The 94,268-nt window shown below is 66.8% G+C and carries 90 protein-coding genes; 47 read left to right on the top strand and 43 right to left on the bottom strand.

The window, feature by feature from the left end:
• Positions 1–578: 578 nt before the first annotated feature.
• Positions 579–872 carry a helix-hairpin-helix domain-containing protein gene (locus V9K99_RS41745; RefSeq protein WP_337007716.1) on the bottom strand — a complete coding sequence of 98 codons (294 nt, stop codon included), beginning with the start codon at positions 870–872 and terminating at the stop codon, positions 579–581.
• 339 nt (positions 873–1,211) lie between these two features.
• On the opposite strand from V9K99_RS41745, the gene V9K99_RS41750 reads away from it, so the two are divergent.
• The gene (locus V9K99_RS41750; protein ID WP_337007717.1) at positions 1,212–1,715 is read left to right on the top strand and encodes an AAA family ATPase; all 504 of its coding nucleotides are present in this window, start codon (positions 1,212–1,214) and stop codon (positions 1,713–1,715) included.
• Here V9K99_RS41750 and V9K99_RS41755 read toward each other — a convergent pair.
• Positions 1,712–2,362 carry a hypothetical protein gene (locus V9K99_RS41755; protein WP_337007718.1) on the bottom strand — a complete coding sequence of 217 codons (651 nt, stop codon included), beginning with the start codon at positions 2,360–2,362 and terminating at the stop codon, positions 1,712–1,714. The two genes, V9K99_RS41750 and V9K99_RS41755, sit on opposite strands and share 4 nt — an antisense overlap.
• A 351-nt stretch (positions 2,363–2,713) precedes the next feature.
• Complete coding sequence (locus V9K99_RS41760; RefSeq protein WP_337007719.1) at positions 2,714–3,766, bottom strand: aldo/keto reductase; 1,053 nt, start codon at positions 3,764–3,766, stop codon at positions 2,714–2,716.
• A 104-nt stretch (positions 3,767–3,870) separates the two neighbouring features.
• On the opposite strand from V9K99_RS41760, the gene V9K99_RS41765 reads away from it, so the two are divergent.
• Positions 3,871–4,806 carry an AraC family transcriptional regulator gene (locus V9K99_RS41765; RefSeq protein WP_337007720.1) on the top strand — a complete coding sequence of 312 codons (936 nt, stop codon included), beginning with the start codon at positions 3,871–3,873 and terminating at the stop codon, positions 4,804–4,806.
• On the opposite strand, the gene V9K99_RS41770 is transcribed toward V9K99_RS41765, so the two are convergent.
• The 4 genes from V9K99_RS41770 to V9K99_RS41785 are packed head-to-tail and all read right to left on the bottom strand — an operon-like array spanning position 4,796 to position 10,389.
• Entirely contained in the window at positions 4,796–7,921 is a 3,126-nt protein-coding gene (locus tag V9K99_RS41770) for a chromosome segregation ATPase (RefSeq protein ID WP_337007721.1), read from the bottom strand. The two genes, V9K99_RS41765 and V9K99_RS41770, sit on opposite strands and share 11 nt — an antisense overlap.
• Positions 7,918–8,589, bottom strand: a complete 672-nt coding sequence (locus V9K99_RS41775; RefSeq protein ID WP_337007722.1) for a hypothetical protein — start codon at positions 8,587–8,589, stop codon at positions 7,918–7,920. The genes V9K99_RS41770 and V9K99_RS41775 overlap by 4 nt, the downstream gene beginning before the upstream one ends.
• Positions 8,582–9,202, bottom strand: a complete 621-nt coding sequence (locus tag V9K99_RS41780; RefSeq protein ID WP_337007723.1) for a hypothetical protein — start codon at positions 9,200–9,202, stop codon at positions 8,582–8,584. The genes V9K99_RS41775 and V9K99_RS41780 overlap by 8 nt, the downstream gene beginning before the upstream one ends.
• Positions 9,199–10,389 carry a hypothetical protein gene (locus V9K99_RS41785; RefSeq protein ID WP_337007724.1) on the bottom strand — a complete coding sequence of 397 codons (1,191 nt, stop codon included), beginning with the start codon at positions 10,387–10,389 and terminating at the stop codon, positions 9,199–9,201. The genes V9K99_RS41780 and V9K99_RS41785 overlap by 4 nt, the downstream gene beginning before the upstream one ends.
• Before the next feature lie 357 nt (positions 10,390–10,746).
• Here V9K99_RS41785 and V9K99_RS41790 point away from each other — a divergent pair, with 357 nt between their 5' ends.
• The 3 genes from V9K99_RS41790 to V9K99_RS41800 are packed head-to-tail and all read left to right on the top strand — an operon-like array spanning position 10,747 to position 12,979.
• Complete coding sequence (locus V9K99_RS41790) at positions 10,747–11,541, top strand: TrmH family RNA methyltransferase (protein WP_337007725.1); 795 nt, start codon at positions 10,747–10,749, stop codon at positions 11,539–11,541.
• Between the two features lie 54 nt (positions 11,542–11,595).
• Positions 11,596–12,573 (top strand): GDSL-type esterase/lipase family protein, encoded by a 978-nt coding sequence (locus tag V9K99_RS41795; protein WP_337007726.1) that lies wholly within the window; start codon positions 11,596–11,598, stop codon positions 12,571–12,573.
• A gap of 40 nt (positions 12,574–12,613) precedes the next feature.
• Positions 12,614–12,979 carry an iron chaperone gene (locus tag V9K99_RS41800; RefSeq protein WP_337007727.1) on the top strand — a complete coding sequence of 122 codons (366 nt, stop codon included), beginning with the start codon at positions 12,614–12,616 and terminating at the stop codon, positions 12,977–12,979.
• On the opposite strand, the gene V9K99_RS41805 is transcribed toward V9K99_RS41800, so the two are convergent.
• Both V9K99_RS41805 and V9K99_RS41810 read right to left on the bottom strand, forming a co-directional pair.
• Entirely contained in the window at positions 12,976–14,109 is a 1,134-nt protein-coding gene (locus V9K99_RS41805; protein ID WP_337007728.1) for an SWIM zinc finger family protein, read from the bottom strand. The two genes, V9K99_RS41800 and V9K99_RS41805, sit on opposite strands and share 4 nt — an antisense overlap.
• A gap of 199 nt (positions 14,110–14,308) precedes the next feature.
• Positions 14,309–17,128 carry a DEAD/DEAH box helicase gene (locus tag V9K99_RS41810; protein ID WP_337007729.1) on the bottom strand — a complete coding sequence of 940 codons (2,820 nt, stop codon included), beginning with the start codon at positions 17,126–17,128 and terminating at the stop codon, positions 14,309–14,311.
• Between the two features lie 132 nt (positions 17,129–17,260).
• On the opposite strand from V9K99_RS41810, the gene V9K99_RS41815 reads away from it, so the two are divergent.
• Positions 17,261–18,235, top strand: a complete 975-nt coding sequence (locus V9K99_RS41815) for a zinc-binding dehydrogenase (RefSeq protein WP_337007730.1) — start codon at positions 17,261–17,263, stop codon at positions 18,233–18,235.
• Here the strand turns inward: V9K99_RS41815 and V9K99_RS41820 are convergent.
• Complete coding sequence (locus V9K99_RS41820; RefSeq protein WP_337007731.1) at positions 18,232–19,566, bottom strand: GGDEF domain-containing protein; 1,335 nt, start codon at positions 19,564–19,566, stop codon at positions 18,232–18,234. The two genes, V9K99_RS41815 and V9K99_RS41820, sit on opposite strands and share 4 nt — an antisense overlap.
• 121 nt (positions 19,567–19,687) lie before the next feature.
• Here V9K99_RS41820 and V9K99_RS41825 point away from each other — a divergent pair, with 121 nt between their 5' ends.
• A complete protein-coding gene (locus V9K99_RS41825) occupies positions 19,688–19,885 on the top strand; it encodes a DEAD/DEAH box helicase (protein WP_337007732.1) in 198 nt (65 codons plus the stop codon).
• A gap of 36 nt (positions 19,886–19,921) precedes the next feature.
• On the opposite strand, the gene V9K99_RS41830 is transcribed toward V9K99_RS41825, so the two are convergent.
• Positions 19,922–21,208, bottom strand: coding sequence for an MFS transporter (locus tag V9K99_RS41830; protein WP_337007733.1), 1,287 nt, complete (start codon positions 21,206–21,208; stop codon positions 19,922–19,924).
• Positions 21,209–21,615: 407 nt separating this feature from the next.
• On the opposite strand from V9K99_RS41830, the gene V9K99_RS41835 reads away from it, so the two are divergent.
• Positions 21,616–24,180 carry an MXAN_6230/SCO0854 family RING domain-containing protein gene (locus tag V9K99_RS41835; protein WP_337007734.1) on the top strand — a complete coding sequence of 855 codons (2,565 nt, stop codon included), beginning with the start codon at positions 21,616–21,618 and terminating at the stop codon, positions 24,178–24,180.
• Positions 24,181–24,319: 139 nt separating this feature from the next.
• Positions 24,320–24,868: a hypothetical protein gene (locus V9K99_RS41840; RefSeq protein WP_337007735.1), complete on the top strand. Its 549-nt coding sequence runs from the start codon at positions 24,320–24,322 to the stop codon at positions 24,866–24,868.
• Positions 24,869–25,509: 641 nt separating this feature from the next.
• Here the strand turns inward: V9K99_RS41840 and V9K99_RS41845 are convergent.
• The 3 genes from V9K99_RS41845 to V9K99_RS41855 are packed head-to-tail and all read right to left on the bottom strand — an operon-like array spanning position 25,510 to position 29,361.
• Positions 25,510–26,901, bottom strand: a complete 1,392-nt coding sequence (locus V9K99_RS41845) for a sensor histidine kinase (RefSeq protein ID WP_337007736.1) — start codon at positions 26,899–26,901, stop codon at positions 25,510–25,512.
• Positions 26,901–28,550 carry an FAD-dependent oxidoreductase gene (locus V9K99_RS41850; RefSeq protein ID WP_337007737.1) on the bottom strand — a complete coding sequence of 550 codons (1,650 nt, stop codon included), beginning with the start codon at positions 28,548–28,550 and terminating at the stop codon, positions 26,901–26,903. Before V9K99_RS41850 ends, V9K99_RS41845 begins: the two co-directional genes overlap by 1 nt.
• A gap of 52 nt (positions 28,551–28,602) precedes the next feature.
• Positions 28,603–29,361, bottom strand: a complete 759-nt coding sequence (locus V9K99_RS41855; protein WP_337007738.1) for a FadR/GntR family transcriptional regulator — start codon at positions 29,359–29,361, stop codon at positions 28,603–28,605.
• 194 nt (positions 29,362–29,555) lie between these two features.
• On the opposite strand from V9K99_RS41855, the gene V9K99_RS41860 reads away from it, so the two are divergent.
• From V9K99_RS41860 to V9K99_RS41900, 9 genes are all read left to right on the top strand, one after another.
• Positions 29,556–31,088, top strand: a complete 1,533-nt coding sequence (locus V9K99_RS41860; RefSeq protein ID WP_337007739.1) for an ABC transporter substrate-binding protein — start codon at positions 29,556–29,558, stop codon at positions 31,086–31,088.
• A 10-nt stretch (positions 31,089–31,098) separates the two neighbouring features.
• Positions 31,099–32,049: an ABC transporter permease gene (locus tag V9K99_RS41865; protein WP_337007740.1), complete on the top strand. Its 951-nt coding sequence runs from the start codon at positions 31,099–31,101 to the stop codon at positions 32,047–32,049.
• The gene (locus V9K99_RS41870) at positions 32,046–32,864 is read left to right on the top strand and encodes an ABC transporter permease (RefSeq protein WP_337007741.1); all 819 of its coding nucleotides are present in this window, start codon (positions 32,046–32,048) and stop codon (positions 32,862–32,864) included. Before V9K99_RS41865 ends, V9K99_RS41870 begins: the two co-directional genes overlap by 4 nt.
• A gap of 75 nt (positions 32,865–32,939) precedes the next feature.
• Positions 32,940–33,899, top strand: a complete 960-nt coding sequence (locus V9K99_RS41875) for an ABC transporter ATP-binding protein (RefSeq protein ID WP_337007742.1) — start codon at positions 32,940–32,942, stop codon at positions 33,897–33,899.
• Positions 33,892–34,749 (top strand): ATP-binding cassette domain-containing protein, encoded by an 858-nt coding sequence (locus V9K99_RS41880; protein ID WP_337007743.1) that lies wholly within the window; start codon positions 33,892–33,894, stop codon positions 34,747–34,749. Before V9K99_RS41875 ends, V9K99_RS41880 begins: the two co-directional genes overlap by 8 nt.
• Complete coding sequence (locus V9K99_RS41885; protein WP_337007744.1) at positions 34,746–36,179, top strand: aldehyde dehydrogenase family protein; 1,434 nt, start codon at positions 34,746–34,748, stop codon at positions 36,177–36,179. Before V9K99_RS41880 ends, V9K99_RS41885 begins: the two co-directional genes overlap by 4 nt.
• A 10-nt stretch (positions 36,180–36,189) precedes the next feature.
• The gene (locus tag V9K99_RS41890; protein WP_337007745.1) at positions 36,190–36,963 is read left to right on the top strand and encodes an SDR family NAD(P)-dependent oxidoreductase; all 774 of its coding nucleotides are present in this window, start codon (positions 36,190–36,192) and stop codon (positions 36,961–36,963) included.
• Between the two features lie 89 nt (positions 36,964–37,052).
• Positions 37,053–38,420: an amidase gene (locus V9K99_RS41895; RefSeq protein ID WP_337007746.1), complete on the top strand. Its 1,368-nt coding sequence runs from the start codon at positions 37,053–37,055 to the stop codon at positions 38,418–38,420.
• A gap of 85 nt (positions 38,421–38,505) precedes the next feature.
• Positions 38,506–39,390 carry a hypothetical protein gene (locus tag V9K99_RS41900; protein ID WP_337007747.1) on the top strand — a complete coding sequence of 295 codons (885 nt, stop codon included), beginning with the start codon at positions 38,506–38,508 and terminating at the stop codon, positions 39,388–39,390.
• A 6-nt stretch (positions 39,391–39,396) separates the two neighbouring features.
• On the opposite strand, the gene V9K99_RS41905 is transcribed toward V9K99_RS41900, so the two are convergent.
• From V9K99_RS41905 to V9K99_RS41950, 10 genes are all read right to left on the bottom strand, one after another.
• Entirely contained in the window at positions 39,397–40,059 is a 663-nt protein-coding gene (locus tag V9K99_RS41905) for a hypothetical protein (RefSeq protein ID WP_337324291.1), read from the bottom strand.
• A 185-nt stretch (positions 40,060–40,244) separates the two neighbouring features.
• Complete coding sequence (locus V9K99_RS41910; protein ID WP_337007749.1) at positions 40,245–41,021, bottom strand: L,D-transpeptidase family protein; 777 nt, start codon at positions 41,019–41,021, stop codon at positions 40,245–40,247.
• A 96-nt stretch (positions 41,022–41,117) separates the two neighbouring features.
• The gene (locus tag V9K99_RS41915; RefSeq protein WP_337007750.1) at positions 41,118–41,684 is read right to left on the bottom strand and encodes a GNAT family N-acetyltransferase; all 567 of its coding nucleotides are present in this window, start codon (positions 41,682–41,684) and stop codon (positions 41,118–41,120) included.
• Between the two features lie 15 nt (positions 41,685–41,699).
• Positions 41,700–42,680: a LacI family DNA-binding transcriptional regulator gene (locus V9K99_RS41920; RefSeq protein WP_337007751.1), complete on the bottom strand. Its 981-nt coding sequence runs from the start codon at positions 42,678–42,680 to the stop codon at positions 41,700–41,702.
• Complete coding sequence (locus tag V9K99_RS41925; protein WP_337007752.1) at positions 42,680–43,579, bottom strand: nucleoside hydrolase; 900 nt, start codon at positions 43,577–43,579, stop codon at positions 42,680–42,682. Before V9K99_RS41925 ends, V9K99_RS41920 begins: the two co-directional genes overlap by 1 nt.
• Before the next feature lie 16 nt (positions 43,580–43,595).
• A complete protein-coding gene (locus tag V9K99_RS41930; RefSeq protein WP_337007753.1) occupies positions 43,596–44,417 on the bottom strand; it encodes a carbohydrate ABC transporter permease in 822 nt (273 codons plus the stop codon).
• Positions 44,414–45,238 carry a carbohydrate ABC transporter permease gene (locus V9K99_RS41935; protein ID WP_337007754.1) on the bottom strand — a complete coding sequence of 275 codons (825 nt, stop codon included), beginning with the start codon at positions 45,236–45,238 and terminating at the stop codon, positions 44,414–44,416. The genes V9K99_RS41930 and V9K99_RS41935 overlap by 4 nt, the downstream gene beginning before the upstream one ends.
• 197 nt (positions 45,239–45,435) lie before the next feature.
• Positions 45,436–46,737: an ABC transporter substrate-binding protein gene (locus V9K99_RS41940; RefSeq protein ID WP_337007755.1), complete on the bottom strand. Its 1,302-nt coding sequence runs from the start codon at positions 46,735–46,737 to the stop codon at positions 45,436–45,438.
• A gap of 165 nt (positions 46,738–46,902) precedes the next feature.
• The gene (locus V9K99_RS41945) at positions 46,903–47,319 is read right to left on the bottom strand and encodes a hypothetical protein (RefSeq protein ID WP_337007756.1); all 417 of its coding nucleotides are present in this window, start codon (positions 47,317–47,319) and stop codon (positions 46,903–46,905) included.
• Positions 47,309–48,211 carry an SEC-C metal-binding domain-containing protein gene (locus tag V9K99_RS41950; RefSeq protein WP_337007757.1) on the bottom strand — a complete coding sequence of 301 codons (903 nt, stop codon included), beginning with the start codon at positions 48,209–48,211 and terminating at the stop codon, positions 47,309–47,311. Before V9K99_RS41950 ends, V9K99_RS41945 begins: the two co-directional genes overlap by 11 nt.
• A gap of 734 nt (positions 48,212–48,945) precedes the next feature.
• Between V9K99_RS41950 and V9K99_RS41955 the strand changes: the two genes are divergently transcribed.
• The 3 genes from V9K99_RS41955 to V9K99_RS41965 all read left to right on the top strand — a co-directional run bounded on the left by V9K99_RS41955 (position 48,946) and on the right by V9K99_RS41965 (position 50,691).
• Positions 48,946–49,833, top strand: a complete 888-nt coding sequence (locus tag V9K99_RS41955; RefSeq protein ID WP_337007758.1) for a LysR family transcriptional regulator — start codon at positions 48,946–48,948, stop codon at positions 49,831–49,833.
• Between the two features lie 248 nt (positions 49,834–50,081).
• Positions 50,082–50,294 carry a hypothetical protein gene (locus V9K99_RS41960; RefSeq protein ID WP_337007759.1) on the top strand — a complete coding sequence of 71 codons (213 nt, stop codon included), beginning with the start codon at positions 50,082–50,084 and terminating at the stop codon, positions 50,292–50,294.
• 25 nt (positions 50,295–50,319) lie between these two features.
• Complete coding sequence (locus tag V9K99_RS41965; RefSeq protein ID WP_337007760.1) at positions 50,320–50,691, top strand: RidA family protein; 372 nt, start codon at positions 50,320–50,322, stop codon at positions 50,689–50,691.
• A 112-nt stretch (positions 50,692–50,803) separates the two neighbouring features.
• Here V9K99_RS41965 and V9K99_RS41970 read toward each other — a convergent pair whose 3' ends face one another.
• Both V9K99_RS41970 and V9K99_RS41975 read right to left on the bottom strand, forming a co-directional pair.
• Positions 50,804–51,271 carry a nuclear transport factor 2 family protein gene (locus V9K99_RS41970; protein ID WP_337007761.1) on the bottom strand — a complete coding sequence of 156 codons (468 nt, stop codon included), beginning with the start codon at positions 51,269–51,271 and terminating at the stop codon, positions 50,804–50,806.
• Positions 51,268–52,263 carry an aldo/keto reductase gene (locus tag V9K99_RS41975; protein WP_337007762.1) on the bottom strand — a complete coding sequence of 332 codons (996 nt, stop codon included), beginning with the start codon at positions 52,261–52,263 and terminating at the stop codon, positions 51,268–51,270. The genes V9K99_RS41970 and V9K99_RS41975 overlap by 4 nt, the downstream gene beginning before the upstream one ends.
• Positions 52,264–52,324: 61 nt before the next feature.
• Between V9K99_RS41975 and V9K99_RS41980 the strand changes: the two genes are divergently transcribed.
• Both V9K99_RS41980 and V9K99_RS41985 read left to right on the top strand, forming a co-directional pair.
• On the top strand, positions 52,325–53,194 hold the full coding sequence (locus V9K99_RS41980) for a LysR family transcriptional regulator (RefSeq protein ID WP_337007763.1): 870 nt from the start codon (positions 52,325–52,327) through the stop codon (positions 53,192–53,194).
• 53 nt (positions 53,195–53,247) lie between these two features.
• Complete coding sequence (locus tag V9K99_RS41985; RefSeq protein WP_337007764.1) at positions 53,248–54,783, top strand: plasmid pRiA4b ORF-3 family protein; 1,536 nt, start codon at positions 53,248–53,250, stop codon at positions 54,781–54,783.
• Between the two features lie 59 nt (positions 54,784–54,842).
• On the opposite strand, the gene V9K99_RS41990 is transcribed toward V9K99_RS41985, so the two are convergent.
• Positions 54,843–55,817, bottom strand: a complete 975-nt coding sequence (locus tag V9K99_RS41990; protein ID WP_337007765.1) for an aldo/keto reductase — start codon at positions 55,815–55,817, stop codon at positions 54,843–54,845.
• Between the two features lie 128 nt (positions 55,818–55,945).
• Here V9K99_RS41990 and V9K99_RS41995 point away from each other — a divergent pair, with 128 nt between their 5' ends.
• The 9 genes from V9K99_RS41995 (at position 55,946) to V9K99_RS42035 (ending at position 68,150) form a co-directional block, all read left to right on the top strand.
• Positions 55,946–56,599: an alpha/beta fold hydrolase gene (locus tag V9K99_RS41995; protein ID WP_337007766.1), complete on the top strand. Its 654-nt coding sequence runs from the start codon at positions 55,946–55,948 to the stop codon at positions 56,597–56,599.
• 667 nt (positions 56,600–57,266) lie between these two features.
• The gene (locus tag V9K99_RS42000; protein WP_337007767.1) at positions 57,267–58,280 is read left to right on the top strand and encodes a PD-(D/E)XK motif protein; all 1,014 of its coding nucleotides are present in this window, start codon (positions 57,267–57,269) and stop codon (positions 58,278–58,280) included.
• Complete coding sequence (locus tag V9K99_RS42005) at positions 58,270–61,242, top strand: Z1 domain-containing protein (protein WP_337007768.1); 2,973 nt, start codon at positions 58,270–58,272, stop codon at positions 61,240–61,242. Before V9K99_RS42000 ends, V9K99_RS42005 begins: the two co-directional genes overlap by 11 nt.
• 129 nt (positions 61,243–61,371) lie before the next feature.
• Positions 61,372–61,821: a very short patch repair endonuclease gene (locus V9K99_RS42010; protein ID WP_337007769.1), complete on the top strand. Its 450-nt coding sequence runs from the start codon at positions 61,372–61,374 to the stop codon at positions 61,819–61,821.
• Between the two features lie 172 nt (positions 61,822–61,993).
• Positions 61,994–64,093: a helix-turn-helix domain-containing protein gene (locus V9K99_RS42015; RefSeq protein WP_337007770.1), complete on the top strand. Its 2,100-nt coding sequence runs from the start codon at positions 61,994–61,996 to the stop codon at positions 64,091–64,093.
• A complete protein-coding gene (locus V9K99_RS42020; RefSeq protein WP_337007771.1) occupies positions 64,090–65,073 on the top strand; it encodes a hypothetical protein in 984 nt (327 codons plus the stop codon). Before V9K99_RS42015 ends, V9K99_RS42020 begins: the two co-directional genes overlap by 4 nt.
• A complete protein-coding gene (locus V9K99_RS42025) occupies positions 65,070–65,963 on the top strand; it encodes a DUF6339 family protein (RefSeq protein WP_337007772.1) in 894 nt (297 codons plus the stop codon). The genes V9K99_RS42020 and V9K99_RS42025 overlap by 4 nt, the downstream gene beginning before the upstream one ends.
• Positions 65,964–66,011: 48 nt before the next feature.
• Positions 66,012–67,031: a DNA cytosine methyltransferase gene (locus V9K99_RS42030; RefSeq protein WP_337007773.1), complete on the top strand. Its 1,020-nt coding sequence runs from the start codon at positions 66,012–66,014 to the stop codon at positions 67,029–67,031.
• Positions 67,032–67,070: 39 nt separating this feature from the next.
• A complete protein-coding gene (locus V9K99_RS42035) occupies positions 67,071–68,150 on the top strand; it encodes a DNA cytosine methyltransferase (RefSeq protein WP_337007774.1) in 1,080 nt (359 codons plus the stop codon).
• Positions 68,151–68,204: 54 nt separating this feature from the next.
• Here V9K99_RS42035 and V9K99_RS42040 read toward each other — a convergent pair whose 3' ends face one another.
• Positions 68,205–68,342 carry a hypothetical protein gene (locus V9K99_RS42040; RefSeq protein WP_337007775.1) on the bottom strand — a complete coding sequence of 46 codons (138 nt, stop codon included), beginning with the start codon at positions 68,340–68,342 and terminating at the stop codon, positions 68,205–68,207.
• A 47-nt stretch (positions 68,343–68,389) separates the two neighbouring features.
• Between V9K99_RS42040 and V9K99_RS42045 the strand changes: the two genes are divergently transcribed.
• Positions 68,390–68,851, top strand: coding sequence for a hypothetical protein (locus V9K99_RS42045; RefSeq protein ID WP_337007776.1), 462 nt, complete (start codon positions 68,390–68,392; stop codon positions 68,849–68,851).
• Here V9K99_RS42045 and V9K99_RS42050 read toward each other — a convergent pair.
• On the bottom strand, positions 68,848–69,726 hold the full coding sequence (locus V9K99_RS42050) for an HNH endonuclease (RefSeq protein ID WP_337007777.1): 879 nt from the start codon (positions 69,724–69,726) through the stop codon (positions 68,848–68,850). The two genes, V9K99_RS42045 and V9K99_RS42050, sit on opposite strands and share 4 nt — an antisense overlap.
• Before the next feature lie 84 nt (positions 69,727–69,810).
• The gene (locus V9K99_RS42055; RefSeq protein ID WP_337007778.1) at positions 69,811–71,700 is read right to left on the bottom strand and encodes a DUF2075 domain-containing protein; all 1,890 of its coding nucleotides are present in this window, start codon (positions 71,698–71,700) and stop codon (positions 69,811–69,813) included.
• Positions 71,701–71,847: 147 nt separating this feature from the next.
• Between V9K99_RS42055 and V9K99_RS42060 the strand changes: the two genes are divergently transcribed.
• From V9K99_RS42060 to V9K99_RS42075, 4 genes are read left to right on the top strand one after another with little or no spacing between them, the layout of a single operon-like run.
• A complete protein-coding gene (locus V9K99_RS42060; protein WP_337007779.1) occupies positions 71,848–72,195 on the top strand; it encodes a nucleotide pyrophosphohydrolase in 348 nt (115 codons plus the stop codon).
• A gap of 9 nt (positions 72,196–72,204) precedes the next feature.
• A complete protein-coding gene (locus V9K99_RS42065; RefSeq protein ID WP_337007780.1) occupies positions 72,205–72,744 on the top strand; it encodes a CYTH domain-containing protein in 540 nt (179 codons plus the stop codon).
• Between the two features lie 37 nt (positions 72,745–72,781).
• Positions 72,782–74,065, top strand: coding sequence for a DUF6884 domain-containing protein (locus tag V9K99_RS42070; protein WP_337007781.1), 1,284 nt, complete (start codon positions 72,782–72,784; stop codon positions 74,063–74,065).
• 35 nt (positions 74,066–74,100) lie between these two features.
• On the top strand, positions 74,101–74,229 hold the full coding sequence (locus V9K99_RS42075; RefSeq protein ID WP_337007782.1) for a helix-turn-helix domain-containing protein: 129 nt from the start codon (positions 74,101–74,103) through the stop codon (positions 74,227–74,229).
• A gap of 14 nt (positions 74,230–74,243) precedes the next feature.
• Here the strand turns inward: V9K99_RS42075 and V9K99_RS42080 are convergent, their stop codons facing one another.
• The gene (locus V9K99_RS42080; RefSeq protein WP_337007783.1) at positions 74,244–75,239 is read right to left on the bottom strand and encodes a sigma-70 family RNA polymerase sigma factor; all 996 of its coding nucleotides are present in this window, start codon (positions 75,237–75,239) and stop codon (positions 74,244–74,246) included.
• A 135-nt stretch (positions 75,240–75,374) separates the two neighbouring features.
• Here V9K99_RS42080 and V9K99_RS42085 point away from each other — a divergent pair, with 135 nt between their 5' ends.
• Entirely contained in the window at positions 75,375–76,100 is a 726-nt protein-coding gene (locus tag V9K99_RS42085; protein ID WP_337007784.1) for an SDR family NAD(P)-dependent oxidoreductase, read from the top strand.
• Between the two features lie 160 nt (positions 76,101–76,260).
• Here V9K99_RS42085 and V9K99_RS42090 read toward each other — a convergent pair whose 3' ends face one another.
• From V9K99_RS42090 to V9K99_RS42130, 9 genes are all read right to left on the bottom strand, one after another.
• A complete protein-coding gene (locus V9K99_RS42090) occupies positions 76,261–76,623 on the bottom strand; it encodes a hypothetical protein (protein ID WP_337007785.1) in 363 nt (120 codons plus the stop codon).
• Between the two features lie 180 nt (positions 76,624–76,803).
• Complete coding sequence (locus tag V9K99_RS42095) at positions 76,804–77,010, bottom strand: hypothetical protein (protein ID WP_337007786.1); 207 nt, start codon at positions 77,008–77,010, stop codon at positions 76,804–76,806.
• Positions 77,011–77,055: 45 nt separating this feature from the next.
• Positions 77,056–77,184: a hypothetical protein gene (locus tag V9K99_RS42100; RefSeq protein ID WP_337008020.1), complete on the bottom strand. Its 129-nt coding sequence runs from the start codon at positions 77,182–77,184 to the stop codon at positions 77,056–77,058.
• Between the two features lie 10 nt (positions 77,185–77,194).
• Positions 77,195–77,506: a hypothetical protein gene (locus tag V9K99_RS42105; protein ID WP_337007787.1), complete on the bottom strand. Its 312-nt coding sequence runs from the start codon at positions 77,504–77,506 to the stop codon at positions 77,195–77,197.
• Position 77,507: 1 nt separating this feature from the next.
• Positions 77,508–78,560, bottom strand: coding sequence for a branched-chain amino acid ABC transporter permease (locus V9K99_RS42110; protein WP_337007788.1), 1,053 nt, complete (start codon positions 78,558–78,560; stop codon positions 77,508–77,510).
• Positions 78,557–79,429 (bottom strand): branched-chain amino acid ABC transporter permease, encoded by an 873-nt coding sequence (locus tag V9K99_RS42115; protein WP_337007789.1) that lies wholly within the window; start codon positions 79,427–79,429, stop codon positions 78,557–78,559. Before V9K99_RS42115 ends, V9K99_RS42110 begins: the two co-directional genes overlap by 4 nt.
• A complete protein-coding gene (locus V9K99_RS42120; RefSeq protein WP_337007790.1) occupies positions 79,426–80,688 on the bottom strand; it encodes an ABC transporter substrate-binding protein in 1,263 nt (420 codons plus the stop codon). The genes V9K99_RS42115 and V9K99_RS42120 overlap by 4 nt, the downstream gene beginning before the upstream one ends.
• A gap of 21 nt (positions 80,689–80,709) precedes the next feature.
• Positions 80,710–81,411, bottom strand: a complete 702-nt coding sequence (locus tag V9K99_RS42125; protein WP_337324288.1) for an ABC transporter ATP-binding protein — start codon at positions 81,409–81,411, stop codon at positions 80,710–80,712.
• Positions 81,395–82,165 carry an ABC transporter ATP-binding protein gene (locus V9K99_RS42130; RefSeq protein ID WP_337007792.1) on the bottom strand — a complete coding sequence of 257 codons (771 nt, stop codon included), beginning with the start codon at positions 82,163–82,165 and terminating at the stop codon, positions 81,395–81,397. Before V9K99_RS42130 ends, V9K99_RS42125 begins: the two co-directional genes overlap by 17 nt.
• A gap of 142 nt (positions 82,166–82,307) precedes the next feature.
• Between V9K99_RS42130 and V9K99_RS42135 the strand changes: the two genes are divergently transcribed.
• From V9K99_RS42135 to V9K99_RS42150, 4 genes are all read left to right on the top strand, one after another.
• Positions 82,308–83,264, top strand: coding sequence for a helix-turn-helix transcriptional regulator (locus V9K99_RS42135; protein WP_337007793.1), 957 nt, complete (start codon positions 82,308–82,310; stop codon positions 83,262–83,264).
• A gap of 57 nt (positions 83,265–83,321) precedes the next feature.
• Positions 83,322–84,356, top strand: coding sequence for an MFS transporter (locus V9K99_RS42140; RefSeq protein WP_337007794.1), 1,035 nt, complete (start codon positions 83,322–83,324; stop codon positions 84,354–84,356).
• Entirely contained in the window at positions 84,353–84,529 is a 177-nt protein-coding gene (locus V9K99_RS42145) for a hypothetical protein (protein ID WP_337007795.1), read from the top strand. The genes V9K99_RS42140 and V9K99_RS42145 overlap by 4 nt, the downstream gene beginning before the upstream one ends.
• A 76-nt stretch (positions 84,530–84,605) precedes the next feature.
• Positions 84,606–85,268 carry an alpha/beta hydrolase gene (locus tag V9K99_RS42150; protein WP_337007796.1) on the top strand — a complete coding sequence of 221 codons (663 nt, stop codon included), beginning with the start codon at positions 84,606–84,608 and terminating at the stop codon, positions 85,266–85,268.
• On the opposite strand, the gene V9K99_RS42155 is transcribed toward V9K99_RS42150, so the two are convergent.
• Both V9K99_RS42155 and V9K99_RS42160 read right to left on the bottom strand, forming a co-directional pair.
• On the bottom strand, positions 85,246–85,881 hold the full coding sequence (locus V9K99_RS42155) for a hypothetical protein (protein WP_337007797.1): 636 nt from the start codon (positions 85,879–85,881) through the stop codon (positions 85,246–85,248). The two genes, V9K99_RS42150 and V9K99_RS42155, sit on opposite strands and share 23 nt — an antisense overlap.
• On the bottom strand, positions 85,878–86,201 hold the full coding sequence (locus V9K99_RS42160; RefSeq protein ID WP_337007798.1) for a hypothetical protein: 324 nt from the start codon (positions 86,199–86,201) through the stop codon (positions 85,878–85,880). Before V9K99_RS42160 ends, V9K99_RS42155 begins: the two co-directional genes overlap by 4 nt.
• A gap of 180 nt (positions 86,202–86,381) precedes the next feature.
• Here V9K99_RS42160 and V9K99_RS42165 point away from each other — a divergent pair, with 180 nt between their 5' ends.
• Positions 86,382–86,654 carry an effector-associated constant component EACC1 gene (locus tag V9K99_RS42165; protein WP_337007799.1) on the top strand — a complete coding sequence of 91 codons (273 nt, stop codon included), beginning with the start codon at positions 86,382–86,384 and terminating at the stop codon, positions 86,652–86,654.
• Positions 86,655–86,924: 270 nt separating this feature from the next.
• Complete coding sequence (locus tag V9K99_RS42170; protein ID WP_337007800.1) at positions 86,925–88,589, top strand: MSCRAMM family protein; 1,665 nt, start codon at positions 86,925–86,927, stop codon at positions 88,587–88,589.
• A gap of 139 nt (positions 88,590–88,728) precedes the next feature.
• Here V9K99_RS42170 and V9K99_RS42175 read toward each other — a convergent pair whose 3' ends face one another.
• Positions 88,729–89,862 carry an epoxide hydrolase family protein gene (locus tag V9K99_RS42175; protein WP_337007801.1) on the bottom strand — a complete coding sequence of 378 codons (1,134 nt, stop codon included), beginning with the start codon at positions 89,860–89,862 and terminating at the stop codon, positions 88,729–88,731.
• A 127-nt stretch (positions 89,863–89,989) separates the two neighbouring features.
• Here V9K99_RS42175 and V9K99_RS42180 point away from each other — a divergent pair, with 127 nt between their 5' ends.
• The 3 genes from V9K99_RS42180 (at position 89,990) to V9K99_RS42190 (ending at position 93,809) form a co-directional block, all read left to right on the top strand.
• A complete protein-coding gene (locus V9K99_RS42180) occupies positions 89,990–91,387 on the top strand; it encodes an LVIVD repeat-containing protein (RefSeq protein ID WP_337007802.1) in 1,398 nt (465 codons plus the stop codon).
• 77 nt (positions 91,388–91,464) lie between these two features.
• Positions 91,465–92,460, top strand: a complete 996-nt coding sequence (locus V9K99_RS42185) for a helix-turn-helix transcriptional regulator (protein WP_337007803.1) — start codon at positions 91,465–91,467, stop codon at positions 92,458–92,460.
• Positions 92,461–92,708: 248 nt separating this feature from the next.
• Entirely contained in the window at positions 92,709–93,809 is a 1,101-nt protein-coding gene (locus V9K99_RS42190) for a hypothetical protein (protein WP_337007804.1), read from the top strand.
• Positions 93,810–94,268: the final 459 nt, after the last annotated feature.

A 94,268-nucleotide genomic window follows, 5' to 3' on the forward strand; every position in this document is an offset into this window, starting at 1 on the left:
CGCCGATGGTACTGCGACCGGGAGGTCGTGGGAGAGTAGGACGCCGCCGGACATTCACACTGTTAAAGCCCACCCCCTCGGGGGTGGGCTTTAACAATTCCCGAACCTCTTCACCGGGACACTGTTCCCCGGGAACTTTCCCCGGTATCGCTGCGCCGGCTCGCTTCGGTCAGCGCGACCTGCGCTTCCGGCGGTGTCAGTCGTGAGGCGTACAAGATCACGCCGAACAGCTTGGTAGCCGCGGGAGGTGCGCCTGATGAGGCCCACGCGCCTGTCTCCGGCCCGCACCCAACAACGCGCCTGTCCCCGGCGCGTACACAGCCATGCGCCGGCCCAGGTACCGCAGGGCACACACTTATCGATGGGCCTGCTTGCATGGTGACTTTCCGCGGCGTGCACGGGTCTGAAGGGCTGCGCGCCACCGGGCCCAGGTGCCGTCTACACGCGCGGGTCTTTGCGTGCCGAGCTGCAGCGGCCTGCACAGGCATGCGTGCACGGCGACGCCTGGCTCAGGCACCTGCGACCCGCGGGGCGCGGCAGCCGCGGTCCACATCGCCTTACAGCGGCGGGTGTGATCGTCAGTTGGGACCGAGGGCGCCGAGTTGTTTGCGGTGGGGGGTGTAGGTGTGCCAGGGGCGGGCGGGGTTGCCGTTGGCTTGGTCTACGGCGGACATGATGGTGTCGAGGAGACACGGGTCGTGGCGTTGGCCGTCGATCTCGCAGAGGGTTTCGTAGATTTCCAGGGGATCGCGGCCGGTCAGTTGGTCGATGCGGGTGATGCCGGCGCGGGCGAAGTGGCCGGCGACCGCCTTGCCGACGTTCATGAGTTCGGTCAGGTCTGAGGTGACTTTGGTGGGCTGATTGGTGACCATGCCCCGATCGTTCCAAGTGCCGTCGTACGTGTCTTGAAGGTTTCGGACAGACGACGTCGTGGGTCCGGCCTTCGCGTTGCGGCAGCTGGATCCGGATTCGGTGCCGGTGAACTTTCTGATTCCGTTCCAGGGACGCCGCTCGAGGGACGGTGGGAGCTGACGCCCGAGCGCTGTCTGCGGATCCTGGCGCTGTCACCGTCGAAGGCGTCGACCAGCAGATCCTTCCGGCCGCTCGCTAGGACCTGGCGACCCTTCGACGCCGCGGCGCCGGCACCAGGACTCCTGGCAGTTCCTGGCCCGTTGTCGGCGACGGGGCCGGTGACTTCATAGGGTGCGGGTATGCGGCGTCCGGTGATGGTGTTGATTGTGGGTTTGCCCGGGGCGGGCAAGACGACTTTGGCTCGGCGGTTGGAGGGGGAGCGGGCGGGGATACGGTTCACGCCGGACGAGTGGATGCAGCCGTTGTTCGGGGTGAATGAGGACGGCGGAAAGCGGTGGGTGCTCGAGTCGCAGCTCTTCTGGGGTGTGGCGGGACGGGCGTTGACGCTTGGTGTCAGCGTGATTCTGGATTACGGGTGCTGGTCCGTGGCTGAGCGGGACATGTTCCGGACGCGGGCCAACGAACTCGGTGCGCTGGCGGAGATCGTCGTACTGGATCTTTCGCTGGAGGTGTTGTGGGAGCGGCTGGAGGCGCGCAACGCGGCGTTGCCGGAGGGGACGTTTCACATCAGCCGGGAGGAGCTGGAGGACTACAACTCCAAGTTCGAGCTGCCGGATGCTGATGAGTTGGCGCGATGGGATCGCCACGTCGTGCTGACCGACGTACAGGATGAGGCGGTCTAAGCCTCGGGGGCGATGCCGACGAGTGCTGCGGCGGCGCAGATGTGGACCGGGGTGAGGTCGGCAGGGGCGACCGGGGCCTGGAGGAGCGTGCCGCGTTCGAACGGGGTGAGGCCGATGTCGATGCCGTGGGCGCCGGCGACGAGACCGCGGACGTACGTGAGCCAGCCCATCATCGGGATCCCGCGCCGGAACACGCCGGCCGCGGCGGCGAGTTCGGTGTCGGCGATGCTGGCCCACTCGGGTTCCCAGATCGTCACGACGGCGCGGAGGACCTGAGCGAAGCGCTCGGACTGGGTGAGGGCGTCCTCGTCGCTCCAGTGCAGCGTGAGCTGGTCCGAGACCGTGGTGAGGGTGCCGCCCATCGACAGATCGAAGAGCCAGGGGAGCTCGCCGGTGCTCTGCAGGTGCAGGCGGGTGGTACTCGAGCCGTTCGCGAGGACCTTGGTGGTGGCTTCGACCATCTCCTGGAGCGGGGTCGAGCCGTCGGCCTCGAGGACGTGGTACCCCCAGCGCTCGTCCTGGGTCCACGCGTGTACGTCGGGGAAGGCGACGGCGACCGCGGTCAGGGTGCGGCCGACGCGGAGGGCGCGGTGCTCGACGGTCTCGTCACGGTGCGTCCACTGGGCGCGGAGCAGCCAGGATGCCATTCACGCCCTCCGTTCACGAGGCGGCCGGACCTGCGCAGCAGACGGTACGCCGGTAGTCGGACGGTTGGCCAGAGTTCCGCCTACGCGGCGTGAGCAGCCTGTGCGGTTCTCCGGACGTTCCACCGGTCCAGTTTGAAGCACCTATGGGTCCGGGGTCAGCACCGGGGTCCGGTTTTTGGCAAATACGCGACTGAAGTCGGGTGTCGCCGTGTGGGAGCGCTACCGCAACCAAGGGGATTTCTACGTGTCCGTGCGATGAGGTCGCAGCTGATGGAGCCGAACAGCCGCACCAGCCTCGCCGCGTGAGGAAGCACGGCAGGCGCTGGGGAAGCGCCTGCCGCGCGGACGTGATCAGGCGGCGGCGCGTTCGTCGGCAGGACGGCGGCGGAGGCGCGGGTTGAGTACGGCGGGCGGGTTGTAGGCCATGTCGAGCCTGCCGACGTCGGTGCCGGGCGGAACGATCTCGTCGATCCGATCGAGGATCTTGTCGGTGAGCGTGACGTCCAGCCCGGTGAGGAGATCGTCGAGCTGCTCCATCGTGCGCGGCCCGATGATCGCGGACGTGACGCCCGGGTGGGCGATCGCGAACGCCATCGCCAGGTGCGTCAGCGGGATCCCGGCGTCCTCGGCGAGCTCGATGAGCTGCTCAACGGCGTCCAGGCGGCTCGAGTCGCTCAGGTGCCGGAAGCCGAACTGGGACCGGTGCGTCGTGTTCTCCTGGTTCTTGCGATAGCGGCCGGTGAGCAGACCGCCGGCGAGCGGGCTCCAGACCAGGGCGCCCATGCCGAACTCCTCGACGACAGGCAGTACCTCGCGCTCGATACCGCGGTTGAGGATCGAATACGGCGGCTGTTCGGTGCGCAGCCGGGTCAGGCCGCGTCGCTCGGCAACCCAGTGGGACCGGACGATGTCCGACGCCGGAAGGGAGGACGAGCCGATGGCCCGGACCTTGCCGGCGCGCACCAGGTCGGTGAGCACCGAGAGGGTCTCCTCGATGTCCGTGTCCGGGTCGGGCTGGTGAATCTGAAACAGGTCGACGTAGTCGGTGCCGAGGCGGCGCAGCGAGTCGTCGAGGGCGCGGATCAGCCAACCGCGCGACGCGCCCGACCGGTTGGGAACGACCGGCGTCGCGCCGCTGGGGTCGAAGTCCACCGGGAACCGGGCCTTCGTCGCGAGTACGACGTCGTCGCGGCGCCCCTTGAGCGCCTTGCCCACGATCTCTTCCGACTCGCCGCGGGAGTACATGTCGGCGGTGTCGATGAAGTTGATCCCGGCATCCAGCGCGCGGTGGATGATGCGGATCGAGTCGTCGTGATCGGGGTTGCCGACGGCCCCGAACATCATCGCGCCGAGCGCGTAGGGGCTGACCGTGATACCGGTCCGGCCGAGAGTGCGGTACCGCATATGGGGTTTCTCCTCGAGGTTGCGGGTCTATGCGGCAAGTCTGTCCGGGTCAGGCCGGACTCTGAATGGTTGTCAGTCCGTATTTCTTGCGCGAGAGTACGGGAATGGTCCCTGATCAGTTGTCCGAGGTGTTCGACCTCGTGCAGGTCCGGAGCCTCGTGTCGGGTGCGTTCGCGATGCGAGGTCCATGGGTGTCGCGCACTGCCCTCGGTGAGCCGCTGAAGTTCATCGCGATGGTGTCCGGCCGGGCCAGGCTGACGACCGATGGGATCGACGCACCGATCGAGCTCGAAGCGGGCGACGTCGCCATCCTGAACAATCGGTCGTGGCTGAAGCTCGAAGGCGGCACCGACGACGGACCGCGCCGCGAGATCGTGCCCGAGGCGGGCTTTCCCACCACGCTTCTCAGCGGTGCAGCCATCGGTGTCGACGACATCGTCATCGGCGGTCGCATCGACCTGAACCACGTCGGCCAGGTACTGCTACTGCAGGCGCTGCCACCGGTTGGTCATGTCCGGGCGACCTCCGCCGCAGCAAACCTGCGCGGGAGTCTGCACCGACTGTTCGACGAGGTCACCGCCAACCGGTGGGGCTCCGCGTTCGCGATCCGGCAGCACAGCCAGCTCGTGTTGCTGGAGGTACTGCGTGCCTACGTCGATCAGGCCGAGTTGCCGCCGGGATGGCTACGTTTGCTGACCGACGAACGGCTGAGTCCCGCGCTCCGCCTCATGCACGCTGAGCCTGGAAGGTCGTGGGGCCTGGAGGAGTTGGCGCGCGCTGCGGCGATGTCGCGGACGTCGTTCGCCGAGCGTTTCCGGACCGTGGCCGGCGTACCGCCGCTGACCTATCTCAATCGATGGCGGATGCTCCTGGCGCAGCGCGCCCTACGGGACGGTGATGTCCGGGTCGGGTCGCTGGCGTTCGACCTTGGGTACGCGTCGGAGAGTGCGTTCAGTACTGCGTTCAAACGTGAAGTGGGGGAGTCCCCGCTGCGGTACCGACACCGTGTGCGCGACGAAATGTCGGCAGTCACGGGGTGAGGGTTGGGGAAGCGAGCTCCAGAGTCGGCGTTGGGCCACGGTAGGACTCCAGCCAGGCGCGGAGGAGTTCCACTCGGTCGGCGTACTCCTCGTTGCCCTTGACGACCGGGGCCTGGTTGTAGGCCATGGTGTCGGAGCTACGGCGGAGTTTGACGTAGAGCCGGGACGAGGACAACGCGTAGCGCTCCATGTCGTCCTGGAGGGCGCCGATGACGGTGATGTTGCGGTCGCGGCCGATCTGTTCGAACAGGGCGACGGCCTCGCGGCGGTGCTGCGAACCGAGGTTCCGGCCCAGCTCGTCCAGGATCAGCAGAAGTGGGCGGTCCGAACCGCCGGCGAGTGCGGCGGCGCAGACCAGCTTGACCGCCTTCTCGTCCATCTGGGCGGTGTTGCCCTTGACATTGAACGCGGAGAACGGACCACCTTCGGAACGCCGCCACTTTGGCGTGACCGTCCAGCGCCACGGCTTGTCGGGCTCGGCCGGCGGGTCGGGTTCGGGGAACTCGAGTTTCGCGCCGTACCCGCCGTACTGCTGATCGAGGCGGTCGAACTCCTGTGACACCAGGCGGAGCCGCGCTTTGATGCCGTCGGCAAGGGATGCGCGGTGGGCTCGGGCGGTGCTTTCGGCCTCGCCGAGTCCTTCCCGAGCGCGTTCGAGGGCAGCGTTGCGTTCGGCGCGCTGGCTGGCGATCTGCTGTTGCTGCAGGCTGTCGAAGGCCTCGTGTTGCGCGAGGTGGCTGCTCAGCGTGCGATGCAGCGCCGGGACCAGGCCGACGCGGGCGCTGAGAGTGCCGTTCGTCCAGCCGTCGGGGCCGTTCAGGATCTCCCAGAGCTCGGTCGGGATCTCCTCACGCGAGCGTGCGTTCGGGAAACAGCGACGGATGACGTCGTCGAGTTGCGTGCAGGCCTGGTGGTTCCAGTCGGCCGTCGTACGGCGCTGGGCGTCGTCAGGCAATCCGAGGATGAACTCCTCGGCGTCCGCCGGCGTCGAGCCCCATGCGGTGGTCCGGGCGACCAGGTCGAGCGAGGTCTGCTCTTCGATCAGCGCCAGCCGGCGGGCGGTGAGATCGTCGAGCAGCCGCTCGTGATCCCGGCGGGTTGCCTCGAGGTTCTTGAGCCGTTCGTCGCGGACGAGTTGCTGACCGGCGGCGGCCTCCGCGGACTCCTTCGCGGCCTGGAGTTGCGGCGCGAGCGAGTCGCGATCGGTCTCGTGCCGGTCGATCGTCTCGCGGAGCGCGAGGATCTGCTCCTGCACCGACTCCGCGTCGGCGAGTGCGCGGGCGGCCGCCGTACGACGCTCTGCCTGATCGACCCGGGCACGCGCCTGCTCGAGCGCCGCGGATGCGACCGAACGAGCCTCGACCGCGGCGTCGAGCCGGCGGCGGGCAGCCTCGATCCGAGCGGTCCGGCCGGTCAGTGGTTCGTCGAACTGCCCGACGGCCACCACACCGGCGACGTCGTCGATGTTCTCCTTGGTCGCCCGCTCGCCGAGCGCTGCGAAGAACCCATCCAGCGCGAAGCGCTTGTCTGCGGACTTCGGCCCTCGCTTGGCACCCTTGCGCGAGGCGCCGGGCCGATTGGCGAGCACCAGCAGGAATCCGGCGTACCCGGCATCCGCCAGAGCCGTCGACGCGACCGCCACATCACCGGCGTCGATGACGACGGCTTCCCGGTACGGCGCGAGCCGCGGCTCCCACTCGGCTCGCTCCGAGGTTGTCAACTCGGTGATGTCGGTGAGCGCGCCACACTCGATGCCCGCGTTCTCCAGCACCTGCTGCTGCGGCGCCGACACGGTCTGACCGCTTTCGGCCTCCCGCAGCTCGCCGGTCGCGAAATCGACCGCGGACCGAGCGGCGTGGTCGCGTCCGATGTGCTCTTCGAGTACGGCGCGTGCCTCGTCCTGCTCCTCGGCGGCCGCGGCGAGATCACGGCCATCCGCCGAACGCCCCGCGTCCAGCAGTCGCCGGTGCTCCTGCCCGAGTCGCTCGAGCTGCTCACGCACCGAACGCTGCGCCAGGTCGAGCTCGCGGTCCCGCGCGTCCAGCTTGTCCCGCTCCTGCCGGGTCAGCTGGACATCCCGGAGCAGCACCTCCTCGTTGCCAAAGGCATCGATTTCGGCGTCGACGGCCTCGCGTCGCGCTTCCTGCTCGGCAACGCGTTCGTCGAGTACGCCGAGCTCCTGCAGGATCTCGCGGTTCCGCGCGTCGCCGTCGATCAGGTGCCGGGCGCACCGCGCCTGCCAGGACTCCTTCGCTCCCGCCAGCGCCTCCCGGGCCGCGGCGCGCTGCAGGATGCCGGCCTCGACCGCCGCCATCTCCTGCTCCCAACGCTGCAGGTCGGCTGTCGCCTGCTTGGTCGCCTCGCGCTGGGTGTGCTCGGCGGATCGATGCGCCTGCTCCTGCTCGAGCTCGTGGTCGAGACCGGTCAGCGTCGCGATCGCGTTGAAGATCCGGGCCGGGCCGAGTTCGTTCAGCGGCTCGGCGAGCAGGTTGGCCGTCGGACTCGACCGGACCGACGTCGACAAGAACGAGACGCAGCGCACCTGGCCGCCGTACAGAACTGTGGACAGCTTGTTCGCGTGGAAGTCGGTGCGGCCGTTCGAATGCGGCAGCGCCGCCCACAGCGCGTCGGCGCCCGCGGCCCGCTCGGCCTCGGTCGCGCCGTACGGGACGTGCAGGCCGTTCTTCCAACGCAGATCGATGTACGACGCCTTGCGGTTGATCCGGATCCACACGGTGATCGCGGCCGCCTCGATCTCGTCGAGATCGGTCAGCTCGGGGTCGGAGAAGACACCGATGATGTAGCCGCGATCGACGTTCGACCAGTTGCCTTCCTGACCGGCGGCCTCCGCGGTGAACAGGAGCTCGGCCGCGCCGGGTGCACCGCTGGTCAGGCGCCATTGGTCGTCGGCGTGCAACAGGCTGAGCGCGGCGATCCACGAGGACTTGCCGGCGCCGTTCGAGTCGGTCGGGCCTTGGCCTGCGACCGTGACGAGGCCTTGGCCGACCATCGGGATCGGGTGGGTCGAGAGTCGTGACAGGTCGACCACCTGAACGCCGAGCAGCACCTTGGACCCGAGGATGTCGAACGGACCGTCCTCACTAGCACTGCTCATGCGCTTCCTTCCGCGGTGTCTTGCTCTGTAGATGGTGCCGTGCCGTTGCGGGCGCGGATGGCTTCCGCGATCGGGCTGGCGGGGGCGGCGGCCAGGATGAGCTGGTCCTGGAGGCGGCGCCGCGCGGCTGGGGTGAGTCGTTGGAGCTGTGGACCAGGGATGTAGCTCGGCCCGCCCGAGTGGTCGCCGGACAGCTGGATCAGGCCGGCCGCCCGCAGACGCTGAAGGGCCAGTCGTCGTTCTTCGCCGCTGATCTTGGTGGTTCGCAGCTCGTCGACGGTCGTCGGCCGGGCCGACTTCCAGCTGTCGCCGGTCAGGATCCCTTCGCTGCGAGGGATCGCGACCGAGTGGACGAGCACGAGGACCAGTACCGCGCGGTCGACGACCGACAACGGTTGCCAGCCCTGCGCGGTCAGGGCCGCCGCGATGTCGTCCGCATAGCCCGCGGTCCAGTGCGTCCTGTCGACATGCACCAGGGTCCGACCGATGAGCTTCAGTATCCGTGCGACATGTCGACGAAGCGTCACGTCACGCAGGCCGGCCAACTGCACCTCGGCCACCGGATGCGCCGCATACTGCACCGCACTGAAGGCAGCCAGAACCTCGTCGCGCGACCGATCGCTCAGATCCTGCAGCAGAGGATCGAACAGCACATGCTGGTCAGTCATTTGCCACCTCCGCGGGCAACGGCTCCGATTCCGGCTCCGCTGGCGGCTGGCTGGTGAGGACTGCCGGCGGTGGGTCGGGAAGGTGGCGGCAGAGGTCTCGGAGAGTGGCTTCGTCGGCGGCCGTCCACGTGATGACGCGCGGGCCGAGACGGACTTCGCCGGCCTTCTCGTTCCACAGCAGCCAGTGGGTGGCGTGCAGACGGCGCAGACTGCCGATGATCAGCGTCAGGTCGCTCGACTGCTCGGGTCGCCCACGCATCCCGGCGTACACGGACCTGATCTGCGCGAGCGTGCCAACTGAGCCAGGCCATGCCGGCCCGCTTCGATCCGTCCAGCAGCACGCAACGCAGATGGAGAGGACACGAGCCGTCTCATTCGGCTGCTCGACGGCGACCGGGGGAGCACCCAACTCCTCCAGCACCGCGTGACCAGCGCCCGAAGGCAACGTCGGCACGAGCCACACCGTCGAACCATCCGGCGATGCAGCACGCGTCAGCCCCGCCACCGCAGGCGTATCCGGCGTAACCTCCAACGGTCCCGCCGATTGCACCTTCGCCCACCACAACGCGTTGTAGAGGCGCCGCTCCACGGCCTCCGAGGACGGCGTACTCATCGCGTCACCCGCCTGAACACGCCCTCGGTCGCCCACGGCGTCCCTGCGTTCGGGTCGATCCGCATGCCGTCCGACCACACCAGCTCATAGTCGAGCTCGTCATGCAGATGCGCGGCCGTCAGCTCGGCCAGCACTCGCCGAGCCGTGATCCAATCGCCGGCCTGATCGACCACCTCGACGATGTCCACCGACGGGCGTCCGGCCAGCACCCGCTCGGCCTCGGCCCGCAGCTCCTCACGGTCCGTCGCGGCCGCCGACTCTGGCGCGGCAACGTCATCGGTAGGTCGCGGCGGCGCCATCCGGGCGGTCCCGGTACGGCGTCCAGTCTCGACCGCCTCCACCATCGTCTGTGGCGAGAAGTCCGGCGCGGCCGCATCGAACAACAGCCCGTCCAGGACGCCCGCGAGTACGTCGGGCTCGCTGCTCCGGGTGAACGTGAGCCACGTCTCGATCGGCAGTAGCCCGAGTGCGCGCGTCGTACCAGCTCTCTCCACCAGGCGTCCCGCGGCGAGCTGCACTGCATCGGCGTACGCGGCCAGCGCCATCCGGAGCGACGTACAGGCGCGATGCAGGGTCGGCCAGCGGTCCAGCACGATCCGGTGGACCTTCTCCGCCTGCTCGATCAGCCGCTCGTTACCCCACGCGAGCTGCGCGTTCTCCCGCAGTTGGGCGGTCGTGCTGGTCGAGACCAGGATGGCGAGCTCGTTGCCGAGCAGCCGGAACACCTTCGTCAGGCGCTCGGTCGACGCCAGACCCTCGTCCTCGGTGGCGCTCGGATCGCTGACGCTGTGCGCCTCGAGGGTGAGCAGTTGGTGCAGCTCGGCCTGACCGCCCTGGACCGACATCCGGCGCAGGAACATCAACATCACGTACGGCGCGAACGCGGCCCGGTGACGCAGTTCGTTCGGCCGGTCGACGAGCTTGGTGATGGCGCCGTACTGCCGCAGTACGTCGAAACGCCGGACGATCACGTCATGCGGGTAGGCCCGGCAGGCGAGCGTCGCCTGCTCGACGGTGAGCCCGTCACTGCCGGCCTCGGCGAACGCGTCCAGGATCGCCTGGTCGACGTCGAGCAGGTCCGGATCGACGATCATCGCCCCGGCCTCACGGGCGAGCACGGCGAACACCTGACGGTAGACGCGCAGTACGGCCGCTTCGGCCTCGGCGTCCAGCAACGTCGCGTCCATCGCTCCTCCTCCCGTGTGGTAGCGCCCCGCGAGCGATCGGCAACCAGAGAAGGGACTCTAACCACCCACACCGACAGACCAAAACCCGGCTGCCGCAGACCTGTGGACAACTGCAAGGCGGGTGTGCGGTGATGCGCACCGACAGACCAAACCGGGGTGCCGACCAGGGGTGTGGAAAACCGGGTGACGAGGCGTGGGGGGCTGCCTACCATCCGAAGGGTGAAGAGAATCCTTGGCTGATGCGGTCCAGGTAGACCGCGTCCAGACCACGGCGCCTTCGGGCGTTCGCCACGCCGGTGCGGACCCACCACAGGGTCCCCGGCGCGCTTGCTGATTCTCTCCTTCCGGAGCTTGCACATGACCGTGCACACCGCGCGCCCCATCGGCGCGCAACACCCCCGAGTCCGCGACCTGCTCACCGTCCGCAAGGACGGCGCACCCGGGCGAATCATGATCGAGGGCAACTGGGAGCACGACCGCCTGCTCGCCACCAAGACCCCGATCGACACCTTCTTCTGGTGCCCTGAGGCCGGTACGCCGTACGCCGTCGACCGGATCGCGGAACGCGCCACCGAGGTGTACCGCATCTCGGAGAAGCTGCTCACCCGGCTGTCACGCAAAACCCGGTCCGACGGCCTGATCTCAGTCGTACGGCTGCCCGTCTGGCAACCGCACACCTTCCGGTTCACCAACTCGTCGCTGGTCCTGGTCGCCGACGGAGTCGAGTACGCCGGCAACCTCGGCACCCTGATCCGTACCGTCGACGCGGCCAACGCGGACTGCCTCCTCCTCACCAGCCGGCGAGCCAGGCCGAGCCACCCGGCCGTGTACTCGGCCAGCCGCGGGACCGTCCTGTCGACCCCGGTACTCGAGTTCGACGACATCCCGCAAACGGCCACGTGGTTGCGCGATCACGGCTTCCGCATCCACCTCGCCGATCCGGCGGCGACCCACAGCTACCGCGGCGCCGCCTACGACGGGCCGACCGCCTTCGTCGTCGGGTCCGAAGGCGGCGGGCTGTCCAGGGCGTGGCACGAGCAGGGCTGCGAGGCGGTCTCGATCCCGATGCTCGGCCAGGCGGACTCGCTCAACGTCGCGCTGTCGGCCGGCATCCTGCTGTTCGAAGCGCGGGCTCGGAAGGAAGGCTGGTGACCGGCCAGGCAGAATTGCCTCCGCCACCCAAAGGCCCACGAGAAGGAGTGAGACGTGCCGTTCGAGCCTGGTGAGGTCGTCGCCCCCGGAGATCCCCGCATCGTCCTGGAGGGCCAGTGGGGTCACCAGCCGGGCGTGGCGGTCACCGTCAACTCCGGCTCGCGGATCTCGTTCTCCTTCGCGGGTGAGCGGCTGCAGTTGCTCTTCGACACGGCCGGACTCACCATCGCACCCCACCTGTGGATCACGCTCGACGACGGTGAGCCGGAGCTGCACCTGATCGAGAACCCGGTGATCGAACTGTCCGCACCGGACGGACGTCACCAGGTCGAGGTCGTGGTCAAGGACGTCAACGAGCACGTCAACCGGTGGAACCCGCCGTTCGAGTGCGCTGTGGTGTTCGCGGGACTGGTGCTGGACGTGAACACCCGGCTGCGGCTGAGCGGCCGGCCGGGTGGTCCGCGGCTCGAGTTCTACGGTGACTCGATCACGCAGGGCGTTCGTTCGCTCAGCGCCCATCCGGAGTCCGAGGGTGCCGACGGTACGACGTCGTACGCCTATTTGACCGCGCGCGCCTTCGGTGCCACGTCGTACCAGGTCGGCTTCGGGCGGCAGGGCATCCTCCGGCCGGGCAACGGCGACGTGCCGCCGGGGGTGGAGTCGTTCGGCTGGAACTTCGCCGGGTCGCCGGCCGAGCGCGTGGAGCCGTCCGATGTCGTGGTGATCAACCTCGGTGTGAACGACGAGACGCTGGAGCCGGATCAGTACGCCGACTTCGTCACGCGAGTGCGGACGGCGTACCCGGCGACGGCGATCGTGTCGCTCACCCCGTTCAGTGGCAAGCACGCCGAGGCGATCGAGTCTGCGGTCAAGTCGCTCGACGACCCCAACCTCGTCCTGGTCGACTCCACCGGCTGGATCACCGAGGCCGACACCACCGACGGCGTCCACCCGTCCGTCCCCGGTCACGCCAAGATCGCCGACCACCTGATCACGGCCCTCGAAACCCACACGGAGCTCCGCCGCCGCTAGGAGCTTGCCCTGGTACGGCGACCTGGTCACGATGATTTACGTGGCGGAGAACAAGTTCGCGAGCGTGGACGAGTACATCGGCTCCTTCCCGGCCGACGTCCAGGAGGTGCTGGAGAAGGTACGGCGTACTATCCGCGACGTCGTCCCGGACGCGGGGGAGAAGATCAGCTACCAGATCCCCACCATCACGCTCGACGGCAAATACCTGCTGTACTTCAGCGCCTGGAAAGAGCACATCGCGCTCTACCCGATCCCACCCCTCGACGACGACCTCGCCGCCGCGATCGAGCCGTACCGCTCAGGCAAAGGCACCCTCAAATTCCCCCTGAACAAACCCATCCCCTACCACCTCATAACCCGCCTAACCCAAGCCTTCCTCGGCGCGAAGCAGCCGGGACCGGCCTAGTCGGTGAGGAGGTCTTGGGGGACGGGGGAGGGTGGGCGGGTCAGGGTCCAGTCGTTGAAGTGTTGGTCGAAGCGATACCAGAGGCCGTCGGTGCCTAGGCGGAGTTGGGTTTTGCCGGCGGTGACTCGGTTGGCTTCGATGGTGGCGCCGGGGAGGGCTTCGAGGGCTTCGGCGAGGGCTGATGGGTCGACATCGGTTGGTTCGTCGACGGTGGCTGCGAGGCCACCCGGGCCGCCTTCGCGCCAGGCGACGGCCCAGCTGGTGAGTTGGCGGGCGGGGACGCCGGCTCGGTGGGCCAGGTCGGCCAGCTCGGGGGTGCCGAGGAGGAGGCTTGCACGACGAGCCAGGTCTTGGTCGACGGTGAGGTGAAGGCCGCCGTCGCCGTCGCCGGATGCGAGCTCCCAGGCTCGGCGGGCCGCGTCGGTGGCGAGGGCGACCAGATCGCGTACGTCGACGCCCGAGGAGCGTGGTGGATCCAGAGCCTGGACAGCGGCCGGCAGCCCGGGTGCCCCCATCGGCCGAGGCGCCACGGGCACGGCGGGCAGCCGAACTGGCTCCGGCCGCTCAGGTCGCGGAGGTGTCCCGCCGGCCGCGTCTTGCACTGGCGGCCCGTTGGACGCGTCCGAGGGCGCGGCTGATCTGTCGGTGGCGCTGAGGTGTTGGGCGAATGCTGTTCTGGCTGGGATGCCTGGGGGTGGGGGTTGGCGGGGTGGTGTGCCGGGTGGTGCTGTCGTGGAGCGGCGAGAGCGCAACGCGGACAGGAGTTCGTCGCGGCGGCGTCCGCGGAGCAGCAGCAAGGCGAATGGGTCGTCGTCCAGGGCGTCGGCGACCAGGTAGCAGACGGCGGCGGAGTGTTTGCACGGTACGGCGAAGTCCGGGCAGCTGCAGTTCGTCAGGACCTCGCCGGCACCCGGAAGCAGGTCCAACCCAGCCGCATGCACGTCGTCGACGACCTCCGGCGGCAGCTCACCGTCCAGCAATGCCGCAACCCGGCCGATCTGCGACGAGACCACGTCGAGTACGGCGTCCCACTCGGCGGTCGTGAACGCACGGATCCGGACCGTCACCTGGTACGGCGTGACGCGGCTGCCCTGCACCACAGCCTCGACCTCACCAGGTGAAACCGTCACCTCCAGCACACTGCCGCGCCGAGCGTACGACCGCCCACGCGACAGCCGATTCGGATCCAACCGGGCTCGCTGTTCCAACGCCTCCAGCCAAGCCCGTCCCCACCACGTCGCCCCGAACGGCCGCCGGCTCCCAGCCCCCTTGGCCGCAGGCAGCCCAGCATCCTCCCCCTTCCGCCGCCACCCCTGCCAAGGCACCCGCTCATTCATCCTCCTCACCACCCACGGCAGCCGAGGATCGCCCAACGGTAGAAGGGTTGTACGTGCTGGCTGCACCTGATTTTGGTGGGGTGGTTGACAGCTCGACGAGCTCGGTGAGCTCGGCGTCGGATAGCTCGCTCAGCCAGGCCTCGCCTGAGCCGACGACCGCGTCGGCGAGGTTGCGTTTGGTGGCGATGACGGTGGAGATGCGGTCTTCCAGGGTGTTCTCGGTGACCAGCCGGTGCACCTGGACCGGCCGGTCCTGGCCGATCCGATAAGCGCGGTCGGTCGCCTGATCCTCGACAGCCGGATTCCACCAGCGGTCGTAATGCACCACGTGCGTCGCGCGTGTGAGCGTCAGCCCGACCCCACCAGCCTTCAACGACAGCAAGAACACCTGAGCCTCGCCGGCCTGGAACTCCGAGACCAACTGCTCCCGCTTCCGCACCCCGATCCCGCCGTGCAGGAACAGCGACTTGATCCGCCGCGCCGCCAGGTGTGCCTCGATCAGCCGGCACATCTCGACGTACTGGCTGAAGATCAGCACCGACTCGCCCTCGGCCAGGATGACGTCGAGCAGCTCGTCCAGCGCGGCCAGCTTGCCCGAACGACGCTCCAGCGGACCCGGCTCGTGCAAGAACTGCGCTGGATGGTTGCAGACCTGCTTCAACTGCGTCAGCAGACTGAGCACCAGTCCGCGCCGCGCGATCCCCTCCGCCGACTCGATCTTCGCCAGCGTCTCCTTGGCAACGGCCTGATACAGCGTGGCCTGCTCGACGGTGAGCGGTACGACGACATCGTGCTCTGTCTTCTGCGGCAACTCCGGCGCGATCCCCGGATCGATCTTCCGCCGCCGCAGCAGGAACGGCCGGGTCACCCGCGCGAGCCGGGCCGTCGCCTCCTCGTCGTGATACCGCTCCACCGGTACGGCGACATCGTGCCGGAACCGGTCCAGCGTCCCCAGCAACCCCGGTGCCGCCCAGTCCAGGATCGACCACAGCTCCGACAACCGGTTCTCCACCGGCGTCCCGGTCAGCGCGATCCTGGTTGCCGAGGGCAACGTCCTCAACGCGCGCGCCGTCCTGGACAACGGGTTCTTCGCATGTTGTGCCTCGTCCGCGACCGCGAGCCCCCAGAACACCTCGCCGAGCACCCGGTGGTCCTGCCGCACCACGCCGTACGTCGTCAGCACGACCTCGTCCGGCTCGAGATCGCTCAGCGTCCGTCCGGCACCGTGATACCGCCGCGTCGGCACATCCGGAGCGAACCGTGCGAACTCCCGCTCCCACGTCCCGAGCAGTGTCGACGGGCAGACCACCAACGTCGGTCCGCGGCCCAGCAATTGCAGATGTAGCGCGATCACCTGGATCGTCTTGCCCAGCCCCATGTCGTCCGCGAGACATCCACCCAGGCCGAGATTCGCGAGTTGCGCCATCCACGCGACGCCTCGCCGCTGGTAGTCGCGCAACGTCGCGTGCAACCCGGCCGGCTGCTCGAACGGTGCCGGCTCCTCGGCCGCTCGCAGCCGCGCCAGCATCGACGCCAGCGATCCGTTCGCATCGAAGGCGACCAGCTCGCCGTCGACCTCGATAGTCCCGGTCAGCGCCGCACCGAGCGCCTCGGCGCCGGTCAGCTTCCGCGTGCCGCCACGCTGCAGCTTCCGAACCAGATCGTGGTCGACCCGCACCCACCGCCCGCGCATCCGGATCATCGGCCGCTTCGCCTCCGCGAGCGCCGCCACCTCCTGCTCGGTCAGCTCCTGCCCGTCCAGCGTCGGCCGCCAACGGAACGCCACCAACTCGGTCAAGTTGAAGTCCGGCCCGGTCACCGCTCCAGGCGTCGGCGTCGCAACCGTCCCACGCACCGCCAACTCGCCCGCGAAGAGCTCGGTCGGCCAGAGCACCTCGATCCCGGCGCCCTCCAGCGCCGTACTGCCCTCGGCCAACTCCTCCAGTGCCTCGTCGTCGACCGTGACCTCCGACGGAGCCGCATCCCGCAACGCGGCACCCAATGGCGGCCACACGCGAGCCCCACGTCGCAAAGCCAGCAGCAGATCGGTCTCCGCCCGCTCACCCAACGCGGCGAGTACGGCGGCCGGCGCACTCCACACGTCCTCTACATCCACCAACAGACTCGGATCCACACCGCTGCGCAACTGCAGCACGGCCCGGAAGTCGGCCAAATCCTCGGGCGGCTCGATCCGCAGCACCAACCGCGCACCGGCCTCCTCGCTCTGCGCAGTCTCCTCCAGCCATTCGGTCGCCCCGGTCACCTCGACCGGATCCACCGACGCGAACGCAGCCGCACCAGCCCGTACGGCGACTGACGCGGCCGGCGTCCGCACCAGAGTGTCCGCGATCGCATCCCAGAACGCCCGCACGAGCTGCTCCGGATCGACCAGCCGCACCGGTCGCGTCCCCTCGATCGGCAAGGCATGTCCGTACGGCGGCATCGACGCACCGAGGTTCCTCAACCAGCCCCGGTCCAGCGGATCCAGCGGTGCCACCCGCCAAGCGCCGTACCCGCTAGGACTGCGATCCGGCACGAGCCGCCCACGCGCGATCAGCCCGACCCCGGCCAAAGCCGCCGCCCGCCATGCTTCCCAGCTCACAGAAGCAGCAGAACCGTCTGACAGCCGATCGAGGACCTGCGAGATGGACAGCAACCTCGCCGGCACCGTCGTCCGGCGCACCTGCGAGCCCTTGGGCAGCACGAGTTCCACCGTGCCGTCGGCGATCTCGCCGGCCGCCGCGAGGTCGCCGTACAGCGCCAGCCGGCCCGCGCGCGGCGGGTCGGCTGGGACGAAGACGGCGTCGAACATGCCCTGCACAGTACGCCGGACCGCCGACAGATTCCCGCCCGTCACCAAGCGCCTGTGGACAACTGCCCGATTTGACCTCAACTCAAGTTGAGGTTGCAGCCTGAAACCTCTGAACAGACTGAAGGAGCAGATATGAGAGCAGCGGTAGTCACCGAGTTCGGCGGTCCCGAGGTGATCAAGACCCAGGACTGGCCCGACCCCGTGGCGGGCGACGGCGAGGTGGTGATCGAGGTCGCGGTCGCCGACATGATCTTCGTCGAGACAGCCATCAGACAGGGCGCGCACAGCCAGTACTTCGACGTGAATCCGCCTTACGTGCCGGGCAATTCACTCGCCGGCACGGTCCGCGCTGTCGGCCCGGACGTGTCGCCGGATTGGATCGGCAAGAGCGTTCTCGGCCGCTCGGCCGGGTTCGGCGCCCACGCCGAGCTCGTCCGAGCCAACGCCGCCGGCCTCGTCGAAGTACCGGCCGAGCTGAACCTCGAGACAGCGATCGCGGTCTTCGGCGACGGCTTCACCGCTCTGATGCTGGAGGATCTCGCGCCGCCGATGCAGGGCAAGGAGGTGCTCGTCACCGCGTCCGCGGGCGGCATGGGCCTGCTCTTGATCCAGCTCGCGCACAAGGCGGGCGCCCACGTCATCGCGGCCGCGCGTGGACAGGCGAAACTCGACCTCAGCAAGGCCCAGGGCGCCGATGTGGTGATCGACTACTCACAGCCGGGCTGGGAGAAGTCGGTGCTCGAGGCAACGAACAACGAGGGCGCCGACATCGTCTTCGAAGGCGCCGGCGGTCAGCTCGGCGCGACTGCCTTCACCGTCGTCAAGGACGGTGGCTGGTTCTCCGCACACGGCGCCCCGAGCGGAGGATTCGCGGAGTACGACGCCGACGAGGCGGTACGACGCGGGATCACGGTGAAGGGGATCAACGACCTCAGAGCCGACACGACCAGTACGACGGTCACGGGCGCCGACGTGATCGCCAGAGCCGTCGCCGGTGACCTCAAACCCGTGGTGGACCAGCTCTACGACCTCGACCACGTAGCCGACGCCCACAGGGCCTTGGAGCAGCGCACGCTACTCGGCAAGGCCCTGATCCGGGTCCGTTAGTCGACCGGCTGGTCCGCGTGGTCGGTGACGGCAGGCGGCTCGGGGCGGGCCGCCGTGACGATCCGGTTGCGCCCGTCCCGCTTCGCACTGAGTAGCGCGTTGTCGGCCGCGAGGACCAGCTGATCCATGGTGTCCGCGACATCCGGGTACACCGCTGCACCGAACGACGCCGGTACGCCGGTGATCACCGCAGTGGTCGCGGTAGCCGTGTCCACTGCCACGCTCAACGTGCTGAGCCGGTCCCTGATCCGCTCGGCCACTTCCAGCACCTCGACCTCCGAGGCACCAGGCAGCAGTACGGCGAGCTCGTCTCCACCGACCCGTGCGACCAGGTCACCCTGCCGGACCTCCGCACGCACGCTCTCACCGACCGCACGCAGCGCCTGATCCCCAGCCGGGTGGCCGTAGGTGTCGTTGATCTCCTTGAACTTGTCCAGGTCCAGCATCAGCAGACCGACAGTGCTCCGCAGCGTCTCCGCACGAGCCAGCTCAGCCGGTACGGCGTTGGCCCAGTACGCCGGTGTCGCCAGACCGGTCTTCACATCTGTACCTGCGGCGCGCTGGAACTGCGGCAGCAGCAGGTCGCGGTGCAGCGTCAGCACGACCACCATCAGGATCGGCACCACCCACGGGTACGACGCCTGCAGTGCAGCGACCGCCACGCCGAGGCCCAGGCCGGCCACCACGACGAGCTGGTCGGCAAGGTCTCCCAGTGCGCCACGGGCGGTGGCGTCGGGGGAGGAGAGCAGGATCGCGCCGATCACCAGCGCGAAGTTCACCAGCCACCAGGTCGCGGCCGCACCCAGCACGACCACCAGCGTCCACGGCCCGGTCGGCACGCGCGGCTCGGTCAGCAGACCGCCGCCACGCAGTACGCCGGCAGCGGCGGCACTGGCCAGGATGAAGGTGCTGGCCGAGAAGACCTTGCGGTGAGCGATGGTCCGGCCGTAGACACGGATCCAGGAGTACCCATACGTCACGACGACCAGCGCCACCACGAGGCTGAGCGGGAGCAGTAGCAGGCCGGCGAAGACCCAGAGGCTCTTCAGATTGGTGTACGGCGAAGTGTTCGCCGCCATCTCGCGTCGGCGCTCGATTCCGCGGGCAGACTCAAGGTGTAGCACCGAGGCGGACGCCAGGACGGCGAAGGCGATCCACTCGGTCGGCCTGACACCGGATCGGGCGCCGGAGATCGTCGAGGCCACAGCCAAGGCGGTGATCATGACTGCGACAGCGTCCACGCCGAGCACATAGCTCAGCGCAGGACGGGGCAACGACCAGAGCTTCCATCGGCGGGGTGGCACCCAATTGCTCCGACCGATCAGAATCATGGTGGCCTCACACGGATAGACCTGAGCGGTTATTCCGTAATAGTAACTGCCTGTTCACGCGAGGTCATCCCCAACCCCGCGAAATTCCATCTGACGGATGGCGAAGGAAGGATCCAGCACCATGTCGAAGATCAGCACCGGCAACGAGTGGTTCAACGGCGGCAACGAGTGGTTCACCGGCGGCGGCAACGAGTGGTTCCACGGTGGGAACGAGTGGTTCCGCGGCGGCAACGAGTGGTTCACGCAGAGTGGCAACGAGTGGCTGCACCGCCCGGGTGGATCCGGTAACGAGTGGTTCACCAACGGTAACGAGTGGTGACCTGACGGACATTGCCGAAAATTCTTTACCGACTTTTTACGGAGTCCGTCCGGAGGTATTCCCTGAATCTCCGGACGTTTCTCCGGCCTCCATTTCGGGGGCGCCGGTCCCGGACCGGCGGGCGCGTGTCCAGGCTGTGCCCGCCGCCAGGGCTGCGACCGCACCCGCGGCGCCCATGACGCCCACCGCGACCGACGGCGACGACTGGTCCGCGATCAGGCCGGCGAGCAGGATGCCGATGCCCTGACTGCTCTTCAGCGCCGTGCTGGCGACTCCGAACGCCTGGCCCCGCTGTGAGTCCGGCACGGCCTGAACAAAGGCTGCGCTCGTCGGTAGATGGTAGGCCGAGGCAAGGCCAGACAGTGCCCACAACGCCACGGTCGGCAGGAGACCCGGCGCGAGGAAGCAGACGACCAGTGGCGCGCAGGCCAGCACAGCCAGTGGCCCCAGCAGCCGCATCCGCCGCTCAGGCGGCCACAGCGTGATCAGCCACATGCCCGCGACAGCACCGGCTGGACTCGCGGCAAGCAGCAGTCCGGCCGCTTGAGGTCCTCCACCGATCTCGTGGGCGTAGGGGACCGCCAGGCCCTCCACAGTGACGTAGAACCCCGCGATCGTCGCCAAGATGACCAGTGCGCGCAGTTTCGGCGTACGGGTGACTAGTGAGACCCCCGCGGCGAGGTCCTTGAAGTAGTTGGTCGGTGGCGCGTTAGTGTCACGGGCCGGTGCCGGGCGCCGTCGTACGCCGAAGGCTATGAGTGCTGCGGACAGCAGGAAGGTCGCGGAGTCCAGCAGTAGACCGCCGGACGTGCCTACCGCGACAACGATCACGCCACCGGTGCCGAAGCCGAGCACCTGGCTGAACTGCACGACCATGTCGTTCGCAGCCTTGCCGAGCACGTAGTGGTCCCCGGGCAGTACGGCGGGGAGCGTCGCAGCACGTGCGGCGTTGAACGGCGACCCGAAAGCCTGCAGCGCGAGCAGCAGGAGGACGACGACCACCAGAGGGAGGGCCTCAATCGCCATGGCTGCAACGAGAACTGCCCTGGCCAGGTCCGTGACGATCATCACAGTACGGCGGGGGTAGCGGTCGGCGAACCCCGCCAGCAGCGGCCCGAAGAGCAGGTCGGGCACATAGGTCAGCGCGTAGGTGAGAGCGGTCAGGCCGGCGGAGTTGGTGCGGTCGAAGACCAGCACGGACAGCGCGATCCTGGCCAGCTGGTCGCCTGCGACGGACAGCACCCCGGCCAGAAACAGCGCCCTGAACTCCGCGTGCCCGAACACATCGCGCCAGCGGGCACGCTCGATCACCCCACCCTCCATACCTACGACCCTAACCACAATCCGTGGCCCGACACCTCCCGCCTGTAACTGAAAGGGTTTCCCTGCACGGGCGGCAGGCTGGTTCAAAGGTTTGATCGCGGCGCATCAGTGCCAAATGGTGAACCCGGTGGCGCCCGATTTGAGTGAACGTTCTACTCTGGAGATCTCTGGTACTGGGGTCTGGGCGGGGCGGCCCCGACCCTGGTACCAGAGTTCTTCTTTGTCCGGCCCTCTGAGCGCCGCGGCCCGTCAGAAACTGTCGGTGGCCCCCGGTAGCGTTCTCAGTGCCAGGGGCGGCTCCTGGACGTGCTTCCTTCTCCTTCACCAGGCCAAGTAGCGCGTTCGCTCTCCGCCCCTGGCGCGTTCATCCATGACGTCAACGGACGCCCGCCTGGGGAGGAGTCGCGATGCCGGATCAGCACGCGCAGGCCGCCGTACTGCTGCGCCGCCGGCGACTGGTCGACCCGACCACCCTGACCCCTCCGGTGCGTCGCTCTGCCTGGCAGTGGCTGCGTCGTCCGCTCACGATCCAGTCGGGGCTGTCCGCGCTGCAGGCCGATCTGATCCAGCGGGGCCTGCTGCTGTCCGTCAGTCTGTACCGCTACTGCTCCGGTCTGTCGGCGCCCGCTCTCGCCGGCTTCGGCCGCACCCTGCTCGAGCTGCTGGACGCCGAGTCGGGGCACGACGAGCAGCATGTGCCGCTGTTCCGCGGCTTCCCGGAGAGCGTGCCGGGCAACACCGAAACCTTCTACATCAACCGGATCTTCGCGCGCCTGCTGCAGGAGCCGGAGCAGCCATGCGTGCTGTGCGGCGACGCGAAGTCGGTGCACGCCGTCTCGCCCTGCGCTCACCTGGTCTGCCGGACGTGCTGGGACGGCTCGGACTTCAGTGCCTGCCCGCTGTGCCTGCGCCGGATCAACCCCAACGATCCGTTCCTGAAGCCGTCGTTCGACGAGGTGCAGCCCGCCCACGTGCGCTCGGATCGCCTCCGCTTGCTGACCCTGGCGCCGGCCGACGCGCTCCGCTCGACCGTCGAGGCTCTGCTGGTACGACGCTCGCCCTTGTCCGCCGTGGATCGTGCTGACCTGCAGATCTTGTTGGCAAACGCCGACCCGTCCTGGCTGCCCGACGAGATCCCGGTCCGGGAGACCCGGGCGTTGGTCCTCGCGCATTTCCTCGACGACTACCCCGACCTGATCGATCGGGCCGGGACGGCGACCGACGTACTGCGACTGCTGTATGCCCTGATGGACGCCGATCCCGGGCTCCGGACGCCACCGCTCCGGCGGAAGTCGTTGCCACGGGCAACTCGTCGGCTGGTGCTGGCGCGGCTCGACACGGTGCCTCCCGAGACGCTGATCGAGGACATGCTCCGGCACGAGCGAGCCTGGAAACGGATCGCGGAGAACCTGCATCCGTTCGAGTTCGCGACCAGTTATCCGCGGGCCGCGCTCGCGTTCGCGGTGCTGCGCCGCACCAATCTGGACCTGGGCACCGCGGCCGGGCGGGCGGTCGCAGGTGAGGCGGCGCGACATCCGTTCGTGCGGGTCGACAGCGGACGGCTGACCACGAGCACGTTCGCATCCCGGGTCGAAGGTGCACTCCTGTCCAGGCCCGGGCACGCGCTCGACCTGCTGAGGCAGCGGCCGGGCGAGTTGGTACGCCGACTGGTCCACCTGGCGCGCGTGTTGCCGGCGGATCAGCACGGTGCATTGGTGGACGCGCTGGCGACCGCGGTCTCGGATGTGTCGCCGGTCGTGCTCACCGCCGCGCTCGGTCAGGTTCGCACGCCACCGGGTGATCTGCGGCTGTTCTTCCCGCGTGGCGGGACCACCCGGATCTGGACGACAGTGGACGAGCGGGAGCCCCTGGCGACCGAGCTCGCCACCGCGCTGTCCGGCGTACTGGTGGGAGAAATGTTGCGGCGGGCAACGGATCTGTCGCGGTTACGGCGGGTGTTCCTGGACGAGGAGCTGGCCCGGCTGGCGGCGCCCGGTTCGGAGCGGAGCGCGTCGTCGACGCTGCTGCGGATGACGCGGGGGAGCGCGGTCCCGATTCCGCAGGACGAGTTGCTGCGGCTCTTCCTGCACTGGGTCGAGCCGCGCGGACGGCGGGTGGATCTCGATCTGTCGGTTGCGGTGTTCGACGAGGAGTGGGGCTTCGTCGGGCTGTGTGACTACACCCGGCTGCGGTTCGACCAGGACGCTTTGGTGCATTCGGGCGACCTGACCTCGGCGCCTGGGCCGCACGGGTCGACGGAGTTCGTGGACCTGGATCTGCGGGCGGTGCGACGGGTCGGCGGCCGATACGTCCTGCCGGTGGTGTTCAGCTACAACAACGTGCCGTTCGACGAGCTCGAGCGTGGTTTCGTCGGGGTGATGCGGCAGCCGACCGGCCTGTTTGACCCGGCAGCGGTCGAGGAGCGGTTCGATCTGACCGGGCCGGCGAAGATCCTGCTGCCGTTCGGCGTCGACCTGCAGACGAAAGAGCTCCGCTGGTACGACGTCAACCTCAGCGCGGCCGGCTACGGGCACAACATCGCGAAGTACGGCGGTCACGTCGCGCTGATGGCGGCGACGTTGGAGGAGGTGCACGGCGCGGGGGACCGGGTCAGCCTGTGGGAGGTGTGCTGCTGGCACGCTGCCGCGCGGACCGACGAGGTCGTCGTCCGGTGTGCGGACGGTTCGGTGGTCGGCTACCTGCGTGATTCCGCTGAGGATCTCTCGGCTTTTGCCCGCCGGCTCACCGCACGCCTGGAGCCGGATCGGGTCTGGGACGACGACGCAGCGCGCCGGTCCGACTTCGCCGCCGTACTCACCGCTGACATCACGCCACGGGCGGGCGCCCAGGTGTACGCGCTCCATCCGCATCTCCTCGACCCCGCCACGCACACACTGATCGACGCGCCGCATCTGCTCAGCACGCTGGCTCCAGACACCCGCGCCCACACCCCAGCGGCCCTCCCGAGCTGAGCTGCCGCGGTTTCCGTCAGCGGCGCCGGCTGAGGATTGGCTGAGAGGAGTTTGACAATTTTGTGACGCTGCGGGGCCCGGTGCTTTGGCTGGCCGGTCTGCGGGGGTACAACGGAATTGACCGCGAAGGGAGCCACGAATGACGTATGACGTGGTGGTGCTCATCGAGCGGGAGATGAGCGAGGGCGACGCGCGCCGCGTTGCCGCCCTGCACGCAAGGTACGAAGAACCTGTTGAGTACCACCTGCTGGTCTCCAGCCATGCGGAGAGCGGACGCGGTGGTCCGATGGCGCTGCTGGGATCGACTTTCGCAGACGTGGCCGGGATGAACGCCTCCGCGTCCGTCGCAGGTAACGCAATGTTCCACTCTGCCCCGCCCACCCCGGCGCCCGAGCCGACCCAGACACCGACGGCCACCCTGGCCGACCCGGACATCGACCTGGCCTCGGTGATCGAACACAGCTCGCGCCAGCTCCGCGCAGCCAGCGGGTACCCGGTGCACGTCTCCATCACCCACGGAGAGGTCCTGCTCGCCCTGATGTCTCTGGTCAAGAGCACCCACAGCCACGAGGTCGTGGTGGTGGCCTGGCCGGAGACCGCCGCGAGCTTCCTCTGCTCCGACTGGACCACGAAGGCCCGCAAAGCCCTGAAGGTCCCCCGGGTCCGGATCCTCGAGCACGACACCTGACCCGCTCGGGGCCGTACCGAGCGACAGGATGTAGTCACAACCACCGCAAGGCGGGCGGGCCCCGCGGTGCACCTACCTCCTGTCGTTCGGTACGGCGGCTTTGACGCTGTGGGATCGCATGGGCGGGTGGGGCGGCTGCGAGGCCGCTTGCTCAGGCCTGGAGCGGGGAGATTTGGTGCAATCGGCGGGACCGTGAACACCCAACGGGGACCTCGGACATCTGACCAGATGTCCGAGGTCCCCACCAGGTGTAAGAGGCCCCGACCAGGTGTACGAAGTTCGGGGTTTCACGCGGATTGACCACCATGCGGCCGGTTTGGTCCGGATCCCGAGATCTCCCCGCCCGATCGGCCCGGCACCTCGAGGTTGCCCACCCAGCGTGGGGGTTGCCCCCCGAGATTCCGAGTGGGCAACCCCCCAACTCAGGGGGCAACCCCCGAATCCGGGGCACGCGGGCGGCCGTGATGGGACCTCGGACAAGAAACCGGGGGCCGGGACAGACAACCGTGAGCTGGGACCTGATATTTCAGGTCCCAGCACACCGCAAGGTGTCTCAACCCCCCTCCACGACCCAACGCGACCACTCGGGCGAGTGCTTGCGGTTCAGGTACGCCGTCCTGAGCGGGGTGATGTGGTTTGGGTCAGCCAGGCGTGATCGGTTGGTGCGGTAGTCGCACCGACAGGGTGGTCTCGCCTGGGTGGGACGTGATCGTGATGCTGCCGCCGTGGTGTTCGGCGACGATCCGCTGGGCGATGTCGAGACCCAGGCCAGTGCCTTTGCCGACGTCCTTCGTCGTGTAGAAGGGCTCGAAGGCACGGGCCACGACCTGCGGCGGCATCCCCGGTCCGGTGTCGGTGAACTCGACCACGATCCGGTCGCCGTCGGTGCGAGTGGTGATCCGCAGCGTCCCGGCGCCTTCCATCGCGTCGACCGCGTTGTCGATCAGGTTCGTCCACACCTGGTTCAGTTCGCCGGCGTACGCGTCGATCCTCGGGACGTCGGCGCCGTACGAGCGGATCACCTCGATCCCGTCGCGGAGTTTGTGGCCGAGCATCACCAGCGTGCTCTCGATGCCCTCGGTGACGTCGATCGTCTGGATCGAGCCGCGGTCCATCTGCGAGTACGACCGGACCGCCGCGACCAGCTCGGTGATCCGCCGGGTCGATTCCTTCACCTCGCCGAGCAGCGTGTCCACCGCGAGCGTGCTCGCGACCCACTCGAGCCCGGGCTCCAGCGAGTCGCCCAGCAACTCGGCAGCGCGTTCACACCACTCGGGGGAGGCGCCGGCGGCGGCCAGCGGCGGCGCGATCAGCCAGTCCTGGCCGACGTCGTGCTGATCCAGCCATTCCGAGATGGTGTTCTCGGCGTCGGCCAGGTCGACGGGGTCCGGCGCCGCCGTACCCGCACCAAGCTCCACTCGCAACGAGTCGAGTGCGCTGAACTGAGCGGCGGTGATCTCGCCCTCCGCGAGCCGGCGCAGTGCGGACAGCAAGGAGTTGCACGCGGTGTCGAGGGCGCTGACCGAGCGGGAAGCCGCGGCAGCTGGGTTGTTGATCTCGTGCGCCAACCCGGCCGCCAGCGTGCCGAGCGTGATCAGCGCGTCTCGTTGCCGCGCGGTCGACTCGATCGCGCGAGCGGTCCCGTAGACGCCCTTGATGAGGTGTCCGCCGAGCGGGAACCAGGCGTCGACCCGTTCCCGCAGTACGTCGGCCGGCACCCGCAGTACCCGCCCTTCGGCGATCCCGCGTCCGGTCGCAAGGTAGACGCCGTGCTCGTCCCACGCCCGGAAGCCGCCGGCCCACCGCCCCGGCACGTCGATCTTGCCCATCACGGTGTCCTCGCGCCCGATCTGGCGGTGCAGCGCGATGGCGCCGTCGACGAGCACCCACCAGAAGTCGGCCGGCTCGCCTTCGTGGAAAAGGGTGGCCCCCGGTTCGATCGGGACCTCGGTGCCGCTGTCGATCAACTCGCCCAGCTGCTCGTCGGTCAGTCCGGCGAAGAGGGCGATCCCGCGCAGGTCGTCGACGTTCATCAGACAGTCGCAAGGTAGCGGTGGACGAGGTAGACCGACATGCCGCCCTCACCGACGGCGGAGGCGACCCGTTTCATCGAGTCGAGCCGCACATCGCCCGCGGCGAACACGCCCGGCAGGCTGGTCTCCAGCGCGTACGGCGGCCGCGGCAGGGTCCAGCGATTCATCGCGACCAGCTCCGGACCGGTGACGACGAAGCCCTTCTCGTCACGGACCAGGGCATCGCCCAGCCAGTCGGTCCGCGGCGACGCACCGACGAACACGAACAACCAGCTCGCCTGCACCTCCTCGACCCGGCCGGAGTTCCGCTCGACGAGCGTCAGCGATTCGAGATGGCCGTCGCCGCCACAACCGGTGACCTCCGTTCGGCAGCGCACCTCGATGTTCGGGGCGGCGGAGATCTTGTCGATCAGGTACGTCGACATCGAGGTCGTCAACGTCTCGCCGCGGACCAGGAGGACGACCCGCTTGGCGTAGCGGGCCAGATTCAGCGCCGCTTGACCAGCCGAGTTCGCGGCGCCCACGATGTACACCTCGTCGCCCTGGCACTGGCTCGCCTCGCTGGCCGTGGCGCCGTAGTACACGCCGCGTCCGGTGAGCTCGCCGAGGCCATTGACGTCCAGGCTCCGGTACGAGACGCCGGTCGCGATGATCACCGCGCGGGCCTCGATCTCCCCGGAGCCCTCCAGGAGTACGGCGTGCACCGGGCCGCGCGTCTCGAGACCGACGACTCCGCGAGCCAACACCATCTCAGCGCCGAAGCGCGAGGCCTGGGCCACTGCCCGGGCAGCGAGGTCTGAGCCGGTCAGCCCGCGAGGGAAGCCGAGGTAGTTCTCGATCGCCGCGCTCAACCCCGCCTGCCCGCCGGGCGCCTCCCGCTCGACGATGACCGTGCTCAACCCTTCGGACGCCGCGTAGACGCCGGCGGCCAGCCCGGCCGGTCCACCTCCGACGATGCAGACGTCGTACAGCGGCTGCTCGGCGCGGGTACGCAGGCCGAGCGCGGAGGCGAGGTCGATCGTGGACGGTGAGCGGAGGGTGTCGCCCTCGGGGATGAGGACCAGCGGCAGGTCGTTGTCCGCGGCATCGGCGAGGTCGCGCAGCCGTTGACCCTCCGCGTCGCGCTCGACGTCGTACCAGCGATAGGGCACGTGGTTGCGGGCCAGGAACGTCTTGATGTCGTGCGCGCGGTCGGACCAGCGGTTCCCGACCACGCGGACGTCGGTGGTGTGCTCGGGGTTGGCCTGCTGCCAGTCGCCGAGCAGGTCGTCGATCACCGGGAACAGCTGGTCTTCCGGTGGATCCCAGGGCTTCAGCAGGTAGTAGTCCAAGCCGATGTCGTTGATCGCCTTGATCGCGACGTCGGTGTCGGCGTACGCGGTGAGCAACAGGTACTTCGCCGTCGGTGCCTGTTCCCGGGCGCGTTCGAGCAGTTCGATGCCGGTCATCCCCGGCATCCGCTGGTCGGTGGCGATCAGCGCGATCGGCTGGTTACGCAACGCGAGTTTGGTCAGCGCGGCCAACGCCTGGGTGCCCGACGTCGCCTTGACGACCAGGTAGTCGTCGCCGTACCGCCGGCGCAGGTCACGGGAGATGGCCGCCGACACCATGGGATCGTCGTCGACGGTGAGAATCGCAGGTTTGCTCACGCGGTGCCCCCCACAGCAGTGAACCGATCCCGTCAGGATGCCACGAGAACCATTAGTCGTCGATGAGAGCGCGCAGTGCTTCGCGTTCCGGCTCGGGGACGTAGCCGGCGTAGTAGTCGTACATGTTCTGCCGGGCGATCCGGGCAGCCGCGTGACCGTCGCCGGCGCGGATCGCGTCGACCACCTCGGCGTGGTGCTGCAGCGACTCGAGCATCAGCTCCCGGCTGTTCTGGGCGTGCGCGACCCGGTCCGAGATCAGAGTCAGTACGACGCCGCGGACGACCTCGTTGCAGGTCTGGATCAGCGAGTTCCGGCTGACCTGCGCGATCATGTCGTGGAACGCCAGATCTGCCTCGCTGAAGGCCTCGAAGTCGACGTCGATGGCGGCCCGCATGGCCACCAGCGTCTCCTCCATCTCGGCCAGCTGTTCGGGCGTGCGGAGCCGGGAGGCGACCTGGATCGCGGCGCCGTCCATGATCATCCGGAAGCCGATCAGCTCGCCCAGCGTCAGCTCCTCCACCCGCGCCAGCCGGACCATCTGCTTGCGCAACGCCGACTGGGAGAACGGCAGGATCTCCGGCCCGTTCGGATCACCCGGACGCGACCGTACGACGCCATTGCTCTCCAGCACCCGCAGCGCCTCGCGCACCGTCGACCGGCTGACCTCGAACTGGGCGACCAGTTCGCGCTCACTCGGCAACCGCTGACCGGGAGCCAGCTCGCCCCGGGCGAGTGCCTCCTCGACCTGCTCGACGATGCGCTGGTAGGCGCGGACAGGCTGCACCGGCTGGAACCGCGGACTCTTTGTCACTCCGGAGCACCCCAATCGCTTGACAGACCCCTGCGTAGCGACCAACCTAGTGGCCCACTGACACTTAGTCCACTGGTCGGACCAGTCACAGCTGTACGGCGAAGTCGGCCGCACCGGCGTGGCCCCGGCCGGCGGACTCCGCAGAGATCGCCAGAATGCGGCGAGAAACAGCCGGCAGCACTGGAGGAGTTCGCGTGAAGTCTCCGTTCAACACACTGACGCTGCCCGCCCGGGCGGTCGCGTTCGTCGCCTCCGCGGCGCTGTTGGCCCTGACCGCCTGCTCGGCGGGTTCGGGGACGACGCCCGGTAGCTCGCCCGGTGGCGATCAGTCGCTGTCGATCGGCCTGGTCGCCGAGCCGGCCAGCCTCGACTTCACCACCACCGACGGTGCCGCGATCCCGCAGGCGCTGCTCGGCAACGTGTACGAGCGCCTGGTCCAGCAGGACGAGTCCGGGAAGATCGTGCCGGCACTGGCGAAGTCGTGGACCGTCTCGCCGGACCGCAAGACCTACACCTTCGACCTGGTCGACAACGCGAAGTTCACCAACGGCAAGGCGTTCACCGCGGCCGACGCGGTGTTCAGCATCAACCGGGTGAAGACGGCCTGGACGACCTCGCTGAAGGCGGCGATGGACGTCGTACAGGAAGCGAAGGCACTGTCGCCGACGCAGTTGCAGGTGACGCTGAGCAAGCCGAGCAACGGCTGGCTGTTCCGGATGACGACCCGGATCGGCGCGATGTTCTCCGAGACCGGGGTGAGCGCGCTGGCCACCGCCCCGGTCGGCACCGGGCCGTTCAAGTTCTCGAAGTGGAACCGCGGCGACTCGATCGTGCTGGAGCGCAACGCCGACTACTGGGGTACGAAGCCGTTCTTCAACCAGATCACGCTGAAGTACTTCAAGGACCCGACCGCGCTGAACAACGCGCTGCTCACCGGCACGATCAACGTGATCGGCACGGTCCAGGCCCCGGAGGCGTTGAGCCAGTTCTCCAGCAACGACAAGTACCAGGTGATCGAGGGAACGACGAACGGCGAGGTGCTGCTGTCGTTCAACAACTCCGAGCCGATCTTCAAGGACATCCGGACCCGGCAGGCGATTCGGATGGCGATCGACCACAAGGCCCTGATGGACACCTGCTGGGCCGGTCGCGGCAAGCTGATCGGCAGCATGGTCCCGCCGACCGACCCGTGGTACGAGGATCTGACCGGGGTCGCGCCGTTCGACCTGGCCAAGGCGAAGTCGATGCTGCAGGCATCGGGTGCCGCGGGCAAGACGCTGCGGCTGCGGTTGCCCACGCTGCCGTACGCGATCTCCTGCGGCCAGGTGGTGAAGAGCCAGTTGGAGCAGGCCGGGCTGAAGGTCGCGATCGACCAGCAGGAGTTCCCGGCGCAGTGGCTGACCAACGTGCTGAAGAACGCCGACTACGACATGTCGATCATCGCGCACGTCGAGCCGCGTGACCTGGGCACGGTGTTCGGCAACCCGAAGTACTACACCCGCTACAACGACCCGACGCTGCAGGGCTATCTCGCCGCCGCGGATGCCGGTGACGAGGCCGCGCAGGTCGACAACATGAAGAAGGCGGCGCAGCGGCTCTCCGAGCAGGCCGCCGGCGACTGGCTCTTCCTGCTGCCGAACCTGATTGTCGCGGACAAGAACCTGACGGGCCTGCCGGAGAACGCGATCACCGAGAACTTCGACCTGACCCAGCTCGCTCGTTCCTGAGGACCGCCTGATGATCCTCCGCCTGATCGAACGCACCGCGGTCCTGCTGGTCAGCCTCGGCGTCAGTTCGGTGCTGGTCTTCGGGTTCCTGGCCTGGCTGCCGGGCGATCCGGCCCGGGTCGCCCTCGGTGTCAACGCATCCGACGAGGCAGTCGCGGAGCTGAACCGGCAGTTCGGTCTCGACCGGCCGCTGCCGACCCAGTACTTCGACTGGCTCGGCGGAATGCTCCGCGGCGACTTCGGGACGTCGTACGTGTCGAAGGCCGAGATCGGGCCGCAGGTATTCGACCGGCTCCAGGTGACGCTGTGGCTGGTCGTGGCCGGCATGATCATCGCCCTGGTGGTCGCCGCGCCGGCCGGCACGGTGATGGCCGCGCGGCACCGCAAGGTCTCCGGGCTGGCACTGTCCGCGGTCTCCCAGCTGGGCGTCGCCGTACCGGCGTTCCTCGCGGGCATTCTGCTGATCATGGTGTTCGCGGTGAAGCTCGGCTGGCTGCCTGCGAACGGCTGGACCCCACCGGCGCAGGACCCGGGGATGTTCGTGAAGCAACTGCTCCTGCCCGCGTTGTCACTCGGCCTGGTGCAAGGCGCTGTACTGACTCGCTATGTGCGGAGTGCGGTGCTCGAAGTACTGCGGGAGGACTACTTGCGTACGGCGCGCGCGAAAGGGCTCAGGCCGTTCCCGGCACTGTGGCGACACGGAGTCCGTAACGCGGCCGTGCCAGTGGTGACTGTGCTCGGTCTCCAGCTCGCGACCTTGCTGATCGGCGCGGTCGTCGTCGAACGCGTCTTCGTCATCCCCGGCCTCGGCAGCCTCCTGCTGGACGGTGTGTCGAACCGCGATCTGCTCCTCGTTCAGGACGTGGTGATGGTGCTGGTGATGGCCGTACTCCTGGTCAACTTCCTGGTCGATCTCCTGTACGTCGCTCTGGATCCCCGACTCCGGGTGGGATCGCGATGAGGCGGCTGAATCCGAGTCTGATCGCGGGCGGCGTGATCGTCGGGCTGATCGTGGTGATGGCGCTCGTCTCGTTCGTCTGGACGCCGTACGACGCCACCTTCGTCGACCCCGCGGTCCGGTTGGCCAAGCCGTCGTGGGAGCACTGGTTCGGGACCGACAAGTTCGGCCGGGACGTGTTCAGCCAGATCATGGTCGGGTCGCGGACCACGTTGTTCGTCGGCGTGGTCGCGGTCGGCGTAGCGGCGGTGATCGGCGTACCGCTGGGGATCCTGGCCGCGATGGCACGGCGGTGGCCGAGTGAGGTCATCATGCGGTCGAACGACCTGCTGCTGGCGTTCCCGGCGTTGTTGCTGGCGATCATGTTCGGTGCGGTGTTCGGGGCCAGCACGCTGACGGCGATGATCGCGATCGGCGTCGCGTCGGTGCCGAACTTCGCGCGGGTGATCCGGAGTGGGGCGTTGCAGGTGATGCGGACCGAGTACGTGCTGGCGGCCCGGGCAGCCGGGAGGCAGCCGTTCCCGATCGCGCTGAGGCATGTGCTTCCGAACGTGACGAGTCTGATCACCGTGCAGGCGTCGGTGTCGTTCGCGATCGCGGTGCTGGCCGAGGCGGCGCTGTCGTTCCTCGGCTACGGGACGCCGCCGCCGACGCCTTCGTGGGGGCGAATGCTGCAGGAGAGTCAGGAGTTCTTGTTCAGTGCGCCACGATTGGCGATCTTCCCGGGGGTGGCGATCGCGATCGCCGTACTTGGGTTCAATCTGCTCGGTGACGGGCTCCGCGACCGGTTCGACCCGAAGCTGGAGGACCGTCGATGAACGAGCGAAGCGAGTTCATAATCAAGCACAGTGTGCTCGTGCCTCATCCGCGCCCGGAGCGAAGCGAGGACGTGGATGAGTAACGACGTACTGAGTGTTCGCGGTCTGACCGTGACGGTGCGGGACAAGACGTTGGTCTCGGACGTCGATCTCACGGTCGGGCCGGGGGAGCGGGTCGGGCTGATCGGTGAGTCCGGGTCGGGGAAGTCGCTGACCGCACTGAGTGTGCTCGGTCTGCTGCCCGAGGACGTGATCGCGGGCGGGTCCGTTCGGCTGACCGGAGTCGATCACGAGCTGATCGGCGCGGACGAACGACGGATGTCGCGGGTCCGGGGCCGGCACCTGTCGATGGTGTTCCAGGAGCCGATGACCGCGCTGAACCCGACGATGCGGATCGGCGATCAGATCGCGGAAGCCATGCTCATCCACCGGACGAAGCCCGGTCGCGGTGCCGCCCGAGCGGCCGCGGTCGAGCTGCTCGAGCGGGTTCAGTTGCCGACCGAGACGACGCGCGCGTACCCGCATCAGCTGTCTGGTGGCCAACGGCAACGAGTCGTCCTGGCCCTTGCCCTCGCCAACGATCCAGCCCTGCTGATCTGCGACGAACCGACCACCGCCCTCGACGTCACCGTGCAGGCACTCGTCCTGGACCTCATCGTCAAGGGCGTGGTCGCCCGCGAGGCCGCCCTCCTGTTCATCACGCACGACCTCGCCGTCGTCGCGACCGTCTGCGAGCGCGTTCTCGTGATGTACGGCGGCCGCGTCGTCGAATCCGGTCCGGTTGGCGAGGTGTTCACGCGCCCCCGTCATCGCTACACCGAAGGACTACTCGCGGCCTCCGATCTCGAGACGACCGAGCGGCGACTGACCACGATCCCGGGCAACGTGCCGGCCGCCGGTCAGTTCCCGTCCGGCTGCGTGTTCCGGACTCGGTGTCGCCACGCCACCGACGTCTGCGCCACCACGCCCGACTGGACCGGGTCCGAGGCGACGGGCTTCGCCTGCCACCACCCTGCGGAGGTCGCTCATGCCTGAGCACGAACCAGACGTGGCGCCGGCGATCCAGTTGATCGATGTCGTGCGCAACTACACCCGACCGCGTACGTCGTTGCTCCGAGCAGCTCCCGTGGTCCACGCGCTGCGCGGGGTGAACCTCGAGGTCAAGCCGGGCGAACGCTTCGGCATCGTCGGCGAATCCGGCTGCGGCAAGTCCACCCTGCTCCGGATCATCGCCGCTCTCGATCACGCCACCTCCGGTCATGTCATTGTCGAGGGCACCGACGTCACCCGCCTGCCGGAACGTCGGCTGCGATTCCTTCGGGAGAACCTCCAACTGGTCTTCCAGGACCCGATGAGCTCGCTCGACCCGCGCATGCGGGTCCGCGACATCATCGCCGAACCCCTCGTCGTACAAGGGCATCCCGCCTCCGGGGAGCGCGTTCGTGAACTGCTCGAAGCGGTCGGCCTGTCCGCCGACGCGGGCGACCGGTACCCGCACCAGTTCTCCGGCGGTCAACGGCAGCGCATCTCGATCGCCCGCGCTCTCGCCCCGCGGCCGCGCATCCTGGTCGCGGACGAGCCGGTCAGCGCGCTCGACGTCTCGGTCCGCGCGCAGGTGCTCAACCTGATCTCGGATCTCGTCGACGAGCTGAACCTGACGCTGGTGTTCGTCTCCCACGACTTGTCCGTCGTCAAGCACGTCTGCGACCGCGTGGCCGTGATGAACGCCGGCCAGATCGTCGAGACCGGCTTCACCGGCGACGTGTACGCCGCACCACAGCACCCGTACACCCAGCGCCTCGTCTCCGCCATCCCCACTCTCCACAGAGCGTTGTCCGGAGCAACCACCACCGACCTCCTCGCTGCGAAGGGAGCACCCGGATGAAGTACCCGGCCGGCCTACCGATCGGAGAGACCTGGGTCGACGCACCGTCCACCGAACCAGTGATCTTCCCGTACGACGGTTCGACGGTGACCGAGGCGCCGGTGGGGGACGTCGAGTTGGCCCGCCAGGCGCTCGACCACGCCCTCGCCGTCCGCGATGCGGTCGGCCGACTTCCGTCGTACGTACGCCGGAAGGCCTTGCAGAGCGTGCATGCGACGATCGCTGCCGAGCGCGACGCCTTCGTCGATCTGCTCGTGCTGGAGACCGGGAAGCCACTGGTGGACTGCCGGGTCGAGGTCGACCGCACGCTGCTCACGCTGGAGACCTCGGCCGAAGAGGTCGCCCGGCTGCACGGTGAGACCGTGCCGCTGGATCTGCTGCCGAGTGGCGACGGGCTGGTCGGGTTCTGGGTGCGGAAGCCGATCGGCATCGTGGTCGGCATCACTGGGTTCAACTATCCGTTGCTGTTGGCATCGCACAAGATCGCGCCGGCCATCGCGGCCGGGTGCCCGGTGATCGTGAAGCCGGCGCCGCAGACTCCGCTCGCGACGCTCTGGCTGGTCCACTTGATGCGGGAGGCGTTGGTCGAGGCCGGCGCTCCGGCGGCCGCCGTACAACTGGTGACCGGGGGACCGGACGTCGGCGCGACGCTCACCACTGACCGACGGATCGGCGCGGTCTCGTTCACCGGTTCGGCCGCGGTCGGTCACCAGATCGCTCGTGATGCGGCGCCGACGAAGGTCCTGCTCGAGCTGGGTTCGAACTCGGCGCTGGTGGTCGCCGCGGACGCCGACCTCGATGCGGCGGCCGATGCGATCATCCGCGGCGGCTACTACGCCTCTGGTCAGGCATGTATTTCGGTCCAGCGAGTTGTCGCCGTCGAGTCGATCCATGCCGCCTTGCTGGACAAGTTGAACGAGCGGCTTCCCGGTGTGGTGGTGGGCGATCCGCGCTCGGCCGACACCCGGGTGTCGGCGCTGATCGATCCGAAGTCGACCGCTCGGGTCCGCTCGTGGGTGGATGCATCCGTCGCGTCAGGCGCTAAGTTGACCTACGCGACGGACGGTGAGCTGCTTGGCCCGACCGTGTTGACGGATGTGGCGTCCGGCCAGCTGGCGTGGGACGAGGAGATCTTCGGGCCGGTGATCGCGATCCGGTCGGTGCCGGATCTCGAGACCGCGTTCGCCACGGTCAACGCCTCCCGGTACGGGCTGCACGCGAGTGTGTTCACGTCCTCGCTCGACACCGCCTTCACCGCGATCGACCAGCTCGACGTGGGCGGGGTGGTGATCAACGAGGTGCCGGGTTTCCGGTCCGACGTGATGCCGTACGGCGGGGTCAAGGACTCCGGGATCGGCCGCGAGGGACCGCGGTTCGCGATCGAGGAACTGACCACGACCCGGATGGCGATCATCCGCCCGAGGCCCTGAGGTGACTGCAGTGACGACGGACTACGCCAAGCTCTTCCGCTTGGACGGCAAGCACGTTCTGGTGATCGGCGCCGGCAGCGGCATCGGTCGCGAGAGCGCCCTCGCGCTGGCTGCTCACGGTGCTCGTGTCACCTGCGCCGACCGGGATCTCGCCGCGGCCGCCGAGACGGCTGGTTCCGGTGACGACCTTACGTCGTACCAGCTCGACGTACTGGACGACGAGGCGATCATCCGGGCCGCGGACGAGCTCGCGCCGGTCGACGTACTCGTGTTCACCGCGGCGACCAACGTGCGGAAGCGGATCCTCGACTACACCGGTGAGGAGTTCGACCGGGTGGTGGCGCTCAACCTGCGGGCGTCGTTCCAGCTGATCCGTGCCTTCGGCAAGCAGATGGCCGAGCGGGGGAGCGGCAGCATCATCGGGTTCAGCTCCATCCGCGGTACGACGGTGGAGCCCGGCCAATCGGTGTACGCGGCAACCAAGGCCGGCTTGGTCCAGCTGCTCCGGACCGCCGCCGCCGAACTCGGGCCGAACGGCGTACGCGTCAATGCGGTCGCACCCGGCGTCGTCGAGACCCCGCTCACCGCCCAAATCAAGGCGAACAAGGCCTGGTACGACGCTTATGCGCAAAAGGGAGCGCTTGGTCGCTGGGCCCGCCCGGACGAGCTCGCCGGCGCGGTCGTCTACCTCGCCTCGGACGCCGCCAGCTTCGTCACCGGAGCCGTGATCGCGGTCGACGGCGGCTGGACCGCGGTCGACGGCCGCTTCAATCCACCCAACTAGGGAGCCTGCATGAACGAGCGGAGCGAGTTCATCATCGAACACAGCGTCATTCGTGCCTCATGCGCGCCCGGAGCGAAGCGAGGACGTGCATGAGCTACGCCGACCTGACCGCGACCGACCTGTTGTCGAAGTACCGCGACGGGACGCTGTCACCCGTCGAGGTGATCGAGGACGTGCTCGCCAGGGTCGAGGAGCTCGAGCCGAAGATCTGTGCGACGTACGCGCTCGATCCGTCCGGCGCCCGTGAGGCCGCGCGCTCGGCTGAACGCCGGTGGCTTGACGGCACGGCTGGTGCGCTGGACGGCGTGCCGGTAACGGTCAAGGAGAACATCGCGACCCGGGGCACTCCGGTGCCGCAGGGGACTGCTGCGACGGAGCTGATTCCGGCGGCTGAGGACGCGCCGGCTGCGGCCCGGCTGCGGGAGGCCGGTGCGGTGATCTTCTCCAAGACGACCATGCCGGAGTACGGAATGCTGTCGTCCGGCGTGTCGACGTTCCACCATCTGACGCGCAACCCTTGGGATCTCTCGAAGACGGCCGGCGGGTCGAGTGCGGGCGCCGCGGCGGCCGCGGCAGCCGGGTACGGGCCGTTGCACATCGGCACCGATATCGGCGGCTCGATCCGGCTGCCGGCGGGCTGGTGTGGCGTCGTCGGCATCAAACCCACCCACGGGCGAGTGGCGGTCGGGAACCCGTACCCGGGTCGTGCGATCGGTCCACTCGCTCGTACGGCGGCCGACGCGGCGCTGGCGTTGTCGGTGATGACCGGCTACGATCCGCGCGACCACACATCGCTGCCGGCTGTGGGGGACACGTACAACGCGGACGTCCGGGTTGAAGGTCTCCGCGTGGCACTCCTGCTGGACGCAGGCCTCGGCCTCCCGGTGGATCCCGAGGTCGCCGCGGCCGTCTCGTCGGCGGCCGCCGTACTCGAGAAGGGCGGTGCGAGCGTCGAACCGATCGCGCCGATCATCACCCGGGAGATGCTCGACGGGCTGGACCGTTTCTGGCGGATCCGGTCCGCCGCGGACATCGCCGCGTTGCCTGAGGACCGGCGGGCGAAGGTGCTGCCCGAGATCCGGTCGTGGGTGTCGACGGCAGGCGATCTGTCCGGGTTCGAGGTGTTCCACGGGTACAGCCAGATGGGTGCGATGGCGGCGGCGGTCACTGCGGTTTTCCGGTCGTACGACGTGATCCTGTCGCCGGTGGCACCGATCACGGCGTTCCCGGCGGAGCTGGCGTACCCGACCGACGATCCGTCGAAGCCGTTCGAGCACATCGCGTTCACGGTCCCGTACAACATGTCCGCGCATCCGGCGACGACGGTGAACGTCGGCTGGTCGGCGTCGGGACTTCCGATCGGGGCGCAGCTCGCCGTACCGCATCACCAGGACCTGACCGCCCTCGCACTGGCCGCATACCTCGACACCGAGCGCCGCTCCTGGCCGACCACCTGATCTTCGGAAGATAGGTGTCACCTGGCGGCACTTTTCTTCCGGAAAGAGCGGTCCGGTTGTAGCTTGAGGGTCGGGGTGCTGAGCGATGGCGGACGGTTTTGACGAGGAGTCGGCCCACGCGGTGCGGCGCGGGCTGGTTTCGCACTGCTACCGGATGCTCGGCTCCATCACCGAGGCCCAGCAGGTCGCCGCGCAGACCGACGACCTGGTCACCGCTACCTCGGCGTGCCTGGCCAGGGCGGCCTCGCGCCCGCTTCCCACCGACCTGGCGGCCCCGAGCAACGATCCCGAGGGTGAACTCGACCAGAGCCCCGAAGTCCTCTGGCTCGAACCGATCCCCGACGATCTCGCCGACGACCGGCCCCTGGGCCTCGACTACATCGCCGCTCTCCAGCGACTATCCGCCCCCGACCGCGCCGCCCTGATCCTGCACGACCTCGAAGGCTGGTCCCCGCACCGGATCACCGACCTGGTCGGCCCGGTCGACCTCGCCCGGCTCCACCTCGCCCCGCAGCCCCATCCGCTGCCCGATCCGGTCCTCCTGGCCGGCTACCGCGCTGCTTTCGAGCAGTACGACGTACCGACGATCACCGGGTTCTTCACCGACGACGCGATCTGGGAGATGCCGCCGTTCACCTCATGGTTCCGCGGCGCCCGCAACATCGGCCGGCTCATCTCCACCCACTGCCCGGCCAAGGAGGCCGGCGACCAGGTCCTGGTCCCGATCAAGGCCAACGGCCAACCCGGCTTCGCCGTCTACATGCGCGACCCGGCCGACAACATCCACCGCGCCTTCCAGCTCCAGGTCCTCACCCTCACCGCCACCGGCATCATCCACGCCGTGGCTTTCTTCGACCTGACCCTGTTCGAAACCTTCAACCTCCCCGACCTGCTCACCACCCTCCCCAAGTCCCCGTACGAAGCCCAGCCCAGCTTGCACATCGGCCGCGCGGACAAGCACCACGGGTGAGGATCGTCAGCCGGTCACGTCCAGGCGGTTGACCGCGACACGGGCCACTTGCACCAGCGTGGCGCCGCGCACCGGCTGGAGTCCGACGACCACCAGCGCGATCCCGTTGTTGCCCTTGGCAATGTAAACGGCATCCAGCACGATGGTGATCCCCCGGGACCTGGCCTTCATCCGGAACGCGAGCGTCCGGTCGCCCAGGTTGGGGAACGAGAGAGCGCTCGCCTGGATCGTGATCGAGGAGCCGTCCTTCGACCTGCTGGTGAACTTCGGGCACTGCTTGAGCGCCCGGGCGATCTGCTTGAGCACAGGTACCTGCGAGCTCGGCCACCCCGTGACGGTGTGCTCCAGAGACGGGCCGAGGTCGCCCGCGGTGAAGGAGGTCTTGGCTTCGGCAAGCGGCTTCCGCTGGTCGATGCGGTCGAACACGGCGGCACAGCGCTTCGGCGTCACTGGGTCGTCATCGCCGTCATCCGGCTTCGGCTTCTCCCGCGTCCAGCCGGGCGGCATGTCGGCCAGGGTCAGCAGGGCACGCTTGGCCTGCGCCGCCGACACTGCCTTGGCCTTCACCGGCGCCACCGTCGGAGCCCCGGCCTTCGTGCTGGCCACCCCGACCGGATCCGCCGGAATCACCCCGCAGCCACCCACCACCACCGCGCACACCAAACCCACCGCAACCCACCGCATGACATCCCCCGCCCCCGATAACAGCTAGTGACCGTCTATCGGGAGGATCCACCCCGGCGTTACAGCGCGTAGTACCGGAGTGGACCGCCAGGCCATCACAATCGCGGACTCACGGTCGCCGCCCGCCTGCGCGGGCAGCCGCAGCCCAGATGTGATGGCCTGGAGATCCGTCAGTAGTCGCCGTAGACCTGGACCTTGGTGCCGATGGGGGTTTCTTTGAAGATCTGGGTGATTTCGGGGCGGGTGACGCGGACGCAGCGGTGGCTGGCGGGGTAGGGCTTGACCAGGGAGTTGACCCGGGAGCCGTGCAGGGCGATGCCGGGGCGGTCGCGGAGGAAGTAGATCGAGTCGTACATGTACGACTCCGGATAGAGGCTGCTCTCGTGCGCGCCGGCCCACTTGCGCCAGACCTTTCCGGTGCGGTTCGGGGTTTCGTAGCCGGGCGCACCGGTCGAGATCCAGACGATCCGCTTGTACGCCTTGCCGACGATCTGGTACGCGACCTGGCAGGTCTTGTTGACGTAGATCCCGGGCTCGCGCGTCGGCGCCGGCCGTTTGGTTGCGTTGAGCACCGAATACGCGTCGTCCAGGGTCAGGCCCCTGCGGCTGACCGGCAGCCCGTTCGTTTCGCGCCACGCGCACAGCGCCTGCTTGGCCCGCGCGGTGATGTCACCGTCCACGTCGCCGACCGGGTACCCGAGCTTGTCGAGCTGCTGCTCGACCCGGAGCGCGTAGTACTGCGGCTTCTGCTTCACCTTGGGCTTCGGCTTGGTGGTCGGCGTGGTCGTCGGCGTCGCGCTGGGAGTAGGCGTCGTACTGGCGGATGGCGTGTTCGACGACGACGGCGTGTCCGATGGAGTCGACTCACTGGCGGCCACGTCGGAACAACCGACGAGAACGAACGACAGCATCACCGAACCGGCAACGAGACCACGTCGACGTGACACGATTTCCCCTCTCCCTCAGCATTGTCAGAGTCGCAGAACCACGCTGCTCGAGCCTGCAACGAAACGCCGAGACCCAGCATCACGCGACACTAGTGCTCAGAGGGTTCCCCAGACGTGCCGTTGCCCGCGCCCGTCACCGAACCGTTGTCGACCACGGGTCCCGGGTCGTCCCGCAACCTGCTGTACAAGTACCCATCCCGGTACTTTCCAGCCCGGAACTCCGCGGCCCGGATCACTCCTTTCGAGCCGGAACCCGGCCTTCTCCAACGACTTCTGCTCGGCCATGTTCTCCGGATGCGTGCTCGCCTGGATCCGTTGCACCGGCGTGTGTTCGAAGAGGTAGTCGGTGAGCATCGCCTGCGCCCGCCACCCGATTCCTCGACCCCGGTACTTCGGCAACAGCGCGATCCCGATCTCCCAGTACGACGTCTTGCCGTCGTACGACCCGGATCGCCAGCTCACGAACCCGGCCGTCTCACGGTCCGCGTGAACCATCAAACGCCCGTTGTCCGTGCCAAGGAACGCGTCCTCGGCGTACCGCTTCACCGACGCCTGCGGATCGCGGAACCCGGCCCAGTCCAACCCGATCAACCCCGGCTCGACCGCGAACCGCCGGAACAACCCCAGATCGTCTTCAGTCACAGGCCACAGTTCGATGCGCATGCCATCGAACTCTAGTCAGCAGCCGCAGGACTCGCGTCGGACGAGCTCGTGCGGCAAGGTGATCGTGACCGGCCCCTGGCTGTGCGACGCGTCCAGCAGAAGCTCGATAGCGCGGGCAGCCAACTGCGGAACCGGTCGCTGGATAGCACTCATCGGCGGAATGGTGACCGCACACTCGGCAGTGCCATCACCACCGAGTACGGCGAGATCGTCGGGCACGGACAGACCGGCCCGCCACGCAGCGAACAACACTCCGAACGCCTGCTCATCGGTCGCGCAGTACAAGGCTCGCGGTCGCCGTTCCTCAGCAAGCCAGGAGCTGGTCACCTCGGTGGCGTGATAGCGGGAGATCTCACTCGTTCGGTGCTCGACCTGGACCCGCCGGCCGCGCGTCGCCTCGGCGACCCCGATCAGGTGCTCCTCGGTGCCGGGGGAGCCGACCGGCCCGGTCAGTACGCCGATACTGCGATAACCGTGCTCGACAAGATGCGACGTGGCAGTCGACGCGGCCGCGACCGAGTCGATCGCCAAGGTCGACGCCGGCGATCCGTGAGGCATCCGGTGCAGAGCCACGACCGGGATGCCCGCCGTGTCGAGGCCGACGAGCTCAGGTTGACTGCGGACTGACACCAGGACGATCCCGTCGACCTGCCGCTCGATGAACGAGGTGAGGTGACTCTGCTCCTGCGCGGCATCCCCACCGGAGTCGCCGATGAGCAGCAGATGGTTGCGTGCCCTGGTGCCCGCCTCGAGTTGCTCAGCCAGCGCCGCGAAGTACGGATTGCGAATGTGCGGTACGACGATCCCGATCGAGAACGTCCGCCCGGCACTCAACGCCCGGGCCAGCGCATTCGGCCGGTACTGCAGCTCCGCCGCCGCGTCGAGCACGCGCTGCCGGGTGCTCGGAGCGACCGGACGCGGGCCGTTGTTGAACACGTAGCTGACCACCGCTGTCGACGTACCGGCGCGTTCTGCGACGTCGCGAGCGGTGACCATCACCCGCCTCCAAGTGGGGTACGCGCGACCGCCGGATCCCCTGCCCCGGCTCGCTGGATGGCCTCGATGATAGCCGCCGCGGCGCGGGGTCCGTCCACGGTGAGCGCGAGGCGGATCGTGCCTGCCGCATCGGAGGTGAAGCTGCTGACGCCGTCGCTGGAGATCTCGACGACACCGGGTTCGGTGAACGTGAACAGGTCGGGCCGGGAGAGCGTCAGTACCGCGACGGGATCGTGCGGCACGTTCCACTCCTGCTGCCAGAACTCCCACCACTGCTGGATGTCTGCTCTCAGTGCTGCGCCGAGTGCTCCCGAGGCGCCGATCAGCTCGAGCCCGGCCTGGTCGATGCCGAGCTGTCGAGTCACCTCGAGCCCGGTGATGGTGGTCGGGATGCCGGCCGACAGGACGGTCCCGGCAGCGACGGCGTCGCTTTTGAAGTTGTGCTCCGCCTTCTCGCCGGGCGGAAAGACCCCACCCATGATCCACAGGTGGCGTATCCAGGTCGCCACCTTTGGTTCCAGCTCGAGTGCCTTGGCGATGTTGGTCAGCGGCCCGACGGCAACGACGTCGATCTCGCCCGGGTTGGCCCCCAGCGTGGCGATCAGGTGCTCGACCGCAGGCCGCTCCGCGACGGCTTCACGATCCAGCCCGTCATGCAGGCTGCCCTCATGACCCGGCCACCACACGTCGCGTCCGGACAATGGGGTGCTCTGTCCGGCGTGTACGGCGATGTCCTGTCCCGCGAGTACGCCGTACCTCCGCGCGATCCGGGCTCGCAAGAGCGTGTCGCCGTACACCGTGGTCACCGAATGCAGACGCAGCTCCGGCGTTCCCATGATCTGGGCGAGTGCCATCGCATCGTCGACATCCGAGCCGATGTCGGTGTCGAAAATGAGCATATGGTTCATAGATCCTCTACTTGAGGCCGCTGCTGGAGACGGACTGGATGAAGTACCGCTGGAAGCCGAGGATGACGACGAGCGGGATGAGCGTGAGCAGTACGGCGCCGGCGAAGACGACTCCGTAGTCGACGAAGTTCTGACCCTGCAGGTTCGCCAGCGCGACCGGGCCGAGGATGTGGTCGCGGTCGGTGCCCATCAGCAACGGCCACACGTACGAGTGCCACTGGAACAGGAACAGGGTCAGTCCGGCACCGATGAGGGCCGGGCGCGACAACGGCAGATAGATGCGCGTGAACACCCCGAACCATCCCAACCCGTCGAGCCGGCCGGCTTCGACGAGTTCGGTGGGGATGGCCAGGAAGAACTGGCGGAGCAGGAAGATCGCCATCCCGTTGCCGATGCCCGGCAGGACCAAGCCGGTGAACGTGTTGGTCAGATTCCAGTCGCGGAACATGTCCGACAGCGGAATGGCGATGGCATCGAAGGGAATCAGGAAGCTCAGTACGACGACCGCGAAGACGGCTGTCTGCCCCCGGAATCGGAAGGCCGCCAACCCGAAGGCGGCGCTGGAGCAGATGGCGAGGCCGGCTACGACTGTGATGACACTGACCAGCAGCGAGTTGGCGGTCGCTCGGCCGATGTCGCCGGTGAAGAGCTTGCTGTAGTTCCCGAGGGTCGGATCCAGTGTGATGAACGAGTCCCACGACAACGGGCTCAGGCGCGCAAAGGTCTCGTTGCCGGGTCGCAGCGAACCGGTCAGCACCCACAGCAGCGGGATGAAGAAAGCGAGGCCGATGACGGCTGCCGCGATCGAAAGCGCTAGTCGGCGGGTCATCGGTCGTCTCCCCTCAGCAGTCGGAACTGGAGCGCGACGATGATCAGGGTGACGGCCACCAGCAGGATGACCTCGGCCTGCGCGGTGTGCAGGTCGCCGATGGCGTAGGCGCGGTTGTAGACGTCGTACATCATCAGGTTCGTTGTCCCGTTCGGGCCGCCCTTGGTGAGGATCTGGACGGGGGCGAACACCAGGAGGTTGGAGACGGTGTCGGCCACGAGTACGAAGGCGAGCGGCCGCCGTACGAGGGGGAGCGTGATCGACCACAGCCGCCGCCACGGGCTCACGCCGTCGAGACTCGCCGCCTCGTGGATCTCGTCCGGGATGTCGTTGATACCGGCGATCAGGAACAGCATCCAGTAGCCGACGCCGATCCAGGACAGCAACACGATGATCGACGGCAATGCTTGGGAGGACGACGTGAGGAACGGCTGCGCCGGGATCGTCAGTACGTCGAGGAAGCTGTTGGCCAGGCCGTCGGGCCGGTAGATGACGCTCCAGATCACTGCGGAGACCGCCGGTGGGACGGCGATCGGCAAGATGACGAGCGCCCGCCAGAACTTCGATCCGGCGGCCCGCTGGGTGTAGAGGACGGCGAGCAGGAACGACACGGCGATCTGGACCGGGTTGACGATCAGGGTGAACAAGAGCGTCACGCCGACGGACTTGCGGAAGTCGGGGTTGCCGAGCAGGTCGGTGTAGTTGCCGAGGCCAACGAACGTTCGGCCGCCTTGTAGCAGACTCTCGTTGAAGAAGCTGTCGACGAGAGCGACTCCGGCCGGGATGAGCCGCAGCAGGGCGAGGCTGACCAGGGCAGGCAACAGAAAGAGCAGCGCGATCTTCCCTTGCCCCGCCTGCCCGCCCTTGGCTGTCCGACCCGCCCGACCAGCTTTACCCCTCCGGCGTGCGTTTCCGGAGGCGCTTGCCTCGCCCGGCCGGTTGGTAGGCCCTTCGCTGCCCGGCCGGCGCACGTGCTCCGCCTCTACCGCATGCCCTGCCTCGCCCATTCAGCCCGTCCTCACCTGATCGACTTCCACGCTTCGGTGAGCTGTCCGGTAGCTGTTTCGAGGCGCGACGCCGCGTCGGTGCCGTTGCGGATGTCCGCGAACGCCTTGCCCATCACCTCTTCGAACTGGATGTAGCCGACCGAGACAGGCCGCGCGACCGCGGTCTTGGAGGCCTCGTACGCGACGATCTTGGTGGCGCCGGCGCTCTTCGTCCCCGCGAGCTTCTCGAGCCGCGGCAGGTACTGCGCCTCGGACTTGGTGTTCGCCGGGATGATCGTCGTGGCCTCGGTGGTGGCCAGATTGCCCGCGGTGTCCAGCGTGGCGAACTCGATGAACTTCCGTGCCATGCCCTGCTGCTTGGACGCCGGGTTGATCCCCAGCGACCAGGATCCGGTCGGTGTGACCGGCTTCCCGCCCTGGAAATACGGCATCGGCGCAATACCCCAGTCCACCTTCGCGGACGAGAACACCCCGATGTCCCACGGCCCGCCGACGAAGAACGCGACCTGACCGTTGGAGAACACCGGCCCGGTCTGGAACCCGCCGATACCGCGTGGCGACAATCCACTCGCGAACGTCCCGCCGTACCAGCTCATGGCCTTCTTCCACCCATCGGTGGTGACGGCCGGGGTCAGCGCGTCGTCACCGGTGATGCCGCTGCCTCCATCGAGTGACTCGGCCAGCGGTTGCAGCTGGTAGTAGGCCTCGGCCTGCTCCAACAGCAGCCCGTACTTGATGCCCGCCTGCTGCGCCTTCTTGCCTGCCTCGGCGACCTGCTCCCACGTCCACCGCTGCTCGGGATCCGCCGCCGGCGGGGTGACGCCGGCCTTCTTCAGCGCGGTCTTGTTGTAGAAGAGGAACTGGGTCGAGTTCCACATCGGCAGCGACCACAGCTTGCCGCGGAAGTGATTCGCGTCGTACGACGCCTGCGAAGTGGCGGCCTTGGTCTTCGCGTCGAGGTCGCTCAGGTCGACCAGGAACCCCTTCGCGGCGAGCTGCGAGACCCGGGGCTGATCGACGGTGTACACGTCGATCGTCGAGTCCTTCGCGTTCAGTCGCTGCTGCAAGGTGGCGTTGAACTGGTCGAACGGGACCTGGCCGTAGTTCACCTTGATGCCGGGATTGGCGGTCTCGAACGCCTTGATCACCGGCGCGTACGTCTCGGCGTTGTCCGATCCGACGACATTGACCGTGCCGGTGTCCGGACCCTGGTCCGCGGCGGGCGCGGTGCCTTCGGCCTTGGAGTCGCCACATCCCGCCAGCAGCAGGGCAGCGGCGGCGAGGGCGATCAGCGGGGTGGTACGAGGGGCCATGAGGGTTCTCCTGCCGCGTCGGATGCGGAAGTCTAATCGGTTAGTCTAACCGGATAGACCAGAAGGTAGCAGCCGACCACCCGGCAGCGGAAGCGAACTCTCAAAAAGTTCGGGCAGGACACAGCTCCCGGCTGTGCCCTGCCCGTCATCGGCTTGGGGGGTCGTCTACAACCCGAGGTCGCGCAGGAACTCCGGCTTGTACGCCTGGATCACCACGTACCGCGGATCCGGCACCTCGACATCGGCGTTCTTCGCCGCATCACTGGCCGCGTCATGCTCGCCAACCGGCGCGCTCGGATCCGTCCACTCCTGCTCAGCCGGATTCCACCGCGTCACCGTGAACTCGGCGCTGAGGTTGTCATCGGCAACAAGCTCCTTGGCGGTCCGCTCCGCCTCCCGAGCATCCTCGAGGCTGTGCGTATACAGCAACATCCGGTTCCCGTCCCGGGTCACCGTCACCTGACTCCCCAGCCGCTTCCGCGCGTCATCATCCAAATCCAACGCCCGCAACCGCTCCCAGAACGACAACCCATGCTCATCGCTCCCAAGCTCAACCTCAACCCGAAACTCCTCATCCGCCATACTCGACACGATACCGAGCCCACCCCGTCTCCCAGCCTGCAGGCCCTGCCGCGGGCTCCAGAACAGGCAGCGGCCTGCCGCAGCACTTCTTGTACTTCGTGCCTGACCCGCACCAACACGGCTTGTTGCTCGGAGGCGGCCAGATCACGTCGTCTGGAAGACTGAAATCTTCCAAGCCCTGCTGGTAGTCGCGCATCGTCCACGGCACGACGAGGATCCGCTGTTCCTGCGCACGGAGTAATTGCTCGATCCGTTGGTAGTAGGCATCCACACTCTCCGCGCTGATCCGCTGTTGCCATCCCTCCCGTACACCGTCGAGCTCGGCGCGAGGCCAGACGTGGATCCTGCTCTCGGTCACGATGGGCCGGCGGAGGAGATCGAGCAGTTCGACGTACCGCTCGTCCGCTTCGTCGTCGCTCGGCTCCCCCAGGAGGTCGATGGCGTCGAGCGGCATTCCCAACGCGTACCGCACGCGTCGCCGGCCGGTTACGAGATCCTCGATGCGGTATGACCTGGTCACTTCTTCAGCAGTCACGTGATCGGCCGCGTGTGCGTACCAAGTCAGCGCCTCGTCCAGCTTGCCTCGCTCCTCCAGCATCTCGGCCGCCTTGATCCACGCCGCGCTGTAGATGCGCCCGTTCGACATCACCGAGTCCAGCTCGTCCCATGCTTCGTCCTTCAGGCCCTCCTCGAACAGAAAGTGGGCGTAGTCGACTTGTGCACTGTCGCCGTTCTTGTCGCCCTCTCTGATCAGCTGCTGCCAGATTGCTATCGCTCGCTCGGGCCGCCCGTGTCGCACGTGCATCTTGGCGACGACGAGCAAGGCAAAGCCTCGACCGAACGGCGATTCCGTTCCGTAGTTGCGGAGCTCGTCCGCCAGCGGATCCTCCATGCCTGGAACGTATTCGGATTGCGCACGTCGCCCGCGTGCTTCTTTGAAGCCTGTGGATATCAGGCTCTGGTATTCCTTCCCGTAGGGCGCGGTGACCTGGGTGGATCGACCGGGCGCAGGATGCAGCCGAGGCTTTCGTAGAGAGCGTTGAGGGTCATCTGCCCGGATCGCAGCCGGCGCGGACCTGGGTCACTCATCAACCTCTGCGACGAGCCGTGACCGGCCACTGGCTGAGCGCGAGTCACCCGGAGCCGGGGCTGCTTGGTGAGTGCCTCAGATCCGGAACGCCACCCTCGGGACCACCACCCTCGAGTGGGTCGGGGAGGATCGTCGACCCGGACCGGCCGTGGACTGGACTGGCCGGGTAAGCTCCCCTGCTCGGGTCTTCCCGGGTGACCGGTCGGCCGGAAACGGTAGTGCTCGTGGGGACCGTTCGATGGATCGAGTGCGGCCACTGTGCTGCCGGCCAAGAGGCTTACCGCCGACAGAGGTCTCACACTCGTGGGTGGCACACTGCCAAACACGGGTGCGGTGGCGGGTCTGTGGCTGGCGGTGGGCGTCGGTGGTGGGGGCATCCTTGTGCACCGGCTAATCACCGGTCGGACGATTTGGTGGCTGAGTCGTGCACAAGGCGGCGGTGTCGACCGGACGGAGGTCGCGGTTGGCACGGGCCTGGGACGTCAACATGCGGGACAGGAGAATCCTTTTGCTTCGAGTGACTACAGTTCTTAGTCATGGAGCTGAGGCACTTGGAACACTTCGTGGCGGTGGCCGAGCAGAAGCACTTCACCCGGGCCGCCGAGGCGATGTCGATCTCGCAGTCGGGCCTGTCCGCCTCGATCCGCGCTCTCGAGCGTGAACTCCGCGCATCCCTCTTCGTACGCAACACCCGCAGCGTCGAACTCACCGAGGCCGGCCGCGCCCTCCTCTGCGAGGGACGCCGTGCCCTAGCCGCCGCCGAAGCCGCCAAGGACGCAGTCGCCGCAGTCCAGGGCCTCCTCCGCGGTCACCTCACCGTCGGCCTAGAACAGTGCCTCGGCGTGGTCGACGTACCGGCGCTGCTCGCCAAGTTCCGCTCCGCATACCCCGGCGTGGAAATCGAAGTACGCCAGGGCGGCTCCACCCCGATGCTCGACGAACTAGCCTCCGGCCGCCTAGATGTCGCCTTCGTCGCCACCGCCGGCGACCCGATCGACGGCCTAGACCTCCGCCCGCTCTCCAAGGAGTCGATGGTCCTCGTCTGCGCTCCCGACCACCGCCTCGCCTCCGCGTCCGCAGTCTCGCTCGCCGACCTGGTGGGGGAGTCCTTCGTCGACTTCGACCCAACCTGGGGCGCCCGCGCCATCTCCGACCGAGCCTTCGCCGCCGCCGGCGTCGCCCACCCCGTCACCATCGAGGTCAACGACGTACACACCCTCCTCGCGCTGGTCGCCCACAACCTGGGCGTAGCCCTAGTCCCCGAACGCATAGCCGCCAAACGAGGCGACCACGTCACCGTCGCGCTGACACCAGGCAGCGCCTCAGACTGGCAAGTCTCAGTAGCCGTCCCCACCAGCCCCTCCGCCTCCCTAGCCGCAGACGCCCTAATAGGCATGCTCCCCACCACCGCAGTCCACCCCTAGCCCAACGCACCGCCGTGCCCCGGCGCCTGCACGACCCGCCGGCGCCGACCAACGCCAGTACGACGCACCGCCCCGACAGCCCGCAGCACGTTGTGCTGCCGCGGACCCGCCGCTAGTACGACGCACTGCCCGGACAACCCGCGGTATGTCGCGGTGTCGCCGGTACGACGCACTGCCCGGGCGGCCCGCGCTATGTCGTGGTGCCGCCGACCTAGCGCTCGTACGACGGACTGCTCGGGCGGCCTGCGGTGCGTCGTAGTGCCGTCAACCTGGCGCTCGACGACGCACTGTCCGAACTGCCGCGGACCCAACGCCCGTACGACGCAACACTCGGGCAGCTCGCCTTACCCGTCGTGGTGCCGCCGACATGCCGCTGTACGACCTTGCTGCCTGGGCAGCCCCGGCGCGTTGTGCTGCCGCAGACATGGCGGTCGCGCGACGCAATGTCCGAGGCGCTGTGACCTGGGGCGCTGACACGATCTGGGCGTGATTACTCCTGGTCCGATCGTTCCTGATGGTGGCGGCTACCGGCACTCGTACGAGATCGCCGCACCCGCCCGCATGGTCTACGTCTCCGGGCAGATCCCAGTGGCCCCAGACGGCACTCTCGCCGAGGGTTTCGCCGAGCAGTGCCGCCAGGTGTGGGCCAACGTCGCCGCAGCCCTGGCCCCTCACGGCATGGGCCTGTCCGACCTGGTCAAGGTGACCACCTTCCTGTCAGACCGCGCGTACCGGGCGGAGAACTCAGCCATCCGCCGCGAGGTACTCGGCGACCACGCGCCAGCCCTGACCGTCATCATCACAGGCATCTACGACGAGTCCTGGCTACTCGAGATCGAGGCAATCGCCGCCCGGTAGACACGCGCGCAGTGCCAAACCGCCCCACCTCCCCGTGAACTGCAGATCCGCCAAACGCTCACGCGTACCGCAGATGCGCTGAACGACGGGCGTACTGCAGACCCCGCCGCGCTCACGCGTACTGCAGGGTCGCGACACTGAGCCGGTCGCCGCGGACCGTGAAGTCGTAGTGCGCTCGCCAGCCGTCCGATCCGGCCGGTGCCCATCGCACCAGGAGTTTCTGACCGTCCGGCCGGCGCTCGACGATCTCGAGTACCTCCAAGGTGCCGCCGATGACCTCGTTGCTGGCCCAAGTGCGGATCGCGTCGTGCCCGGCGATCGTCCGCGAGACGTCGACGATCCGTCCGTCGGGGTGAAACGCGTTCACGAGACCGTCTAGATCACGTCGAGCGACGGCGTCGACGTACGCCTGCGCCGCCGGCAGCACGTCAACCGCCGGAGTCGTTGCAGTAGTCGGACCGGCTGTCGCCGAACCGGCGATTGTTGGCCCGCTGACAGTCGGATTGTCGACAACAGGACCAGAGCCCTGCCCACAAGCGGTGACGAGCAGCATTGTCGACAATCCGACGAGCACCTTCATCGGGCGTCCTGCAGCAGCGTTGCGCCGACGGGTTCGAGGCGAGCGAGTACGGCGTCGATCCGGGCGAGTGTGTCCGGGTGCAGGGTGATGTCGGCCGCCGCCAGGTTCTCCTCGATGTGCGCCGGCGTACGGCTCCCCGGGATCGGCACAGCCGCCGCGTCCTGATGCAGCAACCACGCCAGCGCGAGCTGACTCCGAGTGATCCCAAGATCCACGGCCAGCGCCTGCAGAGCGCCGTACGACGCATTGTTCGCCGCGAGACTGGCGGAATCGAACCGCGGAGCGTTGTTCCGGAAGTCGTCCGCGCCAAGCCGCTGCACGGTCCCAGTCAGGAACCCAGCCCCAAGCGGACTCCAAGGTACGACGCCAACGCCAAGCTCACGCGCCACCTCGAGCAACTCCGGATCCACCGGCCGCCACATGGACCACTCGGTCTGTACGGCGGCGATGGGATGAACGGTATGCGCTCGCCGCAGCTCATCCGGCGTCACGTTGGACACGCCAAGGTGAAGAACCTTGCCATCAGCAACGAGTTCGGCCATAGCGCCGACTGAGTCCGCGATAGGCACCGCAGGGTCGGGGAAGTGGAGGTAGTACAGGTCGATCACATCGGTGCCGAGATTACGCAAACTGCTCTCCGCGTAGCCGCGAATGTACTTCGGCTCGGCATTCACCAGCAGCTCCTCGAACGCAAAGCCGACCTTCAACCGATGAGCCTCGGCACCATCCGGAACCGCGAGCCCGAACTTCGTCGCCAGCGTGATCTCCTCGCGACGACCGCGAATCGCCCGCCCGACCAACCGCTCGTTGTGACCGTCATCGCCGTACGCGTCGCTGGTATCGATGAACGTCCCGCCGGCCCCGACCGCCGCTTGGATTGCCGCGACTCCGCGGTCGTCATCGATCTCGCCGTACATGCCGGGGGAGAGCACCATCGCGCCGAACCCGATGGCGGGTACTTCGAGCCCGCCGAGGTTGCGAATGTTTGTCATGGGTCCAGCTTTGGGTCGCCGCATCAGGCCCGTCCAAGACTTGTTGGTATAACCATTGGTTATGGACGCCCACCTGCGGGAACTCCGGTACTTCGTCGCCGCGGCCGAAGAGCTGACCGTGACTGCCGCGGCCGCCCGCCTGTTCGTGTCGCAGCCCGCCTTGTCCAAGCAACTGCGAGCGCTTGAACGCCGACTCGGGTTCGACCTCTTCGTCAGGCTGCCGCGGGGGCTAGCCTTGACGGACCAGGGGAGTGCGCTGCTCCCCGTCGTACGCACAATGCTCGAGACCTGGGACCGCGGGTACGTCGAGGCGCGCGCACTCAGCCACCCCCACCAACTCGTCGTCGGCATGCAAACCGCCGTCGGCCGCGACCTCCAGCGCCCAGCCGTCCAACGCTTCCGCGACCGAGCCCCCGGCTGGACGGTCTCGCTGAGATTGGTCGGCTGGGACGACCCCACCGCCGGCCTCGCCGACGCGACCAGCGACGTAGCGTTCGTCTGGCTCCCAATCCCCGCCGACGACATCCAGACTCGAGTCCTGGTCCGCGAACCTCGCTGGATAGCCCTCCCCGCCGAACACCGCCTGGCGGCCCGGGAGGCGATCCCCTTCGCCGAGTTGGTCAATGAACCGTTCGTCGCCCTTCCCGCCGCAGCCGGTCCGCTCCGCGACTTCTGGCTCGCTGTCGATGCCCGCTCGACCCCACCAGCCATTGCAGCAGAAGCCACAGCCGCCGACGAAGTCCTCGAACTGGTCAGCGCCGGCGTCGGAGTCGCCCTCATCGCCGAGGGCAACGCGCACCTCTACAAACGGCCCGGACTGACCTTCCGCCCAGTCCCCGACCTTCCACCCGCCGAGCTGGCAATAGCCTGGCGCCGCGATGACCCCCGCGAGATCATTCACCTCTTCCTCGACTCAATCGACCAATCCTGATGAACCGGTCCGCGGGTTCGTGGAAGGGGGCGGTCGGTCGGTAGCGTTCGCGTATGGCGCGCAAACCCGATCCTGAGCCGTCCTCGGGCGGCCAGGCTGAGCTCATGGAGCAGTTCAAGACGCTCATTGCCGGCACGGGTTCCAACGACCTGCGCGGCCTAGTTCCGAACATACTGGCCGCCGCCGACGTGGATCCGTTCGCCCGGCCACCAGTGCCGTCTCGGCGACGAGCACGTCGTGATGATGTGGTCACGTATCGGGTGCGGGTCGATCTCACCGGAACCAAGCCACCGCTGTGGCGTCGCCTCGAGCTCGCCTCCGACATGTTCTTGAGCGAGCTCCACGACGTCATCCAGACCGCCTTCGGCTGGACTGACAGCCACTTGCACGAGTTCGCCTCGGGCAAGGACTACTACCACCTCATGGCCGAGCACTACCTCTGCCCGTTCCAGGCCGACGAGGGCGAGACCGGCGTACCCGAAGAGGACGTACGCCTCGACGAAGTGCTCGCGAAGCCTGGCGACATGCTGTTCTACCTGTACGACTTCGGCGACGACTGGATGCACGTCATCAAGCTCGAAACCGTGCAGCCACGGGACGATTCCGCTCCAAGGGCTGTCTGCACCGACGGCCGACGTCCTGGACCGAGCGAGGACTGCGGCGGGGTGTATGGCTACGAATTGATCAGTGCTGCCCTCGATCCGGCTCATCCCGAGCATGCCGAGGCGGTTGTCGAGTATGCCCGGATGTACGGCGACGACGTCGACCCTCGCGATTACGCGCCTACCCCGTTCGACCCCGAGGAGATCAACCAGGGGCTAGCTCGGCCCGGCCGCGGTGAATCAGACCTTCCAGAGCCGCTCGGTGAACTCACCGGCGCGCTCCGCTTTCGAGGCGCGAGATCTCGCTTCGAGCAGATGCTCGAAAACGCGAAGCTCGACGCCCCGGTTCAGATCGACGCGGACACAGCGGCGCGGATGGTCTCGCCGTACAGCTGGCTGCTGCATCGCGTCGGCTCCGACGGCATCAAGCTGACCAGCGCCGGCTACCTGCCGCCCCGCGACGTCGAGGCGGCCGTGTCCGAGCTCGGGTTGGGCGAGGAATGGATCGGCAAGGGCAACCGTGAGGTCCAGACCTTGCCCGTCCTGGACTTGCGGGAGACCGCGCAGGCCATGGGTCTGCTGCGTAAGTACCGCGGAAAGCTCGTACTCACACCGCGCGGACGTGCAGTGCGCAACGATCCGCTTGCCCTCTGGTGGCACTTGGCCGAGCAGATGCCACCGGTCTCCAAGGACACTTGCGAAACCCAAGCCGGACTCATCTTCCTGGCCGCTATCGCCACCTCGTCCACCGAAGAGGATGCGGACGCGACCGTCGCGGAGATGCTGACCGCGATCGGCTGGGCGAGCATCGATGGAACACCCTTCACGCCATGGATGGCCAATGATGCTGCTTGGGATACCAAGGCGGTCCTGCGCCGCCTCGGTGCCTTGAGCAACGAGGCAGGCATCCTCGGTCCCTCGAGCACCACGCCGCAAGGCGTCACCTTCGCCAGGGCGGCACTGCGCGCCTGGCCCAGCACAAGGTGAATCTGTACTGCGACCGGCCGCCGTACTCGTGTACGACGACCGGCCGGTGAAGCGACGTACTACCAGGCGTAGTCCTCGGGCGCAGTCTTGTAGCCCGGGAAGATCTCGTCGAGCTTGGCCAGCGCCTTGTCGTCGAGCTTGATGTCGACCGCCCGCACTGCAGACTCCAACTGCTCCATCGTCCGCGGCCCAACGATCGGCCCAGTCACGGTCGGCTGGTGCAGCAACCACGCCAACGCCAACTCGCCAGGCTCGTGCCCGAGCTCGTCCGCGAACGCCTCGTACTGCTCGATCTGCGGCCGCAGCTTCTCGAGTGTCTCCTTGGCGCGACCTTCAAGGCGACGTACGCCCTGGTTCTCCTTGCGGATAACCCCACCGAGCAGACCGCCTTGCAGCGGCGACCACGGGATCACGCCGAGTCCGTAGTACTCAGCCGCCGGCAGAACCTCGCGCTCCACGTCCCGCACCAGCAGGTTGTAGATCGACTGCTCGCTGACGAGGCCCGTGAAGTTCCGCTTCTCCGCGGCCGCCTGCGCCTGCGCGATGTGCCATCCAGCGAAGTTGCTCGAGCCGGCGTACAGGATCTTGCCCTGCTGTACGGCGACCTCGATCGCTTGCCAGATCTCCTCCCAAGGAGTCGCGCGATCCACGTGGTGGAACTGGTACAGGTCGACGTAGTCGGTCTGCAGCCGCTTCAGGCTCGCGTCCAGCGCGCGGCGGATGTTGAGCGCCGACAGCTTGCTGGTGTTCGGCCAGTCGGCACCCATGTCGCCGTACACCTTGGTGGCGAGCACCGTCTTCTCGCGGTTCTTGGGATCCTTCGCGAACCACTCGCCGATGATCTCCTCGGTCCGGCCGGGGTAGATGGCCCGCCCGTACCCGTTCGCCGTATCGAAGAAGTTGATCCCCTTCTCATGCGCCGCATCCATGATCGCGTGCGCGTCCTTGACCTCCGTGTGAGGCCCGAAGTTCATCGTCCCCAACACGATCCGACTGACGTTCAGTCCCGTACGCCCAAGCTGAGTGAATTCCATACCCTCCAACCTCCCTCGCGCGTGCTGAGATGTCCAACAGGAGAATCCACTCAGTCCGATGACTCATCTTTCTGAGTACGACGCACCGCGCGAGGCCGGCCTGGCTCCTGCCCAATAGGCTCGTTGTCATGGCGGCCACCAAGTTCGAAGTCGGCACGTACAAGCTTGCAGCGGAGATCTCGGGGGAGGGTTCACCAGCGGTCGTCTTCAGCGCTGGCAGCGGCGACGCGGGCGAGCCATGGGCCGCAGTCATGTCCGGTCTACGCTCTTCAACGACCCTGGTGACCTACGCCCGCGCCGGAATCGGCGAGAGCGAGACCCCGGCTGATAGAACCCCCCGCTCGGTCGGCGCAGCCGCCGAAGAGCTGCACCGGCTGCTTGTGGCAGCCGACATTGCCCGGCCCTTTGTTCTGGTCGGACACTCGCTCGGAGCTCTAGTGGCGCTGATTTTCACCGCGCAACGACCGCAGGATCTCGCCGGCCTGGTCCTGGTCGACGCGACCGACATCCACCTGAACCTCGACATCGAGAATCCCCGCACGGTCGCCGCCGACGGCGATAGGGCCGACCATATGTCGTTCGACGTACTTGCCAGCGCAGAGGAAGTCGCGCGCAGCAGACGCCCCCCTCGACATCCCAACCGTTGTCATCGCCAGCCGTGTGAAGCGCTGGCTCGACCTGGACGACCTCGACCCCTGGCGCCCCTTCACCCCGGCGCAACTCGACGAACGCTGGCAAAACCACCACCGCTCCCTCGCCTCCGACCTAGGCGCCACCCATAAAATCGCCCGCCACGGCGGCCACTACATCCAAAAGACGACCCAACCATCGTCACCAAATCAATCGACGACGTCATCGCCTCGGCGCGGAGCCGGCCCGCTGGCTGCTAACACGAACGCCTCAGTCGGCGACGCACCTGGATGAGAAGCGCTGGAACGGCAAGCAAGTCTGTGTCGCTGCCTATCGGCGCCCCTGAACCCGCTGCTCCACATCCTGGACTCGACAACCCGAATGACTTCACCCCTGGCCGCGTGCTGTCGACACGCTGCAGCGGCAAGGGCCGTGCCTGTCGCGGTCCTCAGGATGACTATCGGCACCGGCAGGTCGGGTTGGCACTTGAGCATCTCGCGCCGAGCCGTGGCCCATCCCCACGCCAGGGGTAGCGATCTGCCGCATCAACAGCGATTCGGTCCTCCGAGAGTCAGCGGGCAGATGGTTGGACCAGTGCCACCGCTCGATCTGATTGTCAAACAGCAGGCCGGATCCAGATATCAGCCTGTCGTAGTAGGAGCCGAGCAGGTTCGGCTGACGCCAAACACCTGTAGTGGGCGATCGGGCGGTCCGAGATCGGGAGAATGCCGCGCCGCATGTCGTTCAGATTGTCGTTGCCATGGCCTACCGTTGCTGCGATGTAGAGGATGCCCGGCCGAGATAGCTGATGAGGACGAGTTGACCGAGGGCCAGGAGTTGGCGGCGAGCCGGCATGAGCCGGTGGAGCTGCTTCATGAGTACATGCAACGCAACGTGAATGGGACCCTGATTGTCGAGGGATCTCCTGAAGTCCGCGTCAAGATCTCACCTGGGGAGAATCGGCTGACGCTGCTTGTGGAGATGATCGGAGATGATCCTGGTCCGGACCTCCTGACAAGGGCCAACCTCTCCTATGGCGCCTCGTATGAGTCCGGCAAGACTTGGCACTGCCTGGACGTCATCCTCGACGGGAATCTCGTCGAGGTCTATCCGGTTCTGTGCACTGTTGCTGACCGGGTTCAGTTGAGCGGCGAGCCGTTCGCTGCCGCCGTGCAATCCGTCCTGAGCGGACTGTCGGACATTCTCGCGGGACGGAAGGGCTTGTCTCGCGAAGAACAGGTCGGCCTCTTTGGTGAGCTTGTCGTCGTACTCAGCCTTGCCAGACAGCTAGGTGTGTCGGACGCTCTTGCCGCGTGGAGAGGACCAAGTAGCGAGGAACATGATTTCGGATTGCAGCATGTCGACCTTGAGGTCAAGACGACCATGTCGGAACGACGCCGGCATTGGATCACAAGTCTTACGCAGCTGACCCCGACAGCCGGGAGGCAGCTACAACTGCTGTCGTTGCAGATCACATCCTCAGCGCTGGGAGATGGGGCGAGTTTGGCCGACCTGGTCGAGGTGGTTCGGTCGCTGCCTGGTGCGTCCCTCGGACATATCGATCAGACTCTTAGCCGCTTGGGGTGGCAAGAGTGGTACGGCGACCTGTACAGGGAGCGCTGGCGCCTGCGCGCAGAACCTGCATTCTTTGTCGTGGATGACGGGTTCCCGGCGCTGACGCTTGCACGCGTTCAGGCCGTGATGCCGAATGCCGAGCGGCTGGCTGAGGTTCATTATCGAATTGAACTGGACAGTCTCGAGACGGATCCGCCTCTGTTTCCAGTGGCTATCTCTGTAACTTCTAATTCCGAGGATCAGCCTGATGGCAGATGATTGGCTCCGGCGCTCCTTCCAACAACAGTTGCGGGCGATGGAGGGTGGCCCGCCGAAGGACCTGATTGTGAGGGTCGCGCCCGATGCGGCAGATCGTGGTGAGGCTGTCACTGCGACTGAGCTTGGCGAGATGATACGAACGGCCCAGCCGGCGGACCCGTTCCTGACAACCCTCGGCCTTCTCGTGCATAAGTGGGATGCCGAGTCGTCCGGGGCAGAGTGGGCTGCGGGTACTGCTCCATCGACTGAAGCAAGGCGGCAGCTGGTCTGCGATCGCCTCGGCATCGACGCGAGCGGGGCGTCTGCTCTATTGGAAAAACGGCCGATATTCGTCGACGAGAGTATTTTGATCACGGCGCCATGGGAGAAATGGTACGGACCGGACATAGCCAGCGCTCGCGAGTTCTATTGGCCGCGATACCGGGATTACCTGCTTAATGTCCGGAAGTGGCCAAGTGAGAATGTGAGCGCGCTGGATGTTGCCTCTACAAGTGTGGTCGAGCGGCTCAGCGAGCCGACCCGAGCGGCCGCCTATCAGGCGAAGGGTCTCGTGGTTGGCTATGTGCAAAGTGGCAAGACAGCCAACTTTACCGGTGTTATTGCGAAGGCGGTAGATGCCGGCTATCGGCTGGTTGTCGTCTTGACAGGTACCATCGAGATGCTACGTGGCCAGACACAGCGGCGTATCGACATGGAGATGGTTGGTCGTCAGAACATCGTCGGGGATTTTTCTTCTGAGCAGGCTCGGGCGGCTGGTGTTGATTATCAAGACGATGCCGCATGGCTCAGCGGGCAGTTCCTCGACCTCGGAGGTGCCAGAGTCGAGACCGAGATTCTACGGCTGACAGAGTTCAAGCGTGACTATCGAACCCAGTTCAAGAATCTGAGGATCGAGAGGTCTGACGTAGGGCGCCCGCTCTTCGATCCGGCAAACTTGTTCAGTGCCAGCGCGCGCCTTGTGGTCGCAAAGAAGAACTCCACGGTTCTCGGCAAGCTGGTCGAGGATCTGCAAGCAAATAGTCGTGCTTTTGCAGAGATCCCGGTGCTGATCATCGATGACGAAGCGGACCAGGCTTCGGTCAATACTGTGGATCCGGCGAAGGTTGAGGCAGCAAGGGCCGCCGGTCGCGAGGTCAAGGAGCGGCGCGCGATTAATCAGCGAATTGCCGAGATGCTTGAACTGATGCCGCGGGCGCAATACGTTGGTTATACCGCGACCCCGTTCGCAAATGTCTTCGTCGATCCCTCGGATGAGCAAGGAATATATCCAAAGGATTTCGTCATCGGGCTGCACCGCCCGCCCGGTTACATGGGAGTCGAGGACTTCCATGACCTTGGATCGCGCCCTGTCGCCGATACACCTGAGCACAGCAATCGAGCGGCGTATGTGCGTGACCTCGTCGCGTCGGACAATCCCGGAGATACGCGCCGTCGCAACGCCGAATTGTTGCGGGCGCTGGACATGTTTGTTCTGACAGGCGCCTGCAAGCTCTATCGATACTCTCTGTCGAGTGCACTGAAATTCCGGCACCACACGATGCTGATTCATGAATCAGTGGGGACTGACGATCACCGGGAATTGGCGAAGCTGGTGCGCGGCCTATGGGATTCCGCGGCATTTACATCCGCAAAGGGGATTGGCAGACTCCGTGACCTCTATGAGCAGGATGTCTTGCCTGTCAGCTCTGCGCGGCGTGAGGAAGGAGTTCCCAAGCTTCCTCACTTCAATACGCTTCGACCATGGATCGAGCGCGCGGTCGGGAAGATAACTGAGCATGGAAACAATCCAGTTACGGTAGTCAACAGCGACAAGGAGATTGAACAGCAGCACCTCGACTTCGATCGCAATAGCACCTGGCGTGTGTTGATTGGCGGTGCCAAGCTCAGCCGCGGGTTCACTGTCGAAGGTCTGACGGTTACGTACTTTCGTCGCGCCGTGACCATGAGTGACTCACTGACGCAGATGGGTCGCTGGTTTGGCTTTCGGCACGGCTATCGCGACTTGGTTCGTCTCTATATAGATCGAAATGTGAAGTTCGGGCGAAAGACCGTTGACCTCTATGCTGCATTTGAAGCGATTGCGCACGACGAAGCCGCCTTCCGGTCTCAGCTCGCCCAATATGCAGAGTGGGATGGCGACGGTCCTCGGCTCCTTCCGTCTCAAATCCCACCTCTCGTCACGCAGCACCTTCCTTGGTTGAAGCCCACATCCAGGAACAAGATGTTCAATGCTGCCTTGGAAGAGCAAAGTGCGAGCGTGTTCAGTCCAGTGGGCTACCCGAATGACGTCGGGAAGCTGTATCAGAATCTGAACTTGTGGCGCCCGTTTCTGGCTGAGGCTGCGAGCGACGGCGCGTTTCCCGCTGCCGGTCAAGATGGCTTGAGAGCATATCTGGGTACGGTGGACGCCGCCAAGCTTCTCGCAATGGTGGAGAAGCTTGAGTGGATGTACTTGTATTCGGAGCGATCGGTGCAGCCGATACTGAAGTACTTTCAGAGACTGATCGACGGGTCTGAACCGCGGCTGAGGGACTTCTTGCTTGTCATGCCGCAACCTGGCGACAGGTTGGCGAACATCGCCGGAGTTGGCTCACGGTCCGTGATAGGCCGGGATCGGCGGGTTCGCGGAGGGGAGGAGCTGTCGAAGTTCGGCGAGATCACTGACCCGAAGCATCGAGCCTTTGTGCAGCCCCTCTTGGCGTCCAGTCGCCCTGGCACGCACTCGCTCGGGGAATACTGGGATCGTCATCGAGGCGTGATTTTGGCTTACCTGGTCCGCGAGCAGAAGCCGTCGTATGAGCGCGGTTCAGAACGAGGGGTGGATGTGCCGGCCGATGAGTACGGGCTGATCTTTGGGTTCTCGATCTACCTGCCTTCGGGCGCGGTGGTCAATGATCGAGTTCTCCGATTCAGGGTGATCCAGGGGGCGGATCCGGACGCGGTCGCCGTGGATGCTTCGTGATGAACGCGGGCTCGCCTCGCATGGTGCGGCGATGGCGATCACTGGGACGTGAGCACTGGTCCGATCCGGAGTCGTGGGGCGTCGGCCGCCGGACTCGTACCGAGACAGACAAGCTGGGAGACTAGGCCAATGGAGCCGATGCAGGCGGCGCCGGGCGTTCGCTCCCGCATGAGTAGGCAGAAGTCCCGGAACACCGGGACCGAGGTGGTACTTCGGCAGGCGCTGCATGCTCGTGGCCTGCGCTACAGGATCCATCAGCGTCCCGTTCAAGGCGTTCGGCGAGAAGCGGACATCGTCTTCACGTCCGTTCGCGTCGCTGTTTTCGTCGATGGCTGCTTCTGGCATGGGTGCCCGGATCATGCGACGTGGCCGAAGAACAACGCTGAGTTCTGGCGAGCGAAGATCGAAGGCAACAGACGTCGCGACGCCGATACCGACGCGAGGTTCGAGGCTGCCGGGTGGTGCGTGGTACGGATCTGGGAGCACGAGTCGATCGAGCACGCTGCGACACGGGTACGCGAGATCGTCGAGGCTCGAAGGAACGGCGTGGGCGGGTTGCGTCGCGGCACGCACGGCTGAGCCGCCCGCGTTGTATGTGCGGACGCTGCGGACCGCACTCGAGCACAGCGTGGTTCGGTCGTCGACAGTGAATATTTGACCCACTTGCAACCAAGGCGCAAATAATGTTTGACGTGGCATGAGATGTCAAATAGAGTTTGACTCACGTTTCCAGGTGCTGGGAGGGTGCCGGATGAGTCTTCATGAGAGCGAGCCATTCGGCTCATGGTTGAGTCGTCAACTGCGTCGGTCGGGCATGTCACAGGTTCAGTTGGCGGAGACCCTTGGGCTGACGCGGGCAGCGGTCTCGGCCTGGGTGACAGGCAGAGCCGAGCCGAGGGAGGAGACGGTGCGAGCCATCGCTGCGGCCCTGGGTACGGACCCGGCTGCAGTTCACAACAGAACGGCCGACGTTGAGGTCAATCTGCCGCTGGGGTGGCACCATCGACTCGCCCATGATGATGGCGGACGTGAGTACGGGAACGTCGCAGCATTCGCGTTCAATGCTGACCTCTCTGTCTTGGCGCGCGAGGCGACACAGAACTCCATCGACGAGCGGCTCGACCTCGAGAAGCCTGTTGCTGTGCGATACACGTTGCACGAGCTGAGCGGTGGACACCTGGACAGGTTCTTGCATGCAATGCAGTGGGAGACCTTGGCTCGCCACTATGAGAGCGCGGCATCCACGAGGCAGAAGGTTGGACGGAGTCTCAGGGCCGCCTTGGATGATCTGGCAACCGACCAGAGCATGGTGTTGCTGCGCGTCGATGACTACAACGCGGCAGGACTCACTGGGCCTGAATACGAAGACGGCCGATTTGCTGCCGTGGTTCGACGGCAGCTCGACAGCCACAAGCAACACGGCGGCCGCGCGGGAGGCTCGTACGGACTGGGTAAGGCGACGCTGTGGGCAACTAGTCGATTCGGCCTGGTGTTGGTGAACTCGACCCTCTCCGTTCCGCATGAAGGACGACATCTGCGCCGGGTCATTGGTCGACTGGATCTCCCCTGGCATGACGTTGACGGTGTCGCCTACGCGGGGCCGGCGTGGTTCGGGGAGCCAGATACAGACCGGCGCAGCGCCGATGTTTCGCGCTCGTGGTGGGCGGATGAGGACATGGTCCGTGCCCTGCAGCTGGCACGGGCGAGCACTGAGTCGGGAACCTCGTTTCTCATCGTCGGCGCACATGATGCATCGGGGGATGCATCCAGTCTGCAGGAGATGCACGACAAGCTTGTCCGCTCGCTTGCAGATGGATTCTGGGCGGCAATGGTGTCTGGCAGAGACGCTAAGCCAATAGTTGAAGCGCGTGTGACCACACTCCGCAACGGTCAGGTTCTGATCCCTGAGGAGCGTGTGGACCCTCACCGCACCCACCCGGCATTGAGCCGCTCGGTGCAGGCCTACTTGAACGGTGACACGGTCGACGAGCTCTCTTCGGGGGAACAGGTTGCGCGTGCGAACGTTCGGCTTGTGATTCCACCTCTCAAAGGTGCCGGCAAGGCTCGGGCGGGAGGGCTGGAGCACTCCGCAGTCCTCCTGCTGACTCCTGCTGACGACAACGCCGAGAGGCCAAACCGTGTTGTATGTATGCGCGGCACTCGAATGACCGTGATGGAGTATCGCCCGCGTGAGCTTCCGCTTGGCAGTGCGTCGTTTCAAGCCGTGCTTCTGGCCGGCTACGCGACCGGCGTCGCAGGTGAGGACGTGGAGCTGGCGGAGGAGTTTCTACGTGCATCGGAGCCACCCGAGCATGACAGGTGGGACCGCACCGAGGAGCTGACCAGCGTGTACGAGCGCGGCGCGCTCAGTCGGCTCAGAGAGTTTCGATCTGAGATCGACAAGGCAGTCCGTCAGCTCATCGGACGGCGTGAAACCACTGGGGGGGAAGGGCCGGCGGTGCTACGGGAGCTGTTGAAGCTCGATGGATCGGACCTGGGCGGCGCTCGTCGAGCTTCGGGTGCGCCGACTGTGCACAGCGTGAACGCCCACATCGAGGATACCGGCGCTTGGCAGGTGAGGGTCGACCTTCGCCTTCCTGATGCAGAGGATCGTTGGATCTTGACACCCGTGGCCAAGTTCGATGTGAGATCGGGAGGACGGCCGACGGTCAGTTGGCAGCTGCTGACGGCGACTCAAAACTGCCGGGTTGAGGGAGCCAACCTCATTGTGGAGCCGAAGGTGCGCTCAGCGGCGTTTGTAGGGCTGACCGACCCCTCAACGCATCCGGTAAACGGATCTCTTGCCCGTTTGGTGGTCGACGTCCAGAAGGCTCGCGGGAGCCTGGCATGATCCCTGTCTACTCCTACCCAACACTGTTCGGTGACATCGACCTTGAGGTGCTGTCGGTGACGGTGGACGGTGCAGATCTGCCGTATAACAAGATCTCGAAGGTCGAACGAACAGTTGCTCTTGATCAGTCCGGCCGAACCGGATGGCAGGTTGCGACCTTGCAGGTCAGGGCGAGTATCCCCAACGAAGAGATTGCGGGCGGTCCGTGGCGTGACCTGACCTGTCTGTCCATCCTGGCCGAGAAGGCCACGAACATGCGGTCAACCGTGCGCCTGGACGGTGCTGGGGATTCCCGGTGGTGCGGGGCCATCGACTTGATCCGTGCCAACCATCTTCATCGCGCGACTCTCTCACTCGGCGTTGTCGCCACTGTCGGCGACGTTGCGGGACGTCTCATCGGATCGACGCGACAGGATTGGTATGTCGATCTGCGCTCGTCCAAACCCGTACGACAGCGCGCTATCGAGATCGAGCAGGTCGACTTTGTAGAAGGTCCGCATGAGTGGCTCCGACCATTCAAAGGTGCCGCGTGGATTGTCGACACCACGGGAGATATTCCGACGGTCTACTTGAACACCCGTGGTGTGGAGGGATTGATCGATCTGCTCAACGGCGGGCGAGGTGGCGCCCCGGCCGAACGGTTGTTGCGTGAAGTCGCTGCCAGTCAGATTGCGCAAGATGCATGGATTGCCATGTTTCATACGGCGATCGCAGATCTCGACTCGGATGAAGATGGTACGCCCCTTCTTCCGACTGGATGGCGGGGAGCGGTCTTACGGATGATGTTGCCGGACGTGCTTCCCGGGCGTCAGGTCAATGATGCGTTGTTCGAAGTCAACGAGCGCCGAACGAAGGGCTTGGGCTGGTCTGGTCTGCAGACAAGCATTCACTACGCAGCGGGCAGACGGAGCCAGATCAATCGGAAGCTCACCAACGCAGTCAGAACCGCTCTTCGTGGAGAAGGGGGCGATACTCGATGAGCACGTTGGGACTTGATGCTCCGCCCACGCTGGGGCTGTTGTCCGATTCCGCAGTCGCTCAATGGCTCAGCCAAGGAGTTCGATCCGGCCAAGAGGATCCGCCGCAAGTTGCGATCCGCAAGGCCTCAACGCTGCTACAGGAGACCGACGCCCGATGGCGCAGCACACCGGTTGTCGAACTTCTGGATGAGGCAATGCAGCGGTTTGACGGTGCTCGGGCCAAGGCGGATGCATGGCTGGCTCCTCGCCTGCACGCGACCTTGCGAATGACCCGAGGTGAGGCGGCCGACAACCGGCTGTGGAATTTCATGGCGATGGCACTCGCGCCAGAGTACGTGGTTTGGCGCCATCGCGGCTCCGAGTCCGCACCCGCAAGCCGTTTTTGCGGGCCGCACTATACGCAGGCGTTCGCGCGCCTCTGGTGGGCAGCGGAACTGTTTCGAAACGGTGACGATTACCGCCCTGTGGAGACGGCATGCAAGGTCCAGGACGTACTGAACACCACGATGCGACTGGACGTGATAGACCATCGTCCAACGGCCCTGACGATCATTCGGCTCGTGTCGCGGTTGATCGAAGCTGAGGTGCCTCGGGTGGGCGACCATGTCAACGCGCTCTCGTCTGCTGTCAATGCTGCCGGCAGCACGCTGGTCTACGACGTACTCACGTCCGAGAACGTAGTCAACTATGCGGCCCTCCAGGAGTGGATCGGCGATGCCGAGGGCATGGCGCCCGTGCCCTGGGATCGCCTGCCAGAGGGGCCTGATGACGGTCAGGTCGAGCCCGAGGCCATTGACGCATTGATGCCCTTGTTCGAGACATTACTTGCCGAGGCGCCGATTCGTCGGCGACCACGGCACTCGGCCTCGGAGGAGGAGCCGCTGAACTGACGTCACCAGATGGTCAAATCCCGAGTCAGGAGTGAGGAGACAGTGTCAATGTCTACGTCGAAGGAGTACTACCGCGAGAAACAGTCGCTGCAGACACAGCGATTGTCTTCAATTGATGTGTGCGCCGGGGCCGGCGGCCTGGCTTTGGGATTGGAACAGGCGGGCTTCGATCCTGTTCTCTTGCTTGACAATCATCCAATGCCGTGCGGGACGTTGCGCGCGAATCGCCCCGAGTGGGATGTTCGTCAGATCGACCTGCTCGACTTCGATCCCAGCCAACATCAGCAGACCTATGACGTGGATCTGCTGTCCGCCGGACTTCCGCGTGTAAAGGCTGCCGCCACAGTGGCTAGAGCGCGTGGGAGCGAGTCAGAGCTGCAGCTTCTCAAAGGAACTGCCTTCCTCGTGCACGCGGTACAGCCACGTGCTGTCATCATCGAAAACCTGGCCGAACTTGTCACGAACGACGATTACGCTCCGATTCGTTCCCTCATGGAGGATGAGCTGACGCACCTGGGGTATCAGGTCCGATGGTTCGTCCTCAATGCGGCCGACTACGGTGTCCCACAAGTCCGGAAGCACGGAATCCTTGTCGCGCTTAAAGGCGATTCCATGGACGCCTTCGAGCTGCCGCGTGCTGACGCGTGTACAAGAACGGTTGGGGACGCTTTGGGTGCATCGATGGCGTCTCGTGGCTGGGCTGGTGCCGGCGAGTGGGCAGCTCAGGCGGACGAGCTCGCACCGACTTTGGTCGGTGGATCCTGGGAGCGCGGCGGCGCCGATCTCGGGCCGAGCGGAACGAAGAACGTTTGGGCGCGGATGCGCGTGAACGGTGGCTCCATCGCAGATGACGTTCCTGGTCCTGACTTCGCCTGGAACCCGAACGCCGAGCGATCGGACATGGTCAAGCTGACTGTGGCGCAGGCGGCGCTTCTGCAGGGCTTCCCGCCCGACTGGAAGCTCGCCGGAAAGAAGACCGCACAGTACCGCCAGATTGGGAACGCAACGCCGCCGCCGGTTGCACGAGCGTTGGGCGTGGCGGTCCGCGCGGCGCTCCTCGCGTGTTGAGTGCAGATCGGCGCCATCAAGCCGCTAGAATCCGACTCCATGATGGGCCGTCAGATGCAGCTGGGTGCAACTGCAGAGACGCAGATGGTCGACCTGTTTGCAGGGCCCGGTGGACTCGATGTGGCTGCGCGGTGGCTAGGCGTATCCGCGGTGGGCATCGAGTGGGACGCCAACGCGTGCGCGACAAGAGAAGCTGCGGGCCTGCACACCCTCCATGCCGACGTCAGATCATTCGGCCCGGAAGACTTCCCGTCCGCCACGATCCTTGCCGGCGGACCTCCATGTCAGACGTACACCGTCGCAGGCTCCGGCACTGGACGCCGGGCGCTCGAGAGAGTTCTTGACTTCGTCAAGCGCATGGCTGCCGGCGAGGACATCGCCGAGGGCCTGCGAGAGCTCGACGACGAGCGCACTGGACTTGTGCTGGAACCGTTGCGATGGGCTTTGCAGGCAGATCGGCTAGGGGCGCCGTATGAGGCGATCTTGCTTGAGCAAGTGCCCGCTGTGCGGCCCGTCTGGCTCGCTGTTGGCGAGGCGCTTGAGGGAATCGGATACAAGGTGTCTTGCGGTGTTCTCCACACGGAGGAGTACGGTGTGCCGCAGACAAGGCGTCGGGCCATCCTCCTGGCCCGACGCGATATCAAGCCCGAACTTCCCCATCCGACGCACCGCCCCTTTCGTAAGGGCGTTGCACGATCCGACGGTGATCCCACTCTCCTGCCGTGGGAGACGATGGGGCGCGCGCTGCGTCGGACTGAGCGCTTCACCGTGATCTCGAATTACGGCACCGGTGGAGATCCAAAGCTGCGTGGGCGTCGCAGGTCGGAAGAGCCATCGGCGACAGTCACAGGTAAGGTGTCCCGCAATCGTCTCGTGGATCACGACAATCGGGAGCTTCCGCGATTCACCTCGCCAGAAGCAGGACGGTTGCAGACCTTTCCTCTTGACTACCCGTGGTCAGGCAAGGACATTGCCCAGCAGATCGGGAATGCGATACCGCCCCTACTTGCTGCGCACGCCTTGGCTGCGGTCCTGGCGCGCCCCATCGATGGGACGGTGCTCCAGAGCTTCGTCGATGAGAGCTGGCTGTCAGGAAGCGACGAAACAGACGTCGCCTAGACAGCAGGTTGCATTGGTGACGCTCAGATGGGCGTTGACCGAGTGGCGCTGGGTTCAGCTCAGCACGTTGGCATTCACCCGCTTGACTTCCTCGACGAGGTCGGGGACTCCAGAGCCTCCACGCTGGCGGGAGGCTCGTTTGCTGCAGAGGTAGATGGTCGCGGCGGGGGACTCGATCGACGGCGTTGTCATGCAGCAGACCATTCGGGGCACCCCATGTCGCAGACGAGGAGCTACTGGTGGCGGTTGCTGATCAGGCCAGGTTGGAGGCGATTGGTACGGCGATGGCGAAGGTGGTGCCGGATGGTTGGGCTCGGGCTGTGCTGAAGGTTTCTGCGGTGGCGGCGACGATGGAGACGCAACTCGCGGTTGAGATGCTTGATGGCTCGATCGATGCGGGACTCAGCGTTGATGTCGAGGCACAGATCGCTTGTGACGATCTGCGTGATGCGATGTACGAGGAGGGGAAGGGCACCTGGTACAACGCGGAGTTCGTCCCGCGCCAGGATCGGGCGTCGAAGCGGGATTCGCCTACGAGACTCCGCCCTTCGATGGGGGCGGGACGCCGGACCTGCTCGATGATGATCAGCGAGCGTATCCACGCGACGCCGCTCACATGCCGGCTTGGCATCCGTCGGCTGACGGGTCCAAGCAGGATTGACCACCTGACTGGCGGCGGACTTCTCGCGAGATCGGTTTAGGCCAGATGTTGGCGTCGTTTGAACTCGCGGTTGTGGACTTCGAGGACGTCAGGGCGCGGTGCTGCGTTCTGGGGCGTGGGCTTGAGTAGTTGGATGTTGTCGAACTCTGAGTACTGCGATTTCTTCAGGGTGGGCGACAGGTGGACGCGGCGGGTTGAGGCGTCGATGGTGAGTTCGAAGAGGTCGAGCAGGGTGTGGAGGTCGGCTCGGAGGAGGAGGCCGTTGGCGAGGGTGTTCGTGTGGTCGCCCCGGTAAGGGACGATGTGGGCGGCTTCCAGAGCCGGCTCTGCGTCGCATCCGCTGATGCAGCAGCGGGCGCCGTACGCCCTGAGGAGTTCGCGGCGGAATTGGGGTTGACCTTGTCGTTCGACCACCGAGCGCTCGACGAATCGGCGGGCGTCGAGATCTGAGGAGATCGCTTCGCGCTGGTCTTCGACCTCGTTGATGATTTCGGGTGAGATCCCGGTCGCGGCGTCCCGCAGTACGAGGGATCGAAGACGTTGTATGCCACGCTCGTTGTCGATGCGCAGCACGCTGCGGTTGGGGAGGCCGGAGAACTCTCCCAGTTCCTGCAGCGTCGGCCAGGATCGCGTGACGGCTGTTGTCACCTCCGAGATTCTGACGAGGTCGAAGCGGCTCCTGTAGTGACGTTCGGCGTGGTCAGGCCAAGGCACACCTTCGACGTCGGATACCGGTCGGGCATCTTCCCGGGCGACGGCATGAGCTATCAGGCCGCCGCCATCGGTTTCCCAGAAGAACAGGTCGTCACCTGCGGAGATCGGGAACCGCTTGGTGGTTGCCCAGACGGCGTGATCCTTGGCGATTTGCCAGTTGTGGCGTCTCTTGCCGTCGACGTTGATGATCCAGCCAGACATGGGGATGCCCCTTCAGCGAAAGATCGCTGCGGGTGGAGGCATGTCCTGGATCGGAAGCCTGTCGGGCCGCTGCTTGGGTGTGGTTCAGGTGTGGACGAGATCGTCTTGCACGAGTTGATGGAGTGCATCTCGGGTTTCGGGGTCGGGGGAGTAGAGGATGGTGCCGACCATGCCTCGGGTTAGTAGGACCTTGTAGGTGTTGCGGACCAGGCGGTCGAAGGAGCGGGTGTCGGTGGTTTTGCGGTTGCGGAAGGCTGGGTCTTTGTTGGCGTCGCGGATGGTGGTGAAGCGGCCGTTGCGCCAAACGAGGTCTGGGCCGAGGATTACGCCGCTCCAGTCGTACTCGAAGCCTTGGGCTGTGTAGACGCAGCCGACCTGGTCGAAGCCGTTGGGGTCGGTGGCCCAGAGGGCTGCAGGCGGGGCCTCGCCGACCTTGCGGTCGCCTTTGAGGTTCCAGGGGCGGGACCAGTTGCCGATCTGGACGTCCGGGACGAGGGTCTTGTCTGGTCGGGGGTCGCTCCAGGGCCAGCAGTAGCCAGCCGCGATTCGTGCGCCGTACCCCTCGGCCGCTTTGGCTCGGAGAGTCGCTTCCATGTCCTCCGGCGTGTCGGCGACCTGGACTTGAAAGGACGGATCGCCGGTCCATTCGGTCGGCTCGCCGGCGGTGAGACCAAGCAGGCGTAGGACCCACTGGACGTACTCCTCGCTGCCGCCGCAGCGGAACTGGGCATCGAGCTCAATAAGGTGAACCGGAAGGCCGAGGTCGGCGGCGTACCTCTCGATATCGGCCACGGTGCCAAGTTCGCCAGGCTTCACGACCTGGTGCTCGTCGAGCAGGAAGACCGGTACCCGTGCGGCGGCAATCAGTTCGTCAACCTGACGCCGGCCGGTGCGGAACTCGGCCTTCGTGTATCGGTCCACCGAGGTCTCGCGGATGCGGTGCGCCTCGTCCAGGATGAGTACGTCGAGATCGTTGGGCTCGGCATCCATGAACTGGTTGAAGTACTTGAACATGCGCTTCACACGTTCTTGGCGAACACCAGCGACCCGGCGAAGGGTTTGGGTGAACGATCGAGAGCCGGTCGCATGCAGCACGCTTCGACCGCGGCGGGCGAGTTCACCGAGCAGGGACAACGCGATGACGCTCTTCCCGCTGCCTGGCCCGCCGGTGACGATGACGACGGACTTCCGGTCTGAGCTTCGCGCGCGCTCGACCTCGTGCAGGACCATCGAATGAGCCAGTTTCTGCTCTGCCACGAGGACGAACTGCTCCCGCCGTTGGACCTCCTCCGCGGCGACCGCGAGCAGCTGCTTTGACGGGGCTACTGCGGAGTTGATCAGCTGATCGGCGTACGGGCCGCCGGGCACTGTCGGGTCGAGCCGGTCTTGCAGGAACTCGATGAACTCGCCCCTGCGCGCACCGGTGAACAGGCGGCCGCGGTCGTCTTGGGGATAGTCGTAGAGGTCGCGAACGTCGGTCTCGGCCACCGCGTTGTGCAGGTAGGCCGCGCCGGCGAGTGCATCGGTCTGCCCGTCGAGGAATTTGGAGAAGTCGGCGAGATAGTCGCAGTACCCGCGGACCTGTGCGACAGGGTGGAGCCGCGGCGCGTTCGGGTAGCCGTCGATGAGGACGAGTTCGCGGTCGTTCTCCCAGGCTGCTGCTCGACTCCACTGCTTGAGTTCGATGACGACGTACGACGGTCCGCCGGTTCGCGGGTGTCGACCGGCCAGGACGACGTCGGCGCGCTTCGACGTTAGTGGGAGATGGTGCTCGACGAGGACCTCGACGTTGTTCAGTCCGGCCTGCTCCAGGTCCTGAGCGAGGACGGGCAGGCTGCGCTCCCACGACCGCAGTTCGGCCGGTGCGGCTCGCCGGCCGGTGTGGAAGAGCATCTGCTCGGCGATCCTCAGGGCGAATGCTTGATCGAGCGTCAGCTTGACGAAGCCGGCGCCGGATTGGCGGAACAGCGTCACGGGTGAAGTCCCCCAGGCAGCACGAAACAAGGTCGTGCGGGTGGGGGCGTTTCCTGTGAACGCTGACGTTCGGCGGAAGCCCGTCGGGCCGCGCCACCGACTCTATCCAGTGAGCGCTTCGAGCGGGATTCGTGGCATGCTCGCGGCGTGTCTGAGTTGATTGAGTTGCGGGATCGGATGCGGGTGTTTACCGAGGAGCGGGACTGGGGGCAGTTTCATGATCCGAAGTCGCTGATTCTTGCCCTGGTGGGGGAGGTTGGCGAGCTCTCGGAGTTGTTTCAGTGGTTGCCGGCTGAGGATGCGGTCGAGCGGGTGCGGGACGAGCCGCTTCGTGGTCGCGTGGGTGAGGAGTTGGCCGACGTACTCATTTATCTTGTGCGGTTGGCCGATGTGCTGGAGATCGACCTGGGCGAGGTCGCGTTTCGGAAACTGCACGGCTCCAGTTCGCGTTTCCCGGTGGACGAGGTGCGTGGGCAGGCTCCTGAGAAGGCCTGAGAGGCTGTCGTGGCGGTGGAGTTTGAGGCGAAGGTGTTGGAGGTCGAGCCGGATGGGATGGCGGACTCGATTCTTCGAGCTGGTGGGCGGCGGGTTGGCGATGCGTTGATGCGGCGGTATGTCTATGACATTCAGGCGGGGGATCGGTCGCGGTGGATTCGGCTGCGGGATGCGGGTACGGCGGTCACACTGACGGTCAAGGAGATTGCGCACGACGGCATCGACGATACGACGGAGACCGAGGTTGTCGTGGGGGACTTTGAGACAACGAACGAGTTGCTCGGGCGGATGGGGTTCGAGGCGAAGTCTTATCAGGAGAACCGGCGAGTCAGCTTCGAGCTCGGTGGGGCCAGGCTGGAAATCGACTGGTGGCCGTTGATTCCGCCGTACCTCGAGATCGAGGGTGACTCGTGTGAACATGTCGTGGGGGTAGGCAAACTGCTCGGTGTCAGCGAGGATCGTTTGACTGGTGAGAACACCGTGAAGGTCTACGCGCGTTACGGGATCGATCTGGCCGGGATTCGCGACCTCCGGTTCTCGTCGGAGTAGCGAGTAGCGCGTAGCGTGCCGGGGGACAGGGGATGTCATGGCCATTTACGAACGACCGGTGTGGCAGTTGATGGTGGAGTTTGCTGGCGAGCATCCTGGGCTGTTTCGGTTTGCTGAGTTGGACTCGTGGTTCCAGACCAGGTATCCGGCGATTGAGAGCAGCACCTTACGTGCGCACCTTCATCAGATGACCGTAGGTGTGAGCGATACGGGCAGCCTTCCTCGGGTGTTCACGCGTGTCGAGCATGGTCTCTATCGTCCGAGCCGGTCTGCTGAAATCCCGGCGCAGCCTGCTCTGGCTACGGCGGAGCCCATCTCCGTTGGCGTCGTACTTGTGACATGTGTGAAGACGAAGCGGTCCGCGCCGGCGCCGGCCAAGGAGTTGTATATCTCGCCGCTGTTCCAGAAGCAGCGGGCGTACGCCGAGCAGAGTGGGCTGCCGTGGTTTATTTTGTCGGCGGAGCATGGGCTGGTTGGGCCGGACGAGTGGTTGGCGCCGTATGAGCGGTATCTCCCTGACTGTCCGCCGAGTTATCGGCGTGCCTGGGCGCGATGGGTTGCGGCGCGTTTGGAGCTGTTGCAGGGGAGTCTTCGCGGGGTGGCGATCGAGATCCATGCGTCGTCGTTCTACGCGTCCTGTCTGACGCCGGAGCTGCGCCGGTTGGGTGCGTCGGTTAGCACCCCGCTGTCGGGCCTGCCCCTGGGTGAGCGACTGGCCTGGTACGGCGAAGCGAACAGGGGCTCGATGGTTGAAAGTGGTGCGGAGCAGCAGTCATCGATGGTGAGTGAGCTGGTCGACGAGCTCGCGGATGGGGCCCGCGCTCTTCGGCCGGTTGAGTTGCGGGCGCTCGGGCGGGAGAGGTTGTCGAGCGGGGGCCTCTACTCGTGGTGGGTTGACGGTGAGGGAGCGAGGGACCTTTCGGGCGGTCTCGGAGCTGAGGTTCTGCCCGGGCTCGTGTATGCCGGTCAAGCGGGAGCGACGCGGTGGCCGAGTGGTGGGCGTGCCAACAACACATTGTGGGATCGACTCGTTCGCATGCATCTGGATGGGCGGGCGAGGTTCTCTACTTTCAGGCGCACCATCGGGTCCGTGCTGCTGGAGCCGCTCGGACTGCGGGATGTTGATGACCCTGCCTTATCCGAATGGATCGAGAAGCATCTCCGGGTCGTCGCTGTTGTTGTCGACGACGCTGACGCTTTGATGGCGATCGAGCATCAAGTCCTCGAGCAACTGGATCCGCCGCTGAACCTGAAGGGCATGCTTCCGACGCCGGTCCGGCTCCGGCTGTCCGAACTGCGTCGAGCGGGCCGCCGCAGCTGATTGGCTTGTGACGTTTGCTCACTCATGCGGCCCATGTGCACGTCAATGCGGTTGCCCAGCGCCTCGATCGGGTGTCGCAACTTCTCGGCAGCGACTGGCAGGAAGCTGAGCCGGCACTGGAGATCCAGCTCGCCCTGCGACTCCACCGACTCGTACGGTCCTAAACGCCTATAGCCGGTCAGTCGAGCGTGCGGGGGAGGCCGCAATGCGGCGCGAGCGCCGTCTCGAAATGGGTGATCTCGCAGATCCGGTCGCCTGCCAGGCCGACCACGAGGACGCCGACGACGTGCAGGCGCCCGGTGACCGGATCACGGACGTACTCGCCCCATGCAGGCTGGCCGTTCGCCCGGACCGGCACCATCCGCGTGATCCCGCGGCGGTGGGCGTCGATCGCGGTGAAGAAGCGGCGTGCCGCCGCGGTCCCGCGGTACTCGAACGGCAGGGGCGGCATCCGCACCCACACGTCGTCGGTCATCAGCGCGACGAGCGCGTCGACGTCCAGGTCGGTGAAGGCCGCGACGAAGCGGTCGAGCAGGGCACGCTCCGCGGGCCCGCCGGGTGGAGGCGGTGGCAGGTCGGGAGAGCGGGCAGCGTCCATCGTCGCCCGGGCACGTTTGAGCGCGCTGGTGACCGCATCCTCGGTGAGCCCAAGCAGCGCTGCGGTCTCGCGCGCGCGATACCCGAGTACGTCGCGTAGCAGCAGTACGGCGCGTTGATTCGGCGGCAGCAACTGGACTGCGGTGACGAATGCGAGCGAGATCGCCTCACGGGACTCGTACCGGGCATCGGGTCCTGGCGCCTGATCGGACAGCCCCTCCAGCAACACGTCCGGATACGGCTGCAGCCACAACACGTCACCCAGGCGGGTCGGTTCCGGAGGCGGGACGGGCAGTTGTGCCGCGGTCACCGGTCGCCGCGAGGACGACCGCAGCAGGTTGAGGCACCGATTGGTGGCGATGCGATACAGCCAGGTGCGAACCGATGACCGTCCCTCGAAGCCGTCGAGGCCGAGCCACGCCGCCAGCAGCGTCTCCTGCAGCGCGTCCTCGGCGTCTTGGAGCGAACCGAGCATGCGATAGCAGTGCACCTGGAGTTCGCCGCGGTGAGGCTCGACCAGAGCGGTGAACGCGTCCCGGTCACCGGCCCGCGCCCGCTGGAGCAGTTCTGCCGACATCTGCCACCTCCATCGTCTCTCTCCGCACTTGCAGGTACCGACACCGGCGGCGGGCGGAACTGGTCGCTGTCGGTGCGCCCAATGCCTGGCACGTGCCGTGTCTGTCCTTCTGAACGCGACTATCAGGAGGGTGTAATGACAATCGAAGGTAAAGCAGTTCTGGTGACCGGGGCCAATCGCGGCATCGGGGAAGCACTGGTCGAGGAAGCCTTGAGGAGGGGCGCGGGGCGGGTGTACGCCGGCACCCGCCAGCCGTTGGCCCACGCCGACGGGCGCGTCACGCCCTTGGCGCTGGACGTGACCGACGAACGCCACATTCAGGCGGCCGTCGACCGCGTCGACGCTCTGGACATCGTGATCAACAACGCCGGCCTGGCGCTGTACGACGATCTCAGCGAGCGTGCCGCACTCGAACAGAGTCTGGCGGTCAATCTGTTCGGCCCGTACGACGTGACGCGGGCATTCCTGCCGCTGTTGAGTGAGTCTCGCGGAGCGATCGTCAACGTAGTGTCGCTGGCGGCTTGGGCCGCGTTGCCGGTCATGCCGGCGTACTCGATCTCGAAGGCGGCCGCGTTCTCCTTGTCGCAGGCGCAGCGGGCCCTTCTGGCCGGACGGGGGGTGAGCGTGCACGCCGCGATGCTCGGCCCGGTGGACACGGACATGATCCGGGGTCTCGAGATACCGAAGGCGTCCCCGGAGTCCGTCGCGCGAGGCATCTTCGACGGCGTGGAGGACGGGGACGAGGAGATCTTCCCCGATCCGATGTCGGCGTCCATGGCGGAGAGTTGGCGCAACGGCGCGGCCAAGGCGCTCGAGCGCCAGAACGCGGCGCTCCTGGCAGCAGCGTCCGCCACGGCATAAGCACGCGGAGGGACACGGCGCCGCGTCCGGTCGATCGGGTGCCGGACGGACGCGAAGACGTGTCCCAACCCGCCGGGACCGCACTGAACGTGAACTCGTGATGTCGGTCGGATCGTAGTGTCGTGCAGATCGGAGACCGCTGGAGGCTGGCCGTTCGGGATCAAGAGCGTGGCTGCAGCCAGTGGCGCGCGGCGGCTAGCGTCAGCTCGATGTCATCACTCCAAGAACAGACTTCCAGCCACGACAGGTAGCCGCCCTGCGTGAAGACCAGGACCTCACCCGGGCACACGCCATCCTCGGTGACGAGCTGCGCGTCGGCCGCCACGACAGTGCTGGGGCCGGTGGGCGCGGGCTCCACCTCGCTGGTGTCGAGTTCGAAGTAGGCGGTGCCGCACCCGCAGGTGCAGCGCGCTCGCACGCTGAGGTGCGGAACCTGCCTTCGGAGAGAGATATGAACCGGATTGTTCGTGTTCAGGACCTGCGAAAGAACGTCGGCTACGTCGGCAGGCAGGCTCTCGGTCATCCCGTCACCGTATCTGAGCAGCGGCTTTGGCTCCGGCCTCGCCGGCCTACGCTGCGGCCTGCTGATCGCGGCAGCGCTTTGTGCACGGTTCAGTCATCTCGCGGGGCGATCCGTGGCTGACCGTGCACAAAGCACCGCGACACGCCGGAGCTGGTCGGGCGTCGTGGCACGGTGCCCGCGCTAGTCGATCAGACCGGCGTTCCGGGCGGCCAGGGTCGCCACCACGAGGCGCCCGACGGCGTTGACGTGCGTACCGGCTGACAGTCCGGCCAACACCGCCGACATACACAGGCAGATCAAGTCGGCGCTGGACGCATCCGACGCGCTCGCCACCACGGCCGGATGCCCCTCACCGCGGAGCATGGCGACGAAGCGCTCCGTCGCCACCGGCTCCTCGCCGGCGATCTCGATCTGTTCCAGCGATGGTCGGATTCAGCGCATCGCGCGGACGTGTTCTCGGGCCTGGACGTCGGTGCCGAAGACGGCCAGCCGCCGTACGTCGTCCCGCGCGAGCGCGTCCGTGGCCAAGGCCGACACGGCCGGCGTACGGCGGGCTGTCAGCGCGGCGCCATCAAAGGTTGCGACCGGCCAAGTCGTCGTCGCCGAGCAGAACGAACGGCGCCTCGCCGGCCGCCGCCGACGTCACCGGCGGCCGGCCGTTGCCGATGGCAACGCGCTGAGCTGGAACGCGCTGAGCTGGAACGCGCTGAGCTGGAACGCGCTGAGCTGGAACGCGCTGAGCTGGAACGCGCTGAGTGGGAGCGGGCTGAGGGGGAAGGACCGACGGGGCGTTGGCGAAGGTCTTTCGGAGTTCGGTGACCACTTCCTCGAACGGCGCGAGCCGGTAGATGCGGCCCGCGTCGAGGTGCGGCGGACTGCTCATCTCATGGCTTCTGCGCCACGACAGGCTCGCTCTCGGTCACCGCTGGAGTACCACTCAAGTGCGGCTCCGGCTCGTCGCGGCGACGACGCAGCAAATGCGCCACAGTTCCCCAAACGCCCCGCCGGAAGAGCAGTACGACGACCACGAAAATGAGGCCGGTGATCAGGCCTGGACCGGTGATGCTAAGCGGCCCGATGTGGACCCCCGACGTCGCCACATAGTCCTCGACCTGGACGATCAGAGCGGCCCCGATCGTGCTGCCCCACAACGTCCCGATACCACCGAGCACCGTCATGATCACGACCTTGCCGGACGTCGTCCAGTACACCTCCTGCAACGACGCAAAGCCGTGGCTGATCGCATACAGCCCACCCGCAAGCCCCGACAATCCAGCCGAGATCACGAAGATCATCACCTTGTACCGGTCCACCGGATACCCGAGGGAACGAGACCGAGCAGGGTTCTCCCGGATCGCGACAAGCACCCGCCCAAACGGGGAGTGCACCACCCGCCACGCGATCCACAGTCCGATCAACGCGATCGGCAGACCGGCGTAATAGAAGTAGAACGGATCCGACAGATCCAGCCCGAACAAGTTCTTCGGAATACCCTGCAGCCCGTTCTCCCCACCAGTCAGATCACGCCACTGGTTAGCGACGTAGTACACCATCTGCGCGAAGGCGAGTGTCACCATCGCGAAGTAGATGCCAGTACGCCGGACGGCGAGCAGCGCGATCGGAACCGCCAGCACCATCGCTACGACCGCCGCACCGAGAATCGCGACCGGAAAAGGCAGACCCGTCTTGATGGCGATCGTGCCGGCGGTGTAGGCCGCGCTGCCCCAGAACGCCGCATGCCCGAACGACAGCAGCCCGGTGAACCCAAGCAGCAGATCGAGCGCCACCGCGAACAGCGCCCACGCAACGATGTCCATCGCCACCGGCGGATAGATGAGCCACGGCAACGCCAGTACGATGAACAGCCCACCGAGCACCCCGACGACTCGCCACAGGCGAGGCATTGTCGACAATCTGCGGATCAACAACACCGTCATACCGCAGTCTCCTCACGGCCGAACAGACCAGCCGGCCGCCACAGCAGCACGATGGCCATCACGATGAAGACCGACGTGGTCGCCAGTCCCGGGACGTAGACGTTGCCGAGTGCCTGCAGCATGCCGATCAGGAACCCGGCGGCCACCGAGCCGAAGATCGACCCGAGACCACCGATCACGACCACCGCGAAGACGAGGATGATCAGGTCCGCCCCCATCAGCGGACTGACCGCCCGCATGGGAGCGGCCAGTACGCCGGACAGCGCGGCCAGCGCGATCCCGAATCCGAAGACCGGCGAGATCCACCGCCCCACGTCGATCCCCATCGCCCGAGTCAGCTCAGGGCGTTCGGTCGCCGCGCGGATGATCATCCCGACCCGAGTCCGGGCCAGCAGCAACCAAGCGCCCAGCGAGACGAGCACGGAGAACACCAGCACGAACACCTGGTACGCCGGGAAGTCGAACAGCCCGAGATCGACCGACCCACGCAGCCCGGCGGGTTGTGGATACGGCTGCGGCTGAGCGCCGTACTTCATCCGGAGCAGATCCTGGAAGATCAGCGTCAGACCGAACGTCAGCAGGAAGTTGTACAGCGGGTCCAGCGCGACCAACCGCCGTACGAGCAACTGTTCCAGCGCCATCCCGACCGCGCCGAGCGCCAGCGGCACCACGATCAGCGCGATCCAGAAGTTGACGCCGGCCTCGTTGAGCAGGATGAACGCGCCGAACGCACCGAGCATGTAGAACGCGCCGTGGGCGAAGTTGACCACGCCGAGCATCCCGAAGATGACGGCCAACCCGAGTGCGAGCAGCGCGTAGAAGCTGCCGTTGACCAGCCCGTTGAACGCGTGCTGAAGCAGATCACTCATCCCTGGCCCATCTTGCAGGTGGTCTCGGACACCGGCTTGAACGCCTTGTCCGCGGGGATGGTGGTCACGATCTTCTCGTAGTCGTAGTCCTCCTTGACGTCACTCTTCGGCTTCACCTCGGCGAGGTAGGCGTCGTGGATGACGCGGTGGTCCTCGGCCCGGATCTTGCCGTTGCGCAGGAAGAAGTCGTTGATCTCCTTGCCTTCCAGGTCCTTCACCACGTCGTCGGACGCGTCGGTGCCGGCGGCCTGGACGGCTTCGAGGTAGTTCATCGCGGCGGAGTAGTTGCCCGCGTGCGCGAACGACGGCCGGGAACCGGTCTTCTCCTTGAACTTGTCGGCCCACTCGCGGTTCTGCTGGTCGAAGTTCCAGTACCAGGCGTCCGTGAAGCGGGTGCCCGCCAACGCGTCCGGCCCGAGCGAGTGGATGTCGGTGATGAACATCAGGCCGACCGACAGGCCGACGCCCTTGTCCTTGAGCTTGAACTGGTTGTACTGCTTCACCAGGTTCACCAGTTCACCGCCGGCATGCATCGTGCCCAGTACGTCGGGCTTCGCGGCCGGCGCCTGCAGCAGTTGGGACGAGAAGTCGCCGCTGGTGTTCGGGAACTCCGACGACTGCTTCCCGACGACCTTGCCACCGGCCTTCTCGACGGCCGTGGAGAAGCTCTTCTCCATGTCCTGCCCGAACGCGTAGTCCGGGTAGACGATGTACCAGTTCTTCGCGCCGGCCTCGGTCACCGTCGTACCGGTTCCGTTCGCGAGCATGTAGGTGTCGTAGGCGTAGTGGAAGGTGTACTTGTTGCACTTGTCACCGGTCAGCGCGGTCGTCGCCGCGGTGACGTTGAAGTACAGCTTCTTCTTGGCCAGGGCCTGTCCGGCGACCGCGAGTGCCGCGGATGACGTCGGTACGTCGAAGACGGCGTCGGCCTTCTGCCGGTCGTACATCTCCTGTGCCTTGGTGTTCGCGATCTCGGGCTTGTTCTGGTGGTCGGCGACGACCACCTCGATGTTCTTGCTGACGGCATCGTCGCCGTGCTTGGCCTTGAAGTCGTCGACGGCCATCTGCACCGCCTTGACCGCGTTCGGGCCGGACAGCTGGCTGTAGATGCCGGTCTGGTCGTTGATGACGCCGAGCACGATCTTGTCGTCGCTGATCTTCCCGCCGCCACCGGATGGGCCGCCCGCCCCGCCACCGCAGGCCGCCAGCAGCGAGACGACCGCGAGGGTCGAGATCGCCGGGATGAGGTTTCGTCGCATGGGTTCTCCTCCGATGGTGCGTTAGATGCCGAGATACTCGAGCAGCTCGTGCTCGCGTTCCTTGACCTCGGTGTTGTCCAGCGTCTGCGCGACCCGGCCTTGGGCGAGCAGATAGTGGCGGTCGGCAACGGTCGACGCGAACCGGACGTTCTGCTCGACGAGCAGCACCGTCACCCCGGCCGCCTTGACGTCGCGCAGGATGTCCCCGATCTGGTGCACGAGCACCGGCGACAGACCTTCGGTCGGCTCGTCGCAGAGCAGCAGCCGGGCGCCCATCCGCAGGACGCGCGCGATGGCGAGCATCTGCTGCTCGCCTCCCGAAAGCTTCGTACCAGGGAACTTGCGGCGTTCCTTCAGCACCGGGAACGACTCGTAGACGCGGTCCATCGACCAGGCGCTGTCGCTGACGCCGGGTGGCAGCCTGAGGTTCTCCTCGACGCTCAGACTGGCGAAGATCCCGCGGTCGTCCGGGACGAGTCCCAGACCTCGACGGGTACGGCGGTGAGCCGGCAGGCCGGTGATGTCCGTGCCGTCGAGGGTGACCGTCCCGGCTGTCGGCCGGTGCAGTCCCATCAGGCAGCGGAGCAGAGTGGTCTTCCCGGCGCCGTTGCGGCCGACCAGGGTGACCACCTCGCCCGCTGCCACATCCAGCGATACGTCCCGCAGTACCTGCGCTTCGCCGTACGACGCATTGATCCCCTGCACGCTAAGCAGCGGACTCACCACCTAGGTAGGCCTCGATCACACGTGGGTCGTTGCGGACTTCGTCGTACGTGCCCTCGGTCAGGATCCGGCCGAACTGCAGGACCGTGACCCGATCGGCGAGACCTGCGACGACGCTCATGTTGTGCTCGACGAGTACGACGGTGCGGTTGGCGCGGATCCGTTTGACGAGCTCGACCGTCCGCTCGACGTCCTCCATCCCCATGCCGGCCGTCGGCTCGTCGAGCAGCAGCACCGCTGGATCGAGGGCGAGCGCGAGGGCCAACTCGAGTGCACGTTTCTGCCCGTAGGCAAGGGTTCCAGCCGGTACGTCGCGCTGCCTGGCGAGACCGACCTCGTCGAGGAGCTCGCCTGCGCGATCCCGGAACCTGGTCAGCACTCGGTCGGACACCCAGAACCGATGGCCGAGCTTCGTCGTACCCATCAAAGCCAGCTCTACGTGCTGCTGCAGAGTCAGCTGCTCGAACAGGTTGGTGATCTGGAACGAGCGAGCCACCCCCAGCCGCGCGATCCGTTCCGGCGACGAGCCGGTGATGTCCCGCCCGCTGAGCCTGATCTGGCCGGCGGTCGGCTTGAGGAAGCCGGTGAGCAGGTTGAACAGCGTCGTCTTGCCCGCGCCGTTCGGTCCGACGAGAGCATGCACGTCACCTTCCGCGACGGCGAGGTCGACCCCGTCCACGGCGGTGAAGCCGCGGAAGCTCTTGCTGAGTCCGGTGGTCTCGATCACCGCCCCGCGATCGTTGCTTGGGTCCATGGCTGGAAGTTAGGTGCAGGGCGAACGCTGTTCCATGTCGTAGGCAGACACACTGCTTGCCTCGGAAGTGTGGTGGGCGCACACGGTCATCGCCGCCGGATTGCGGAAGCTTGTCTTCCGCGATCGGTGGGACGATGGCGGGATGTTGGAGACGTCGGCCCGTTTGTTGCGGTTGTTGTCGTTGTTGCAGGTACGGCGGGACTGGAGTGGGCCGGACCTGGCCGAGCGGTTGGGGATCTCAACCCGGACGTTGCGGACTGATGTGGAGCGGCTGCGAGGGCTGGGGTATCCGGTGGAGGCGCGCCCGGGGGTGGCGGGTGGGTATCGGCTGGGCGCTGGTGGGGAGTTGCCGCCGTTGTTGCTGGATGACGAGGAGGCGGTGGCTGTCGCGGTGGGGCTGCGGACAGCCGCGGCTGGGGGTTTGGCCGGCATCGAGGAGACGTCGGTTCGGGCGTTGATGAAGTTGGAGCAGGTTTTGCCGTCGCGATTGCGGCATCGGGTGCGGGCTCTGTCGGCGGCGACGGTGGCGGTGGGTGGGTCGGGGCCGCGGGTTGACGCTGAGGCGTTGACGGCGATCGCGGGAGCGGTTCGGGATCGGGAGGGGCTGCGGTTCGACTACGCCGGCGGGTCGAGTGGTGCCCCGCGGCGGGCGGAGCCGCATCGGTTGGTGGCTTGGGGGCGGCGTTGGTACCTCGTTGCTTGGGACAACGATCGTGAGGACTGGCGGACCTTCCGGGTGGATCGGATGTCGCTGCGGACGCCCAATGGGCCGCGGTTCACGCCGAAGGAGTTGCCGGAGAAGGACATCACTGATTTCGTACGGCGTTCTGTCGGGGAGGCGTCGTGGCAGTACCGGGCTCGGGTGAAGGTGTTCGCGTCGGCCGAGTACGTGCAGAACCGGATGCCGATTCCGATCGAGCCCGACGTGGTCGACGAGACCACGTGCATCGTCGAAGTGGGGTCAGACGATCCGCATCAGCTGGCTCTCTGGTTGGGGCTGCTTGACGCGGATTTCGAAGTACTGGATGCGCCCGAGCTCGCCGCGGCCGTCAGGGAAGTCGGCGACCGCTATCACCGTGCGGCTGGGAGGTTTGCGTAGGGGCGTCTCGGTGTCACGGCGCTCAGACTGCTCCGGCCCGCAGAGGATGATGCTCCGGTGCGAATCCTTCCGTCGGGTGCCGGTCACGACGCCGCCGTTCTGTTGCAGACGCGAGGGATCCGGGCATTCGGCGACGGGATCGTCAGCGTGGTGCTCGCCGGGTACCTCGCCGCGCTCGGTCTCTCCGAGGCTCGCATCGGTGTCGTTGTCGCCGCGACGCTGCTCGGCTCGGCGGCGCTGACACTCGGCGTCGGGCTTCGCGGCCATCGAGTCGGTCGGCGCCGGCTGCTGCAGCTCGTGTCGTTGTTGACCGGGCTCGGCTTCGCCGCGGCGGACGGGTTCTGGGTGCTGCTCGTGGTCGCCTTCGTCGGCACGCTGAACCCCTCGGGCGGCGACGTCAGCGTGTTCCTCCCGACCGAGCAGGCGCTGCTGCCGGGCACTGCGCCCGACGCCCAGCGGACCGCCCTGTTCGCCCGCTACACGCTGATCGGCTCGCTCGTCGCAGCGTTCGGCGCGCTGTGCGCGGGCGTGCCCGAGTGGATCGCCGCCCACGTCGACGTCAGCGACGAGACCGTGCTGCGCTGGACGTTCGTCGGCTACGCCGTGCTCGGCGCGACGGTTCTCGTGCGCTACCGCTCGCTGTCGCCGGCGATCGAGCCGCGGGCCGAGGCGCCTGCCGTCGCGCTGGGCCCGTCCCGCGGCATCGTGTACCGCCTGGCCGCACTCTTCACGCTGGACTCGTTCGCCGGCGGCTTCGTCATCACCGCGCTCGTCGTGCTGTGGTTGCAACGACGCTTCGAGCTGTCGATCGCCGTCAGCGGCGCGGTGTTCTTCTGGGCCGGTCTGCTCTCGGCGTTCTCGTCGCTGGTCGCCGTACAAATCGCGCGCCGCATCGGGCTCGTGCGGACGATGGTGTTCACCCACCTCCCGGCGAACGGCTTCCTGATCCTCGCCGCATTCATGCCGAACGCGCAGCTCGCGGTCGCCGCGCTGCTGGCCCGCGCTGCCCTGTCGCAGATGGACGTCCCCGTGCGCACGTCGTACGTGATGGCCGTCGTCTCGCCGGCCGAGCGCCCGGCCGAGCGAGCGTGACGAACGTGCCGCGCAGCCTGGCGTCCGTGCTGCCGCCCCTCCTGGCCGGCTGGATGCTGGGCCGCTCGACGTTCGGCTGGCCGCTCGTCGTCGGGGGCGCGCTGAAGATCTCCTACGACCTGCTGCTCCTGCGCCAGTTCCGCGACCTCCGGCCACCGGAGGAGCAGGCCTGATGCCCGGTCGCCCTCTGCGGTACGTTCGACGTCGAGCAGCCTTCGACGACCGGGATAGATCGAGGTACGACGACCAATGGATGATCGGATAGCGGGAGAGCTCGTCACCGAGACGTTCGAGTACGACGGCGGCCGACAGGTCACGGTGTACGTGCCGCCGGATCCACCTGAGGCAGTCGTGTTCGCCGGTGACGGTCAGCTGATCTCGCAGTGGGGCGGGTCTCTGGAGGCGGCCGACGTACCGCCCACCATGATCGTCGGTGCGTACCGCACGGACGATGAGGATGAGATGGCGCGCATCCGTGAGTACTCACCGTCGTTCGACGAGGAACGGTTCGCGGCCCACGAGAGCTTCTTCGTCGACGACGTTCGCAGCTGGGTGCGGTCGCGCTTCAACGTCGCGTTGCCGGCCGAACGCACCGCGGTGTGCGGCGTGTCGGCGAGTGCAGAGCTCGCGCTCGCCATGGGGCTTCGGCATCCGGACGTCTATGGCGCAGTCTTCTCCGCCTCACCCGGCGGCGGCTATCACCCGCCTGCTGTGATGCCGAGCCCACTACCGCGCACGTATCTCGTCGCCGGCACGCAGGAGCCCTGGTTCCTCGAGAACGCGACCCGCTGGGCAGACGCGCTCCGAGACGCAGACGCGGACGTCGTACTGACCGAGCGCCCCGGAAACCACGGCGACCCCTTCTGGCAAGCCGAGTTCCCCCTGATGATCAGCTGGGCCTTCGCCCACTGAACCCGCCGTCCCTGAGCCCCGTTCCCTCAAACCTCCCGGCCCGCCGGACCATCGCCACGGCTCCCCGACCACCCGGCCGCGGAATCGTCGCCCCGGAGGCATGAGCAATCCCGGAGGCCGCCGCGAGGGACCTGCGAAGCTCGGGCGGGAGGGGTTGGCGTATCGGCCCGACGTCTGAGGTGCCGGCCGCTGCCTCGAGGGTGCGGATCTTGGCGCCCCGGGCCCGGCCGAGACGGGCGGCGGCGACGTTGAAGGGACGGTCGTCCCTGCGGGGTTCGAAGCAGATGATCTCGCGATAGGGCAGACCGCCGTCCGCTGCCTCGAATTCGCGGTAGACGAGGCGGTGGGAAGGGCCGAGTTCGTTGTTGCGGCGAGATTCCGGGATGACTGGCAGCTTGATCTCGGCGCAGTCGCTGAGGTCGTGAGCTCCGTTGCCGAGCCTCTTGCCGTCGAAGCTCGTCTCCTGACCGTTGGTCAGAACCTGGAGGCCCAGCTTGAGGGCGCGGTACTCGCGGTCGCGCAGGCCGCCTGGCTGTTGAGTAGCGGCGGCTTGTTTCAGGGCTGCGAGCTGGTGCAAGACCTCCTGGCGGACGAGCAGTCGATACTGCGTCACCGCTTGTCGGGGTCGTCGAACGGTTTGCCGAGATCGGAGGTGTCGATCTCTTCGTCAAGGTCCAAGCCGAGCTCGGCGGCCACTTGTTCGAGGGGGATCGACGGCTGGGGGTTGGCGAGGCGGTGGCGGACGACCGAGTAGCTGGAGTCGAAGCCGTCCTCGTCGGTGGCCGAGGCCACGAGCGCCCGCCAGACCTCGAACGGAATGACGACGCCCTCGGGCTGACCGGCATCGCCGAAGATCAGCGGCTCGGTCTCACCGGAGCGGAAAAGGTTCAAGAGATTGGACAGATTCTTTGACGCCTCCGCGGTGGTGAGCACCCAAACACGCTCGCCACTTGGGAGCAAATACTCCGTTTCGGGATTCATGGGAACAGCTTAGGAGCGGCGTGTCTGGGGCGGTGGGAGTTATCCACAGGGGGTTTTGAGTAGCCTGGGGGGATGGGTGAAGGGCGGTGGGTTGAGGTTCGGGTTGTTGGCTCGGACGTTGGTGGGGAGCGGGTGCGGAAGGCTGTTCGGCAGTTGCGGAAGGAGCTGGCCGAGCAGGAGTTCATGACGCAGTCGGGGATCGGGGATGAGCCGGCGACAGCGGTTGCGCTGAGTGGGGGCGATGGGATGGTGCCCGCGTTGGCCGCCGTACTGCGGGACTGGATTTGCCGGCGGCATGGTCCGGGGACGGTTCGGCTGACGTTGGGGGACGAGTCGATCGAGGTGGACAAGCCGACCTGTGACGAGCAGGCGCTGACAGCGTTCCTGAGCAAGCGAAACGGCTAGACCAGTACGGCGCCAACGCCACCAGATGTGGTCGTTCGAGCCGGGGCAGTAGCCGTGACCAAACCGTTGTATATAAGGCGTTCCGGGCGTAACGTCAGCACCGGAATTCTGGCGACGCGGCCGGCTGGGGGGCTCGGTGCGCGCCTCGCCTAACTGGGGGATGAGGACACACGGGCCGTGTAGCGGAGGGACTTACACGCGCGCCTCGCCGTGAGGAGACCGCCCGGCCCGAAACACGGACCGGGACCTGGATCTCCGGAGGGGGAGACAATGACGTCTTCACTGGGCGCCGGCTCGCGTGCCGGCACATCACGTACGACGCGGAGGCCGCTGGCGGCGGCCGCAGGGCTGTTGCTGGTGGCAAGCGCCCTGGTCGCGTCTCCGGCACTCGCCGCGCATCCCGAAGTCAGTCTGCCCGGCAGCAACTTCGAGATCGACACGAACGCCAACCTGAAGCTCGACGACCCGGCCCCGTCAATCGACTGGGCGAACGTCGCCGAGACCCGACAGGCCGACAAACCCACGGGTGCCACGGACGATTCGTTCGGCCAGGGCACCAAGGAGGACACGGCCATCCCGTCGGTGGTCGACGGCAGCATCCCGCCGAACAAGAGCGACCTGCTGAACTTCGGCGTGTACCTCGAGACGACCGGTACCGACAGGTTCCTGCACATGTTCTGGCATCGCGTCCAGGAGCCGTCGGGTACGACGAACATGGACTTCGAGTTCAACCAGTCCGAGACCCTGACATCCAACGGCGTGACCCCGGTCCGTACGGCGGGCGACGTACTGATCCAGTACGACCTGTCGCAAGGTGGCACCAACCCGGTGCTGTTCCTGTCCCGCTGGGTGACCTCTGGTGCGGCTTCGCAGTGTGAGGCCTCGAACTCGCTGCCGTGCTGGAGCGACAAGGTCAACCTGACGACCTCCGGGGACGCGACCGGCTCGATCAACTCGACGGCGATCCCGTCCGCCGACTCCGACGGGCTCGGCAACGTCTCGGCCCGGACGTTCGGTGAGGCGACGGTCGACTTCAACGCACTCGTCGGTGGAAGCAACTGCGCCGGGTTCGGCAGTGCCTACCTGAAGAGCCGGTCGTCCGACTCGTTCACCGCGGCGCTGAAGGACTTCATCGCACCGACGCCGACGAACATCTCCAACTGTGGCTCGGTCAAGATCATCAAGACCGATGACGCCGGTACGCCGCTTGCCGGTGCCACGTTCGCGCTGTACAACGACAACGCTCCGATCGGTGGCACGCGCGGGGCCGAGGACACGATCACGAATCCGCTGCAGTCGTGCACCACGGATGCCGACGGTGTCTGCACGATCATCAGCGTGTTCCAGGGTGAGTACTGGGTCGTCGAGACGGTTGTCCCACCGGGACACACCGGTGCCGCTGACCAGCATGTGACGGTGGTCGCTGACGAGACGGTGGAGCTGACCTTTGTGAACCCGCGGCAGCGTGGCGCCATCCTGGTCACCAAGACCAGGAAGCATGCGGCGTCGGGTTCCGGATCGCACCCGCAGGCAGGCGTCAACTTCACCGTCAACGGGGTCACCCAGACCACCGGTGCCGACGGGACGACCTGCTTCGGCAACCTGCTGTTCGGCAGCTACAACGTCACGGAGACGCTGCCGGCCGGTTACGTGGCCGATGGTCCGCTGACGAAGACCGTTGTGGTCGACAACGCCGCGACCTGCGGTGCAACGCCGTACGCCGGGGAGACCGTGGCCTTCGGCAACACGCCGTTGACGGATCTGTCCGTTTCGGTCAACTCGCAGATCGATGGTGGTACGGCGTCGACGATCGTTTGCACCAGGCCCAGTGGGACCGTGGCGAGCGGTAGCACGGGTGCGAACGGTGATGGCTCGGCCTCGGCGCTGAACCTGCCGCCGGGCACCTACACCTGCACGGTGGTGATCGACCCGTAAGAGGAGGCTCTGCCCGGATGTCCCTCCAAACGGGTGGAGCCCGAAGGGAGCCCGGGGCGCGTGAGCGTTCCGGGCTTCCGCAGGTTCAGACGCGCCTGAGCCCGGGGCCGCAGGGGTCCCGGGCTCAGTCAGCGAGGGGTCAGCGCAGGCTCGCGAAGAACTTGCGGAGGTCGGCGGTGAGGTCGTCGGGGCGTTCGAGGGAGGCGTAGTGGCCGCCGGTCTCGAAGGTAGACCAGTGGACGATGTTGGTGTTGTCCCGCTCGGCCAGCGGGCGGATCGTCTTGAAGTCGTCGGCGAACACGGCGACGCCGGTCGGCGCGTGGTTCTGGGCGGGCTCGACGCCGGAGTGGGCCTCTTCGTAGTGGTACCGGCCGGCCGCCGCGGAGGTGTTGGTGAACCAGTACAGCGAGACCTCGGTCAGGATCTGGTCGCGGGTGACCAGGCTGGTGCCATTGCCGAAGCTGTTGAACAGTTCGTTCCAGGCGAGCTGCCCGACCGGCGAGTCGGAGATGCCGACGGCAACGGTCTGCGGCCGGGTCGAGTTGATCGCGTTGTACCCGCCGACCGACTGGAACCACTGCAGGTGCTCGAGAGCGGCGTAGTCCGCCGGCGTGAACTTCTCGAACTCGGCCGGGTCGCCCGACGGGAACGAGAACAGTTGCTGCACGTGCAGCCCCAGGAAGCCGTCAGGGTTCAGCAGCCCGAGCTCCCGTGCGACCATCGCGCCGCCGTCGGAGCCATGAGCGCCGTACGACGAATAGCCGAGCCGGCGCATCAACGTGTCGAAGGTGCGAGCGACCCGCGCCATGGTCCAGCCGCGGTCGACGAGCGGGGTGCTGAAGCCGAAGCCGGGGATGGACGGTACGACGACCGAGAACGCGTCCTCGGCGACGCCGCCGTACGCGACCGGATCGGTCAGCGGGCCGATCATGTCGAGGAAGTCGACGAACGACCCCGGGTAGGTGTGGGTCAGCAGCAGCGGCGTCGCGCCCTCGACCGGCGACGGAACGTGGATGAAGTGGACGGTCTGGCCGTCGATCTCGGTCAGGTAGTGCGGGAACTCGTTCATCCGCTCTTCCTGCTTGCGCCAGTCGAACCCGTTCTGCCAGTGGTCGACCATCTCGCGGAGGTAGTGGTTCGGGGTGCCGTAGTCCCAGTCGTCGCCGGGTACGGGCTCGGGCAGCCGCGTCCGCGCGAGGCGGGCGAGCAGATCGTCCAGGTCAGCCTGGGCGATGTCGACGGTGAAGGGCCGGATGCTCTCGTTCGTGGTCATGGCTTCACCGTAGAACCCGTATAGGAACATTAGATTCCTATTCAGCCATTTGATCCGAGCCATTGCTTGCGGGGTGCCAAGGGGTTAGGAAGAAGCAGTCTGTCCACCCATGGGAAAGGGGGGTGTCATGCATCGATCGATGCGCCTGGCTGCGACGGTTCTCGGCGCCATGGTGCTCGTGGCGGCCGGTTCGACGGCGGCGGCACACGACGACCACGGCGGTTTCAGCGAACCGAGTCCGACGAGCAGCACTCAGAACGTCAAGCTGCTCTCCACCTCGTTCAAGGGATTCCCGGCCGACACGACGTGGCGGAACTCCGATCTCGCGTTCTGGGGCAAGACCGCGATCTCGGGCAACTACTCCGGCTTCCGGATCTTCGACATCAGCGACCCGGAGAGCCCGGCCGTCCTCAGTGACTTCAACTGCCCGGGCAACCAGCACGACGTCAGCGTGTGGAACGGCTTCCTCTTCACGTCGATCGATGCCCCGATCACCGGTCCGGAATGCGGGTCACCGCGCACGGCCGCCGGTGTGCCGGGCTTCGAGGGGATCAGGATCTTCGACATCCGCAACCCGTCGAACCCGGTGTACGTCGGCGCGGTCGCCACTGACTGCGGATCGCACACCCACACCCTCGTGCCGGACGCCGAGGATCCGAGTCACGTGTACCTCTACATCGCGTCGTACCCGGCCGGAGTGCTGCCGGTGTCCCCGTTCGGCAACTCGTGTTCGCGGCTGGACGCGTCGGGTGCGCCCACCGGGCACAGCAAGATCTCGGTCATCGAGGTCCCGCTGGCGAACCCGGCCGCGGCGGCCGTGGTCAGCGAGCCGATGTTCGAGCTGCGGGACTTCGGCGGCGCGGTCGGTTTCCGCGGCTGTCATGACATCACCGTGTTCACGGAGATCAAGCGGGCCGCGTCGGCGTGCGCGAGCGAGGGACAGATCTGGGACCTCAGCGATCTCGAGAACCCGGTCACCCTGGCGCGAGTGCACAACCCGAGCGTGGAGTTCTGGCACAGCTCGTCGTTCACCTGGGACGGCAAGACGGTGCTGTTCGGCGACGAAGCCGGCGGTGGAACGTCGCCGCGATGCCGGACCACTGACCCGAGCACCCTGGGCGCGATCTGGATCTACGACGTCGCCTCGCTGGACAACCTCGACGGGACGACCGTCGAGCAGCCACTGAGCCACTTCAAGGTCCCGCGGGTCCAAGGTGACGTAGCCCGCTGCACGATGCACAACTTCAACGTGCTCCCGATCGCCGGGCGGTACGTCGCCGTGTCCGCCGCCTATTCGGCCGGTACGACGGTGTTCGACTTCACCGACCGGGCCAACCCGGTCGAGGTCGGGCACAACGATCCGCATGGCGCGAACACGTGGTCGTCGTACTGGTACAACGGCTTCATCTACACCAACGACACCGGGCGCGGCTTCGAGGTCATGCTGCTCGCGGACAAGGCGCGCGCGATGGCGAAGAAGTTGCCCTACCTCAACCCGCAGACGCAGGAGAACCTGATCGGCTGACGGGTGTTTGCGGTCCGAAGAGGCGGCGCTCCAAGCGTTCGCCTCTCCGGGCTGCGCACTAGAGCATGATGGTGCGCATGCGTGAGACGTCGTCCCGGCTGCTGTCGTTGCTCGCCCTGCTGCAGACCCGGCCGGCTTGGACCGGTGCTGAGCTGGCTGAGCGGCTCGAGGTGACGACTCGGACGATCCGCAACGACATCGACCGGCTGCGCGAGCTCGGCTACCCGGTCGACGCGACTCGTGGGCCGGCCGGGCACTACCAACTCGGGGTTGGGGCGAAGCTGCCGCCGCTGCTCCTGGACGACGAGGAGGCCGTGGCGGTGGCGGTCGGTCTGCGGACGGGTGCGGGCGTGGTCGGCATGGCGGAGAGCAGTGCGAGGGCGTTGACGAAGCTGGAGCAGGTGCTGCCGCATCGGCTCCAGCGGCAGGTGAAGGCGATCCACAGCACGATGGAGAAGGGGCCGGACAATACCGGCTCCAATGTGCCGGATCCCGAGATCGACCCGGCGGTGCTGAGCACGGTCGCGGCGTGTATCCGGGACGAGCACTACCTGCGCTTCGACTATTCGGTGCCCGTCGGCGCTCCGATCCGCGGCCCCGGGTCGGGGACTGGTTCCGAGCTGCCGATCCTGGTCGAGCCCTACCGTCTGGTGAGCTGGCAGCGGTACTGGTACCTGGTCGCACGGGACGAGGCCGACGCCTGGCGCACCTACCGGGTGGACTGGATGTCGTTGCGGATGGCAACAGGTCGCCGCTACCGGCCGCGTCCGATGCCGGACGACGACTACACAGACTTCGTACTGCGGGACGTCGCCACGACCGGGTGGAAGGTGCACGCCCGCATCACGGTCTTCGCCTCGGCCGAGGAGGTGCTGTCCCGGATCCACGCCGCCGTCGGCGTGGTCGAGTCCATCGACGACAACACCAGCGTCCTCGTCACCGGCGCCGACTCCCTGGAAATCGTCGCCGTCTACATCGGCATGCTCGGCCTCGACTTCCACGTCGACGGCCCACCAGAACTCGTCCAGCACCTGGCAACCATCGGCAACCGCTACCTCCGCGCCATCACCTAGCTGGTCCCGCCCCAATGGGCATTGGGTGTGGCAGGGTTCAGCAACCGCCGTTGGGCTGGCCCCGCTCTGGTGGGTCAGCCAACCAGACTGTGGGTTTGCCTGCCGGATTCTGATTGGCGGACCCACCTTCTCGTGGGCTGACCCTCGCATGGGGTCGCCGGCAGGGCGGTGCGAGACGGTGGGCCGGCGACGGACCCGTTGGGCGTTAGCATCGGGCCGCCAGTGAACCTTCGATGAAGGCAGGCGCGATGTCCGGATCGATTACTCGCCGAGGGCTTCTTGCCGGTGCGGCGGCGCTTGCTGTTCCCGGTGTGGCGTCGGCGCAGCAGGTGGGCTATGCGGCGTTTCGGGTGGTCCGGTCTCGGCCGGGTGAGCCGAGCCGGCCGGAGATCCTGCTTCCCGACGGGTACGAGTTCGTGCCGGGTGAGCGGTACTCGGTGGCCAGTCGGGCGGAGTACTACGCCTTCGTGCAAGGGCCGTGGTCCGACACGGGGATCGAGGTGCAGGTCCGGTGGCCGGGTGTGCCGGTGCGGGCGGTGGTTCATCAGGATTCCAGGCTTGACCTGCGTGATGGGCTCGCGTTCACGCTCCCGGTCAACCAGCCGACGATCGACGCGAACCAGCCAACCCTGCAGATGTGGTCCCAGCCTGACGTCTCGCCGGGGATGGACTTCCGGATCGAGCACAACGATCCGGACCGGGCCGCCGGGCCGTGGACCAGCGTGCCGTGGCCGACCGGACAAGTGCGGTCGGTTGTCCATCAACTGATCGCCGCGCACCTCATCTGGCGCGCCTCGGGCATGGTGACTCGCGCCGCGGCGAAGGGCCACCGATTCGTGCTGATGGGGTTCGAAACCAACAACACGCTGCATGCCGACAATCCGCCGCACTGGCACATCGCCTACAACTCAGGTGCGGACTTCTCGGCGCCGACGCACAACCCGCACTTCTGGCTCGACGCCAACGGGCGCACGTTCTACAACGGGATGGATGTCACCGGACTCGGCCGGCTCAAGCACTACGTCGGGGATCCGGCGCCGGTGTACGACTTCATCGGCGACGCGAACGGCGGCCGCGGGAACCTCGTGGTCACCTTCACCATTCGCGAGGACGGCGGCCTCGACATCGCGCCGGCCGACGGGCAGACCTATGCGATCGCCGCCGGCCGCGACGGCACCCTGCTCGAGGAGGTCACAGTGCAGCGCGGCGGCCGTGACTGGCTGCGGATTTCCACCACGGACCGGGTCAAGTACGGCGTGCTGACGACGACCGTCGACGGCTTGCAAAACCGGTCCGACAGTCGCACCCTGGTGCTTCCCTACGACCCCCTCACCGGCGTACTGCGCTGAAGCCATAGTCGACCCCGATCAGCTAGCCAGCCCGAGATCAGCCGGGCGGCCCGAGCTGGCCGGTCCGGGGTGAGCTGGCCGGCTCGGGATCAGTCGGGCGGCCTGAGCTGGCCGGTCCGGGGTGAGCTGGCCGGCTCGGGATCAGTCGGGCGGCCTGAGCTGGCCGGTCCGGGATCAGTTGGCTGGCCGGGGATGAGTTGGCTGGGCCGATCGGTTTGCTGGGTTGCTCGGCCAGGTGGGGTGCTCGGCTGGTGCCGCGACTCGCGTTTGCGGGGTTCTCCCTTGATCTGCACCCTTCTCCCTCGATATGCGGTGGGGAGAAGGGTGTATCTGCGGGGTTGTCCGGCTCTCCTGCTTGATGTGTGGGTGATCTGTCCGCACTGGGCGCGGGCTGGCGCCACCAGTCCGCGGGAAGGCCACCAGCACAGGGGTGGCCCGTTCAGTAGGAGGGTTGCCCAC

The sequence above is a fragment of the Kribbella sp. CCNWLW201 genome, assembly GCF_037203805.1.
Classification (GTDB): Bacteria; Actinomycetota; Actinomycetes; order Propionibacteriales; family Kribbellaceae; genus Kribbella.

Bases quoted from the DNA above. Each gene is read 5' to 3' on its own strand.
- V9K99_RS41745 (WP_337007716.1), bottom strand. From the start codon at position 872: ATGGTCACCAATCAGCCCACCAAAGTCACCTCAGACCTGACCGAACTC.
- V9K99_RS41750 (WP_337007717.1), top strand. From the start codon at position 1,212: ATGCGGCGTCCGGTGATGGTGTTGATTGTGGGTTTGCCCGGGGCGGGC.
- V9K99_RS41755 (WP_337007718.1), bottom strand. From the start codon at position 2,362: ATGGCATCCTGGCTGCTCCGCGCCCAGTGGACGCACCGTGACGAGACC.
- V9K99_RS41760 (WP_337007719.1), bottom strand. From the start codon at position 3,766: ATGCGGTACCGCACTCTCGGCCGGACCGGTATCACGGTCAGCCCCTAC.
- V9K99_RS41765 (WP_337007720.1), top strand. From the start codon at position 3,871: ATGGTCCCTGATCAGTTGTCCGAGGTGTTCGACCTCGTGCAGGTCCGG.
- V9K99_RS41770 (WP_337007721.1), bottom strand. From the start codon at position 7,921: ATGAGCAGTGCTAGTGAGGACGGTCCGTTCGACATCCTCGGGTCCAAG.
- V9K99_RS41775 (WP_337007722.1), bottom strand. From the start codon at position 8,589: ATGACTGACCAGCATGTGCTGTTCGATCCTCTGCTGCAGGATCTGAGC.
- V9K99_RS41780 (WP_337007723.1), bottom strand. From the start codon at position 9,202: ATGAGTACGCCGTCCTCGGAGGCCGTGGAGCGGCGCCTCTACAACGCG.
- V9K99_RS41785 (WP_337007724.1), bottom strand. From the start codon at position 10,389: ATGGACGCGACGTTGCTGGACGCCGAGGCCGAAGCGGCCGTACTGCGC.
- V9K99_RS41790 (WP_337007725.1), top strand. From the start codon at position 10,747: ATGACCGTGCACACCGCGCGCCCCATCGGCGCGCAACACCCCCGAGTC.
- V9K99_RS41810 (WP_337007729.1), bottom strand. From the start codon at position 17,128: ATGTTCGACGCCGTCTTCGTCCCAGCCGACCCGCCGCGCGCGGGCCGG.
- V9K99_RS41815 (WP_337007730.1), top strand. From the start codon at position 17,261: ATGAGAGCAGCGGTAGTCACCGAGTTCGGCGGTCCCGAGGTGATCAAG.
- V9K99_RS41820 (WP_337007731.1), bottom strand. From the start codon at position 19,566: ATGATTCTGATCGGTCGGAGCAATTGGGTGCCACCCCGCCGATGGAAG.
- V9K99_RS41825 (WP_337007732.1), top strand. From the start codon at position 19,688: ATGTCGAAGATCAGCACCGGCAACGAGTGGTTCAACGGCGGCAACGAG.
- V9K99_RS41830 (WP_337007733.1), bottom strand. From the start codon at position 21,208: ATGGAGGGTGGGGTGATCGAGCGTGCCCGCTGGCGCGATGTGTTCGGG.
- V9K99_RS41835 (WP_337007734.1), top strand. From the start codon at position 21,616: ATGCCGGATCAGCACGCGCAGGCCGCCGTACTGCTGCGCCGCCGGCGA.
- V9K99_RS41840 (WP_337007735.1), top strand. From the start codon at position 24,320: ATGACGTATGACGTGGTGGTGCTCATCGAGCGGGAGATGAGCGAGGGC.
- V9K99_RS41845 (WP_337007736.1), bottom strand. From the start codon at position 26,901: ATGAACGTCGACGACCTGCGCGGGATCGCCCTCTTCGCCGGACTGACC.
- V9K99_RS41865 (WP_337007740.1), top strand. From the start codon at position 31,099: ATGATCCTCCGCCTGATCGAACGCACCGCGGTCCTGCTGGTCAGCCTC.
- V9K99_RS41870 (WP_337007741.1), top strand. From the start codon at position 32,046: ATGAGGCGGCTGAATCCGAGTCTGATCGCGGGCGGCGTGATCGTCGGG.
- V9K99_RS41875 (WP_337007742.1), top strand. From the start codon at position 32,940: ATGAGTAACGACGTACTGAGTGTTCGCGGTCTGACCGTGACGGTGCGG.
- V9K99_RS41880 (WP_337007743.1), top strand. From the start codon at position 33,892: ATGCCTGAGCACGAACCAGACGTGGCGCCGGCGATCCAGTTGATCGAT.
- V9K99_RS41885 (WP_337007744.1), top strand. From the start codon at position 34,746: ATGAAGTACCCGGCCGGCCTACCGATCGGAGAGACCTGGGTCGACGCA.
- V9K99_RS41895 (WP_337007746.1), top strand. From the start codon at position 37,053: ATGAGCTACGCCGACCTGACCGCGACCGACCTGTTGTCGAAGTACCGC.
- V9K99_RS41900 (WP_337007747.1), top strand. From the start codon at position 38,506: ATGGCGGACGGTTTTGACGAGGAGTCGGCCCACGCGGTGCGGCGCGGG.
- V9K99_RS41915 (WP_337007750.1), bottom strand. From the start codon at position 41,684: ATGCGCATCGAACTGTGGCCTGTGACTGAAGACGATCTGGGGTTGTTC.
- V9K99_RS41920 (WP_337007751.1), bottom strand. From the start codon at position 42,680: ATGGTCACCGCTCGCGACGTCGCAGAACGCGCCGGTACGTCGACAGCG.
- V9K99_RS41925 (WP_337007752.1), bottom strand. From the start codon at position 43,579: ATGCTCATTTTCGACACCGACATCGGCTCGGATGTCGACGATGCGATG.
- V9K99_RS41930 (WP_337007753.1), bottom strand. From the start codon at position 44,417: ATGACCCGCCGACTAGCGCTTTCGATCGCGGCAGCCGTCATCGGCCTC.
- V9K99_RS41940 (WP_337007755.1), bottom strand. From the start codon at position 46,737: ATGGCCCCTCGTACCACCCCGCTGATCGCCCTCGCCGCCGCTGCCCTG.
- V9K99_RS41945 (WP_337007756.1), bottom strand. From the start codon at position 47,319: ATGGCGGATGAGGAGTTTCGGGTTGAGGTTGAGCTTGGGAGCGATGAG.
- V9K99_RS41950 (WP_337007757.1), bottom strand. From the start codon at position 48,211: ATGGAGGATCCGCTGGCGGACGAGCTCCGCAACTACGGAACGGAATCG.
- V9K99_RS41955 (WP_337007758.1), top strand. From the start codon at position 48,946: ATGGAGCTGAGGCACTTGGAACACTTCGTGGCGGTGGCCGAGCAGAAG.
- V9K99_RS41970 (WP_337007761.1), bottom strand. From the start codon at position 51,271: ATGAAGGTGCTCGTCGGATTGTCGACAATGCTGCTCGTCACCGCTTGT.
- V9K99_RS41975 (WP_337007762.1), bottom strand. From the start codon at position 52,263: ATGACAAACATTCGCAACCTCGGCGGGCTCGAAGTACCCGCCATCGGG.
- V9K99_RS41980 (WP_337007763.1), top strand. From the start codon at position 52,325: ATGGACGCCCACCTGCGGGAACTCCGGTACTTCGTCGCCGCGGCCGAA.
- V9K99_RS41985 (WP_337007764.1), top strand. From the start codon at position 53,248: ATGGCGCGCAAACCCGATCCTGAGCCGTCCTCGGGCGGCCAGGCTGAG.
- V9K99_RS41990 (WP_337007765.1), bottom strand. From the start codon at position 55,817: ATGGAATTCACTCAGCTTGGGCGTACGGGACTGAACGTCAGTCGGATC.
- V9K99_RS41995 (WP_337007766.1), top strand. From the start codon at position 55,946: ATGGCGGCCACCAAGTTCGAAGTCGGCACGTACAAGCTTGCAGCGGAG.
- V9K99_RS42005 (WP_337007768.1), top strand. From the start codon at position 58,270: ATGGCAGATGATTGGCTCCGGCGCTCCTTCCAACAACAGTTGCGGGCG.
- V9K99_RS42010 (WP_337007769.1), top strand. From the start codon at position 61,372: ATGGAGCCGATGCAGGCGGCGCCGGGCGTTCGCTCCCGCATGAGTAGG.
- V9K99_RS42015 (WP_337007770.1), top strand. From the start codon at position 61,994: ATGAGTCTTCATGAGAGCGAGCCATTCGGCTCATGGTTGAGTCGTCAA.
- V9K99_RS42020 (WP_337007771.1), top strand. From the start codon at position 64,090: ATGATCCCTGTCTACTCCTACCCAACACTGTTCGGTGACATCGACCTT.
- V9K99_RS42025 (WP_337007772.1), top strand. From the start codon at position 65,070: ATGAGCACGTTGGGACTTGATGCTCCGCCCACGCTGGGGCTGTTGTCC.
- V9K99_RS42030 (WP_337007773.1), top strand. From the start codon at position 66,012: ATGTCTACGTCGAAGGAGTACTACCGCGAGAAACAGTCGCTGCAGACA.
- V9K99_RS42035 (WP_337007774.1), top strand. From the start codon at position 67,071: ATGATGGGCCGTCAGATGCAGCTGGGTGCAACTGCAGAGACGCAGATG.
- V9K99_RS42040 (WP_337007775.1), bottom strand. From the start codon at position 68,342: ATGACAACGCCGTCGATCGAGTCCCCCGCCGCGACCATCTACCTCTGC.
- V9K99_RS42050 (WP_337007777.1), bottom strand. From the start codon at position 69,726: ATGTCTGGCTGGATCATCAACGTCGACGGCAAGAGACGCCACAACTGG.
- V9K99_RS42070 (WP_337007781.1), top strand. From the start codon at position 72,782: ATGGCCATTTACGAACGACCGGTGTGGCAGTTGATGGTGGAGTTTGCT.
- V9K99_RS42080 (WP_337007783.1), bottom strand. From the start codon at position 75,239: ATGTCGGCAGAACTGCTCCAGCGGGCGCGGGCCGGTGACCGGGACGCG.
- V9K99_RS42085 (WP_337007784.1), top strand. From the start codon at position 75,375: ATGACAATCGAAGGTAAAGCAGTTCTGGTGACCGGGGCCAATCGCGGC.
- V9K99_RS42090 (WP_337007785.1), bottom strand. From the start codon at position 76,623: ATGACCGAGAGCCTGCCTGCCGACGTAGCCGACGTTCTTTCGCAGGTC.
- V9K99_RS42105 (WP_337007787.1), bottom strand. From the start codon at position 77,506: ATGAGCAGTCCGCCGCACCTCGACGCGGGCCGCATCTACCGGCTCGCG.
- V9K99_RS42110 (WP_337007788.1), bottom strand. From the start codon at position 78,560: ATGACGGTGTTGTTGATCCGCAGATTGTCGACAATGCCTCGCCTGTGG.
- V9K99_RS42115 (WP_337007789.1), bottom strand. From the start codon at position 79,429: ATGAGTGATCTGCTTCAGCACGCGTTCAACGGGCTGGTCAACGGCAGC.
- V9K99_RS42120 (WP_337007790.1), bottom strand. From the start codon at position 80,688: ATGCGACGAAACCTCATCCCGGCGATCTCGACCCTCGCGGTCGTCTCG.
- V9K99_RS42130 (WP_337007792.1), bottom strand. From the start codon at position 82,165: ATGGACCCAAGCAACGATCGCGGGGCGGTGATCGAGACCACCGGACTC.
- V9K99_RS42135 (WP_337007793.1), top strand. From the start codon at position 82,308: ATGTTGGAGACGTCGGCCCGTTTGTTGCGGTTGTTGTCGTTGTTGCAG.
- V9K99_RS42150 (WP_337007796.1), top strand. From the start codon at position 84,606: ATGGATGATCGGATAGCGGGAGAGCTCGTCACCGAGACGTTCGAGTAC.
- V9K99_RS42170 (WP_337007800.1), top strand. From the start codon at position 86,925: ATGACGTCTTCACTGGGCGCCGGCTCGCGTGCCGGCACATCACGTACG.
- V9K99_RS42175 (WP_337007801.1), bottom strand. From the start codon at position 89,862: ATGACCACGAACGAGAGCATCCGGCCCTTCACCGTCGACATCGCCCAG.
- V9K99_RS42180 (WP_337007802.1), top strand. From the start codon at position 89,990: ATGCATCGATCGATGCGCCTGGCTGCGACGGTTCTCGGCGCCATGGTG.
- V9K99_RS42185 (WP_337007803.1), top strand. From the start codon at position 91,465: ATGCGTGAGACGTCGTCCCGGCTGCTGTCGTTGCTCGCCCTGCTGCAG.
- V9K99_RS42190 (WP_337007804.1), top strand. From the start codon at position 92,709: ATGTCCGGATCGATTACTCGCCGAGGGCTTCTTGCCGGTGCGGCGGCG.